Origin of the sequence: Bradyrhizobium sp. BR 1433 (assembly GCF_051547665.1) — a bacterium.
Taxonomy (GTDB): Bacteria; Pseudomonadota; Alphaproteobacteria; order Rhizobiales; family Xanthobacteraceae; genus Bradyrhizobium; species Bradyrhizobium australafricanum.
The window spans coordinates 792150-907492 of the sequence record NZ_JBPUGG010000001.1 but is presented as its reverse complement, the minus strand read 5'-3'; the positions used below and the strand labels follow the sequence as shown (position 1 = coordinate 907492).

At 65.1% G+C, this 115343-nt stretch carries 89 protein-coding genes, 23 pseudogenes and 1 riboswitch (1 of these 113 only partly in view); of the genes and pseudogenes, 74 read left to right on the top strand and 38 right to left on the bottom strand.

The genetic code is table 11. The features are described from left to right. The 13 genes and pseudogenes from nuoG to mtnK all read left to right on the top strand — a co-directional run. Window positions 1-1489: pseudogene (gene nuoG, locus ACSKB9_RS04495) on the top strand (NADH-quinone oxidoreductase subunit NuoG); it begins 588 nt to the left of the window's first position. A gap of 10 nt (window positions 1490-1499) precedes the next feature. Then, on the top strand, window positions 1500-2570 hold the full coding sequence (gene nuoH, locus ACSKB9_RS04490; protein WP_438071798.1) for an NADH-quinone oxidoreductase subunit NuoH: 1071 nt from the start codon (window positions 1500-1502) through the stop codon (window positions 2568-2570). Window positions 2571-2577: 7 nt separating this feature from the next. After that, window positions 2578-3072, top strand: a complete 495-nt coding sequence (gene nuoI, locus ACSKB9_RS04485) for an NADH-quinone oxidoreductase subunit NuoI (protein ID WP_018271854.1) — start codon at window positions 2578-2580, stop codon at window positions 3070-3072. A gap of 9 nt (window positions 3073-3081) precedes the next feature. Then, on the top strand, window positions 3082-3720 hold the full coding sequence (locus ACSKB9_RS04480) for an NADH-quinone oxidoreductase subunit J (protein ID WP_028333975.1): 639 nt from the start codon (window positions 3082-3084) through the stop codon (window positions 3718-3720). Beyond that, on the top strand, window positions 3717-4025 hold the full coding sequence (nuoK, locus tag ACSKB9_RS04475) for an NADH-quinone oxidoreductase subunit NuoK (protein ID WP_016841823.1): 309 nt from the start codon (window positions 3717-3719) through the stop codon (window positions 4023-4025). Before ACSKB9_RS04480 ends, nuoK begins: the two co-directional genes overlap by 4 nt. A gap of 8 nt (window positions 4026-4033) precedes the next feature. Continuing rightward, window positions 4034-6090, top strand: a pseudogene (nuoL, locus tag ACSKB9_RS04470) (NADH-quinone oxidoreductase subunit L). Continuing rightward, on the top strand, window positions 6091-7605 hold the full coding sequence (locus tag ACSKB9_RS04465; RefSeq protein WP_225648197.1) for an NADH-quinone oxidoreductase subunit M: 1515 nt from the start codon (window positions 6091-6093) through the stop codon (window positions 7603-7605). Between the two features lie 10 nt (window positions 7606-7615). After that, window positions 7616-9052 carry an NADH-quinone oxidoreductase subunit NuoN gene (nuoN, locus tag ACSKB9_RS04460; protein ID WP_026192819.1) on the top strand — a complete coding sequence of 479 codons (1437 nt, stop codon included), beginning with the start codon at window positions 7616-7618 and terminating at the stop codon, window positions 9050-9052. A 61-nt stretch (window positions 9053-9113) separates the two neighbouring features. Further along, the gene (locus ACSKB9_RS04455) at window positions 9114-9920 is read left to right on the top strand and encodes a biotin--[acetyl-CoA-carboxylase] ligase (protein WP_438080055.1); all 807 of its coding nucleotides are present in this window, start codon (window positions 9114-9116) and stop codon (window positions 9918-9920) included. After that, window positions 9920-11593, top strand: a pseudogene (locus ACSKB9_RS04450) (ribonuclease J). The gene ACSKB9_RS04455 and the pseudogene ACSKB9_RS04450 overlap by 1 nt, the downstream one beginning before the upstream one ends. A 71-nt stretch (window positions 11594-11664) precedes the next feature. Continuing rightward, the gene (gene mce, locus ACSKB9_RS04445; RefSeq protein WP_057016476.1) at window positions 11665-12069 is read left to right on the top strand and encodes a methylmalonyl-CoA epimerase; all 405 of its coding nucleotides are present in this window, start codon (window positions 11665-11667) and stop codon (window positions 12067-12069) included. A gap of 6 nt (window positions 12070-12075) precedes the next feature. After that, window positions 12076-12351, top strand: a complete 276-nt coding sequence (locus ACSKB9_RS04440) for a DUF1467 family protein (protein ID WP_057016477.1) — start codon at window positions 12076-12078, stop codon at window positions 12349-12351. A gap of 162 nt (window positions 12352-12513) precedes the next feature. Next, a complete protein-coding gene (mtnK, locus tag ACSKB9_RS04435) occupies window positions 12514-13818 on the top strand; it encodes an S-methyl-5-thioribose kinase (RefSeq protein WP_438071797.1) in 1305 nt (434 codons plus the stop codon). A 366-nt stretch (window positions 13819-14184) separates the two neighbouring features. Here the strand turns inward: mtnK and ACSKB9_RS04430 are convergent. The 5 genes and pseudogenes from ACSKB9_RS04430 to ACSKB9_RS04410 all read right to left on the bottom strand — a co-directional run. Next, window positions 14185-15220 (bottom strand): annotated as a pseudogene (locus ACSKB9_RS04430) (ABC transporter permease). Window positions 15221-15349: 129 nt separating this feature from the next. Next, window positions 15350-16852: a sugar ABC transporter ATP-binding protein gene (locus ACSKB9_RS04425; RefSeq protein ID WP_092077471.1), complete on the bottom strand. Its 1503-nt coding sequence runs from the start codon at window positions 16850-16852 to the stop codon at window positions 15350-15352. Window positions 16853-16861: 9 nt separating this feature from the next. Continuing rightward, on the bottom strand, window positions 16862-17899 hold the full coding sequence (locus tag ACSKB9_RS04420; protein ID WP_016848453.1) for a sugar ABC transporter substrate-binding protein: 1038 nt from the start codon (window positions 17897-17899) through the stop codon (window positions 16862-16864). Between the two features lie 88 nt (window positions 17900-17987). Continuing rightward, window positions 17988-18122 (bottom strand): hypothetical protein, encoded by a 135-nt coding sequence (locus ACSKB9_RS04415; RefSeq protein ID WP_438071796.1) that lies wholly within the window; start codon window positions 18120-18122, stop codon window positions 17988-17990. Between the two features lie 148 nt (window positions 18123-18270). After that, window positions 18271-18522: pseudogene (locus ACSKB9_RS04410) on the bottom strand (globin); the annotation flags it as partial. Window positions 18523-18945: 423 nt separating this feature from the next. Between ACSKB9_RS04410 and ACSKB9_RS04405 the strand changes: the two are divergent. The 12 genes and pseudogenes from ACSKB9_RS04405 to ACSKB9_RS04350 all read left to right on the top strand — a co-directional run bounded on the left by ACSKB9_RS04405 (window position 18946) and on the right by ACSKB9_RS04350 (window position 29777). Next, complete coding sequence (locus tag ACSKB9_RS04405) at window positions 18946-19350, top strand: DUF2946 domain-containing protein (RefSeq protein WP_438071795.1); 405 nt, start codon at window positions 18946-18948, stop codon at window positions 19348-19350. Window positions 19351-19716: 366 nt separating this feature from the next. Continuing rightward, window positions 19717-21840, top strand: a complete 2124-nt coding sequence (locus ACSKB9_RS04400) for a TonB-dependent receptor family protein (protein ID WP_438071794.1) — start codon at window positions 19717-19719, stop codon at window positions 21838-21840. Between the two features lie 11 nt (window positions 21841-21851). Then, on the top strand, window positions 21852-23078 hold the full coding sequence (locus tag ACSKB9_RS04395; protein ID WP_438071793.1) for a sialidase family protein: 1227 nt from the start codon (window positions 21852-21854) through the stop codon (window positions 23076-23078). Further along, on the top strand, window positions 23075-23572 hold the full coding sequence (locus tag ACSKB9_RS04390) for a TlpA family protein disulfide reductase (protein ID WP_438071792.1): 498 nt from the start codon (window positions 23075-23077) through the stop codon (window positions 23570-23572). Before ACSKB9_RS04395 ends, ACSKB9_RS04390 begins: the two co-directional genes overlap by 4 nt. A gap of 35 nt (window positions 23573-23607) precedes the next feature. After that, window positions 23608-24132 carry a copper chaperone PCu(A)C gene (locus tag ACSKB9_RS04385; RefSeq protein ID WP_438071791.1) on the top strand — a complete coding sequence of 175 codons (525 nt, stop codon included), beginning with the start codon at window positions 23608-23610 and terminating at the stop codon, window positions 24130-24132. Window positions 24133-24139: 7 nt separating this feature from the next. Further along, window positions 24140-24664 (top strand): YcnI family copper-binding membrane protein, encoded by a 525-nt coding sequence (locus ACSKB9_RS04380; protein ID WP_438071790.1) that lies wholly within the window; start codon window positions 24140-24142, stop codon window positions 24662-24664. A gap of 3 nt (window positions 24665-24667) precedes the next feature. Next, window positions 24668-24946: pseudogene (locus ACSKB9_RS04375) on the top strand (copper resistance CopC family protein); the annotation flags it as partial. A 382-nt stretch (window positions 24947-25328) separates the two neighbouring features. Beyond that, window positions 25329-25748, top strand: a pseudogene (locus tag ACSKB9_RS04370) (CopD family protein); the annotation flags it as partial. 85 nt (window positions 25749-25833) lie between these two features. Continuing rightward, entirely contained in the window at window positions 25834-26232 is a 399-nt protein-coding gene (locus ACSKB9_RS04365; RefSeq protein WP_438071789.1) for a hypothetical protein, read from the top strand. A gap of 164 nt (window positions 26233-26396) precedes the next feature. Continuing rightward, window positions 26397-27716 (top strand): proline--tRNA ligase, encoded by a 1320-nt coding sequence (gene proS, locus ACSKB9_RS04360; RefSeq protein WP_038380332.1) that lies wholly within the window; start codon window positions 26397-26399, stop codon window positions 27714-27716. A 72-nt stretch (window positions 27717-27788) separates the two neighbouring features. Further along, window positions 27789-29069 carry a lipoprotein-releasing ABC transporter permease subunit gene (locus tag ACSKB9_RS04355; protein WP_028339647.1) on the top strand — a complete coding sequence of 427 codons (1281 nt, stop codon included), beginning with the start codon at window positions 27789-27791 and terminating at the stop codon, window positions 29067-29069. Between the two features lie 9 nt (window positions 29070-29078). Continuing rightward, a complete protein-coding gene (locus tag ACSKB9_RS04350) occupies window positions 29079-29777 on the top strand; it encodes an ABC transporter ATP-binding protein (protein WP_016840545.1) in 699 nt (232 codons plus the stop codon). 110 nt (window positions 29778-29887) lie between these two features. On the opposite strand, the gene ACSKB9_RS04345 is transcribed toward ACSKB9_RS04350, so the two are convergent. Next, window positions 29888-30160, bottom strand: coding sequence for a DUF3551 domain-containing protein (locus tag ACSKB9_RS04345; protein ID WP_438071788.1), 273 nt, complete (start codon window positions 30158-30160; stop codon window positions 29888-29890). A gap of 115 nt (window positions 30161-30275) precedes the next feature. Beyond that, window positions 30276-30626: a DUF3551 domain-containing protein gene (locus tag ACSKB9_RS04340; RefSeq protein ID WP_438071787.1), complete on the bottom strand. Its 351-nt coding sequence runs from the start codon at window positions 30624-30626 to the stop codon at window positions 30276-30278. A 237-nt stretch (window positions 30627-30863) separates the two neighbouring features. Between ACSKB9_RS04340 and ACSKB9_RS04335 the strand changes: the two genes are divergently transcribed. The 3 genes and pseudogenes from ACSKB9_RS04335 (at window position 30864) to dnaE (ending at window position 35997) form a co-directional block, all read left to right on the top strand. Continuing rightward, window positions 30864-31598: an outer membrane protein gene (locus ACSKB9_RS04335; RefSeq protein WP_028333998.1), complete on the top strand. Its 735-nt coding sequence runs from the start codon at window positions 30864-30866 to the stop codon at window positions 31596-31598. Between the two features lie 184 nt (window positions 31599-31782). Next, window positions 31783-31995 carry a GDCCVxC domain-containing (seleno)protein gene (locus ACSKB9_RS04330; protein ID WP_438071786.1) on the top strand — a complete coding sequence of 71 codons (213 nt, stop codon included), beginning with the start codon at window positions 31783-31785 and terminating at the stop codon, window positions 31993-31995. Between the two features lie 479 nt (window positions 31996-32474). Then, window positions 32475-35997: pseudogene (gene dnaE / locus ACSKB9_RS04325) on the top strand (DNA polymerase III subunit alpha). A 42-nt stretch (window positions 35998-36039) separates the two neighbouring features. Here dnaE and ACSKB9_RS04320 read toward each other — a convergent pair. The 4 genes and pseudogenes from ACSKB9_RS04320 to ACSKB9_RS04305 form a co-directional block, all read right to left on the bottom strand. Then, on the bottom strand, window positions 36040-36903 hold the full coding sequence (locus tag ACSKB9_RS04320; RefSeq protein WP_438071785.1) for a class I SAM-dependent methyltransferase: 864 nt from the start codon (window positions 36901-36903) through the stop codon (window positions 36040-36042). A gap of 130 nt (window positions 36904-37033) precedes the next feature. Beyond that, a complete protein-coding gene (locus tag ACSKB9_RS04315; RefSeq protein WP_438071784.1) occupies window positions 37034-37474 on the bottom strand; it encodes a nuclear transport factor 2 family protein in 441 nt (146 codons plus the stop codon). 160 nt (window positions 37475-37634) lie between these two features. Next, the gene (locus ACSKB9_RS04310; protein ID WP_438071783.1) at window positions 37635-38108 is read right to left on the bottom strand and encodes a methyltransferase family protein; all 474 of its coding nucleotides are present in this window, start codon (window positions 38106-38108) and stop codon (window positions 37635-37637) included. A 21-nt stretch (window positions 38109-38129) separates the two neighbouring features. Further along, window positions 38130-39027 (bottom strand): annotated as a pseudogene (locus ACSKB9_RS04305) (NAD(P)/FAD-dependent oxidoreductase). 93 nt (window positions 39028-39120) lie between these two features. Here ACSKB9_RS04305 and ACSKB9_RS04300 point away from each other — a divergent pair. From ACSKB9_RS04300 to fabZ, 12 genes and pseudogenes are all read left to right on the top strand, one after another. Continuing rightward, a pseudogene (locus tag ACSKB9_RS04300) lies at window positions 39121-39802 on the top strand (TetR/AcrR family transcriptional regulator). 297 nt (window positions 39803-40099) lie between these two features. Then, window positions 40100-41091 (top strand): annotated as a pseudogene (locus ACSKB9_RS04295) (30S ribosomal protein S2). Between the two features lie 127 nt (window positions 41092-41218). Continuing rightward, a complete protein-coding gene (gene tsf / locus ACSKB9_RS04290; RefSeq protein ID WP_057016494.1) occupies window positions 41219-42142 on the top strand; it encodes a translation elongation factor Ts in 924 nt (307 codons plus the stop codon). Between the two features lie 71 nt (window positions 42143-42213). Then, window positions 42214-42930: a UMP kinase gene (gene pyrH, locus ACSKB9_RS04285; RefSeq protein ID WP_028334006.1), complete on the top strand. Its 717-nt coding sequence runs from the start codon at window positions 42214-42216 to the stop codon at window positions 42928-42930. Window positions 42931-43004: 74 nt separating this feature from the next. Beyond that, window positions 43005-43568, top strand: coding sequence for a ribosome recycling factor (gene frr / locus ACSKB9_RS04280; RefSeq protein ID WP_028334007.1), 564 nt, complete (start codon window positions 43005-43007; stop codon window positions 43566-43568). Between the two features lie 21 nt (window positions 43569-43589). Further along, window positions 43590-44348: an isoprenyl transferase gene (locus ACSKB9_RS04275; protein WP_438071782.1), complete on the top strand. Its 759-nt coding sequence runs from the start codon at window positions 43590-43592 to the stop codon at window positions 44346-44348. Further along, window positions 44345-45193, top strand: coding sequence for a phosphatidate cytidylyltransferase (locus ACSKB9_RS04270; RefSeq protein ID WP_438071781.1), 849 nt, complete (start codon window positions 44345-44347; stop codon window positions 45191-45193). Before ACSKB9_RS04275 ends, ACSKB9_RS04270 begins: the two co-directional genes overlap by 4 nt. 4 nt (window positions 45194-45197) lie before the next feature. After that, on the top strand, window positions 45198-46424 hold the full coding sequence (gene dxr / locus ACSKB9_RS04265) for a 1-deoxy-D-xylulose-5-phosphate reductoisomerase (protein WP_438071780.1): 1227 nt from the start codon (window positions 45198-45200) through the stop codon (window positions 46422-46424). Between the two features lie 44 nt (window positions 46425-46468). Beyond that, a complete protein-coding gene (gene rseP / locus ACSKB9_RS04260) occupies window positions 46469-47620 on the top strand; it encodes an RIP metalloprotease RseP (protein ID WP_438071779.1) in 1152 nt (383 codons plus the stop codon). Between the two features lie 174 nt (window positions 47621-47794). After that, window positions 47795-50434 (top strand): outer membrane protein assembly factor BamA, encoded by a 2640-nt coding sequence (gene bamA / locus ACSKB9_RS04255; RefSeq protein ID WP_438071778.1) that lies wholly within the window; start codon window positions 47795-47797, stop codon window positions 50432-50434. Then, window positions 50380-51441, top strand: coding sequence for a UDP-3-O-(3-hydroxymyristoyl)glucosamine N-acyltransferase (lpxD, locus tag ACSKB9_RS04250; RefSeq protein ID WP_438071777.1), 1062 nt, complete (start codon window positions 50380-50382; stop codon window positions 51439-51441). The genes bamA and lpxD overlap by 55 nt, the downstream gene beginning before the upstream one ends. After that, window positions 51441-51899 (top strand): 3-hydroxyacyl-ACP dehydratase FabZ, encoded by a 459-nt coding sequence (gene fabZ / locus ACSKB9_RS04245; RefSeq protein ID WP_076857667.1) that lies wholly within the window; start codon window positions 51441-51443, stop codon window positions 51897-51899. Before lpxD ends, fabZ begins: the two co-directional genes overlap by 1 nt. 12 nt (window positions 51900-51911) lie before the next feature. Here the strand turns inward: fabZ and ACSKB9_RS04240 are convergent, their stop codons facing one another. Next, window positions 51912-52235 carry a KTSC domain-containing protein gene (locus tag ACSKB9_RS04240; RefSeq protein ID WP_438071776.1) on the bottom strand — a complete coding sequence of 108 codons (324 nt, stop codon included), beginning with the start codon at window positions 52233-52235 and terminating at the stop codon, window positions 51912-51914. Between the two features lie 147 nt (window positions 52236-52382). On the opposite strand from ACSKB9_RS04240, the gene lpxA reads away from it, so the two are divergent. From lpxA to ACSKB9_RS04210, 6 genes and pseudogenes are all read left to right on the top strand, one after another. After that, window positions 52383-53177, top strand: coding sequence for an acyl-ACP--UDP-N-acetylglucosamine O-acyltransferase (lpxA, locus tag ACSKB9_RS04235; RefSeq protein ID WP_438071775.1), 795 nt, complete (start codon window positions 52383-52385; stop codon window positions 53175-53177). Between the two features lie 19 nt (window positions 53178-53196). After that, window positions 53197-54054 (top strand): LpxI family protein, encoded by an 858-nt coding sequence (locus ACSKB9_RS04230; protein WP_438071774.1) that lies wholly within the window; start codon window positions 53197-53199, stop codon window positions 54052-54054. After that, window positions 54054-55232: a lipid-A-disaccharide synthase gene (gene lpxB / locus ACSKB9_RS04225; RefSeq protein ID WP_438071773.1), complete on the top strand. Its 1179-nt coding sequence runs from the start codon at window positions 54054-54056 to the stop codon at window positions 55230-55232. Before ACSKB9_RS04230 ends, lpxB begins: the two co-directional genes overlap by 1 nt. A gap of 119 nt (window positions 55233-55351) precedes the next feature. Then, window positions 55352-55588: pseudogene (locus ACSKB9_RS04220) on the top strand (SRPBCC domain-containing protein); the annotation flags it as partial. Between the two features lie 25 nt (window positions 55589-55613). After that, on the top strand, window positions 55614-56012 hold the full coding sequence (locus ACSKB9_RS04215; RefSeq protein WP_438080630.1) for a hypothetical protein: 399 nt from the start codon (window positions 55614-55616) through the stop codon (window positions 56010-56012). Between the two features lie 68 nt (window positions 56013-56080). Beyond that, entirely contained in the window at window positions 56081-56449 is a 369-nt protein-coding gene (locus tag ACSKB9_RS04210) for an ArsR/SmtB family transcription factor (RefSeq protein WP_246786912.1), read from the top strand. A gap of 34 nt (window positions 56450-56483) precedes the next feature. Here the strand turns inward: ACSKB9_RS04210 and gltA are convergent, their stop codons facing one another. Both gltA and gltX read right to left on the bottom strand, forming a co-directional pair. Beyond that, entirely contained in the window at window positions 56484-57785 is a 1302-nt protein-coding gene (gene gltA / locus ACSKB9_RS04205; protein WP_092077397.1) for a citrate synthase, read from the bottom strand. A gap of 160 nt (window positions 57786-57945) precedes the next feature. Then, entirely contained in the window at window positions 57946-59367 is a 1422-nt protein-coding gene (gene gltX, locus ACSKB9_RS04200) for a glutamate--tRNA ligase (protein WP_438071772.1), read from the bottom strand. A 177-nt stretch (window positions 59368-59544) separates the two neighbouring features. Here gltX and ACSKB9_RS04195 point away from each other — a divergent pair. From ACSKB9_RS04195 to ACSKB9_RS04180, 4 genes and pseudogenes are all read left to right on the top strand, one after another. Beyond that, window positions 59545-61225 (top strand): annotated as a pseudogene (locus ACSKB9_RS04195) (glutamine--tRNA ligase/YqeY domain fusion protein). A gap of 44 nt (window positions 61226-61269) precedes the next feature. Beyond that, a complete protein-coding gene (locus tag ACSKB9_RS04190) occupies window positions 61270-61656 on the top strand; it encodes a YybH family protein (protein ID WP_438071771.1) in 387 nt (128 codons plus the stop codon). Window positions 61657-61942: 286 nt separating this feature from the next. Next, window positions 61943-62305: an SPW repeat domain-containing protein gene (locus tag ACSKB9_RS04185; protein ID WP_028339673.1), complete on the top strand. Its 363-nt coding sequence runs from the start codon at window positions 61943-61945 to the stop codon at window positions 62303-62305. A 383-nt stretch (window positions 62306-62688) separates the two neighbouring features. Beyond that, a protein-coding gene (locus tag ACSKB9_RS04180) for an IS630 family transposase (protein ID WP_438071698.1) occupies window positions 62689-63650 on the top strand; the annotation gives its coding sequence in 2 pieces (ribosomal slippage) (window positions 62689-63028 and window positions 63028-63650; 963 coding nt in all). 24 nt (window positions 63651-63674) lie between these two features. Here ACSKB9_RS04180 and ACSKB9_RS04175 read toward each other — a convergent pair. Next, window positions 63675-65002: pseudogene (locus ACSKB9_RS04175) on the bottom strand (MFS transporter). A 430-nt stretch (window positions 65003-65432) separates the two neighbouring features. On the opposite strand from ACSKB9_RS04175, the gene ACSKB9_RS04170 reads away from it, so the two are divergent. Beyond that, the gene (locus tag ACSKB9_RS04170; protein ID WP_438071770.1) at window positions 65433-67712 is read left to right on the top strand and encodes a ComEC/Rec2 family competence protein; all 2280 of its coding nucleotides are present in this window, start codon (window positions 65433-65435) and stop codon (window positions 67710-67712) included. Here ACSKB9_RS04170 and ACSKB9_RS04165 read toward each other — a convergent pair. From ACSKB9_RS04165 to ACSKB9_RS04125, 9 genes are all read right to left on the bottom strand, one after another. Further along, window positions 67709-67936, bottom strand: coding sequence for a hypothetical protein (locus ACSKB9_RS04165; protein WP_229193503.1), 228 nt, complete (start codon window positions 67934-67936; stop codon window positions 67709-67711). The two genes, ACSKB9_RS04170 and ACSKB9_RS04165, sit on opposite strands and share 4 nt — an antisense overlap. 145 nt (window positions 67937-68081) lie before the next feature. Beyond that, window positions 68082-68510 (bottom strand): hypothetical protein, encoded by a 429-nt coding sequence (locus ACSKB9_RS04160; RefSeq protein WP_026192810.1) that lies wholly within the window; start codon window positions 68508-68510, stop codon window positions 68082-68084. Window positions 68511-68766: 256 nt separating this feature from the next. Then, window positions 68767-69471 carry a transcriptional repressor LexA gene (lexA, locus tag ACSKB9_RS04155; RefSeq protein WP_016841600.1) on the bottom strand — a complete coding sequence of 235 codons (705 nt, stop codon included), beginning with the start codon at window positions 69469-69471 and terminating at the stop codon, window positions 68767-68769. Window positions 69472-69716: 245 nt separating this feature from the next. Beyond that, a complete protein-coding gene (locus ACSKB9_RS04150) occupies window positions 69717-70928 on the bottom strand; it encodes a molybdopterin molybdotransferase MoeA (protein ID WP_438071769.1) in 1212 nt (403 codons plus the stop codon). A 19-nt stretch (window positions 70929-70947) separates the two neighbouring features. Beyond that, window positions 70948-71580, bottom strand: coding sequence for an HAD family hydrolase (locus tag ACSKB9_RS04145; protein ID WP_438071768.1), 633 nt, complete (start codon window positions 71578-71580; stop codon window positions 70948-70950). 454 nt (window positions 71581-72034) lie between these two features. After that, a complete protein-coding gene (locus tag ACSKB9_RS04140) occupies window positions 72035-72193 on the bottom strand; it encodes a hypothetical protein (protein WP_229162854.1) in 159 nt (52 codons plus the stop codon). Beyond that, on the bottom strand, window positions 72190-73416 hold the full coding sequence (gene glyA / locus ACSKB9_RS04135; protein WP_438071767.1) for a serine hydroxymethyltransferase: 1227 nt from the start codon (window positions 73414-73416) through the stop codon (window positions 72190-72192). The genes ACSKB9_RS04140 and glyA overlap by 4 nt, the downstream gene beginning before the upstream one ends. A 163-nt stretch (window positions 73417-73579) precedes the next feature. Next, a riboswitch (ZMP/ZTP riboswitch) is annotated at window positions 73580-73665 on the bottom strand. A gap of 99 nt (window positions 73666-73764) precedes the next feature. After that, window positions 73765-74427, bottom strand: a complete 663-nt coding sequence (locus tag ACSKB9_RS04130; protein WP_438071766.1) for a response regulator — start codon at window positions 74425-74427, stop codon at window positions 73765-73767. After that, window positions 74424-75851 carry a histidine kinase gene (locus ACSKB9_RS04125; protein ID WP_438080053.1) on the bottom strand — a complete coding sequence of 476 codons (1428 nt, stop codon included), beginning with the start codon at window positions 75849-75851 and terminating at the stop codon, window positions 74424-74426. The genes ACSKB9_RS04130 and ACSKB9_RS04125 overlap by 4 nt, the downstream gene beginning before the upstream one ends. 237 nt (window positions 75852-76088) lie before the next feature. Between ACSKB9_RS04125 and ACSKB9_RS04120 the strand changes: the two genes are divergently transcribed. The 3 genes from ACSKB9_RS04120 to ACSKB9_RS04110 all read left to right on the top strand — a co-directional run bounded on the left by ACSKB9_RS04120 (window position 76089) and on the right by ACSKB9_RS04110 (window position 79349). After that, window positions 76089-77024 (top strand): DUF2380 domain-containing protein, encoded by a 936-nt coding sequence (locus ACSKB9_RS04120; protein WP_438071765.1) that lies wholly within the window; start codon window positions 76089-76091, stop codon window positions 77022-77024. 137 nt (window positions 77025-77161) lie between these two features. Beyond that, window positions 77162-78073: an amino acid ABC transporter substrate-binding protein gene (locus tag ACSKB9_RS04115; protein WP_438071764.1), complete on the top strand. Its 912-nt coding sequence runs from the start codon at window positions 77162-77164 to the stop codon at window positions 78071-78073. Between the two features lie 259 nt (window positions 78074-78332). Further along, window positions 78333-79349 (top strand): ABC transporter substrate-binding protein, encoded by a 1017-nt coding sequence (locus ACSKB9_RS04110; RefSeq protein ID WP_438071763.1) that lies wholly within the window; start codon window positions 78333-78335, stop codon window positions 79347-79349. Between the two features lie 696 nt (window positions 79350-80045). On the opposite strand, the pseudogene ACSKB9_RS04105 reads toward ACSKB9_RS04110, so the two are convergent. Beyond that, window positions 80046-80231, bottom strand: a pseudogene (locus ACSKB9_RS04105) (hypothetical protein); the annotation flags it as partial. 676 nt (window positions 80232-80907) lie between these two features. Here ACSKB9_RS04105 and ACSKB9_RS04100 point away from each other — a divergent pair. Beyond that, on the top strand, window positions 80908-81894 hold the full coding sequence (locus ACSKB9_RS04100; RefSeq protein WP_438080051.1) for an NADH:flavin oxidoreductase/NADH oxidase: 987 nt from the start codon (window positions 80908-80910) through the stop codon (window positions 81892-81894). Window positions 81895-82048: 154 nt separating this feature from the next. After that, window positions 82049-83407, top strand: a complete 1359-nt coding sequence (locus ACSKB9_RS04095; protein ID WP_438071762.1) for a S41 family peptidase — start codon at window positions 82049-82051, stop codon at window positions 83405-83407. 294 nt (window positions 83408-83701) lie between these two features. Here ACSKB9_RS04095 and ACSKB9_RS04090 read toward each other — a convergent pair whose 3' ends face one another. The 5 genes from ACSKB9_RS04090 to ACSKB9_RS04070 form a co-directional block, all read right to left on the bottom strand. Then, complete coding sequence (locus ACSKB9_RS04090) at window positions 83702-86434, bottom strand: bifunctional diguanylate cyclase/phosphodiesterase (protein ID WP_438071761.1); 2733 nt, start codon at window positions 86432-86434, stop codon at window positions 83702-83704. A 156-nt stretch (window positions 86435-86590) separates the two neighbouring features. Next, window positions 86591-87118 carry a cyclic pyranopterin monophosphate synthase MoaC gene (gene moaC / locus ACSKB9_RS04085; protein WP_310879568.1) on the bottom strand — a complete coding sequence of 176 codons (528 nt, stop codon included), beginning with the start codon at window positions 87116-87118 and terminating at the stop codon, window positions 86591-86593. A 4-nt stretch (window positions 87119-87122) separates the two neighbouring features. Next, the gene (trpC, locus tag ACSKB9_RS04080; protein WP_076825441.1) at window positions 87123-87944 is read right to left on the bottom strand and encodes an indole-3-glycerol phosphate synthase TrpC; all 822 of its coding nucleotides are present in this window, start codon (window positions 87942-87944) and stop codon (window positions 87123-87125) included. A gap of 15 nt (window positions 87945-87959) precedes the next feature. Then, window positions 87960-88973, bottom strand: coding sequence for an anthranilate phosphoribosyltransferase (gene trpD, locus ACSKB9_RS04075; protein WP_411782618.1), 1014 nt, complete (start codon window positions 88971-88973; stop codon window positions 87960-87962). A 70-nt stretch (window positions 88974-89043) separates the two neighbouring features. Continuing rightward, complete coding sequence (locus ACSKB9_RS04070) at window positions 89044-90945, bottom strand: SurA N-terminal domain-containing protein (RefSeq protein WP_438071760.1); 1902 nt, start codon at window positions 90943-90945, stop codon at window positions 89044-89046. A gap of 240 nt (window positions 90946-91185) precedes the next feature. Between ACSKB9_RS04070 and tpiA the strand changes: the two genes are divergently transcribed. Further along, window positions 91186-91938, top strand: coding sequence for a triose-phosphate isomerase (gene tpiA / locus ACSKB9_RS04065; protein ID WP_438071759.1), 753 nt, complete (start codon window positions 91186-91188; stop codon window positions 91936-91938). 140 nt (window positions 91939-92078) lie between these two features. Here the strand turns inward: tpiA and ACSKB9_RS04060 are convergent. Together ACSKB9_RS04060 and ACSKB9_RS04055 are read right to left on the bottom strand one after the other, a co-directional pair. Beyond that, a pseudogene (locus ACSKB9_RS04060) lies at window positions 92079-92608 on the bottom strand (GNAT family N-acetyltransferase). A gap of 3 nt (window positions 92609-92611) precedes the next feature. Continuing rightward, the gene (locus tag ACSKB9_RS04055) at window positions 92612-93178 is read right to left on the bottom strand and encodes a helix-turn-helix domain-containing protein (RefSeq protein WP_438080049.1); all 567 of its coding nucleotides are present in this window, start codon (window positions 93176-93178) and stop codon (window positions 92612-92614) included. Between the two features lie 204 nt (window positions 93179-93382). On the opposite strand from ACSKB9_RS04055, the gene secG reads away from it, so the two are divergent. Together secG and ACSKB9_RS04045 are read left to right on the top strand one after the other, a co-directional pair. After that, window positions 93383-93772, top strand: a complete 390-nt coding sequence (secG, locus tag ACSKB9_RS04050; protein ID WP_283061332.1) for a preprotein translocase subunit SecG — start codon at window positions 93383-93385, stop codon at window positions 93770-93772. Window positions 93773-93939: 167 nt separating this feature from the next. Beyond that, window positions 93940-95571 carry a CTP synthase gene (locus tag ACSKB9_RS04045; protein ID WP_438071758.1) on the top strand — a complete coding sequence of 544 codons (1632 nt, stop codon included), beginning with the start codon at window positions 93940-93942 and terminating at the stop codon, window positions 95569-95571. Between the two features lie 23 nt (window positions 95572-95594). Here ACSKB9_RS04045 and ACSKB9_RS04040 read toward each other — a convergent pair whose 3' ends face one another. The 3 genes from ACSKB9_RS04040 to ACSKB9_RS04030 all read right to left on the bottom strand — a co-directional run bounded on the left by ACSKB9_RS04040 (window position 95595) and on the right by ACSKB9_RS04030 (window position 98516). Next, complete coding sequence (locus ACSKB9_RS04040) at window positions 95595-96257, bottom strand: class I SAM-dependent methyltransferase (RefSeq protein ID WP_092077282.1); 663 nt, start codon at window positions 96255-96257, stop codon at window positions 95595-95597. A gap of 208 nt (window positions 96258-96465) precedes the next feature. Then, entirely contained in the window at window positions 96466-97845 is a 1380-nt protein-coding gene (locus tag ACSKB9_RS04035) for a sensor histidine kinase (protein WP_438071757.1), read from the bottom strand. Further along, window positions 97842-98516, bottom strand: coding sequence for a response regulator transcription factor (locus ACSKB9_RS04030; RefSeq protein ID WP_438071756.1), 675 nt, complete (start codon window positions 98514-98516; stop codon window positions 97842-97844). Before ACSKB9_RS04030 ends, ACSKB9_RS04035 begins: the two co-directional genes overlap by 4 nt. Window positions 98517-98684: 168 nt before the next feature. Here ACSKB9_RS04030 and ACSKB9_RS04025 point away from each other — a divergent pair, with 168 nt between their 5' ends. Next, window positions 98685-99011 carry an NIPSNAP family protein gene (locus tag ACSKB9_RS04025; RefSeq protein WP_438071755.1) on the top strand — a complete coding sequence of 109 codons (327 nt, stop codon included), beginning with the start codon at window positions 98685-98687 and terminating at the stop codon, window positions 99009-99011. A gap of 178 nt (window positions 99012-99189) precedes the next feature. On the opposite strand, the gene ACSKB9_RS04020 is transcribed toward ACSKB9_RS04025, so the two are convergent. Continuing rightward, on the bottom strand, window positions 99190-99522 hold the full coding sequence (locus ACSKB9_RS04020; protein WP_438071754.1) for a PAAR domain-containing protein: 333 nt from the start codon (window positions 99520-99522) through the stop codon (window positions 99190-99192). Window positions 99523-99687: 165 nt separating this feature from the next. Here ACSKB9_RS04020 and kdsA point away from each other — a divergent pair, with 165 nt between their 5' ends. From kdsA to glsA, 3 genes and pseudogenes are all read left to right on the top strand, one after another. Next, a complete protein-coding gene (kdsA, locus tag ACSKB9_RS04015; RefSeq protein WP_438071753.1) occupies window positions 99688-100545 on the top strand; it encodes a 3-deoxy-8-phosphooctulonate synthase in 858 nt (285 codons plus the stop codon). Between the two features lie 15 nt (window positions 100546-100560). Continuing rightward, a pseudogene (locus tag ACSKB9_RS04010) lies at window positions 100561-101754 on the top strand (MFS transporter). Between the two features lie 165 nt (window positions 101755-101919). After that, window positions 101920-103769, top strand: a pseudogene (glsA, locus tag ACSKB9_RS04005) (glutaminase A). Window positions 103770-103778: 9 nt separating this feature from the next. On the opposite strand, the gene queF reads toward glsA, so the two are convergent. Continuing rightward, window positions 103779-104240 carry a preQ(1) synthase gene (gene queF / locus ACSKB9_RS04000; protein ID WP_155258392.1) on the bottom strand — a complete coding sequence of 154 codons (462 nt, stop codon included), beginning with the start codon at window positions 104238-104240 and terminating at the stop codon, window positions 103779-103781. Window positions 104241-104309: 69 nt separating this feature from the next. Then, window positions 104310-105294: pseudogene (locus tag ACSKB9_RS03995) on the bottom strand (Vgb family protein). Between the two features lie 174 nt (window positions 105295-105468). Between ACSKB9_RS03995 and eno the strand changes: the two are divergent. From eno to lpdA, 11 genes and pseudogenes are all read left to right on the top strand, one after another. Further along, the gene (gene eno / locus ACSKB9_RS03990; protein WP_438071752.1) at window positions 105469-106752 is read left to right on the top strand and encodes a phosphopyruvate hydratase; all 1284 of its coding nucleotides are present in this window, start codon (window positions 105469-105471) and stop codon (window positions 106750-106752) included. Window positions 106753-106799: 47 nt separating this feature from the next. Further along, window positions 106800-107935 (top strand): annotated as a pseudogene (locus tag ACSKB9_RS03985) (zinc-binding dehydrogenase). A gap of 170 nt (window positions 107936-108105) precedes the next feature. Then, window positions 108106-108657, top strand: a complete 552-nt coding sequence (locus tag ACSKB9_RS03980; RefSeq protein WP_438071751.1) for an NADPH-dependent FMN reductase — start codon at window positions 108106-108108, stop codon at window positions 108655-108657. Between the two features lie 140 nt (window positions 108658-108797). After that, window positions 108798-109112, top strand: a complete 315-nt coding sequence (locus ACSKB9_RS03975) for an FtsB family cell division protein (protein WP_028339710.1) — start codon at window positions 108798-108800, stop codon at window positions 109110-109112. 159 nt (window positions 109113-109271) lie between these two features. Next, window positions 109272-110290 (top strand): annotated as a pseudogene (gene pdhA, locus ACSKB9_RS03970) (pyruvate dehydrogenase (acetyl-transferring) E1 component subunit alpha). 45 nt (window positions 110291-110335) lie between these two features. Beyond that, complete coding sequence (locus tag ACSKB9_RS03965; RefSeq protein WP_438071750.1) at window positions 110336-111730, top strand: pyruvate dehydrogenase complex E1 component subunit beta; 1395 nt, start codon at window positions 110336-110338, stop codon at window positions 111728-111730. A gap of 5 nt (window positions 111731-111735) precedes the next feature. After that, window positions 111736-112040, top strand: a pseudogene (locus tag ACSKB9_RS03960) (DUF5076 domain-containing protein). A 2-nt stretch (window positions 112041-112042) separates the two neighbouring features. Beyond that, on the top strand, window positions 112043-113398 hold the full coding sequence (locus ACSKB9_RS03955) for a pyruvate dehydrogenase complex dihydrolipoamide acetyltransferase (protein WP_438071749.1): 1356 nt from the start codon (window positions 112043-112045) through the stop codon (window positions 113396-113398). A gap of 12 nt (window positions 113399-113410) precedes the next feature. Continuing rightward, entirely contained in the window at window positions 113411-113587 is a 177-nt protein-coding gene (locus ACSKB9_RS03950; protein ID WP_168858567.1) for a hypothetical protein, read from the top strand. Further along, window positions 113588-113830 (top strand): hypothetical protein, encoded by a 243-nt coding sequence (locus ACSKB9_RS03945; RefSeq protein ID WP_438071748.1) that lies wholly within the window; start codon window positions 113588-113590, stop codon window positions 113828-113830. A gap of 17 nt (window positions 113831-113847) precedes the next feature. Beyond that, a pseudogene (gene lpdA / locus ACSKB9_RS03940) lies at window positions 113848-115271 on the top strand (dihydrolipoyl dehydrogenase). The last annotated feature ends 72 nt before the right edge of the window (window positions 115272-115343 follow it).

The window sequence follows — 115343 nt, the reverse complement described above, 5'->3', positions numbered from 1 at the left end:
CAGGGCAACCTCGTCGATATCTGCCCGGTCGGCGCGCTGACCTCGAAGCCTTACGCCTTCGCGGCGCGGCCCTGGGAGCTCGGCAAGACCCAGTCGGTCGACGTCATGGACGGCGTGGGATCTGCGATCCGCGTCGACACTCGCGGCCGCGAGGTGATGCGCATCCTGCCGCGCATCAACGAGGCGGTGAACGAGGAGTGGATCTCCGACAAGACCCGCCACATCGTCGACGGCCTGCGTACGCAGCGCCTCGACCGGCCCTATGTGCGCGAGAACGGCCAGCTCCGGCCGGCGACCTGGCAGGAAGCCTTCGCCGCCATCGCCGCCAGGGCCAGCCGCAGCGACGGCAAGCGGATCGGCGCGATCGCCGGCGATCTGGCCGCGGTCGACGAAATGTATGCGCTGAAGGAAATGCTCGCGAAGTTCGGCTCGGTCAATCTCGCCGTGCAGGGCGGCGATGCGTTCGACGCCAAGGCCGGCCGCGGCTCCTACATCTTCAATCCGACCATTGCCGGCATCGACCAGGCCGACGCGATCCTGATCATCGGCTCGCATCCGCGCAAGGAAGCCGCCGTGCTGAACGCGCGGATCCGCAAGCGCTGGCGCACCGGCGGCCTCAAGGTCGGCATGATCGGCGCCAAGGCCGATTTCACCTATGACCACGACTATCTCGGCGCGGGCACCGATACGCTGGCCGATCTCGCGGCGGGCAAGCACTCCTTTGCCGACGTCTTGAAGAAGGCGCAGCACCCGATCATCCTGGTCGGCGCCGGCGCCTACACCAGGCATGACGGGGCGGCCGTGCTGGCGCAGGCCGCCAAGCTCGCAGTCGACGTCGGCGCGCTGAAGGACGGCTGGAACGGCTTTGCCGTGTTGCAGGATACCGCCTCGCGCGCCGGCGCGCTCGATATCGGCTTCTCGCCGGCGGCTGGTGGCCTGACCTCAGCGCAGATGACGACCTTCGGCACGCTCGACGTGCTGTTCCTGCTTGGCGCCGACGAGATCAAGGTGCCGGACGGTACCTTCGTGGTCTATATCGGCACCCATGGCGACCAGGGCGCGCATCGCGCCGACGTCATCCTGCCGGGCGCGGCCTATACCGAGAAGTCCGGCATCTACGTCAACACCGAAGGCCGGGCGCAGATCGCCAACCGCGCCGCATTCCCGCCGGGCGAGGCCCGCGAGGACTGGGCGATCATCCGCGCGCTGTCCGACGTGCTCGGCAAGAAGCTGCCGTTCGAACTCGCTGCAGGCGCTGCGTCAGGCTATGTTCAAGGCCTACCCGCATCTGATGCGGCTCGACCAGATCGAGGCCGGCAAGCCCGACGACGTCAAGGCGCTGGCAGGCAAGGGCGGCAGCGTCGACAAGGCGGCATTCAAGCCGACCGTCGAGGACTTCTATCTGACCAACCCGATCGCGCGGGCCTCTGCCGTGATGGCGGAGTGCTCGCGGCTGGCGTCGGGCCGAATGCTGACGGCAGCGGAGTGAGCGTGACCTGATGGCTGAATTCTTCGCAAGCTCGTTCTGGACCGGCTTCCTCTGGCCGCTGATCATCATGGTCGCGGAGAGCCTGTTGCTGCTGGTCGTGCTCCTGATCGCGATCGCCTACATCCTGCTCGCCGACCGCAAGATCTGGGCGGCGGTGCAGATCCGCCGCGGCCCCAACGTGGTCGGGCCGTTCGGATTGCTGCAATCCTTCGCCGACCTCCTGAAATTCGTGCTGAAGGAGCCAGTGATTCCGTCCGGCTCCAACAAGGGCGTGTTCCTGCTCGCGCCGCTGGTGTCGTGCATCCTGGCGCTGGCCGCCTGGGCGGTGATCCCGTTCGATCTCGGCTGGGTGATCTCCGACATCAATGTCGGCGTTCTCTACATCTTCGCGATCTCGTCGCTGTCGATCTACGGCATCATCATGGCCGGCTGGTCGTCGAACTCGAAATATCCGTTCCTGGCCGCGCTGCGCTCGGCGGCGCAGATGGTGTCCTACGAGGTCTCGATCGGCTTCGTCATCATCACCGTGCTGCTCTGCGTCGGCTCGCTGAACCTGTCGGCTGTGGTCGAGGCGCAGAACACCCGCGGGCTTGCGCACCTGATCGGCCTGTCGCAGCTCACCATCCTGAACTGGTATGTGTGGCCGCTGTTCCCGATGTTCGTCGTGTTCTACGTCTCGGCGCTGGCCGAAACCAATCGTCCGCCGTTCGATCTGGTCGAGGCCGAATCCGAGTTGGTCGCCGGCTTCATGACCGAATACGGCTCGACTCCGTATCTTTTGTTCATGCTCGGCGAGTATGTCGCGATCACCACGATGTGCGCGCTGGCGTCGATCCTGTTCCTGGGCGGCTGGCTGCCGCCGGTCAATCTGCCGCCGTTCACCTGGATTCCGGGCATCGTCTGGTTCGCCCTGAAGGTGTTCTTCATGTTCTTCATGTTCGCGATGGCGAAGGCGATCGTGCCGCGCTACCGCTACGATCAACTGATGCGGCTCGGCTGGAAGGTGTTCCTGCCGCTGTCGCTGGCGATGGTGGTGATCGTGGCCGGCGTGCTGCAGTTCGCCGGCATCGCGCCGAAGTGAGGCCGTCATGAGTGTCAATGTCAACGCAACAGCCCGCTCGCTTCTGCTGTCGGAATTCGTCTCGGCGTTCTTCCTGGCGATGCGCTATTTCTTCCAGCCGAAGCCGACCCTGAACTATCCCTTCGAGAAGGGTCCGATCTCACCGCGCTTCCGCGGCGAGCACGCGCTGCGCCGCTATCCGAACGGCGAGGAACGCTGCATCGCCTGCAAGCTGTGCGAGGCGATCTGCCCGGCGCAGGCGATCACGATCGAGGCCGGCCCGCGCCGCAACGACGGCACCCGCCGCACGGTGCGTTACGACATCGACATGGTGAAGTGCATCTATTGCGGCCTGTGCCAGGAGGCGTGCCCGGTGGACGCCATCGTCGAGGGACCGAATTTCGAATTCGCGACCGAGACCCGCGAGGAACTGTACTATGACAAGGCCAAGCTGCTCGCCAATGGCGACCGCTGGGAGCGCGAGATCGCGAAGTCGATCGCGCTCGACGCGCCATACCGGTGAGGTGAGGGCATGATCCTTCCGGCGCTGTTCTTCTACCTGTTTGCTGCGGCCTGCGTGGCCTCGGCGGTGATGGTGATTGTCTCGCGCAATCCCGTGCACTCCGTGCTGTTCCTGATCCTGGCCTTCGTCAACGCGGCCGGGCTGTTCATCCTGATGGGCGCCGAGTTCCTCGGGATGATGCTGATCGTTGTCTATGTCGGCGCCGTCGCGGTCCTGTTCCTGTTCGTGATCATGATGCTCGACGTCGACTTCGTCGAGCTGCGCGAGGGCTTCATCCAGTATCTGCCGATTGGCATCGTGATCGGCGGCATCTTCATGTTCGAGCTGCTGCTCGTGGTCGGCGCCTGGGTGATCAACCCGGCCGTGACCAAGACGATCACCGCGGCGATCCCGACCAATGTCAGCAACACCGAGGCGCTCGGCCTCGTGCTCTATACGAAGTACATCCATTACTTCCAGCTCGCCGGCATGGTGCTGCTGGTCGCGATGATCGGCGCCATCGTGCTGACGCTGCGCCACAAGGCCAAGGTCAAGCGGCAGAACATCAACGTGCAGAACGCGCGCACGCCCGAGATGGCGATGGCGATGCGCAAGGTGGCGTCGGGGCAGGGCCTGCAGGATGCCGACGCGGCGGAGTGGGTGAAATGACGATCGGGCTCGGACACTATCTCGCGGTCGCCGCGATCCTGTTCACGCTCGGGATCCTCGGCATCTTCCTCAACCGCAAGAACATCATCGTCATCCTGATGTCGATCGAGTTGATCCTGCTGTCGGTCAACATCAACCTTGTGGCGTTCTCGACCTTCCTCGGCGACATCGTCGGCCAGGTGTTCGCGCTCTTGGTGCTGACAGTGGCCGCCGCCGAGGCTGCGATCGGTCTCGCCGTGCTGGTGGTGTATTTCCGCAATCGCGGTTCGATCGCGGTTGAAGACGTCAATCTGATGAAGGGCTAGGCGCAGTTATGGTTCAGGCAATCGTATTCCTGCCTCTGCTGGGCGCCATCCTCGCAGGCATTATCTCGCTGGTCGGTGCCCATGCGCGCTGCCCGAGCGGCGATACCGTCGACCATCACGACGATGCGCATGGGGATGCCCATGCCTCCGCCGCCCATGACGATCACGGCCATGACGACCACCACGTCTCCGAGCCGCCGGCCGCCGGCTCGCGTCTCGCCGAGCTGATCACCACGGGCCTCTTGTTCGTGTCGGCGGCGCTGTCCTGGTTCACCCTGGTCGATGTCGGCTTCATGCACCATGACGCGCGCGTCGTGCTGCTGCCCTGGATCAACTCGGGCGACCTGCAGGTGGCCTGGACGCTGCGGGTCGACACGTTGACCGCGGTGATGCTGGTCGTGGTCAACACGGTGTCGGCGCTCGTCCACCTCTACTCCATCGGCTACATGGACGAGGATCCGAATCGGCCGCGCTTCTTCGGCTATCTCTCGCTGTTCACCTTCGCGATGTTGATGCTGGTGACGTCGGACAACCTCGTTCAGCTGTTCTTCGGCTGGGAGGGCGTCGGCCTCGCGAGCTACTTGCTGATCGGCTTCTGGTACCAGAAGCCGTCGGCCAACGCCGCGGCGATCAAGGCCTTCGTGGTCAACCGCGTCGGCGACTTCGGCTTCGCGCTCGGCATCTTCGCGATCTTCGCACTGGTCGGCTCGACCGATTTCGAGACCATCTTCCATGCCGCGCCTGGTCTGACCGGCAAGACCATCAACTTCTTCGGCTGGCAGGCCGACGCGCTGACCTTGACCTGCCTGTTGCTGTTCATGGGCGCGATGGGCAAGTCGGCCCAGTTCCTGCTGCACACCTGGTTGCCGGACGCGATGGAAGGTCCGACCCCGGTGTCGGCACTGATCCATGCCGCGACCATGGTCACCGCCGGCGTGTTCATGGTGGCGCGGCTGTCGCCGCTGTTCGAGCTGTCGCCGACCGCGCAGGCGGTGGTGATGTTCTTCGGCGCGACCACGGCGTTCTTCGCCGCCACGATCGGCCTCGTGCAGAACGACATCAAGCGCATCGTCGCGTATTCGACCTGTTCGCAGCTCGGCTACATGTTCGTGGCGATGGGAGCGGGGGCCTATTCGGTCGGCATGTTCCACCTGTTCACGCACGCCTTCTTCAAGGCGCTGCTGTTCCTGGGGTCAGGCTCGGTGATCTACGCGATGCATCACGAGCAGGACATCCGCAACATGGGCGGCCTGTGGCGCAAGATCCCGTACACCTTCGCGGTGATGTGCATTGGCACCCTGGCGCTGACCGGCTTCCCGCTGTTCGCCGGCTACTTCTCCAAGGACGCGATCATCGAGGCGGCCTATGCGGCGCATAATCCGTTCGCGACCTACGCCTATCTCTTGACCATCGTGGCCGCCGGCCTGACCTCGTCTACTCCTGGCGCCTGATCTTCAAGACGTTCTTCGGCGAGCCGCACGACCAGAAGCACTACGACGCGGCGCATGAGAGCCCGGTGTGGATGCTGGTGCCGATCGGCGTGCTCGCCGCCGGCTCGATCCTGGCCGGCCTGCCGTTCAAGGAGCTGTTCGTCAACCCGCACGGCGTGGAAGAGTTCTTCCGCGAATCCGTGAAGATGAACCCGCACATCCTCGAGGACATGGAGCACATGCCGGGCTGGCTTGCGCCGCTGCCCACCGTGATGATGGCGCTCGGCCTGTTCATCTCGTATCTGTTCTACATCCGCAGGCCGTATCTGCCGGTCGAGCTCGCGCAGCAGCAGCCGATGCTGTACCAGTTCCTGCTCAACAAATGGTACTTCGACGAGCTGTACGACTGGATCTTCGTGCGGCCGGCGAAGTGGCTCGGCTACACGCTGTGGAAGAAGGGCGACGGCTTCATCATCGACGGCTTCGGCCCCGATGGCGTCTCCGCCCGCGTGCTCGACGTCACCCGCAACGTCGTGAAATTGCAGACCGGCTACCTCTATCACTACGCATTCGCGATGCTGATCGGGGCCGCCGGATTGATCACCTGGTTCATGTTCGGCTTGGGAGGCCAGTAAATGACAACCTGGCCCATCCTTTCGGTCACGACCTTCTTGCCGGCGGTCGGTGCGATCCTGGTCTATCTGCTGGCGCGGGGCGGTGACGAGACCGCGAGCCGCACGGCGCGCTGGATCGCGCTGTGGACCACGCTGATCACCTTCGCGATCTCGCTGATCCTGGTGGCGCGCTTCGATCCGGCCTCGACCGACTTCCAGTTCGTCGAGAAGGCGTCCTGGCTCGCCACCGGCATCACCTATCACATGGGCGTCGACGGCATCTCGCTGCCGCTGATCATCCTGACCACCGCGATCATGCCGCTCTGCATCATCGCGAGCTGGAAGTCGGTGACGCAGCGGGTCGGCGAATACATGATGGCGTTCCTGATCCTGGAAACGCTGATGGTCGGCACCTTCTCGGCGCTCGACCTCGTGCTGTTCTATTTGTTCTTCGAGGGCGGCCTGATCCCGATGTTCCTGATCATCGGCGTCTGGGGCGGCCCGCGCCGGGTCTATGCGTCGTTCAAGTTCTTCCTCTACACCTTCCTCGGCTCGGTCCTGATGCTGCTCGCCATCATGGCGCTGTACTGGAACGCCGGCACGACCGACATCCCGACCCTGATGCACACCGCGGTGCCGCGGTCGATGCAGACCTGGGCATGGCTGGCCTTCTTCGCCTCGTTCGCGGTGAAGATGCCGATGTGGCCGGTGCACACCTGGCTGCCCGACGCGCACGTCGAGGCGCCGACGGCGGGCTCGGTGATCCTGGCCGCGATCCTCCTGAAGATGGGCGGCTACGGCTTCCTGCGCTTCTCGCTGCCGATGTTCCCGCTGGCCTCGCACGACTTCGCGCCGTTCGTGTTCGTTCTGTCCGTCATTGCCATCATCTACACCTCGCTGGTGGCGATGATGCAGGAGGACATGAAGAAGCTGATCGCGTATTCTTCCGTCGCGCATATGGGCTTCGTCACCATGGGCATCTTCGCGGTGACCACGCAGGGCGTCGCCGGCGGCATGTTCCAGATGGTCTCGCACGGCATCGTCTCCGGCGCGCTGTTCCTTTGCGTCGGCGTCGTCTACGACCGCATGCACACCCGCGAGATCGCGGCCTATGGCGGCCTCGTCAACCGGATGCCGCTCTACGCGCTGACCTTCATGGTCTTCACCATGGCCAATGTCGGTCTGCCGGGCACGAGCGGATTCGTCGGCGAGTTCATGACGCTGCTCGGCACCTTCAAGATCTCGCTGCCGACCGCGTTCTTCGCCACCACCGGCGTGATCCTGTCGGCCTGTTACGCGCTTTGGCTCTACCGCAAGGTGGTGTTTGGCGCGCTGGTCAAGCCGTCCCTGATGTCGATCAAGGATCTCACCTTCCGCGAATGCGTGACGCTGTTCCCGCTGATCGCGCTGACCATCCTGTTCGGCGTCTACCCGAAGCCGGTGCTCGACATGTCGGCGGCCTCGGTGCAGCAGCTTGTCAACAATTACCAAACCGCCGTGACTGCCGTGAAGGCAGCCGCGCTGGTTACGCAATAAGGCCGCCGTCATGAGCTTTTCCAGTGCAGGTTATCAGTTGCAGCCGGTGCTCCCGGAGCTGGTGCTCGCGGTCGGCGCCATGGTGCTGTTGATGATCGGAGCCTATCGCGGGCAGGGGACGACGCGGCTCGTGACGGCGCTCGCGATCTGTCTCCTGGTGCTGACCGGCGTGCTGGAGCTCTGGTTGCCGGCCGGCAAGCTCGTGACCTTCGGCGGCAGCTTCATCGTCGATGATTTCGCCCGTTTCCTGAAGGTCCTCGCGCTGATCGCCTCGGCGGCAACCCTGATCCTGTCGACCGAGTACCTGTCACAGCCGTCGAGCCGCAACTTCGAGTTCTCGATCCTGGTGCTGCTGTCGACGCTGGGCATGATGGTGCTGATCTCGGCCGGCGATTTGATCTCGCTCTATCTCGGCCTCGAGCTGATGAGCCTTGCGCTCTACGTCGTCGCCGCCAGCCAGCGCGACAATGCCAAGTCGAGCGAGGCGGGCCTGAAGTATTTCGTGCTCGGCGCGCTGTCGTCGGGCATGCTGCTCTACGGCGCCTCGCTGATCTACGGCTTCACCGGCACCGTCAGCTTCGCCGGCATCGCGGCCGCCGCGACGACCGGCAGCATCGGCATCGTGTTCGGCCTGGTGTTCCTGCTCGCCGGCCTCTGCTTCAAGGTCTCGGCAGTGCCGTTCCACATGTGGACGCCGGACGTCTATGAGGGTGCGCCGACGCCGGTGACGGCGTTCTTCGCCTCCGCCCCGAAGGTCGCAGCGCTCGCGGTGTTCACCCGCGCGACGCTGACCGCGTTCCCGGGCATCGTCACCCAGTGGCAGCAGATCCTGGTGTTCGTGGCGATCGCCTCGATGGCGCTGGGCTCGTTCGCCGCGATCGGCCAGACCAACATCAAGCGGCTGATGGCCTATTCCTCGATCGGCCATATGGGCTTTGCGCTGGTCGGCCTCGCTTCCGGCACGGTCGAGGGCGCCCAGGGCGTCCTGATCTACATCGCGATCTATGTCGCGATGACGCTCGGCTCCTTCAGCATCATCCTGGCGATGAAGCGGAACGGCCAGGCGCTGGAACAGATCAGCGATTTCGCCGGCCTCTCCCGCACCAATCCGCTGCTCGCCTTCATCTTCGCGATGCTGCTGTTCTCGCTGGCCGGCGTGCCGCCGCTCGCCGGGTTCTTCGGCAAATGGTACGTGTTCGTCGCCGCGATCAAGGCCAATCTGTTCACGCTTGCCGTGATCGGCGTGCTGACCAGCGTGGTGGGCGCATTCTACTATCTGTCGATCGTCAAGGTGATGTATTTCGACCAGCCGCTCGGCAAGCTCGACCCAGTCCGCGTCGAGCTGCGTACCGTGCTGGCGGTCGCCGGCATCTTCAACATCTTCTACTTCGCCTATCCGGGCCCGCTGGTGAGCGTGGCGACGGCGGCGGCCAAATCACTGTTTTGACGCGTGCGGTTCCGAAATCGGGATGCTGGCTTTCGGAACCAATCATGCGCATAACGCTGACATGACCTTCACGCTCGGGCCCCGGGCCATAGCGGCGGGCTACCGGCTCGCCGCCTTCGATCAGATCGGCTCGACCAATGCCGAGGCGATGCTGCGCGCCCGCGACGGCGAGCAGGGGCCGATGTGGTTCGTGACGCCGGAACAGACCGCGGGCCGCGGGCGGCGGCAGCGGGTCTGGGTCGCGCCGCGCGGCAATCTCGCCAGCACGATCCTCGAGGTGACGGACGTCCAGCCGGCGGTCGCCGCCACCCTCGGCTTTGCCGCCGGGCTGTCGCTTGAAGCCGCGCTGCGGAAGGTCAGCATCGAGGCGGCGCTGCGGCTCGGGCCGGACAGCCCGAAGTTCACCCTGAAGTGGCCGAACGACGTGCTGGCCAACGGCAAGAAGCTCTCGGGCATCCTGCTGGAGGCCGAGGCCATCGGGAGCCGGCTGGCGGTCGTCGTCGGCATCGGCACCAATGTCGTCGCAGCACCCGAGGGGACGCCGACGCCGGCCGTATCGCTCGCGGCGCTCGGCATCCAGATCGGGGCGGAGGAGCTGTTTGCCGCGCTGTCGGACGCCTGGGTCGAGTTTCGCGGCATCTGGGACGACGGCCGCGGCTTCCCCGAGATCCGCAGGCTGTGGCTGGAGCGCGCGGCCGGGCTCGGCGAGAAGGTCGCGGTCCAGACCGGCTCGGCGGCCCTTGAGGGCACGTTCGACACCATCGATGATACCGGCTGCCTGATCGTCCGCACTGCTGATGGCGAGCGCCTGCCCGTGACCGCCGGCGAGGTCTATTTCGGCACCGCAGCCTCGGTGAGGGCGAACTGATGGCGCGTCCCGACGAGCTCAGCTTTGCGCCGCTCGGCGGCGTCGGCGAGATCGGCATGAACCTGTCGATCTACGGCCTCGGCAACCGCCACCAGCGGTCCTTCCTCGCGGTCGATCTCGGCGTCTCCTTCGGCGACGAGGAGCATCTGCCGGGCATCGACCTGATCATGCCCGACGTCCGCTTCCTCGAGAAGGAGCGCAACAATCTGGTGGGCCTCGTGCTGACGCACGCCCATGAGGATCATTTCGGTGCCATCATCGATCTTTGGCCGAAGCTCGGCTGCAAGATCTACGCGACGCAATTCAGCGCGGCGCTGTTCGAGGCCAAATGCGCCGCCGAGCGCAACCCGCCAAAAATCCCGGTCACGGTGATCCCGTCGGGCAGGAGAGTCGATATCGGTCCGTTCAATGTCGAGTTCATCCCGGTCGCGCATTCGATTTCCGGAATCGCACGCGCTGGCGATCAAGACCGATGTCGGCACCGTGCTGCATACCGGCGACTGGAAGATCGATCCGACCCCGATCATCGGCCAGCCGACCGACGAGCGGCGGCTGCGCGAGCTCGGCGATGAAGGCGTGCTGGCGCTGGTCGGCGATTCCACCAATGCGGTGCGCGACGGGCGCTCGCCGTCGGAGACCGAGGTCGCCGCCACCATCAAGAAGCTGGTCAAGGCGGCCAAGGGCCGGGTCGCGGTCACGACCTTCGCCTCCAATGTCGCCCGGGTGCGGGCGGTGGCGGACGCCGCCAACGCCGCCGACCGCGAGGTCGTCGTGGTCGGCCGTGCCATGGAGCGCGTGGTGCAGGTGGCGCGCGAATGCGGCTATCTCGACGGCTCGCATAAATTCCGCAGCGCCGACTATTACGGCCATTTCCCGGCCGACAAGGTGCTGGCGCTGTGCACCGGCAGCCAGGGCGAGCCGCGTGCGGCGCTGGCGCGGATCGCCAATGACGACCATCCGCAGGTCACCCTGAACAAGGGCGACACCGTGATCTTCTCCTCCCGCACCATTCCCGGCAACGAGAAGGCGGTCGGCTCGATCATCAACAACCTCGTCATGCAGGGCGTTCGAGATCATCACCGACCGCGAGCATCTGGTGCACGTCTCCGGCCACCCGCGCCGCGACGAGCTGCGCGACATGATCTCCTGGGTGCGGCCGCAACTGCTGATCCCCGTCCATGGCGAGGCGCTGCATCTCGCCGAACACGCCAAGCTGGCGCGCGCCGCCGGCGTGCCCAAGGTCCTGACCTGCCGCAACGGCGACCTCGTCAAGCTCGGGCCCGGCGAGCCCGGCATCATCGGCGAGGTGCCGGCGGGGCGGCTCTACAAGGACGGAACCATCTTGGAGGACGCCAAGTCGCGCGCTGTGGTGGAGCGGCGGCGGATGGGCTTTGCCGGCTGCGCCTTCGTCGCCATCGCCATGACCGAGCAGGGCGAGCTCGTCGACGATCCCGAGGTTGATCTGGTCGGCATGCCGGAGAACAATGCGGCGGGCGAACTGCTCGACGACATCGTGTTCGATGTGGTGGTATCGACGATCGAGGGCCTGCCGAAGCCGCGGCGGCGCGATCCGGACGCGCTGGGGAAATTCGGTGCGGCGCGCGGTGCGGGCGGCGCTGAACGAGCAATGGGGCAAGAAGCCGATCTGCGTCGTGCACGTTCTGACGGTTTGAGCCTAAGCATGATCCGGAAGAGTGCGAAGCGATTTTCCGAAAAGATCATGCTCAACTAAAGGGAGAGAGAGATGCTGGGCCGGCTCAATCACGTCGCGATCGCGGTCAAGGACGCCAAGCAGGCCGCGAAGATCTACGGCACTGCCTTCAATGCCGAGATTTCCGATGCGGTGCCGCTGCCGGAACACGGCGTGATCACCGTGTTCGTGACGCTGCCGAACACCAAGATCGAGTTCATCGAGCCGCTGGGCGAGACCTCGCCGATCGCGAAATTCGTCGAGCGCAATGCCGACGGCGGCATCCACCATGTCTGCTACGACGTGCCCGACATCATCGCGGCCCGTGACCGCATGATCGCCGAGGGTGCGCGGGTGCTGGGCGACGGCCAGCCGAAGATCGGCGCGCATGGCAAGCCGGTGCTGTTCTTCCACCCGAAGGACTTTTCCGGCGCCCTGGTCGAGATCGAACAGGCCTGAGGCCGCATGGCTTACCAGATCTCCACCGGACTTGCGATCTACTTCGTGCTTTGGTGGCTCGTGCTGTTCCTGACGCTGCCGTTCGGCGTGCGCAGCCAGCACGAGGACAATGTCGGCGCGCCCGGCACCGACCCCGGCGCGCCGATCCTGGCGCGGATGGGCCGCAAGCTGCTGTGGACCACGCTGATTTCCGCCGTGATCTTCGCGATCGCGATGTGGGCCTATCATTCCGGCTATCTCTCGATCGAGCGGCTGTCGAAGCTGATGGGGATGCCGTTCTGATACGCAGAAGTAGCCCGCATGAGCGAAGCGACATGCGGGATCACTTTCCCGGGTATCGCTTCGCTCACCCGGGCTACGTACCGATGGGGATGCTGTTTTAGAAACTGATGCCAATGGAGCGGGGATCAACCTCGCCCTGGCATTGCGGAGGAGGCGACCACGATGAACCTGCAGTCCCAGCCGGGCTCCGGGCCGAGCGCATATCGAATCCTGCGGGAAGCCGATCTGCGGGATTATCTCGCGGGGCTGCCCGCCATCGTCGCGCAGCTCGGCGGCGCGCCGGCGGACTGGTCGATCAGCGAGGTCGGCGACGGCAATCTCAATCTCGTCTTCATCGTCAAGGGCGGAAGCGGCGGCCTCGCGGTCAAGCAGGCGCTGCCGTATGTGCGCCTCGTCGGCGAGAGCTGGCCGCTGCCGCTGTCGCGGGCGCATTACGAGCACATGGCGCTGGTGCATCAGGCGCGGCTGGCGCCGATGCTCGTGCCGGCGGTGCTGCATCATGATGCGCCGCTCGCGCTCACCGCGATGGAGCTGCTCGAGCCGCACATCATCATGCGCAAGGGCCTGATCGAGGCCACGCGGTACCCGCGCTTTGTCGAGGATGTCTCAACCTTCCTGGCGCAAACGCTGTTCTTCACGTCCGACCTTGCGTTGTCGGCCGCGGAGAAGAAGCAGGGCATCGCCGATTTCGCCGGCAACCACGCGCTCTGCAAGATCACAGAAGACCTGATCTTCACCGATCCCTACCGCATCGCCGAGCAGAACCGCTGGACCGCGCCGTATCTCGACGCCACGGCGGCGGCGTTCCGCGAGGACCTCGACCTGCATGTCGCGATCTCCAGGCTGAAGCTGAAATTCATGGCGAGCCCGCAGGCGCTGCTGCACGGCGACCTGCATACCGGCTCGATCATGGTTACAGACAGCGAGACCAGGGTAATCGATCCCGAGTTCGCCTTCTACGGCCCGATGGGCTTCGACATCGGCGCCGTCATCGGCAACCTCCTGATGGCCTATCTGGCCTCCGCCGGCCACGAGCGCACGCCGGGCGAGCGCGCCTCGTTCGAGGCCTGGCTACTCGCGACCATCGAGGGCGTCTGGAGCGAGTTTTCCCGAAAGTTCCTGGCGCTGTGGCGCAGCGAGGCGAACGGCGACGGCTATCCGGTGTCGCTGTTTACCGGCGAGGCAGGTGCCGCGCGGTTGGAGGCAGAACGGCAGGCGTACATGGCGCGGCTGTTCGAGGACACCGTCGGCTTCGCCGCGGCCAAGACCATCCGGCGCATCCTTGGTCTCGCGCACAACATCGACTTCGAGTGGATCGCCGACGAGAAGCAGCGCGCGATCTGCGAGGCGCGGGCCCTCAAGCTCGCCCGCAATATGATGCTGGAGGCGCCGTCCTACACGACGATCGGCGCGGTCACCTACGCCGCCCGCGAGCTGCGCCACTGGCAGCCGGATTTTGCGAGGTAGCCGGGAAGCGTAGGATGGGTGGAGCGAAGCGGTACCCATCATTCTGACCGCGCGATAAGAGTTGATGGGTTTCGCTTCGCTCTACTCGTCCTACGCAGCGCGGCTTTCCCTGCGCCCTCTTCAACGCGAGGGCGGAACGAACAGCAAGCTCGGACAAATCATGTCGCGAGAATGCGGATGTTTGACTTCACAAGCGATACACACTCGGCGTCGTCCCGGCGAAGGCCGGGACCCATAACCACCAACGATCATTGTTGAGCGACGCTGGAATGACGAGTCCCTTCAACAATACCCGCCGCGGCGTATGGGTCCCTGCTTTCGCAGGGACGACGAATGGAGAGAGCTGTGTGCTCAGCTCCTTCATCCTTAATCCGCCGCCTGTTCCCGCAGCCGCTGCGCGTACACGTTGATGATCAGCGCCGCGAGCAGGATCAACCCGCGGATCAGGATCTTCAGGAAGCTGTCGATATTGACGTGGTCGAGGCCGTTGTTGAGAACGCCGAGCACGAACAGGCCGACGATGGTGTTGCCGATGCCGCCGCGGCCGCCGAACAGGCTGGTGCCGCCGACCACCACGGCCGCGATCGAATCCGAAGAGATAGGTGTCGAACTCGTTCTGCTGGGCGCTGCCGAAATGGGCGACGCCGAGCATGCCGCCGATCCCGGAGCACACCGCCGAGATCACCATCACGCTGCCGAGGACGAGCTTGACGTTGAGGCCGGCAAATTCCGCGGCCTCGCGGTTGCCGCCGACCATGTAGACGTAGCGGCCGAACCGCGTGTAGGTCAGCGCCAGATGGCCGCCGAGCAGCATCACCGCGGCGACGATCACGATCCAGGGGATGCCGCCGATCGAGCCGGAGCCGAGTGTCGTGATCAGGTCCGGCACCTTGTAGGCGATCTGGCCGCGCACCAGCAGTGCCGAGACGCCGGCCGCGATCTGCATCATGGCGAGTGTCATGATGAAGGAGGGGATGCCGATCATGGTCAGCCCCAGCGCATTGACGAGGCCGAGCAGCGCGCACAGCGCCAGCGCCAGCAGGATCGCGACGATACCCGGCATCGGGACATTGGCGATGTTGACGTAGGATTCCTGCAGCGTGAAGTAGGCCACGGCAATGCCGGTGACGTTGGCGATGCTGGCGATCGACAGGTCGATCTCGGCGCACAAGATCACGAAGGTGAGGCCGACGGCGATGATGCCGGTGACCGACACTTGCGTAAGGATGTTGCCGACATTGTCGATGGTGGCAAACGACGGGCTCGCGATCGCGAAGAAGGCGCTGAGGAAGATCAGCGTCAGGAACGGCGCAATGTTGCGCATCTGCGAGCGCAGGAAGGGCGCCAGCCCGCGCGACCGCTGGTGATCCGCTCGCGCCGTGGCGCCGTCACTGCTTACCATCATGTCTCTCCATCAAGCGCGATGAAGTGGTCATCGCGCTTTCTCTGTTTGTTTGAGCATGATCTCCCGCGCAAACGCTTTTGCGTTTGTCGCGAGGGAAAACCGCTTCGCGCTTTTCCGGATCATGCTCTAAGCCGCCTCCAGCAGCCGGTCCTTGCTGACCGCTTCGCCCGCGAATTCGCGCACCACCGCGCCGCGCTTCAGCACCAGGATCCGGTCGGCGAGCGACAGCACAGTCTCCGGCTCGGTCGACAGCACGATGATCGCCAGCCCCTTGGCGCGGAGATCGCGCACGATGTTGATCACGTCGTTCTTGGCGCCGACATCCATGCCGCGGGTCGGCTCGCACAGCACCAGGACGCGCGGCGGATAGGCGAGCCATTTCGCCAGCGCCACTTTCTGCTGATTGCCGCCGGACAGCATGCCGAGATCGAGGCCGACCACCGGCGGCCGGATCTGCAATTGCTCGACCTGGCGCTGGGCGATCGCGCGCTCGCGCACCGGCTTGAGCAGCAGCGCCGAGATCCGTTCGAGGATGCTGATCGAGATGTTCTTGTAGACCGGCTCCTGGTGGAACAGCATGGCGCGCCGGCTTTCCGGCACCAGCGCGACGCCGGCCCGTCGCGCCGCCGCGGTGCTGCGAAACGTCTTCGCTGCGCCGTCGACCGCCAGCGTTCCGCCGTCGGGTCTGAGCTTGCCGAACAGGATGCGCGACAGCTCCAGCTGCCCGCAGCCCATGAAGCCGTAGATGCCGAGCACTTCGCCGGAGCGGGCCTCGAACGAGACGTCCTGCAGGCTGCGGCGCAGCGAGAGCTGATCGACCTTCAGCACCGCCGCGCCGCCGCTCGATTGCGGGAGCATCAGGTCATCGGTGTAGCTGTGCTCCAGCGCCTCGCCGCCGCGGCCGATCATGGCCTCGATCAGGGCGCCCTTGGTGGTGTCCGCGGACGCGGTCTCGGCGATCTTCCGCCCGTTGCGGAACACCGTCACCACGTCGGAGACCCGCAAAATGTCCTCGATGAAGTGCGAGATGAAGACGATGCTGGTGCCTTCGTCGCGCAGCCTGTGCAGCGTCGCAAAGAGGCGTTCGACCTCGGGCGGAGAGAGGGCGGAGGTCGGCTCGTCCAGGATGATGATGCGCGCGCCGGAGAACAGCACGCGGGCGATCTCGATCAGCTGCTGCAGGCCGATCGGCAGGTCGCCGAGCCGCGTCATCGGGTCGACGTCGATGCCAAACCGTGCCAGCTGCTCGCCGGCCTCGCGCGCCATCCGCCGCCACTGCACGAAGCCGAGGCGGTTGGTCGGCTGGTTGCCGAGGAACACGTTCTCGGCGACCGTCAGATCAGGCGCGACGCTGAGCTCCTGATGCACCATGCCGATGCCGGCGGCGTGCGCGTCGCGGGTGGAGCGGAAGCGGGTTTCCTTGCCGTCGAGCATGAAGCGGCCGGAGAACTCCGGATGCACGCCGGCGATGATCTTCATCAGCGTGCTTTTGCCAGCCCCGTTCTCGCCGACGAGACCGTGGATCTCGCCGGCGTGCAGCGCGAAGTCGACCCCACGAAGGGCTTCGACGCCGCCGAAGGCCTTCGTGATCTGGTGCAATTCGAGGATCGCCGAGCGTCCCTGCGTCATGAGGCCCGCTCAGATCAGGAAATGATCCTCCATCCATTGCATGCCGGCGGCGTTGGCCTTGGTCACGACCGGACCATCGGTCACGACGTTCTTCGGAATGCCCTGGCCGCTCTTCTCGCCGCCGACCACGGCGGCGACGCCTGCGACGATCGCGCCGCCGTGGATGCGGCAGGACGGATTGCGGACGGTCGCGAACATGCGGCCTTCGCTGACCGCCTGGATCGCCGGCGGCATGGCGTCGACGCCACCGATCAGGATGTTGGTGCGGTTGCGCGCCTTCATGATGTTGTAGGCGGCGAGCGCCATGTCGTCATTGTGGAAGAAGGCGGCGTCGATCTGCGAGTATTTGGTCAGATAGGTTTCCCAGAGCCGGGCGGTCTTCGAGACGTCCCAGTCGGCGGGCTGGGTATCCAGCACCTCGATGTTCGGGAACTGCTTGATGACCGAGTTGAAGCCCTTGGCGCGGCCCTGCGCGCCGGTATGGCCGAGCGCGCCCTGGGTCATGATGACCTTGCCCTTGCCGCCGATCGCGTTGCACAGCGCCTGCGTTACGGAGGCGCCCATGAACTCGTTGTCAGGTGCGAGGAACGAGTGGACGTTAATTTGATCGAGAGGAGCAATAAGCGTGTCCATGTCGATCACGGGGGTCCCGGCGTCGATCATCTTCTGCACCGGCTGGGTCAGCGTGCCGATGCCGAACGCCTGGATCGCGACGAAATCCCATTTCTGCGACGCCATGTTGTCGATCGCGGCGCGCTGCTTGACGGCATCGAGCTGGCCGTCGAACCAGGTCACCTCGACGTTGAACAGCTTGCCCCAGAACTCGGCGGCCTGCTTGCCTTGCGCACACCATGTCGCCTGCAGTCCGGCGTTGGAGAATGCCGCCTTCAACGGCTTTTCCGAGCGTCCCATTTCGGCGGCGAGCGCGGACGTCGTCATGCCCATTCCGCCGAACAGGCCGGCCGCAGCTCCACCTGCCGCCGCCATCTGCAGAAGGTCGCGCCGCGTCGTCGACGCCTTGTCCATCCCCTTGTCGGTCCCTGGCATTGCTTGCTCCCTCTTCGTTTTTCTGACCGTCGGCGTCTATTGCACGCGCCGCGGATAAAGCGAGTGTGTCACAATCGGAACGGTGACGCTACGGCCTCTCGTCCACGAGATGTTTCTGCTGCAGCACGATGGCTTCGATGTCGCCGAGCAGCTTGTGCCACGCAGCATCGATCTCCGCAGTCCACTGCTCGCCGAGAATTTCGCGCAAGCTGTCGGCGATCACCGCGAAGAATGCGACGAACAGTTCTCGCGGCGTTCCAGCGCATGAGCCGCCGAAGTGTGATGCGGTTCGGCGATCAGATCATGCGCCGATTCAAAAGATTAGCGCGCGATCGGACGCAAAACCGGTCTCCACTTTTGCTGATCGCGCGCGCGTCGTGCGAGAACACCTCCGATTCGATCAGGCGAAAATGTCCGCGGCGCTCGCCCGCGAAATCGAGGATGGCTTCGATCGTCAGCTGCAGCATCGAGCCTTTCACCGGCTCGCTGCCTTCGGTACGAAACATCGCCTGCGTCTCGGGATGTTCGCGAAACAGGCGGCGATAGACTGACGGTGTCAGATCATCGCAAGCCGCTTCTGCGAGTTCAAAGCTGCGTTCGATCGGATTCAATGATGGAGCCATAGCGGATTGCGATCATCACATAAAAAAGAGCAGGGCTCAAAGCCCTGCTCCAAAAATTGTGTCGACCCTATTTGCCCCAAAAATTCGATTTGATCTTGATTGATGGGGTGACGCTGCTTATGCGCGTCGGGCTCCTCCCGAGACTTGGACCACCAGGACACACCTCGCGGCTGGCCTGAGCCCGAATTGGTAGACTATCTTTCCAGGCTTGTCATCATTTTCGGCAACGATTGTTCAATTTTCGAGCAATTTGCGAAATGATTGGGATGGCGCCACCGGCGGTTGTGACGGGAGATGCAAAACACGTGGCAGGGTAAGGGGATACGACTGATTTCGGAGTTGCCGTGACGCAGGTGCCACGCTCGGTTATTTCCGTCGGCTGGAAGAAGCGGGACGCACTGGCGATCTCGACTTCCGGCGTTCATGGTGGTTAGTTCCGTCGTGGATGGTTTTGCGATGCGCCGGCGGCTGAAGAATTTTCTGCCCATCGTCCTGGTTGCCCTGCTGGTGCAGATTCTTGCACCGATCGGGGCCTGCTGGGCGGCGAGCCTTGCCGCGTCCGATCCGCTCGCGGCCGCCACCATCTGCCACGGCGATGCCGGCTCCGGAGCCGGGCAGGGTGACCAGACCAGTCACGACGCCCATGACGGCTGCTGCTCGGCGTGCAGCGTGCTGCAGACCGGTGCGCCGGTTGATAGCCCGCAAGTTGCGGCCCAGGCTGTCGAACGCCTGCCGAGCCGGATCGCCTGGCTTGATTTCGCCGCTGATCTCGATCGTTCGCGCGCCGGCCTCTCGGCGCAGGCCCGCGCGCCGCCGCTGTTTTCCTGACGACCTTGTCGCTGCCGCTGCGTCCCGCGCCGGCAAGTGCCCTTGAGCAAGCCGGCCGAAGCGCCGGTGTCAGGATTCATCCATGTTTCGCTATCATTCGCTGGAGGCGGCAAGCGTGCTCGCGCTGGGCGCGACGCTTTGCGCATTGCCGTCCGCTGCCGAAGCCCAGGCGCCCAGCACAGAGCTACCCTCCGTCACCGTCGAGGCGCCCCGGACGGCGGTGCGCGCCAAGCCGGCGGCGCAGAAGCCGCGCGTTCGTGCCGCGTCCGTGCGGCGGCCGCCGAAGCCGGCGACAGCGCCAGCCGTGACGGCGGCCCCAGCGGACGGCGCGAGGCCGGGGAGACGCTTGCCGCGACCCGCGACGGTTTGAACCGGGCGCCGACAGGCCAAACGCAGACGACCATCGACCGCAGCCAGTTCGACAACCGACCGGCGTTCTCCGTCGCCGATGTGCTGCGCGACAGTCCGGGCATCTCGATCAAGCAGGGCAACGGCCCGCGTGATTTCGGCATCTCGATCCGCGGGTCGAATGCGCGGAACGGCTTCGGCATCCGCAACCTCGTCATCTTCGACGACGGTTTCCCGGTGACCCAGCCGGACGGCCTGTCGCGCAGCGACCTGATCGATCCGCATGCCTATGGCGCCATCGACGTGGTCCGCGGGCCGTCATCGGCGCTCTACGGCAATTATGCGACCGGCGGCGCGCTGAATTTCCGGACCCGGCCGGGCGGCACGATCGACGGCGTCGAGTATGGCGTCGACGGCGGCAGCTTCGGTTACCTCAACAACTATCTCGCCGCGGGCAAGAAGGTCGGCAATTTCGAGGGCTCGCTGTTCGCGAGCGATGCGCGCGGCGACGGCTACATCGGCAACAGCTGGTTCAACACCCAGACCGTCAATTTCCTCGGCACGCTGCAGGTCACGCCGGACGACCGCTTCACGGTGAAGCTGATCAACAACGACCTGACGACGCGCCTGCCGATCCGCTCTTCGCTGAACCAGTTCTACCAGAAACCGTTCCAGCAGGGTTGCACGACCGGCGCGACGGCCGCGCCGGGATGCGCCACCGTGACGTTGTTCAACAACGGCTTCAACGCGGCGGCAGGAACCGACAGGGAGACCGCGGTTCAGGCCGGCCTCGGGCGCGACGACCGCCGTACCATCGTCGGCGGCCGCTGGGAGCACGACTTCGACAACCAGACCACCTGGCGCAACCAGTTCGTGTTCGACGACCGCAATATCAATCAGCCGACGGGATCGACGAGCGCGATCGGCGACTTCCCGTCCTACAACTACATGAGCGATGTCGTCAGACGCGGCGATGTGTTCGGACTGGATTCGACGACCTATTTCGGCGGCTTCTACAATACGCTCACCGCCTCGAGCGATACGCGCAATGTGATGCCGGGCGGAAATGCGACGCTCGGAAGCCTGTCGAGCAATTTGTTCAGCACGACGACAAATTACGGCGTTCGCGCACGCGAGGAGCTGAAGCTCACACCTGCGCTGACGGCCGTTGCCGGCATTGGCTGGGAGACCACCAGTCTGACGGGGCGGAACACCGCCTATAGCTACGCCGGCGCTGCGGGAACCACGACCACGGCGATCACGACGGCGGACCGGCAATTCCAGGATACCGCGCCCGAGCTCGCATTGCTGTACCGGCTGAGCAGCGAGTGGCAAGTCCGTGGGCGAGTGGCAACCGGATACGGCACGCCGCAGGTCGGCAATTTGTTCGTCCTGCCGAGTGGCGCCTCGGGCAACAACACCCAGCTGCGGACGCAAAAGAATCTCGGTTACGATGTCGGTGCCGACTGGACACCGAACAACGCGCTCAAGCTCAGCGTCACGGGCTTCTACGAGTTCTTCAAGGACGAGCTCGTTTCCCAGGCCACGCCGCTTGCGGGCATCTCCTACACGTTCAACGCGCCGCGATCGGAGCATCGCGGCGTCGAGCTGGCCGCCGACTGGAAATTCCTGCCGGGCTGGCGGTTCTCGGCGGCCTACACTTATCTCGACGAGGTCTACACGGAATACGTCGAGAACATCACGAACGGCGCGGTGTTCAGCTTCAATCGCGCCGGCAACAAGATTCCCGGCATTTCGCCGAACGAGCTCACGGCGCGGTTGGGCTACGACCAGCTGTCGGGTCAGTTTCAGGGACTTGGCGGGTTCGTCGAAGTGCAGTGGAAGGACAGCTTCTACATGGACAACGCCAACCTCTTGAAGGCGCCGGGCTATGAGCTGGTCAACCTCAATCTGCACTACAAGACCGATCTCGTCTCCGATTATTTCAAGGCGCTGAACCTCTACATCGAGGTGAGGAACGTCTTCGACCGGACGTACGTGGCGTCGGCGAACAACATCTCAAATTCGGTGACCGCGGCAGGCATTCAAAATCCCGCGAGCGTACTGGCGAACTCGACCAACTCGATCTATGCCGGATCGCCGCGCGCCGTCGTGGCGGGCATGAAGATTGCGTTCAAATGAGGAGCGCATCGATGACCTATCGCAAACCGGTCGCCCTGACGCTGCTTGCATCGCTCGTGCTCGCGGCCTTGCCGAGCCTTGCCGTCGCACAGATGAGCCATCAGCACGCCTCCGAAGCGGCCTGCGAAGAGACGGCCCTGCGCTGCGCGACCAAGGTCACGCCCGCCTTTGGGCGGGATGGGACATTGTGGCTGGTGTGGATGGCCGGCGGCCAGATCTCCGTCGCGAGCTCAAAAGACCAGGGCAAGAGCTTTTCCACACCGGTGCAGGTCACACGGGAGCGGCTCAGTCTCGATTGGGGACCGGATGCGCGGCCGAAGCTTGCGATCGATGCCAAGGGCAACATCGCTGTGGCCTTCTCGATCTTCCGCGATCAGAATTTCAACGGTCAGGTGCTGACCACGCGATCGACCGATGGCGGGCGCAGCTTCGATGCGCCGAAGCCGATCACCACGAACAATGAGAGCCAACGGTTCGAGGCGATCGGCTTCGATCCTGCGGGGGCGATGTTTGCCGCGTGGCTCGACAAGCGCAACCGCGTGCCGGCGCAGCAGCGCGGCCAGAAATATGACGGTGCCGGATTGTTTTTCGCATCATCGGGAGATGGCGGAGCAACCTATTCCGACGCGCGGCTCGTCGCCGACAACACCTGCGAGTGCTGCCGCCTCGCGCTGGCGTTCGATGGTGCGGGCCATCCTGTGGTCGTGTTCCGGAACATCTTCGAAGGCGGCGTGCGCGACCATGCGGTCGTGACGTTCTCCGACCTGGCCTCGCCCGGCGAGATACATCGGGTGAGCCGCGACGACTGGCAGATCGCGGCCTGTCCGCATCACGGTCCGAGCCTGACCATATCGCCCGAAGGAACCTACCATGTGACGTGGTACACCAACGGCAAGGCGCGCAAGGGATTGTTCTATGCGCGCTCGCGCGACGGCGGCAAAACCTTCTCCGATCCGCTTCCGGTCGGTCAGCCGAACCGCAGCCCATCCCGGCCGCAGATTATCGCGGGGCCGCAGGGGCTCGTGATGGCCTGGAAGGAATTCGACGGGCAGAAGACGACAATCGACCTCATGACGTCGCATGACGATGGAGCGACATGGTCGAAGCCGATGGTGATCGCGGACACCGCCGACAGTTCCGACCATCCGCTGCTCGTCTCGGACAGCCGGCAGACCTATCTGTCGTGGATGACGAAGGCCGACGGCTATCATTTTCAAGCGATCGAGGGCGAACCATGAAGCGTCATCTGCTGGCTGCGCTGATCCTGCTCGCGACGCTGCCGACTGCACTGGCGGCGGGAGAGGGCGCGCCAAAGCCGTTTGAACGCGGCAGCTGGCAAAAGCTGCTGCATGCGCATGCCGGCCATCCGACCCTGGTGCACTTCTGGGGAGTGACCTGCGGACCATGCAAGGTCGAGCTGCCGGAGCTTGGCCAGTTCATGAAGGATCATCCCGGAATCGATGTCGTCACGATCAGCGCGGATCTGGTTCCCAACCTTCCGGAGGCGACGCGATCTATGCTGGATCGCGCCGGCCTCGGCGCGGCCGAAAACTGGATCTTCAACGACGGCTTTGCCGAGCGGTTGAGATTTGAGATCGATCCGGCCTGGCAAGGCGATATCCCGCGAACCATGCTGATTGCCCGGGATGGAACGATCACGACGATCGAAGGATCGGCCGAAATCGCCGATCTGAACAAATGGTCCAGCGCCCAGTCGGCAGCAAGCCGATGACACCTCGATTTCAACTTGAAAGGAAATCCGTCGCCATGAAGACGCTCTCCCGCATCCTTGCCCTCGCAGCGCTGACCGCTGCACTCGTCTCGACGTCCGCGCGCGCCGAGGACGTCAAGGCCGGCGACCTCGTGATCACGCAGGCCTGGACGCGCGCAACGCCGAACGGCGCCAAGATCGGCGGCGGCTACCTGACGATCGAGAACAAGGGGACGACGCCCGACCGGCTGGTGTCAGGTTCCGGCGATGTTGCCGGCAAGATCGAAGTCCACGAGATGTCGATGGACAATGGCGTGATGAAGATGCGTGCGCTCGACAAAGGCCTCACCATCGAGCCCGGCAAGACCGTGAAGCTCGCGCCGGGCGGCTATCACCTGATGATGTTCGACCTGAAGAATCCGCTGAAGCAGGGCGACAAGGTGCCGGTCACGCTCGAGTTCGAAAAGGCCGGCAAGGTCTCGATCTCGCTGGACGTGCAGGCCGTCGGCGCGCAGGGGCCGGGCGGCGGTCATTCCGGTCATGGCGACCATTCAGGTCACATGGACATGAAGAAGATGTGAGGGAGCCATGCGATTACAGACGCTCCTTATTGCCACGGCGGCGCTGCTCGCAGCGCAGCCGGCGATCGCGCATATCACGCTCGAAGGAAAGCAGGCGGCGGTCGGATCGTATTACAAGGCGGTGTTCGCCGTGCCGCATGGCTGCGCGGGCTCGGCGACGATCAAGATCCGGGTGCAGATTCCGGAGGGCGTGATCGGAGTGAAGCCGATGCCGAAGGCGGGCTGGACTCTCGATGCGGTCACCGGCAAATACGCCGCCCAATACGACTATCACGGCGCCAAGCTTTCCGAGGGCGTCAAGGAAGTCGCCTGGAGCGGTGGCAAGCTTGCGGACCAGAACTACGACGAGTTCGTGATGCAGACGTTTCTCACCGATACCTTGAAGCCCAACACCACGTTGTACTTTCCGGTCGTGCAGGAGTGCGAGCAGGGCGTCAGCCGCTGGATCGATACCCCAGCCGACGGGCAGGGCGGGCACGACCATGGCAGCAAGACACCGGCGCCCGGCGTCAATCTGCTGCCGAAGTCGTAAGTGATGCGGTTGGTCGCAAACCTCGCAGCGCTGCTCGTGGCGCTGTGTCTTGCGACCTCAGCCCATGCGCATGCCGTCCTGATCGGCGCCGAACCGGCCGACGGCAGTGTGGTGGCTGAAGCACCCAAGACGTTGGTGCTCCGCTTCAACGAAGCGGTGGCGCCGACGGCGGTCAGCCTGCTCGACGCTGCGGGCAAGCCGCGCGACGTCGCGATCCGCGCCGTCGACCAGTCGGTGATGGTGACACTGCCGGCGGGCCTGCCGAAGGGCACGCAGGTGGTCAGCTATCGCGTGGTGTCGCAGGACGGCCATCCGGTCGCCGGCTCGCTGCTGTTTTCGATCGGCGTCGTCACCGGCTCGGCGGCGCCGTCGGCCGACGGCGCGCTCCATGCACTGATCTGGCTGGCGCGGCTCGGGCTCTATCTGGGCTTGTTTGTCGGCGTCGGCGGCGTGTTCTTTGCCGCCTGGATCGGGCAGGGCCCGGCCGGCGCACGGCTGATCATGTGGTCGCTGAAGATCGGCCTTGTCGGCGCGATCGCGTCGCTTGGACTGCAGGGCGTTCGACCTCTTGAACCTGCCGCTGTCGGGCATCGTGACGTGGGCGGCGTGGGCCAGCGCCACCAGCACCAGCCTGTTCCCCGCGCTGCTGCTCGCGATTGCCGCGATGCTGATCGCGGCGATCGCCTGGCGCAGCCCGTCGTTCGGTGCAGCCTTTACCCGCACTGCGATCGCAATGATCTGTGTCGGGCTGTCGTTTGCGGTCAGCGGCCATGCCGCCACCGCCTCGCCGCAATGGCTGACGCGGACCGCGCTGTTCATCCACGGCATTGGCGTGGCGTTCTGGATGGGCGCGCTGGCGCCGCTGGCGGTGCTTGCCTGGCAGCGCAAGGATTCGCTGTTGCGGGTGCTGCGGCATTTTTCGACGCTCGCGGTACCGGTCGTCGTGTCGATCGCCTTGTCGGGCCTGGCGCTCGCCGTCGTCCAGCTCGACAGTTTTCAAGCGCTGATCGACACCGGGTACGGCAACATCCTGGTTGCGAAACTGGTGCTGGTGGTGCTGCTGCTCGGGCTCGCTGCGCTGAACCGGTTGGTGTTCACGCCGGCCATCGCGCGCGAAGTCTCATCGGACACGGCCGCTGCAGCGCTCGATCGCGCTCGAATTCGTGCTGATGATCGCCATTCTCGGCCTCGTTGCACTCTGGCGTTTCACGCCGCCGCCGCGCGTGCTGGCGATGTCGGCCGATGTTCCGCTCGCGGTCCACATTCACACCGATGCCGCGATGTTCCAGGTGCTGATCGCTCCGGGCAAGGTCGGGCCGAACGACTTCGTGCTGCAGCTGATGAACGGCGATGCCAGCCCGTTCGCGGCCAAGGAAGCGACGCTGACGCTGAGCCTGCCCGAGCGCGGCATCGAGCCGATGGAACGCGCCGCTGCGCGCGGCGCCGACGGCTATTGGCACGTGCGCAAGGTGCCGCTGCCGGTCCCGGGCCGCTGGCACATGCAGATCGACGCGTTGGTGACCGATTTCAAGAAAGTGACGCTGGAAGACGATTTCGAGGTCAGGTAAAGCCGCGGTCGGCGCGCTCGGCACTTCGACGGCGCGCAATTCGTTCAAATGGCCGAAAATCGCCTGATTTGAAGGGTTTTTCTTATTTGGCGGCCTTGTGTTTTCACAGCCGATCCGGTTTCACTGCAGCTCTTCCCACGCTTTCCTGATTCCCGAGTAACGCCATGCGATTGTCGCGGTTTTTCCTGCCCATCCTGAAAGAAAACCCGAAAGAGGCGGAGATCGTCTCGCATCGGCTGATGCTGCGCGCGGGCATGATGCGGCAGGAGGCTGCCGGCATCTATGCCTGGCTGCCGCTCGGCTTCCGGGTGCTGAAGAAGATCGAGCAGATCGTCCGCGAGGAACAGGACCGCGCCGGCGCGCTCGAGCTCTTGATGCCGACGCTGCAGCTCGCCGATCTCTGGCGCGAAAGCGGCCGCTACGACGCCTATGGCCCGGAGATGCTGCGCATCCTCGATCGTCACAAGCGCGAGCTGTTGTACGGGCCGACCAACGAGGAAATGATCACGGAGATTTTCCGCTCCTACATCAAGTCCTACAAGAACCTGCCGCTCAACCTCTACCACATCCAGTGGAAATTCCGCGACGAGCAGCGTCCGCGCTTCGGCGTGATGCGCGGCCGCGAGTTCCTGATGAAGGACGCCTATTCGTTCGACCTCGACGAGGCCGGCGCGCGGCGCTCCTACAACAAGATGTTCGTGGCCTATTTGCGCACCTTTGCGCGGATGGGCCTCAAGGCGATCCCGATGCGGGCCGAGACCGGTCCGATCGGCGGCGACCTCAGCCACGAATTCATCGTGCTCGCGGAGACCGGCGAGTCCGGCGTCTACATCAACCGCGATGTGCTGGACCTGCCGGTGCCGGGCGCGGACGTCGATTATGACGGTGATCTGACGCCGATCATCAAGCAGTGGACTTCGGTCTACGCCGCGACCGAGGATGTCCACGAGGCTGCGCGCTTCGAACAGGAAGTGCCTGAGGCAAAGCGGCTGAACACGCGCGGCATCGAGGTCGGCCAGATCTTCTATTTCGGCACCAAATATTCCGAGACCATGAAGGCGATGGTGGCCGGTCCCGACGGCGTCGACGTGCCGATCCATGGCGGCTCCTACGGCGTCGGCGTGTCGCGTCTGGTCGGCGCGATCATCGAAGCGTGTCACGATGACGCCGGCATCAAATGGCCCGAGGCCGTCGCGCCGTTCCGCGCCGCGATCCTCAATCTCAAGCAGGGCGATGCCGCGGTCGATGGCGCCTGCGAGCAGCTTTATCGCGAGCTGTCGGCGAAGGGCGTCGACGTGCTCTACGACGACACCGACCAGCGTGCCGGCGCCAAGTTCGCCGCGGCCGATCTGATCGGCATCCCGTGGCAGATTCTGGTCGGACCCAAGGGGCTTGCGGACGGCAAGGTCGAAGTGAAGCGTCGCAGCGACGGCTCACGAGACAACATGAGCCCCGCCGACGTGGTCGCGAAGCTCGCGGGTTAAAGTTTATTCACGCCGCGCTGATCGGCGGGGTAATCCGGCCACATTTGGCCCGAATCATGGGATTATCGACAGATGGATGAGACCATGAGCGAGCCAGTCCGTACCCCGCCCTTTGCGCCATTCGAATGGCTGCTGTCCGGACGCTATCTGCGCGCGCGCCGCAAGGAAGGCTTCATTTCGGTCATCGCCGGCTTTTCGTTCCTCGGCATCATGCTCGGCGTCGCCACGCTGATCGTGGTGATGGCGGTCATGAACGGCTTCCGCAAGGAGTTGCTGGACAAGATCCTCGGCCTCAACGGACATATTCTGGTGCAGCCGCTGGAATCGCCGCTGACCGACTGGAAGGATGTCGCCGACCGCATCAGCCAGGTGCAGGGCATCCGCCTCGCCGCGCCGGTGGTCGACGGGCAGGGGCTCGGCTCATCGCCGTTCAACGCCGCCGGCGTCTTCATCCGCGGCATCCGCGCCGACGATCTCAACAACCTCACCTCGATCGCCAAGAACATCAAACAAGGCTCGCTCGAGGGCTTTGATGAGGGGCAGGGCGTCGCGATCGGTCGCCGCCTCGCCGACCAGCTTTCGCTGCATGCCGGCGACATGATCACGCTGGTCTCGCCGAAGGGCGCGGTGACGCCGATGGGCACCACGCCGCGCATCAAGCCCTACAAGATCACTGCGGTGTTCGAGATCGGCATGTCGGAATATGATTCGACCTTCGTGTTCATGCCGCTGACCGAGGCGCAGGCCTATTTCAACCGCAACAACGACGTGTCCTCGATCGAGGTGTTCACCACCAATCCGGACAAGATCGAAACCTATCGCAAGTTGGTGACCGAGGCGGCCGGCCGGCCGGTGTTCCTGGTCGACTGGCGGCAGCGCAATTCGACCTTCTTCAACGCGCTTCAGGTCGAACGCAACGTGATGTTCCTGATCCTGACCATGATCGTGCTGGTCGCGGCGCTCAACATCGTCTCGGGACTGATCATGCTGGTGAAGGACAAGGGCCAGGACATCGCGATCCTGCGGACCATGGGCGCCTCGCAGGGCTCGATCATGCGGATATTCCTGATCACCGGCGCATCGATCGGCGTCGTCGGCACGCTGGTCGGTCTGCTGGTCGGCTTGCTGATCTGCTTCAACATCGAAACCATCAGGCAATTCCTGTCGTGGCTCACCAACACGGAATTGTTCGATCCCACGCTGTATTTCCTGTCGAAGCTGCCTGCTGAAATCGATTTTGGCGAGACGCTCGCCGTCGTGATCATGGCGCTGACGCTGTCCTTCCTTGCGACGCTCTACCCGTCGTGGCGCGCCGCGCGCCTCGATCCGGTCGACGCGCTCCGGTACGAATAAGGAGCGCACATGGCGGAGGGGGCGGAAGACACACCGGTCGTCTATCTTCATGACATCAAGCGGGAATACCGGCAGGGCGAAGCGACGCTGACCGTCCTGAACGGCGCCAATCTCGCGCTGTGGCCCGGTCAATCGGTGGCGCTGGTGGCGCCGTCGGGATCCGGCAAGTCGACATTGCTGCACATCGCGGGCCTGCTGGAGACCCCCGATGACGGCGAAGTCTATGTCGCGGGCACGCCGACCTCGCAGATGTCCGACGTCGACCGCACCCAGATTCGCCGTTCCGATATCGGCTTCGTCTATCAATCGCACCGGTTGCTGCCGGAGTTCTCGGCGCTCGAGAACGTCATGCTGCCGCAGATGATTCGCGGCCTCAAACGCTCCGAAACCGTGAAACGGTCGACCGAGATTCTCTCCTATCTCGGGCTCGGCGATCGCATCACCCATCGCCCAGCCGAGCTCTCGGGCGGCGAGCAGCAGCGTGTCGCGATCGCGCGCGCGGTTGCCAACGCGCCCCGGGTACTGTTCGCGGACGAGCCGACCGGCAATCTCGATCCCGGCACGGCCGACCACGTCTTCAACGCGCTGATGCAACTCGTGAAGGCGACCCGGGTCGCGATGCTGATCGCGACTCACAATCTGGATCTCGCCGCGCGAATGGATCGCCGGGTGTCGCTGTCGAACGGACAGGTTGTCGAGCTCGAATAGTGCGCCGTCGCGTGAACTGGCTAGCGATGCGCGTGAAGAAGCCGCGCTAAGACGAGAGAATCCGGAGCCTTTTCCGTGTCGCTTCGATCGGAACGAAATGCTTCTGGCTCTCAATAAGCGGGGCGAGGCCGTCTGCCGGATGCTCTCGGCTGCCTGTAGATCGGCGGCCCGGCATAATAGGGGTTGTTGATGCAGATCGCCGCGAGGCCGGACGCCGAAGCCTGGCACTGCGCGATCGACGTGTAGCCGCAGTCGGTATCCTCACCGCCCCATCGGTAGTTGGTTTTGCAGACCGGCGAGGTCGAATCGTATTTCTGGGCGCTGGCCGGCGCGGCTGCCAAGGCCAGGAGTGTCGGCAAGAGTGCCAGAATCAGACTGCGCATCAGAAATCTCCTCGTCGGCGCCGGCAATGCTGATGCCGAGCGCGCGCGAATAGGCACCTGTGCGCAGCGCCGGATCAACTCACATTCCCGCGCCGGGGTTGCCGGACCGAGCGTATCAGTGGATGAACAGGTCGAAGAAATTGCCCTCACGGGGGTCCCGCGGGGACACGTGAAGATACGAGCGCGGGTCGTTGTCGCCGGCATAATAGGGGTTGGCGATGCAGTTCTGCCCGATGCCCGAAGCGGTGGCCAGGCACGCCTCATACGATGGATAGGAGCAGTTGCTCAGGCCGGGATAGCGGTCGCCTTGAATGCAGAACGGGTAACGCACGCCGACGGCATGCGCGGGCGCAGTCCCCAGCGTTGCGAATGCGGCCACAGACGCCGCAGCAGCAAGAATCATCGTCCGCATGTGCATTCCTTTTGCTGCGAAGATGCGACCTTGGCGACGATCCAAATCGGACAAGCCGGTTCCGGTCAACGATCTTGCGCTCAGCTATGCACGCAGATCCGAATTGTGAAGTTTGTGCGGCGACTATGTGGCAAAAGTTCCAGGAAGCGCCCGTAATACAGTATTAACTTCAAATTTGAGGGAAGTCGTTTGGCCCTGCCTGTTGCCGCGAAGTTACAGCAATTCCGCCGGGGGCTGCTATGACGGTGTCTCGCGGCCTTGGGGGCCTGTAGAAAAAGTTGGAACGGGAAAATGAAAAAGATTTTGCTTGTCACCGCCAGCATGCTCGCGCTCAGCGCGACTGCTGCCTCCGCGGCTGACCTCGCGGCTCGCCCTTACACCAAGGCTCCGCCGCCCATGGTTGCCGCTGTTTATGATTGGACTGGCTTCTACATTGGTATCAACGGTGGTTGGGGCCAGAGCCACGACAACCGTTCGGTCGACGGCTTCGGCGGCGTCGGAAGCTTCGACGCCAACGGCGGCACCGTCGGTGGCCAGATCGGCTACCGCTGGCAGGCCGGCGGCTGGGTGTTCGGTCTGGAAGCTCAGGGCAACTGGGCTGACTTCTCCGGCAGCACCGGCAACCTGGTCGTCCCGGGCGGCATCGTTCGCTCGAAGACTGATGCGTTCGGCCTGTTCACCGGTCAGATCGGCTACGCCTGGAATAACGTCCTGCTGTACGCCAAGGGCGGTGCTGCGGTCACCGATCGCAACTTCCAGTTCCTCAACGCGGCCGGCAATCTGGCGTCCGAGACCGGCTTCGACACCCGTTGGAGCCCGACGGTCGGTGTTGGCCTCGAATTCGCCTTCTCGCAGGGCTGGTCGCTCGGCGTCGAGTACAACCACATCTTCGAAGACACCCATGGCGCGACCTTCGTGACCCCGGCTGGTGTTGCCGTGACCGGCTTCCACACCGGTGGCGACACCGACATGGTCCTCGGCCGTCTGAACTACAAGTTCGGTGGCCCGGTCATCGCGAAGTACTGATCGCTCGCTTAATTCAAGCGGCATCGAAAACCCCGGGCTTCGGCCCGGGGTTTTTGTTGGCCTGGCGGCGCCGGCCCGTCGGCCAGGAGCAGGGGACGGGCTTTGCCCGTCCCCTTCGGGATTCGGGTCGGATTTGATTGGACGAGGCCTTCCGACCGAACGGTCATCGCCGCATATTCCCGGCATGACGGACCTGCAGCTGACCTCCCAACTGACGTGCCCATCCTGCGGCCATGTCTCCATCGAGACGATGCCGACCGACGCCTGCCAGTTCTTCTATGATTGCATGGGCTGCGGCACTCACCTGAAACCGAAAGCAGGAGATTGCTGCGTGTTTTGCTCATACGGAACGGTCCCGTGCCCGCCCAAGCAGGCGGGGGGCTGTTGTGGTGGCTAGCTCCCCGGAGCCTCAAGACACGCTCGTCATCGGATCATTGATGGCGCCGAGACGCCGGCCGGCCGGGAATTAACCACGGAGGTCACTTCTCGAACCGGGTCGCCGGCGTTGCTTGACTCCTAGAACAAAAAAGGAACAATGTTCTGCATACGTTCCAGTTCAGGGAGAGCGGCCATGTTGAAGATTTTCGTACAGGAAGCTGCAGCGCTGGCATCGATCACGCTGTTCGTCGGGATGATCGCGGTGTGGGCCCAGCTGATCACCCAATTCTGAAGATGCGCCCGCGGGGACAGGGGGCATCGCCGGCGGCATGGTCTGCCCCCTGGGGAAAAGCGGGAGGACTTGCCGCCACGCCGCGTTCGGCGTGGACTTGGCAGGGGTCAGGCCCCACCATGGGATTGCCGAGTCGGGTCTGACGCTTTCGCGTTCCGGCCCTGGCGCTCGCTCCATCCCTAACTCAAGAGATTCCGTAAGCAGCCATGCCGAATGCCGGATTCGTTCATCTTCACGTTCATTCCGCCTATTCGCTGCTGAAGGGCTCGATCAAGATCGCCAAGCTGGGCGAGCTCGCCAAGGCCGACCGCCAGCCGGCGCTGGCGCTGACCGATACCGACAACATGTTCGGCGCGCTGGAATTCTCCGACAAGATGGCCGGCTACGGCATCCAGCCGATCGTCGGCTGCGAGCTGGCGGTGGATTTCGGCGACGTCGATCCGAATACGCGGAGCATCCTTGCGACGGCGGGCCCGGCGCGGATCGTGCTGCTGGCGGCGCGCGAGCGCGGCTACCGCAGCCTGATGCGGCTGAACTCGCGGGCGTTCCTGGAGACGCCGGTCAACCAGACCCCGCACATCAAGTTCGATTGGCTCACCGACGACGCCGAGGACCTGATCGCGCTGACCGGCGGCCCCGACGGGCCGATCGCGCTGGCGCTGCGCGCCGAGCAGGCGGCGCTGGCGACCACCCGCTGCGAGCGCCTGGCCGGCCTGTTCGGCGATCGCCTCTACATCGAATTGCAGCGCCACGGCGCCGACAAGGAACGCCGCACCGAGGGCGGCCTGATCGATCTCGCCTACAGCAAGGGCCTGCCGCTGGTCGCGACCAACGAGCCGTATTTCGCCAGCAATGACGACTACGAATCGCATAACGCGCTGCTCTGCATCGCCGGTGGCCATCTGATCGCCGAGACCAACCGCGAGCAATTGACCCCGGATCACCGCTTCAAGACCCGCGCGGAAATGGCGGTGCTGTTCGCCGACATCCCGGAGGCGCTGGCCTCGACGGTGGAGATCGCCGAGCGCTGCTCGTTCCGGCCGAAGACCCGCAAGCCGATCCTGCCGTTCTTTACGGTCGGCGCGGCCGCCAGCGCCGATGCCGCCGCCGACGAGGCCGCCGAGCTGAAGCGCCAGGCCGAGGAGGGGCTCGCGAATCGCCTGCGGGTACACGGTCTCTCGCCGGGAATGACCGAGGAGGACTACAGCAAGCGGCTTGCCTTCGAGCTCGACGTCATCACCCGCATGAAATATGCGGGCTACTTCCTGATCGTCTCCGACTTCATCAAATGGGCGAAGGCGCAGGGCATTCCGGTCGATCCGGGCCGCGGCTCCGGCGCCGGCTCGCTGGTTGCCTGGGTGCTCACCATCACCGACCTCGATCCGATGCGGTTTGCGCTGCTGTTCGAGCGCTTCCTCAATCCCGAACGCGTCTCGATGCCGGACTTCGACATCGACTTCTGCCAGGACCGCCGCGGCGAGGTGATTCAGTACGTGCAGGAGCGCTACGGCCGCGACCAGGTGGCGCAGATCATCACCTTCGGTACGCTGCAGGCGCGCGGCGTGCTGCGCGACGTCGGGCGCGTGCTGCAGATGCCCTATGGGCAGGTCGACAAGCTGACCAAGCTGGTGCCGCAAGATCCCGCTGCACCCGTGACGCTGGCGCAGGCGATCGAGGGCGAGCCCAAGCTGCAGGCGTTCCGCGACGAGGATCCGGTGGTGGCGCGTGCGTTCGATATCGCGCAGCGCCTCGAAGGCCTGACGCGCCACGCTTCGACCCACGCCGCCGGTATCGTGATCGGCGACCGGCCGCTGAGCGAGCTGGTGCCGCTCTACCGCGATCCGAAATCCGACATGCCAGTCACCCAGTTCAACATGAAATGGGTCGAGCCGGCGGGCCTCGTGAAATTCGACTTCCTCGGCCTGAAGACACTGACCGTGCTCGACGTCGCGGTGAAGCTGCTCAAGCAGCGCAACGTTCATGTCGATCTCGCGACGCTGCCGATCGACGATGCGCCAAGCTATCAGATGCTGGCGCGGGGCGATGTCGTCGGCGTGTTCCAGGTGGAAAGCCAGGGCATGCGGCGCGCGCTGATCGACATGCGGCCGGACCGCTTCGAGGACATCATCGCGCTGGTGGCGCTGTATCGCCCGGGCCCGATGGCGAACATCCCGACCTATTGCGCGCGCAAGCACGGCGACGAGGAGTCGGAATATCTGCATCCGATCCTGGAGCCGATCCTGAAGGAGACCTTCGGCGTCATCATCTATCAGGAACAGGTGATGCAGATCGCGCAGCAGATGGCGGGCTACTCGCTCGGCCAGGCCGACCTGCTGCGCCGCGCGATGGGCAAGAAGATCCGCGCCGAGATGGACAAGCAGCGCGACATCTTCGTCGCCGGCGCGATGAAGAACGGCGTGGGCAAGGGCCAGGCCGAGACGATCTTCGAGTTGCTCGCCAAGTTCGCCGACTACGGCTTCAACAAGAGCCACGCGGCGGCCTATGCGCTGGTGTCGTACCACACCGCCTATATGAAGGCGCATTACCCGGTCGAGTTCCTCGCGGCGTCGATGACGCTCGAACTCAACAACACGGACAAGCTGTCCGAATTCCGCTCCGAGGCGCAGCGGCTCGGCATCAAGGTCGAGGCGCCCAACATCAACCGCTCCGGCCCGACCTTCGAGGTCAGCGGCAACACGATCTACTACGCGCTCGCCGCGCTGAAGGGCGTCGGCATCCAGGCGGTGGAGCAGATCATCGAGGAGCGCAACAAGAAGGGCGCCTTCACCTCGCTCGCTGATTTCGCCGCGCGCGTCAGCCCGCGCGCCGTCAACAAGCGGATCATCGAGAGCCTTGCGGCGGCCGGCGCCTTCGACACGCTGGAGCCGAACCGCGCGCGCGTCTTCGCCGGTGCCGATGCGATCCTCGCCGCCTGCCAGCGCAGCCACGAGGCGGCAACCTCGGGCCAGAACGACATGTTCGGCGGTGCGGCGGATGCGCCCAGCATCATGCTGCCGCAGATCGAGCCGTGGCTGCCCGCCAACCGGCTGCGCCGCGAATATGATGCGATCGGCTTCTTCCTGTCAGGCCATCCGCTCGACGACTACGCAACCGCGCTGAAGCGGCTGCGTGTGCAATCCTGGCGGATTCTCGCGCGCGGTGAAGACCGGCGCCACGGCGGGCAAGGTCGCGGCAACCGTGGTGTCGCGCATGGAGCGGCGCACCAAGACCGGCAACAAGATGGGCATCATGGGCCTGTCGGACCCGACCGGCCATTTCGAGGCGGTGCTGTTCTCGGAGGGCCTTGCGCAATACCGCGACGTGCTCGAGCCGGGCGCGGCCGTGCTGTTGCAGCTCGGCGCCGAATTGCAGGGCGAGGACGTGCGGGCGAGGGTGCTGCACGCCGAGCCGCTGGATCACGCCGCGGCCAAGACGCAGAAGGGCCTGCGGATCTTCGTGCGCGACACCAAGCCGCTGGATTCGATCGCCCGCCGGCTCAACATGCCGGAAGCCGCGCCCGCCCCGGGCGGCGCCGCAAAGGTACCGGCCGTGAAACCGGCCGCCGCGCCGCCGCCGGCGGCGGGGGCCGATGGCGACGTCTCGCTGGTGATGATGCTGGACCTCGAAACCGAGGTGGAGATGAAGCTGCCCGGCCGCTACAAGGTCTCGCCGCAGATCGCCGGCGCGATCAAGGCGGTGGCGGGCGTGGTCGACGTGCAGACCCTGTAGGGGCAGGGCGATCCGAGCGGGGGCGTTTCCCCTGTTAATGCCTCAGCTTGCGGGATTGCGCGCCGTGACGATCCACGTGGCGCTGTTGATTATCACCGACCGCTCGCCGGGGCGGCCTGCGAAGGCGGCACGAACCGCGGCCGAGGCGCGGGCGCGGATGTCGTCGGGCTGATCAGCGAGCGCGCGCGACAGCGGGCCGACCTCGAACGTCATCTTCACCGCGTCGTCGATCGCCGCGTCCCGCGTCGCGCCCTCGCCAAACGGGACGGAAGCATCGAAGGGCGCGATAGCGATAGCGGTGAAGCCGGCCGCCGTCAGGATCCGGCCCACCCGCCCAGGGTCGCCGAACGAGAATGGACCGGGCGCTTCGGGATCGGGCAGCGCCGTCGGCGGCACGATGCCTTTGATCGCGCCCATCGGCAGGCGCACCCAATCGTTCTCGGCCGCGCCACGCCAGCAGACGAACGCGACCCGCCCGCCCGGCTTGAGCGCACGGCGCATATGGGCGAACGCCCCTGTCGGATCGTCGAAGAACATCACCCCGAAACGCGAGAACAGGATGTCGAACGCCCCCTCGGGCAGCTCGGCGCTGCTGGCGTCGGCCACGCGGAACAGGACCGGCGTATCCTGTGGCGCAAGCGCGCGCGCTCGGGCGATCAGCGGTTCGGATATGTCCACGCCCAGCACTTGGCCCCCCGCGCCGACGCGGGCGGCCAGAGCCAGACTCGACGCGCCCGCGCCGCAGCCGACGTCCAGCACGCGCTCGCCCGCCGTGGGCGCGGCGGCTTCGATCGCGGCCTGGCCGAACACCGCCAGCCTGGCGTCGAGCCGGGCCTGGTGGGCGATCCAGCGCTCCCCGCTTTGGCCATTCCAGTCGGCGACCCGATCGGCATTGTGCTCTGCCATGACATATCCTCGTTTGATGCGTTCTTGACTAAGCGATCCGATGCCAAAGCGCGCATCGTCTCCAGCGAGCCCGCCTCCATCAGTGATAAGGCGCCGTGCGCTGTTGGCGGCATCACACGAATGATCCGCGTTAGCTCACGATTGGGCCTGCCGCAGCTTCATCCAAACCAGCGCGAGCTTGGATAGCGAGGCTTCGTTCTGCAGCCTGCGAGTCGAAGTATTCCTCAATCGAATAAACCTTGCCCCATCGCAACTTGAAGACGTGGACGCCCCTGTTCACATAAGAGCTTTGGCCGTCAAGTAGCCTCGCGTTGGCCCGCCAGTTGACGAACACTGTCGTATTCCATGGCCAACCCGTCACCTCGACCTGCTCGATATCTATGTGAAGCTTCGGGAAAACACGGCCCATGCGCTCGAACCACTGCTTCACCGATTGCTTTCCATGTCGCTCACCCCCCAACGCATGATTTCCGGCAACCCAGTGATACGCGTTTGGTGTGAGGCCTCTTGCAGCATCATCCCAACGCTGGTTGTTGACATGATCGAAGCTCCTGCGGATCTCTTTTGACAATTAGACTGTAGACCATTGATGCTCCGTGTTGGTGGATCGCCGCCGGCTCTGCAAGACGGATGGATATTTTCCAGATACTGAAAGCTGCTCCGGGTAACGACGGCGATCTGTTGGGAAAGCTGGCTGACGGGCGGCCACGCAGACGGCAGCGGCGCTATAGTCAAAGCCAGCGGCGAACCTCGGCCTTGTAGCGGCGGTAGTCGTCGCCGAACTTCGCTTCGAGATAGCGCTCCTCGCGGCCGATCACCTGCGTCTGGATCGCGATCAGCACCAACGGGAGCAAGGCGAAGGCGATCGGCCCGTCGAAGCCGATTGCAAGGCCGGTATAGATAAGCGCCATGCCGAGATACATGGGATTGCGGGTCCACCGATAAGGGCCGGTCGTTGCGATGAGGGTCGTTGGCTGCGACGGCGGAACGTTGGTGCCCAGCCGCCGGAACAGCCCCGCCGCCGCAAGCATCATCGCCGCGCCGGCAACGAACAGCAGCGCGCCCGTCGCGACCAGCAACCGCCAGTCTATGCCGAAAGAGCGCAAGGTGACGAACCGTTCCGCCGCCAGCCCCAACAGCAGCGCTCCCAGATAGACGAAGGGCGGAGGGAAGCGCACACCCGCGCTGTCCGGTTCGACGGCCATGCTCATCCTGCATCTGTGCTCTCAAACCGCCATCGACTGCTGGGCGAAGATTCCCGCCATCGCGCCGTGCGATGATGCCAGGGTGACCGATGGCGGCGTGATGGGGTTGGCGAGGTCGCCGGCAGCGTAGATACCGGGCATGCTGGTTTCGCGGCGCTCGTCGACTTTGAGGATGATGCCGAGGGGCGTAGCCACCGTAGCAAGGCCCAGCGATTCATGCAGGCTTGCGGACGGCTTGTTGCGCGGATGTGCGAACAGGATGTCGACCGCGACATTCGGGCCCGTATTCGAGCTTGACGGTGGCGTTATGGCCCCCGTGATGGGCGATCTCGATGATCCGGCCATCGACGACAGGTGTCTTGCGGCGCGCCAGATCGGCCCGGATATCGGGCGGAATGTCGTGACCATTGGCGAAGAGCGTCAACCTGTCGGTCCAATCGTGGAACAACCTGACCTGATTGTGCGACTGCGGGCCGGACCAGACGAGGCCCCAATGCTGGCCGGCGACTTCAAAGCCGTCGCAATACGGACAGGGCACGATGGAGGTGCCCCAGCCTTCGGCAAAGCCCGGAATATCAGGCATCTGGTCGGCGACGCCATGGCTCAGGATCAGGCGACGCGCCCCAGAGCTTTCGCCATCGGAAGTGAGGACGTTGAAATCGTCGATGGCGCCGGAGATACCTTCGGCCCGGGCACTGACCAGCTTGATCGTGGGATAACGCGCCAACTGCTGTCGCGCCTCGGCCAGGATATCCAGCGGCGGCTTGTGATCGTGGCCGAGCAGGCCATGCGAGTGGCCGGCGAAGCGGTTGCGCGGCAGACCGGTATCGAGAACGGTGACCTTGCGGCGGGCACGGCCGAGCTGCAGGGCGCCGGCGAGACCGGCAAAGCTGCCGCCGATGATGATGACGTCATCCATGGTGATGGGCTCTTGCGCATTGGCTTGCACATTTCAGATACTGTGTGGTATCGTAATGCAACAATTAGGATACTGTCAAGTACTGGAATTATCGTGACCGACAACAGCCAGGGCCGGCGCGGCCGGCCCGCCAACGAGGCGCTTGGCCAAACGATCGTCGACGTCGCGCGCGAACTCTTTGTGGAATTGGGTTTTCAAGCGACGACATTGGACAAGGTCGCCCAGCGAGCGAAGATATCCAAGCTCAGCATCTACAGGCACTTCGAGAACAAGGAGGCGCTGTTCGGCGCGGCCATGGCGGCCGGCTGCCATCAGTTGTTTGCACCACAGGCCCTTCTTGAAGGCGTCGACGGTTCGGTCGAAGATCAGCTCATGGCGGTGGGATCATCACTGCTTCGCACGCTGTTAGATCGAGCGTCCGCAGTCTCGAAGCCATGGTCACGGCCGACAAGACGAGTCTAAACTCGTTAAGCAAGCTCCATTTCGAAGCCGGCCCCGCCCATGCTCATCGCCGAAATCGAGGCCCTGTTGCGTCAGTTGCATGCTAAGGCGGCTCTGAACGTGCCCGATCCTCTTCGGTCGGCCCGCTTGTTTGCTGCGCTTTTCAAAGGATCCGATCTCCTGATGATCGCACGCTTCGATCAGGCGAGAGCAGAGGACGACAACGAAATCGAATCCTGATTGCCGGTCGGCCGTTGCCATGTTCATCGCGGCGCACGGCGGCAACGACGTGGGCGGATATTTGCCTGCCTCAAGGTCAAAAGACAAAATTTGAATCGTGCGTGACCGCGCCGGTCGCCGCCCAGCTCCTTTGCATGGGGTTGTTTTTCGATATTTTGGTCCGCGCGCTCCTGCGATAGCCCCTAGGCCGCCAAACAGGGCCGTTTCGGCACGATTTGGGCCCGACCGGCCGGTGTAACCGGCCGTATTTCCTTGCTTCTCGCGCAAATCGCGCTATATAGCGCGCCATCTCACACGGAAACATGGCTCTCAAGGCCGTCCGGTGGCAACCGGGCCATTCAGGCGCGTTTGCTCACACGTTTCCGGAGGAACCAACCGGAGAATTATCGCTATGTCGCTACCCGATTTTTCTATGCGTCAGTTGCTTGAAGCTGGCGTTCACTTTGGCCACCAGGCCCACCGCTGAATCCGAAGATGCAGGATTACATCTTCGGCGCCCGCAACAACATCCACATCATCGACCTCGCGCAGACCGTGCCGATGCTGCACCGTGCCCTGCAGGCGGTCAGCGATACCGTCGCCAAGGGCGGCCGCATCCTGTTCGTCGGCACCAAGCGCTCGGCCCAGGACGGCGTTGCCGACGCTGCCAAGCGTTCGGCGCAGTACTTCGTCAACTCGCGCTGGCTCGGCGGCACGCTGACCAACTGGAAGACGATCTCGGCCTCGATCAAGCGCCTGCGTCATCTCGACGACGTGCTGTCGTCGGGCGAAGCCAACTCCTACACCAAGAAGGAGCGGCTGACGCTGCAGCGCGAGCGCGACAAGCTCGACCGTTCGCTCGGCGGCATCAAGGACATGGGCGGTCTTCCCGACATGATCTTCGTGATCGACACCAACAAGGAAGACATCGCGATCCAGGAAGCCCAGCGGCTCAACATCCCGGTCGCGGCGATCGTCGACACCAATTCGGACCCGAAGGGCATCACCTATGTGGTGCCGGGCAATGACGACGCCGGCCGCGCGATCTCGCTGTATTGCGATCTCGTGGCGCGCGCCGCCATCGACGGCATCTCGCGCGCTCAGGGCGATTCCGGAATCGACATCGGCGCGTCGGCGACGCCCGTGCAGGAAGACCTTCCGGCGGCTGCGCCGTCCGGCTTCCAGGGCCTCGCCGGCCCGCGCGGCACCGCCGACAACCTCAAGAAGCTCACCGGCGTGTCCGGTGCGATCGAGAAGAAGCTCAACGACCTCGGCATCTTCCACTACTGGCAGCTCGCCGAGCTCGACCACGACACCGCGCACAAGATCGGCGAAGAAGTCGGTCTGCCGAGCCGTGCCGACGCCTGGGTCGCCCAGGCCAAGACGCTCGCCGAAGCGGAATAAAGGCTACGCGGCGTGGCCGGGTCTCGCCCGGCCGCCGCTTCTATTCCACGAACAACGATCTCCCTGTCGCAGATAGCGGCGCCATCGGGCGCCGCGGTTTCTGTACAGGCAAGAAGGACATTGAACGATGGCAACGATCACAGCAGCGATGGTCAAGGAGCTCCGCGAGTCGACTGGCGCGGGCATGATGGATTGCAAGGCGGCGCTGACCGAGAACAACGGCGACATGCAGGAAGCGCAGGATTGGCTGCGCAAGAAGGGCCTCTCCAAGGCCGCCAAGAAGGCCGGCCGCGTCGCGGCCGAGGGCCTGATCGGCGCGCTGACTTCCGGCACCAAGGGCGTGCTGGTCGAGGTCAACTCGGAGACCGACTTCGTTGCGCGCAATGAGCAGTTCCAGGGCCTGGTCAAGATGATCGCCCAGGTCGCGCTGCACAACGGCGCTGACGTCGAGAAGATCAAGGCGGCCAAGGTCGGCGACGTCACCGTCGAGACCGCGATCTCCGACGCGATCGCGACCATCGGCGAGAACATGACGCTGCGCCGCGCCGCCTCGCTCGAGGTGAGCAAGGGCGTGGTGTCGAGCTATGTCCACAACGCGGTCGTCGAGGGCGCCGGCAAGATCGGCGTGATCGTTGCGCTGGAGTCCGCCGGCAAGACCGACGAGCTCGCGGTGCTCGGCCGCCAGCTCGCCATGCACGTCGCGGCGGCGAAGCCGCTGGCGCTCGACCCGGCCGGGCTCGATCCGGAGACCGTCAAGCGCGAGAAGGACGTGCTGGCCGACAAGTACCGCCAGCAGGGCAAGCCGGAGAACGTCATCGAGAAGATCGTCGATTCCGGCCTGAAGACCTACTACAAGGAGGTCTGCCTGCTCGATCAGGCCTTCATCCACGACAGCGGCAAGTCGGTTGCCCAGGCGGTGAAGGAAGCTGAGGGTAAGGTCGGCGGGCCGATCAAAATCGCTGGCTTTGTGAACTATGCTCTCGGTGAGGGAATCGAGAAGCAGGAAAGTGACTTCGCCGCCGAAGTCGCGGCCGCCAGCGGCAAGAAGTAACCGCTGACACCAGGGCGTCCGGCGTTCTGCGCCGGAGGCCTGCCTGCGCGGGATAAGAAAGCGATCGCATCATGGCTGAGCCGATCTATCGTCGCGTGGTGATCAAGCTGTCCGGCGAATATCTGGCCGGCTCTCACGGGTTCGGTATCGATCAACCGACGGTCGATCGCATCGCCGACGACCTGATCGCGGCCCGCAAGCTCGGTATCGAGGTCGCCGTCGTGATCGGCGGCGGCAACATCGTCCGTGGCGTCGAGGTGTCCTCGCGCGGCGTCTCCCGGCCGACCGGCGACACCATGGGCATGCTTGCCACCATGATGAACTGCCTCGCGCTGGAGGCGGCGATCGAGCGCAAGGGAACCCCGGCGCGGACCTTGTCGGCATTCGTGATGCCGGAGATTTCCGAGCTGTTCACCCGTAGTGCAACGCACAAATATCTCGCCGAGGGACGCATCGTCCTGCTCGGCGGTGGAACCGGCAACCCGTTCTTCACGACCGACACCACCGCCGTGCTCCGCGCGGCCGAAATCGGTGCGCAGGCGGTGCTGAAGGCCACCAATGTCGACGGCGTCTACAGCGCCGATCCGAAGAAGGACCCCAAAGCCAAGCGCTTCGACCGCCTAACCCATTCGCAGGCGATCGAGGGCGGCTACAAGGTCATGGACGCGACCGCTTTCGCACTTGCCCGCGAGACGTCGCTGCCTATCATCGTGTTCTCTATCGCGGAGCCCGGTTCGATCGGTGCGATTCTGCGCGGTACCGGACACGGCACCGTCGTCGCCGGCTGATTGCCGCGCCTCCGGGTCCAGATTTTGGACCCGAGGGCGTCGACAGCCGGTTTCTAGTGAAAGGGAGAAACGTCATGGCCGCAGCTGGTTTTGACATCAACGACGTGAAGCGCCGCATGCAGGGCGCCACGCAATCGCTCAAGCACGAGCTCGGCGGCCTGCGCACCGGCCGTGCCGCGGCCTCTATGTTGGAGCCGGTCCAGGTCGAGGCTTACGGCTCGCATATGCCGCTCAACCAGGTTGCCACCATCAGCGTGCCCGAGCCGCGCCTGCTCTCGGTGCAGGTCTGGGACAAGACGATGGTCAAGGCCGTGGAGAAGGCAATCGTCGACTCCAACCTCGGCCTGTCGCCGGCGACCGAAGGACAGGTGCTGCGCTTGCGGATTCCCGAACTCAACGAGGAGCGCCGCAAGGAGCTCGTCAAGGTCGCGCACAAATATGCGGAAGCGGCCAAGGTCGCGGTACGCCACGTGCGCCGCGACGGCCTCGACGTGATCAAGAAGCTCGAGAAGAATCACGAGATCTCCGAGGACGATCAGGAGCGCCTGTCGAACGAGGTCCAGAAGGCGACCGACGGCGTGATCGCCGAAGTCGATCAGCTGCTTGCCGCCAAGGAAAAGGAAATCCTGACGGTCTGAAGGCGCTACGGGAACGAGCCGATGTCGAACGCCGCCGCCCCAGCAACTGACGGACCGGATCGCTCCGGCAGTCCGTTGCATGTGGCCATCATCATGGACGGCAACGGGCGCTGGGCCGCTTCGCGCGGCCTGCCGCGCGTCGAAGGCCATCGCCGCGGCGTCGAAGCGCTGCGCCGTGTGGTGCGTGCGGCCCATGAACTCGGCATCGTCTATCTCACCATTTTTTCTTTTAGCTCGGAAAACTGGTCGCGGCCCGCGAGCGAGATCGGCGATCTGTTCGGCCTTTTGCGCCGCTTCATCCGCAACGATCTGGCGACGCTGCATCGTGACGGGGTGCGGGTGCGCGTGATCGGTGAGCGTGACGGGCTTGACGCTGACATCTGCGCGCTGCTCAACGAGGCAGAGGAGCTGACGAAGAACAACGTCAAGCTCAACCTTGTGGTCGCCTTCAACTATGGTTCGCGGGCGGAGATCGCCGCCGCGGCGCGGCGCCTCGCGCGCGAGGTTGCCGAAGGCAGGCGCGATGCCAACTCCATCGATGCCGACGCGCTCGGGCAATATCTCGATGCGCCCGACATTCCGGATCCGGATCTGATTATCCGCACCAGCGGCGAGCAGCGTCTGTCCAACTTCCTGATGTGGCAGGCCGCCTATAGCGAACTCGTGTTCGTGCCGATTCACTGGCCGGATTTCGACAAGGCGGCGCTCGAAGGCGCGATTGCGGAATACGGCAAGCGCGAGCGCCGGTTCGGCGGGCTCGCTGCGAAAACCGGATCGTGACCGAGGACGAAGCCGCGCCGGCGGCCGCAAGCGAGCAGGGTTCGCGCAATCTCGCGATGCGCGTGATTGCGGCGCTGGTGCTGGCGCCGGTTGCGATCGCGCTGGCCTATGTGGGCGGCGTCGCCTGGTCGCTCCTGGTGACGCTCGCGGCGGCCGGATTGTTCGCGGAATGGCTTGGTGTCACCGGACTCGGACGCGAACTCCGTGTCATGGTGCCCGGCGTGGTCGCGTTGCTGCTCGCCGGACTGTGCCTGATGGCCGGCCGTATCGATGCGGCCCTGATCGTACTCGCCGCCGGTGCGGTTGTTGTGGCGCTGACGTCCGGCGCGCGGCGCAACTGGGCCATTGCGGGATTGCTCTATGCGGCAGGGGCCGAGATCGCATCGGTCCTGCTGCGCCTCGACACGGCGAAGGGCTTTGCCGCGCTGATGTTCGTGTTGCTGATCGTGTGGGTCACCGATATCGGCGGCTATTTCGCGGGCCGCAGCATCGGCGGGCCGAAGCTCTGGGTGCGGGTCAGCCCGAAGAAGACATGGGCGGGCGCGGTTGGCGGCTTCGTGGCGAGCCTGCTGGTTGCTGCCGGCTTTGCCGCCCTTGAGATCGGCTCGACCGGTCCGCTCTTGATGCTCGGCGCCGTGTTGTCGGTGGTCTCGCAACTTGGCGATCTCTTCGAATCCGCGGTGAAGCGGCGGTTCGGCGTGAAGGATTCGAGTCACATCATTCCCGGTCACGGCGGCCTCCTGGACCGCCTGGACGGATTTGTCGCGGCCGTCATTGTGGCGGCGATTTTCGGCTTTCTCCGTGGTGGCGCCGATGGCGTCGGGCGCGGTCTTATGGTTTGGTGATGAGATGAGCGCAGTTCCGTTGCGTAACAACAAGGCCGCGGCGGCATCCGCCCTGCGGACCGTAACCGTCCTCGGTGCTACCGGCTCGATCGGCGACAGCACCATGGATCTGCTGCGCGGCGCGCGCGACCGCTACCGGGTCGAGGCGCTGACCGCGAACAGCAATGTCGAGGGTCTCGCCAAGCTGGCCAAGGAATTCGGCGCGCGGTTCGCAGCCATTGCCGATCCGGCGAAGCTTTCGGAGCTGAAGGACGCGCTGACCGGAACCCGGACCGAATGCGGGGCCGGCGAGAGCGCGATCATCGAAGCGGCCGCGCGGCCGGCCGATTGGGTGATGGCGGCGGTCAGCGGCGCGGCCGGGCTGAAGCCTGCGCTTGCCGCGGTCGATCGTGGTGCCACCGTCGCGCTGGCCAACAAGGAATGCTTGGTCTGTGCCGGCGATATCTTCATGGAGCGGGCCAGGAAGGCCGGCGCCTGTATCCTGCCGGCGGACTCCGAGCACAATGCGCTGTTCCAGGCGCTGGCTTCCGGCAATCGCGAGGAACTGACGCGGGTGATCATCACCGCGTCCGGCGGCCCGTTCCGTACCTGGGTGCCCGCCGACATCGAGCAGGCGACGCTGGAACAGGCGCTGAAACATCCCAATTGGAGCATGGGGCAGAAGATCACGATCGATTCCGCGTCGATGATGAACAAGGGTCTCGAGGTGATCGAGGCGTCCTATCTGTTCGCTCTGACGCCCGACGAAATCGACGTGCTGGTGCACCCGCAGTCGATCATCCACGGCATGGTCGAGTTCTCCGATCGCTCGGTGGTCGCTCAGCTCGGCACGCCCGATATGCGGATCCCGATCGCGCATTGCCTCGGCTGGCCCGACCGCGTCGTCGGCCCGTCCGCCAAGCTCGACCTCGCCAAGATCGGACAGCTCACCTTCGAGGCGCCGGATTTTGAGCGCTTCCCGGGGCTGCGGCTGGCCTACGAGGCGCTGAGGATGGGGCACGGCGCGACGACGGTCTACAACGCCTCGAACGAGATCGCGGTCGCCGCGTTTATCGCCGGCAAGATCAAGTTCGGCGCGATCGCCCGGCTGGTCGAGGCGACGATGAACGATTGGATCAAGTCAGGGAATCAGCCACCACTGCACTCGGCGGATGATGCGATTTCCGTTGACCATATCGCGCGAAATAAAGCTGCCGCCCTATTGCCTCAAATTGCCTTAAAGGCAACCTAGAGGGTTGGGGACGGAGCCTTTGGCTCTTGTCGAGGGAAAATCGAATGCCCGAGTATTTTATTCATAGTATCAATGCGTTGAGTCATGGGCTTCTCGGTACCATCGTTCCCTTCCTCTTCGTCCTGACCATCGTCGTCTTCTTCCACGAGCTCGGCCACTTCCTGGTCGCGCGCTGGGCCGGCGTGAAGGTGTTGACGTTCTCGCTGGGCTTCGGTCCGGAGCTCGCCGGCTTCAACGACCGGCATGGCACGCGCTGGAAGATCTCGGCGATTCCGCTCGGCGGTTACGTCAAATTCTTCGGCGACGACAGCGAGGCTTCGACGCCGTCCACCGAGACGCTCGCCGCCATGACGGCGGAAGAGCGTGAAGGCAGCTTCCATCACAAATCGGTCGGAAAGCGCACCGCCATCGTTGCGGCCGGCCCGGTGGCGAACTTCATTCTCGGCGCCCTGATTTTCGCGGGCATGGCGCTCTACTACGGCAAGCCGAGCACGATTGCCCGGGTCGACGGCTTAGTGGCCGAAAGCGTCGCCGCGAACGCCGGCTTCAAGGTCGGCGATGTCGTCGTGGATATCGACGGCAGTGCGATCCAGAGCTTCGCCGACATGCAGCGGATTGTAGCTTCGAATGCTGGTTCAGAGCTTGGATTCAACGTGAAGCGCGATGGTGCGATTGTCGCGCTCAAGGCGACGCCGGCGCTCCGGGAGGTCAAGGACCCCTTCGGCAATGCCCACCGAATCGGCGTGCTCGGAATTGAGCACAAGGCTCAGGTCGGCGAAGCGACCAGCGCCTCGGTCGGCGTGCTGGAGGCCCTGAAGATCGGCGTCGAGCAGGTTTGGTACATCATTTCCAGCACGTTCAAGTTCCTGGGCTCGCTGTTCGTTGGAACCGGCAATCCGGCCGAGGTGAGCGGCGTCATTGGAATCGCGAAGCTGTCGGGGCAGGCCGCGAGCGCCGGGTTCCAGTTCGTGATCAATCTTTGCGCCATCCTGTCGGTCTCGATCGGCCTGCTGAACCTGTTTCCGATCCCGCTTTTGGATGGCGGACACCTGCTTTTCTACAGCGCGGAGGCGCTGCGGGGACGCCCGCTGTCGGAGCGGACTCAGGAGGTGGGTTTCCGAATCGGGCTGGGTCTGGTCCTGATGTTGATGGTGTTTGCGACGTATAACGACATCCTCAGGATCGCCGGGTCCTGAAACGGGCTTTTTGTGGCGTTGCCAATGGGCAACGTCTTGGAACGAAAATGGAAATGTTCAGCTCTAGTAAGTTTGCCCCCTTGGCAAATTTGGTTACAAGCTGAGCGGCAGGTTGGGAATTTGTCGGGTCGTTGGGGAACGATCTGGCATCGTTAAGATAAGGGCGCATTGCGCATGATGTTTGGAATGCGAGTGAGGGGGGGGCTGTTCGCCGCCTTGGTCATGTTCGCCGCGCCGGTGGTTGCCACCTTGGCGACCGTAGCTGTGTCTGTGCCTGCGTCGGCGCAGACCGTCGATTCGATCACGGTGGAGGGGAACCGCCGTGTCGAGCTTGAAACCATCCGCTCCTACTTCCATCCCGGACCGGGCGGTCGGCTGGCCCAGGCCCAGATCGACGACGGTCTGAAGGCGCTGATCGAGACCGGCCTGTTTCAGGACGTCCATATCGACCAGCGGGGCGGGCGCCTCGTCGTGGTCGTGGTCGAGAACCCGGTGATCGGCCGCGTTGCCTTCGAGGGCAACAAGAAGATCAAGGACGAGCAGCTCACCGCTGAAGTTCAGTCCAAGCCGCGCGGCACGTTCTCGCGCCCGATGGTCCAGTCGGACGCCCTGCGCATCGCCGAAATCTACCGTCGGTCCGGCCGCTATGACGTGCGGGTCAATCCGCAGATCATCGAGCAGCCGAACAACCGCGTTGACCTGATCTTCGAGGTCAATGAAGGCGTGAAGACCGGCGTCCGGTCGATCGAGTTCATCGGCAACAGCGCCTATTCGGCGTCCCGTCTGCGCGACGTCATCAAGACCCGCGAATCGAACATCCTGAGCTTCCTCGGCGGCAACGACGTCTACGATCCCGACCGGGTCGAGGCCGATCGCGACCTGCTGCGTCGCTTCTATCTCAAGAACGGCTATGCCGACGTCCAGGTCGTGGCCGCGCTGACCGAATACGATCCCGAGAAGAAGGGCTTCCTGGTTACCTTCAAGATCGAGGAAGGCCAGCAGTACCGCGTCGCGTCGGTCAACTATACGTCGTCGATCGCAACGCTCGACCCGAACGCGCTGCGCACCTACTCGCGCGTCAATGTCGGCTCGCTCTACAACGCCGAGGCGCTGGAGAAGTCGGTCGAGGAGATGCAGATCGAGGCATCGCGCCGCGGCTACGCCTTCGCGGTGGTCCGGCCGCGCGGTGATCGCAACTTCGACAATCACACGGTGTCGATCACCTTCGCGATCGACGAAGGTCCGCGCACCTATATCGAGCGCATCAACATCCGCGGCAACAGCCGTACCCGCGACTACGTGATCCGCCGCGAGTTCGATATCTCGGAAGGCGACGCCTACAACCGTGCGCTGGTCGACCGTGCCGAGCGCCGGCTGAAGAACCTCGACTTCTTCAAGACGGTGAAGATCACCACCGAGCCGGGCTCCTCCAGCGATCGCGTCATCCTGATCGTCGATCTTGAGGAGAAGTCGACCGGCGACTTCTCGGTGTCGGGCGGTTACTCGACCACCGACGGCGCGCTGGCCGAAGTCAGCGTCTCCGAGCGCAACCTGCTCGGCCGCGGCCTGTTCGCGAAGGCGTCGGTGACCTACGGCCAGTATGCCCGCGGCTACTCGCTGTCGTTCGTCGAACCCTATCTGCTCGATTACCGCGTCGCGCTCGGCCTCGACCTCTATCAGCGCCAGCAGCTGTCCAACAGCTACATCGCGTACGGCACCAAGACGCTCGGCTTCAGCCCGCGGCTCGGCTTCAGCCTGCGGGAAGATCTCTCGCTGCAGCTGCGCTATTCGATCTATCAGCAGGAAATCACCCTGCCGTCGACGCTGAACAACTGTAACAACGTGCCAACCATAACCTTGGCGGATGGTACTGTTGTTCCCAATCCCGCGTTCAATCCGAGCCCGGCCTATGCGAACCTGAACGGGATCAGCCTGGTGTCGACCAATGGTCTCGGCTGCTTCTTTGACGGCGAAGCCTCGCTGCCGGTCCGCAAGGAGCTGGCGGGCGGCAAGACCCTCACGTCGGCGCTGGGTTACACGCTCAACTACAACACGCTCGACAACAACAAGAACCCGACCGACGGTCTGATCGTCGACTTCAAGCAGGACTTCGCCGGTGTTGGCGGTGACGTCAGCTACATCAAGACCGCGATCGACGCGAAATACTACACCCCGCTGGTCTCCGACATCGTCGGCGTGATCCACGCCCAGGGCGGCATCCTGAACAAGCTCGGGACCTCGGATCTGCGCATGCTCGATCACTTCCAGATGGGCCCGAACCTGGTCCGCGGCTTTGCGCCGAACGGTATCGGTCCGCGTGACATCAACCCGTACGGCACCATGGACGCCATCGGCGGCACCAAGTACTGGGGCGTGTCGGCGGAACTGCAGATGCCGTTCTGGTTCCTGCCGAAGGAAGTCGGGCTCAAGGGCGCGGTCTATGCCGACGCCGGCGGCCTGTACGACTACCAGGGCCCGACCTCGTGGGCGGCGACCGGCGAAGTCAACGTGCCTGGCTGCATCAGGCCGACGAACAATCCGCCGTCTCCGGGTACGTGCCTTGGCCTGAGCTACGACGACAGCAAGGTTGTCCGTACCTCGGTCGGCGTCGGCCTGATCTGGCAGTCACCGTTCGGCCCGCTGCGCTTCGACTACGCGGTGCCGCTGACCAAGGGTGCGTTTGACCGCACGCAAGAATTCCGGTTTGGCGGCGGTACGACGTTCGAAGACCGATTGCCAACCGGACTGCGACGGATGGAATGGCGCAGCCGATCTTCTACAAGAGTCCTCCTTCGTCATCGCTGGCTGAAATAGCCGCGCTGACGAAGGCGCAACTGGTCGACCCCGAAAGGGGCGCGCTTCAGATCAGGGGGCTGGCCTCGCTCGACGAGGCCGGTCCGATGCATCTCGCCTTTTTCGACAATCTGAAATACGCCGACCAGCTTGCCGCGACCAAGGCCGGGGCGTGTCTGGTCAGCCCGCGCTTCGAGGCACAGGTGCCGAAGGGCACGGCCGTGCTGCGGGCGGCGAAGCCGTTCCAGGTGTTCGTCGAACTCGCCCGCGAATGGCATGCCGATGCCCTGCGGCCGCAATCCTGGTTCGACACTGAGGGCGTCGCGCCGTCGGCGATCATCGATCCCACCGCGCGCCTCGAGGACGGCGTCATCGTCGACCCGCTGGTCGTGATCGGCCCGCGGGTCGAGATCGGCTCGGGCACCATCATCGGCGCCGGCGCGGTGATCGGGGCCGACGTCAAGATCGGCCGCGACTGCAATGTCGGCGCCAAGACCACCATTCAGTTCGCGCTGATCGGCAACAACGTCCTGATCCATCCCGGCTGCAATATCGGCCAGGACGGCTATGGCTTCATCTTCTTCGGGCCGGCCGGCCATGTGAAGGTGCCGCAGACCGGCCGCGTGGTGATCCAGAACAATGTCGAGGTCGGCGCCGCCTCGACCATCGACCGCGGTTCCCTGCGCGACACCGTGATCGGCGAGGGCACCAAAATCGACAATCAGGTCCAGATCGGCCACAATGTGACGATCGGCCGGCACTGCCTGCTGGCAGCCCAGATCGGGCTCGCCGGCAGCCTGACCATCGGCGACAATGTCGCGCTCGGCGCCAAGGTGGGCATCAACAACCACCTCAAGATCGGCGACGGCGCCCAGGTGACGGCGATGAGCGCGGTCAAGGACGACATCCCGGCCAACGGTCGGTGGGGCGGGCATTTCGCCAAGCCGACCAAGCAGTGGTTCAGGGAAATTATCGCAGTGGAGCGTCTGGTGCGCGACAACGAAGCCAAAGGTGAGGGGCAGGAGTGATGGAGGAGGCACCGGTCAAATTCGAGCTGGTGGATATCAACGATATCCTGAAGACGCTTCCGCATCGCTTTCCGATGTTGCTGATCGACCGGGTGATCAATATCCGCACCGACTACAGCGGCATCGGCATCAAGAACGTCACCTTCAACGAGCCGCCGTTCCAAGGTCACTTCCCGGACCGCCCGGTCTACCCCGGCGTGATGATGATCGAGGCGATGGCCCAGACCGCCGGCGTCATCGGCATCAAGTCGGTCGAGGGCACCGAGAAGCCGCGCGCGGTGTATTTCCTCACCATCGACAAGTGCAAGTTCAGGAAGCCGGTGATGCCCGGCGACACCATCGAGTATCACATGCGCTCGCTCGGCCGGCGCAAGACGATGTGGTGGTTTCACGGTGATGCCAAGGTCAACGGTCAGGTCGTCGCCGAAGCCGATGTCGGTGCGATGCTGACGGATTAGGCCGCGCCGGTCTCACGACGTGGTGCAGGTGTAGCGGCCATCCGCGCCCGCGATCCGCAGGACGCGATTGAGGAACACACCCATCGACGGCGCGTTCATCAGCGCGTCGTAGGTTTCGGCAGGGACGCCGCAATAATGCTGGTAGCTGCCTCTGACCGCAACCAGCAGCGCGCGTTGATCCGTGCTGTAGCAGACCCGCTGGACGATCGTGCTGCGGTTGATGTCGCGGCATTCGAAGCTCGACAGATCGACCGTCGTGCTGTTGCCGAGATCGACCGTCTCCGGGCCGATTGGCGCAGAGAGCAGGCTGAGGATCAGCGCGGCGGCCCGGACCATGGATCGGTTGCGACCTTCTCTTGCAACAGGCCGTCATCATACGTCACTGGACAGGGCGGGCAAAGTCGCGCTAACGACCGCCCCAATCGACAGCCTGGCGGCTCGATAGCACCTTGGCGCCATTAACGAATTCCGGACCGAAACTTCATGAGCATGATCGACCCGACTGCGCGGATTGCCGATGGCGCTGTGATCGGGGCCGGCACCGAGATCGGTCCGTACTGCATCATCGGCCCCAATGTCGTGCTCGGCGAGAACTGCAAGCTGATCGCGCATGTCACGATCAGCGGGCATACCAGGATCGGCGCCGGCTGCATCATCTCGCCGTTCGCAGCGCTCGGCGGGCCGCCGCAGGATCTCAGCTATCGCGGCGAGCCGACCCGCCTCGACGTCGGCGAAGCCTGCACCATCCGCGAGGGCGTGACGATGAATGTCGGCACGGTCAAGGGCGGTGGGCTCACCCGCGTCGGCGATCGCGGCTTCTTCATGAACAACAGCCATGTCGGCCATGACTGCATGGTCGGCAATGGCGTGATCTTCGCGACGTCGGCGACGCTCGGCGGCCACTGCGAGATCGGCGACTTCGTCTATATCGGCGGGCTGTCGGCTGTGCACCAGTTCACCCGCGTCGGCTCGCAGGTGATGATCGGCGGCGTCTGCGGCGTGCGCGGCGACATCATCCCGTTCGGCCTCGCCAACGGTCAGTACGCGGTTCTCGAAGGACTCAACATCATCGGCATGCGGCGCCGTCAGTTCACCAAGGCGCGGCTGGCGACGGTGCGCGCGTTCTATCAAAAGCTGTTCCACGGCCCCGGCATCTTCGCCGAGCGGCTGGCTTCGGTGCAGCCGCTGGCGGGCGATGATCCCGCGATTGCGGAAATTCTGGCCTTCATCGAGGGCGGCAAGCTGCGCCCGCTCTGCCTTCCCGCCGATACCAACTGAGCAGGGGATGGCCGCCAGCATGACGTCAGCGGCTCCCTCGCTTTCCTCGCCGGTCGGCGTCATCGCCGGCGGCGGCGCCATGCCGTTCGCGGTCGCCAACTCCCTGGTTGCGCGCGGCATCACGCCAGTGCTGTTCGCGCTGCGCGGCGCCTGCGATCCGGCGCGCGCGCAGCGGTTTCGTCACCGCTGGATCTCGGTCGGCCAGCTCGGGCGGGCGACCCGGCTGTTCCGCGACGAAGGCTGCCGCGATCTGATCTTCATCGGCACCCTGGTGCGGCCCGCGCTGTCGGAGATCCGGCTCGACTGGGGCACGCTGCGCCTGCTCGGCCACGTCGTGCGCGCATTTCGCGGCGGCGACGATCATTTGCTGTCGAGCGTTGGCCGCATCCTCGAGCAGCAGGGCTTCCGCATGGTCGGGATCAAGGATGTCGCGCCCGATCTGTTGATGCCGGAGGGCGCCGTGACGCGCGCCGCGCCCGACAGCACGGCGCTCGCCGACATCGCGCGCGGACGCGGCGTGCTCGACGCGCTCGGCCCGTTCGACATCGGTCAGGCGGCCGTGGTGATCGACGGTCATGTGGTAGCGGTCGAGGATATCGAGGGCACCGACGGGCTGCTCGCACGCGTCGCGCGACTGCGCGCCGAGGGTCGCATTCGCGCCAAGGCCGGCCGCGGCGTGCTGGTGAAGGCTCCGAAGAGCCGGCAGGATCTGCGCTTCGATCTGCCGACCATCGGCCCGCGGACGGTCGAGGGCGCGGCAGCAGCCGGTATCGCCGGCATCGCCGTGATCGCCGGCAATACGCTGGCCGCCGAGCCGCAGGCCCTGGTCGAGGCCGCCGACGCCAAGGGGCTGTTTGTCATCGGACTGGCGGGCTGATGCAGGAGCGCAACCCCAGCACCGCTCGCAAGATCTTTCTCATCGCGACCGAGGAATCCGGCGACCGCCTCGGCGCGGCACTGATGCAGGTGCTGCGCCAGCGGCTCGGCGATGCCGTGCAGTTTTCCGGCGTCGGCGGCCGGGCGATGACTGCTCAGGGTATCGCCCCGCTGTTTCCGATCGAAGAGCTCTCGATCATGGGCTTTGCCGCCGTCGTGAAGCAATTGCCGAAAATCCTGCGATTGATCCGGCGCACCGCCAATGCCGCGCTCGCCGACGCGCCTGACATGCTCGTCATCATCGACAGCCCCGATTTCACCCACCGCGTCGCCCGTCGCGTCCGCGCCCGCAATCCGAACATTCCGATCGTCGACTACGTGTCGCCGTCGGTCTGGGCCTGGCGGCCGGGCAGGGCGCGCGCGATGCGGGGCTATGTCGACCACGTGCTCGCGCTGCTGCCGTTCGAGCCGGAGGAATATCGCAAGCTGCAGGGACCGCCGTGCAGCTATGTCGGCCACCCCCTGACCGAGCAGCTCGCCACGCTGCGCCCGAACGAGGACGAGCAGAAGCGGCGCGATGCGCAGCCTCCGGTACTGCTGGTATTGCCCGGAAGCCGGCGCAGCGAGATCAGGCATCATCTGGCGCTGTTCGGCGCGGCGCTCGGCCAGCTCAGCAAACAAACGCCGTTCGAGCTCGTGCTCCCCACCATGCCGCATCTCGAGGCGATGGTGCGCGAAGGCGTCGCGTCGTGGCCGGTGGTGCCGCGGCTCGCGATCGGCGAGACCGAGAAGCGCGCCGCGTTCCGTGTCGCCCGCGCTGCGCTCGCGAAGTCGGGCACGGTGACGCTGGAGCTCGCGCTGTCAGGGATTCCCATGGTGACGGCCTATCGCGTCGGCGCCGCCGAGGCGTTCATCCTGCGCCGCGCGATCCGGGTGTCATCGGTGATCCTCGCCAATCTTGTGATCGGCAGCGATATCATTCCCGAGTTCCTGCAGGAGGACTGCACGCCGGACAAGCTCGCGGCGGCGCTGGGCGACGTGCTTGCGGATTCGCCCGATCGTCTGCGGCAGCTCGTGGGGTTCGCGACGATGGACGGGAAGATGTCGACCGGCGACCAGCCGCCGAGCGTCCGCGCCGCCGACATCGTGCTGGCTGAAATGGGCCGCCGTTCGGCCTAGCCAATCGATCGTGTCCTCGTTCAGTTCAGTGGCGACATCCCGCCGCAACGATCTCGCTTGCGCTGAATATTTAGACCGTCCTAATATTAGCAATAGCTAATATTAGGACGGAGCATGCCATGAAGATCGACCCGGTCGCCTATCTCGGAGCCGTCATTCGCGAAGTCGCGTTCCGGGAACGCGACGGCAAGCCGGCGCGGGCGGTGATCGCGACCCGCAGCTACGACACCGACATCGCGGATCTCTGGGATGTGCTGACCAACCCCGAACGCATTCCGCGCTGGTTCCTGCCGATCTCGGGCGACCTGAAGCTTGGCGGCCGCTATCAGTTCCAGGGCCACGCGGGCGGCGAGATCACGACGTGTGAGCCGCCGCGCCGGCTTGCCGTCACGTGGGAATCTGATGGGCACGGTCAGCTGGGTTACCGTGACGCTGGCCGAGAACGGCCCGGACGCCACGCGCCTGGAATTGGAACACCTCTCGGTGATCGAGGGCGACTTCTGGGACCGCTACGGGGCCGGTGCGGTCGGCGTCGGCTGGGATCTCGCGCTGCTCGGGCTCGCGCTCTATCTGGCCATGCCGCCCGGCGAGGAATTCGACCGCGCCGCCGCGTCCGCGTGGCCAGCCACCGAGGACGGCAAGGAATTCATCCGCCGCGCCAGCGAGGACTGGTGCAGGGCCTCGATTGCGGCCGGGACCGAGGAGGCTGCGGCGCGCAGATCGGCCGCAAACACCACGGCGGCCTATTGCGGCGAGCCGGAGCCGGGGAGCGGAGGCTAGAGCATGATCCGTAAAAGTGTGAAGCGGTTTTCCGAAAGGATCATGCTCAAACAAAGAGCTAAAGCGGGATGACGATGCAGTCTCATCGCGCTTTAGCGACCTTGCACGCCTTCGACATCCTCGGCGATCCCGTCCGCCGGCGCATCCTGGAACTGCTTGCGACCGGCGAGCACAGTTCGGGCGACGTCGTTGCGGTCGTGCAGCGCGAGTTCGGCATCACCCAGTCGGCGGTGTCGCAGCAGCTGCGGATCTTGCGGGACGCCGGTTTCGCGTCGGTGCGTGCCGAGGGCACGCGCCGCATCTATGCGGTCGAGCCGGCGCGGCTGCGCGAGGTCGACGACTGGCTCGACCGGTTCAGGGCGTTCTGGCTGCCGCGCCTTGACGCGATCGCGACCGAAGTCGCGCGGGGCAAACGAAAACGGCGCCATCAGGAATGATGGCGCCGTCCCGGATTCTCTTCAGCGATGCAGCTTACTTGCGCTTGTCGATCTGCACATAGTCGCGGCGTGCGACGCCGGTGTAGAGCTGGCGCGGACGGCCGATCTTCTGCTGCGGGTCCTCGATCATCTCGCTCCACTGGCTGATCCAGCCGACGGTGCGGGCGACCGCGAACAACACGGTGAACATCGAGACCGGGAAGCCCATCGCCTTCAGCGTGATGCCCGAATAGAAGTCGACGTTCGGGTAGAGCTTGCGATCGATGAAGTAGGGATCGCTGAGCGCGATCTTCTCGAGCTCCATCGCGACCTTTAGCATCGGATCGTCGCCGTGGCCGGTCTCCTTCAGCACCGCGTGACACATCTTCTGCATGATCTTGGCGCGCGGATCGTAGTTCTTGTAGACGCGGTGGCCGAAGCCCATCAGGCGAACTTCGCTGTTCTTGTCCTTCACCTTGGCGATGAAGTCCGGAATGTTTTCGACCTTGCCGATGTCGTAGAGCATGTTGAGCGCGGCCTCGTTGGCGCCGCCATGCGCCGGGCCCCACAGGCAGGCGATGCCGGCCGCGATGCAGGCGAACGGGTTGGCGCCCGAGGAGCCGGCGATGCGCACCGTCGAGGTCGAGGCGTTCTGCTCGTGGTCGGCGTGCAGGATGAAGATCTTGTCGAGCGCGTCGGCGAGCACCGGGTTGATCTTGTAGTCCTCGCAGGGCACCGCGAAGCACATGTTGAGGAAGTTCTCGGCAAACGAGAGCGAGTTCTTCGGATAGATGAAGGGCTGACCGACGGTGTACTTGTAGGCCATCGCCGCCAGCGTCGGCACCTTCGCGATCATGCGCATCGAGGCGATCATGCGCTGACGCGGATCGTTGATGTCGGTGGAGTCGTGATAGAACGCGGCCAGTGCGCCGACCGCGGCGACCATGATCGCCATCGGATGAGCGTCGCGGCGGAAGCCCTGGAAGAACCGCGCCATCTGCTCATGCACCATCGTGTGATGGATCACGCGATGGTCGAAGTCCTTCTTCTGCGCCGGGGTCGGAAGATCCCCGTACAGCAGCAGGTAGCAGGTCTCGAGGAAGTCGCCGTGCTCGGCGAGCTGCTCGATCGGATAGCCGCGGTATTCGAGCACGCCGGCGTCGCCGTCGATGTAGGTGATCTTCGACTGGCAGCTGCCGGTCGAGGTGAAGCCGGGGTCGTAGGTGAACACCCCGGCCTGGCCGTAGAGCTTGGCGATGTCGATGACATCAGGCCCAACCGTGCCGCTCAGGATCGGGAAATCGTAGTTCTTGTTGCCGATGGTGAGTGTGGCTGTCTTGCTGGATTTTGCGTCCATCGTGATATCCCCGATGAATTCGTTGCGAAAACCGACCTTGCCCAGTCGCTAAATTGCGGCCCATGGCGGGGCGGAACGGCTTGTGGAGAAAGCGTCCGGGATTGGGTAGCTCATTGCCATGTGCGCTGCAAGATGGACCCTGGAGGGGGTCCATGCAGGATCACGCCGCCTGATCGGCGAGACGGGCAAGGCACTCCTGGCGTCCCAGCACGGCCAGCACGTCGAATATGCCCGGCGACGTTGTACGTCCCGTCAGCGCCACCCGCAGCGGCTGGGCGACGGCGCCGAGTTTCAGGTTGTTCTGCTCGGCGAAATTCCGCATCGCGGTCTCGGTGGCTTCCGCCGTCCAGTCGTTGACGGCTTCCAGCGCGGTGCGCAGGCGGCCGATCAACGCGCGCGTTTCCGGCGTCAGCAGCGCCACAGCTTTCGGATCGAGCGTGAGCGGACGATCGGCGAAGATGAAATAGGCGCCCGCGATCAGCTCGATCAGCGTCTTGGCGCGCTCCTTCAGGCTCGGCATCGCCCGCAGCAATTGCGCGCGGGTGGTGTCGTTGAGCTTGGCCTTCAGCGCGGCACCCTCGGGAACATAATCCAGCACGCTCTCGAACTGGGTCACGAGGGATTGATCGTCGCTTTGCCGGATATAGTGACCGTTGAGGTTTTCCAGCTTGGCGAAATCGAACCGCGCCGCAGAGCGGCCGATACCCGAGAGGTCGAACGCGTCGATCATTTCCCGGGTCGAGAAGATCTCCTGATCGCCATGGCTCCAGCCGAGCCGGACCAGATAGTTGCGCAAGGCGGCCGGCAGGTAGCCGAGCGCGCGGTAGGCGTCGACGCCGAGCGCGCCATGGCGCTTCGACAGTTTCGAGCCGTCGGGACCGTGGATCAGCGGAATGTGGGACATGCTCGGCAGTTCCCACTCCAGCGCGTCGTAGATCTGCTTCTGACGCGCGGCGTTGATCAGGTGGTCGTCGCCACGGATGATGTGAGTGACGCCCATATCGTGGTCGTCGACCACGACCGCGAGCATGTAGGTCGGGGTGCCGTCGCCGCGCAGCAGGACGAGGTCGTCGAGGTTCTCGTTCTGCCAGACCACGCGGCCCTGCACCTGGTCCTCGATCACGGTCTCGCCGGTCTGCGGCGCCTTGAGGCGGATCGTCGGCTTGATGCCATCGGGCGCGGTGGCCGGATCGCGGTCGCGCCACATGCCGTCATAGAGGCGGGTGCGGCCCTCGGCGCGCGCCTTCTCGCGCATCGCGGTGAGCTCTTCCGGCGAGGCATAGCAGTAATAGGCGCGCCCGGCGGCGAGCAGGCTCTCGGCGACCTCGCGATGGCGGGCGGCGCGGCTGAACTGGTAGATGACCTCGCCGTCCCAATCGAGCTCGAGCCACTTCAGGCCGTCCAGGATGGCGTCGATCGCCTCCTTGGTTGAGCGTTCACGGTCGGTGTCCTCGATCCGGAGCAGCATCTTGCCGCCGAGCTTCCTGGCATAGAGCCAGTTGAACAGCGCGGTGCGGGCACCTCCGATATGGAGGAAGCCGGTCGGAGAGGGGGCGAAGCGGGTAACGACGGGTTTGGTCATGATCGAGCGAGACGTATGCTGAGACGGCGGTGGTGTATATCAGGAACCGGACATAACTAAACCCCCGGCTGACCTTTTGCCCACCAAACCAGGCCTCAAACCAGACTTGAAAGCAGGCTTGGCCGGACGGCACGAATTTGGCAGAAGGTTGAGCTGACTCCTCCAGGGAACCCTTTGATGACGACTGACACGACGGCAGAGGCAGGGCGCGACTTCATCCGCGACATCGTCCAGGCCGATCTCTCCTCCCACAAGCACAACCGGATCGTGACCCGTTTCCCGCCGGAGCCGAACGGCTACCTGCATATCGGTCACGCCAAGTCGATCGCCCTGAATTTCGGTATCGCGCAGGAGTTCGGCGGCCAGTGCAATTTGCGCTTCGACGACACCAATCCGACCAAGGAGGAGCAGGAGTACATCGACTCCATCCAGGCCGACGTCCATTGGCTCGGCTACGACTGGGGAGCCAACCTGTTCTATGCGTCGGACTATTTCGAGCGCCTGTACGATTGGGCCGAGGGTCTGATCAAGGCCGGCTACGCCTATGTCGACGATCAGTCCCAGGAGGAGATCCGCACTTCCCGCGGCACGTTGACCGAACCCGGCAAGAACTCGCCGTTCCGCGACCGTTCGGTCGAGGAGAACCTCGACCTGTTCCGCCGCATGAAGGCCGGGGAGTTCTCGAATGGCGCCCGCGTGCTGCGCGCCAAGATCGACATGGCCGCCGGCAACATCAACCTGCGCGATCCGGTGCTCTACCGCATTCTGCACGCCCATCATCCGCGCACCGGCGACAAGTGGTCGATCTATCCGAGCTACGACTACGCGCACGGCCAGTCCGACGCGATCGAGGGCATCACCCATTCGATTTGCACGCTGGAGTTCGAGGATCACCGTCCGCTCTATGAGTGGCTGCTCGAACAAGCTGCCGGTGCCCTCGAAGCCGCGCCAGTACGAAATGGCACGGCTGAACCTGACCTATACGCTGCTGTCCAAGCGCGTGCTGACCCAGCTCGTCCGCGACGGCCACGTCTCGGGCTGGGACGATCCGCGCATGCCGACCATTGCCGGCTTGAAGCGGCGCGGCGTGCCGCCGGCGGCGGTGCGCGAATTCATCAAGCGCATCGGCGTCGCCAAGGCCAACAGCGTGGTCGATGTCGGGATGCTCGAATTCTGCATCCGAGAGGAGCTGAACCGCACGGCGCTGCGCCGCATGGCGGTGCTGCGGCCGCTCAAGGTGGTGATCGAGAATTATCCGGAAGGGCAGGTCGAGGAGATCGAGGCCATCAACCATCCCGACAATCCGGAAGCCGGCACCCGCAAGATCGCGTTCGGCCGCGAGCTCTATATCGAGCGCGACGACTTCATGGAGAATCCGCCGAAGAAGTTCTACCGCCTCTCGCCCGGCAACGAGGTGCGGCTGCGCTATGCCTACTTCATCAAGTGCACCGGCGTGGTGAAGAACGACGCCGGCGAGATCGTCGAACTCCGCGCGACCTACGATCCCTTGACCAAGGGCGGCAATGCGCCCGACGGCCGCAAGGTCAAGGCGACGATGCACTGGTTGCCGGCGGCGCAGTCGAAGCCTGCGGAGATCCGTATCTACAATCAGCTGTTCGCCAATCCGAGCCCGAACGCGGCCGATTTCGCCGCCGACCTCAATCCGCAGTCGCTCGAAGTGCTGAAGGATGCGCGCGTCGAGCCGGCGATCGCCGAGAGCAATTCGCCCGATCCGGTGCAATTCGAGCGGCAGGGCTATTTTGTGCGCGACGCGGATTCGACGCCGGACCGGCTGGTGTTCAACCGCACCATCGGCCTGCGCGACACCTTCGCCAAGGAAGTCGGCGGCAAGGGCTAGCCGAGAGGAAGCGCGTCCCGAGCGGACAAGCGGACGGGGGATCGATGCCTGATGAATCCGACGAGATCGTCTCCGCCATCATCGCCAGATGGTCGGCGGGTTTCAGCAGGCTCGATGCGAATGCGTTAAGCGCGCTCTATTCGAAGAGCGCGTTCTTCTTCGGCTCGAACCCGACGCTGTATCGCGGCCGCGACGGCGTCAAAGCCTACTTTGACGGTCTGCCGCGCTGGCACGCGCCGCGCGTTCAGTTCAGCGATGTCAGGGCAGAACGGGTCAACGCCGATCTCGTCAACATGGCGGGCATCGCGTCATTCTTCCTCGACGGCGATGCGCCCTCGCTCGCCGTCAAGATCACCTGGGTGATCGCGCGCGAGAACGGCGACTGGAAGATCGTCTGCCACCACGTCTCGTCGCAGACGCCGCTGATCTAGGCTCAGCGCTGGAGCTGACGCAAAAAGTCGAGGGCCGGCGGGCCCTCGTAGTCAGGGAGAGTGCGCGGGGCCGGGCGCCTCGCGGCTGCACCCAACTCGTAGGCTATCCGGATCGCGCTGCATTGCAAAACGGGACCAAGGTCGTAGGCTGCGGAACGCGCTTCCGGGCGCCCGGACGGCAGCAAGGTCGTCGGCTCGCGGATCAGCAGCGGCAACACATCGCAGGTCCGACAGATGCTTTTTTGTCCGCGCCGCACCATGTCTTCGGAAGAAGGAGGTGAGGATCATGCGCATTCAACACTGGCAGGATGCTGCCAGCCTGTTGGTAGGCGCCTGGCTGGTCGCATCGCCGTTTGCACTGGGCTTTTCCGGGGCAGCTCTCTGGATCTCCATCGCGCTCGGATTGGGCGTCGTGCTGTTCGCCCTGGAGGCATTCATCATTCCGTCCTATCTGGAGGAATGGGGCGAGATGCTGATGGGGTTGGCTCTGGTGGTCGCACCCTGGACGTTCAACTACCAGCAGGGATCGGTCACGACGAGCAGCGTGCTCGCCGGGGTCGTGGTGATCGTGCTCGCGTGCTGGGAGCTGGCGATGGATCGTGATTTCGCCACCTGGTGGCACGATCGCTGGCATCACCGAGCTGGCTGAGACGAAGCTGACTGAGACATTGGCCTGACCGCCAACCAAAGGCGGCCGGAGCGGCGACTTGCGTGGCACCGGATCCCCTCCATGCCGCTCCGACGTAACGCGGAGAGACATCACGCCAGAGACGGCGGGTACGGGACGGATTCAGATGCGTCGTCCCGCACTCGCTGGACCGCGGCCATGGCGCGCCAGGGTGAGAGCGTTTTCGAATGGCGTGGATAGCGGCTCGCGTAAGGAAAACGCATCGAGACAAGCTTCTAGAGTCCCGTTCCGATCCCGTCGGAACGGAGCTGTAGAGCGTTGGCCGATCTGACTGAATCGTTGGGGATTCACAAATCAGCGTTTTGGTGATTCAAGCTGGTCGCCGGAGCTGGAGGCCGGCGGGCATGGCGAAACCGCTGTCGATGGATCTTCGCGAACGTGTGCTTGCCTGTATTGAGAGTGGCATTTCAGGCCGGCAGGCTGCCGAGCGATTTGGCGTCAGCGCGGCAAGCGTAAGCCGCTGGCGAACGCGCGAGCGGGAGCAAGGCGATGCCCAGCCGAGGGCTCAGGGCGGCGACCGCAAGTCCCACCGGATTGATACTCATCAGGCGACGATCATGGCTCTGCTCGAGACGGCGCCGGATATCACTATCGAGGAATTGCGTGACGGCTTGAGCAAACAAGGCCTGTCCTTTGGCTATGGCACGATCCGCCGCTTCTTCGAGCGCCACAAGATCACGCGTAAAAAAAGACCGCCCATGCCTCAGAGCAGGATCGCCCGGACGTCTTGAAGCGACGCGAGGCCTGGCGCGAGAGCCAGGGCAAGCTCGACCGGGATCGGCTCGTCTTCATCGACGAGACCTGGGCGTCGACCAACATGGCGCGAACCCATGGCCGCTGCCAGCGCGGAGAACGTCTGCGGGCCAGCGTTCCTCACGGCCACTGGAAAACAACTACCTGCGTAGCCGCTCTAACCACACGCGGCATCATCGCGCCCTGGGTGCTCGATGGCCCCATCAACCGCAACGCCTTTGAGACCTATGTCGAAAAGGTGCTCATTCCTGAGCTGCCAGACCACGCCATCGTCATCATGGACAACCTCTCCAGCCACAAAGGGCCCCGCATACGTGAGATGATCGAGGCGGCCGGCGCTACGCTTCTCTATCTTCCGCCCTACAGTCCCGACCTCAATCCGATCGAGAATGCCTTCGCCAAGCTCAAAGCAAATCTGCGGAAGGCCGCCGAACGCACCGTCGGCGGCCTTTGGGATGCTGTCGGGCGCATCATCGACACCTACACGCCCACGGAATCCACAAACTACTTCATCGCCGCGGGCTACTTGCAACCTGATCGGCTAACGCTCTAGTCGCCCGTCAGCAAGGTGACTCCGTCACGATGCGGCTTTCGCCTCGATCTGCTCCCAAATTCTGGTCTTGCGTGTCTCGGGCATGATGAAGACGGCGATCACGAAGCACACCGCGGGAACGACAATCGGGTAGATCAGCGCGTAGCCGATGCTGCCGGTCGCCGCGAAGGCGGCCGATGTGATGAACGGCACCAATCCGCCGCCCCAACCATTGCCGATATGATACGGCACCGAGACCGAGGTGTACCTGATCCTGGCCGGGAAAAACTCCGCCAGGAACGCGCCGACCGGCCCGTACACCATCCCGACATAGCAGACGAGGATGAAGATGATGAAGACGGCGACCGGATAGTTGATGTGTCCCGGCTGCGTGACCATGCCGAGCCACAGATACAGCGGATAGTAGGTGATCGCGGCAAGCAGCATTCCTCCGAGGATCACGGACTTGCGGCCGATCTGATCCGACAGCCAACCAAAGAAGATCAGGCTCGGCGTTGCGATCAACAATGCGGCCCCCACGATGTAGGCCGAGGTAACCGCATCGACCTTGGAGACCTGCTGCAGGAAGTACAGTGCCCAGAACTGACCACTGTACCAGACCACGCCCTGTCCAATCAGGACGACGATGGCGATCAGGATGTACTTGATGTTGGCGCTGAGGAAAGCTTCCCGCCGGGATTCTGCGTCATCTGTCCCTGTGCCTTGATCTCCTGGAAAATCGGCGTCTCCTGGAGCTGCAGGCGGATGTAGATGGCGATCGCCACCAGCAGGAACGAGACCAGGAACGGAACGCGCCACGCCCATTCGTCGAAGGCCTGATTGCCGGCCCAGGTTCGGGTCAGAACGATCACGGCCAGTGACACCACGATCCCGAGTGTCGGCGAGGTCTGTAGCCAGCCGGTGTAGTAGCCGCGGCTATCGTCCGGAACATGCTCGGCGACATAAGTGATGGCGCCGCCATATTCGCCGCCCAGGCATAGACCCTGGATCATCCGCAAGCCGAACAGAAGGAATGCGGCCGTCAGGCCGATCGACTGATACGTTGGGATCAGTCCGATCGCGCCGGTCCCCAGTCCCATTCCGCTCAGCGTAATGAGAAAAGTATACTTGCGGCCGACCCGATCGCCCATCCATCCGAACAGGAAGGCCCCCAGCGGGCGGATCAGGAATCCGGCAGTGAACAGCGCGATCGTGCTCAGCAGGGCTGCGACGGGGTGGGATTGCTCAAAGAACTTGACCGACAGAACTGCGGCCAGGCTGCCAAAAATATAGAAGTCGTACCATTCAATGATGTTTCCCACTGACGCAGCGACAATCACGCGACGAAAATCGCTTGGTACTTGAATTGCCATGTGCTGCTCCTATCAATTGCAAACGCTACTCCTCGCGTTTTTTCAGCGATCAATCCGCTCGCGGAGTGCGCGTGGTGCGCGGCGTTGCAGGCGAGATTTGCGAGTTCGTCCGCAATGCCTGGTCTCAGGGGAGTTGAGGGCCGCCTGAGAAGAGCTCCAGCGGCCTTCAGTGCCGCGAGCCGTTGCCACCTCATCCCTGTCTGTTCGGGAGTGGAGGCATCGGAACAGTCTAGTCCCAATGGGATCGGTATCTAATGAGACTTTCGGCTCGATCGGCTTGACGCAGGCAAAGGCAGTGGCCTGCCGCCGGGAGCCGCGACGCGGGGCGGTCCCGGTATCTCGCCTTGCCGGTCCGTATTCTGCATCCGTTCCGCTAGTCGGGTGACTGCGGTATCCGCTAGCCTTGCCACCGGCAGGGATCGCAAGCGGAATGGCGGAGCAGGGCACGACGCCGGGCGGCAAACGCGGCTACGCGGGGACGTGGCCGCCGCGCACGGCTGCGCCGGTCGGCGGCTTTCTCCCGGCGCGCGCCGGGATCTGGAAGCCTCTCGTCGAGACATTGCGGCAATGGGCGCGGGCGGAGGCGGGGGCGGGCCGCCTGTTGCCCTGGGTGCCGGTGGCGTTCGGCACCGGCATCGCGTTCTATTTCGCGGCCGAGCACGAGCCGGTGCTGTCGGTCGCGGCCACAGTCGCAATCCTGCTCTGCCTGCTGGCGCTGCTGCTGCGGCGGCGCAGCGTGTTTCCCGTCATCGCGCTGCTGGCCGCGGTGGCCGCGGGCTTTGCGACAGCGACCTGGAAGACGGCGCGCGTCGCTCACACGGTGCTGGCGCGGCCGATGTTCTCGGTGGCGCTGACCGGCTTCGTCGAGACGCGCGACATCCGCGAGAAGACCGATCGTTTCGTGCTGCGCGTGGTTTCGACGGAGAGCCCGCGCGACATGACGAAGCTCGATCGGGTCCGGCTCTCGGTGAAGAAGGGCACCGCGCCCGACGTCGGCAGCTTCGTTGAGTTGAAGGCGCGGCTGCTGCCGCCGCTCGGGCCGCAACGCCCGGGCTCCTATGATTTCGGCCGTGACCTGTATTTTCAGGGCATCGGCGCCTCCGGCTTCGTGATGGGCGCGGTCAAGACCAGGGAGCCGCCGGCGACCGGCGGTTTTGCGCTGCGCTACGCCGCCTTCATGCAAGGCCTGCGCGACGCCATCGACGCGCGGATTCGCACCACGCTCGACGGCGATCAGCGCGCGATCGCGACCGCCTTGCTCACCGGCCGGCGCGATGCGATCTCGACGCCGGTCAACGATGCGATGTTCATCTCGGGGCTCGGCCATGTGTTGTCGATCTCCGGCTACCACATGGCCGTGGTCGCCGGCGTCGTGTTCTTCGCGGTGCGCGCGCTGCTCGCGCTGTTTCCGGCGCTGACGGCGGGGCATCCGATCAAGAAATGGGCGGCGGCGGCCGCGCTGGTCGCCGCCGCATTCTATCTTCTGCTGTCGGGCGCGGAGGTTGCGACGCAGCGATCGTTTTTCATGACCGCCGTGGTGCTGCTCGCCGTGATCGTCGACCGCCGCGCGATCACCTTCCGGACGCTGGCGGTGGCAGCGCTGATCGTGCTCGCGATCGCGCCGGAGGCGCTGGTGCATCCCAGTTTCCAGATGTCGTTTGCGGCAACGCTCGGGCTGGTGGCGCTGGTGCAGATCGGGCTGCCGAACCTGCTGGCGTCGCCCGACCATTCGGCGACCGCGCGGGTTGCGCTGTGGGGCGGCCGCGAGCTCACGATGCTGATGCTGGCCTCGCTGGTGGCTGGGCTGGCGACGACGCCCTATGCCGCGTTCCATTTCCACCGCGTGACGCCCTACGGGCTGCTCGCCAACCTTGCGGCGATGCCTGTCGTGTCGGCGGTCGTGATGCCGGCCGGCCTGCTGGGGCTCGTCGCCATGCCGTTCGGCTTCGACGGCGTGTTCTGGGCGATCATGGGTCTTGGCATCGACTGGATGATTTTGGTGACGCAATGGGTCGCCGCACTCCCGGGCGCGGTCGGCCGGATGGCGGCGTTCGGCGTCGGGCCGCTGATTGCAGCCAGTGCCGGCATCATCCTGCTCGGGCTGCTGCGCACGCCGCTGCGCTGGTCGGGCGCGGTGCTGCTGCTGATGGCTTCGGTCTGGGCGCTCAGGGTGCCGCAGCCGGACGTGCTGATCTCCGGCGACGGCCGCAACGTCGCGGTGCGTGGCGGCGACGGACGGCTGCATCTGATGCACAGCGCCAAGGATGCGTTCCTCGTCAAGGAGTGGCTGGCGGCGGACGCCGATGCGCGCACCGCCACCGATGTGTCGCTCGGCGAGGGCGTCTCCTGCGATGCCGGCGGCTGCGTGACCCAGGGACCCGGCGGCGCCTTCGTCGCGCTGACGACCCGGCCGGAGGCGCTGGCGGACGACTGCGAGCGCGCAGGCCTGATCGTGACGACGCGGCCGGCGCCGCAGGGCTGCGCGACATCGGTGATCGATGCCGAGCGGCTGCGCCGCCACGGCGCGCTGGTGCTGCGACGGAGCAGGGACGGCTACGTCGTCGATGCGGTCAAGCCCGGCGGGATCGACCGGCCGTGGTCGCCGGCGGTTCCCGGCGACGGCGAGAGCGAGACGACGCTACGCGCCCCCGCGCCGCGGCCTGCGGTGGATGCGACGCCGGCCGAGACCGATCTGCAGGGCGATGATTAGCCGTGGTCTGGCGAGGGGCCGCTCGGCAGCTCGAACAGGCCGAGATGATATTCGTCGGAGTCGGGGCCGGCGTCGGGCTTCTTGACGAGAGTGAAGGAAGCCTCGGGAAATTGCTCCCAGACTTTCAGGTCGTCGGCCGTTACTGTCAGCCAACCGAACCGGAACATATAGCGGCCCGGTTCCGTGACGCGTCCAGCCTTTTGCCATGTGACCTTATCGACCACCGCGCACGTCCTCCGTGCCCGATGATGCGCCAAGGCGCCGGCCGACGCAAATCTCCTTCTGCGCCCCGGAAGCGGGAGTCCGGGGTCGCCCGAAATTGCTTAGGTCATCCGCCGCCGAACAGCTCATTCCGCGGCGACGATGCGCTCAACCCAAAAACAGCGTTGCGAATGCGGAGGGCCGCCGCTCCACAACCTTCGGCTTCTGCTCGACCGGCGGATGCAGCGCCGGCAATTGCAGCACGCTGACGCGCTGTCCCTCGACCAGCTGGGTCACCAGCACATGGCTGCCGTCGGGGAATTCGACCGCGTCATGATGCCGATCGGGCACGTCGGGCTCGACTTCGTTGAACACGCCGACGCGATAGTTCAGCGTCTTGGTCCAGATCCAGCGGCTGTCGTAGCGAACGTTCTCGGCGAAAGCGAGTTCGGTGCCCGGCAGCATGCAGACCGCGACAGTGGGATCGTTCTCCGAAGCAAAGCCGCGGGTCGACGTGCCGCGGAACGTCGTCGTGATCAGCGTCTCTCCGACAATGGCGGGGCGCGATGCCACGGCGTGCAGACTATAGTCACACATCGGATGGCTCCTCATTTCGAGGTAGCGACCCGTGCCTCTCCTTGAGGCATTAGGGCCTCTACCAGAGTGGACGATAGCGAACGAGCGTCTGCTCGTTTCTGGGCGATTGTACGACTGGTTCGAGACCGCCCCGATCACAAACACGCGACGCTGCGCGAGAGGTATCGGAGCGCATCGGACAGGCCGTACGGTACGCTATCTTTCAAGGAACGATCCGACGTGTTGCTCGTTCCCGGCCGCCGCAAGTATTTGCAGTTCAGTATTTGCGATAAAGGCCGATCAGCTTGCCCTGGATGCGGACCCGGTTCGGCGGCAGGATGCGCACTTCATAGGCGGTGTTGGCCGGCTCGAGCGCGATCGATGCGCCGCGGCGGCGGAAGCGCTTCAGGGTGGCTTCCTCCTCGTCGATCAGCGCCACCACGATGTCGCCGGTATTGGCGACGTCGTTGCGCTGGATCAGTGCCATGTCGCCGTCGAGGATGCCGGCATCGACCATTGAGTCGCCGCGCACCTCGAGCGCATAGTGCTCGCCGGCGCCGAGCATGTCGGGCGGCACGCTGATGGTGTGGCTGCGGGTCTGCAGCGCCTCGATCGGCGTACCGGCGGCGATCCTGCCCATCACGGGGACCGCGACCGGACGGTTGCCGTCGTCCTCGGCAATCGGCGGCGTGCTGGCGCGCCGGCCGAGGGTGCCTTCGATGACGCTGGGCGTGAAGCCGCGGCGACCGTTGCCGCCGCCGGCCGAGAGTTCGGGCAGCTTGATGACCTCGATGGCGCGGGCGCGGTTCGGCAGGCGGCGGATGAAGCCGCGCTCCTCCAGCGCAGTGATCAGGCGGTGGATACCGGACTTCGAGCGCAGGTCGAGCGCATCCTTCATCTCGTCGAAGGAGGGCGGTACGCCGGCCTCTTTCAGACGTTCATTGATGAAACGCAGAAGTTCGTACTGTTTGCGCGTGAGCATCTCGAGTATTCCCCCGGTTGATAGCGTCGTTCGATTCCGAGAACTCTTCTGGTGGGGCCTGCAGGCGGGGCCTGACTTCAGAAGCTCGTGCTCGTTGCACCTGCTTCCACGCGGCTTCCCGATTGTAGACACCAGTACTCGAAACAAATCATGAACGGACACTATATGTTCGATATGTGTTCCGCAACCACTTAATTTCCGGTGAACGCGCTCGGGCGACGCACAATCGGCGCGGTGGGAAAGCCCTATTCGGGTAGCGTCAAGATCTCGCATTCGCTGCCTTCGACGGCCGCCGCCGCGAACGGCGGACGCACGAGAAGTGCCCGTGCCGCAGCGAGATTCCCGAGCAGCGACAAGTCCTGCTGTGTCACCGGCGTTGCGATCAGCGTGCCGTCCTCGCGCGCTTCGAGGCGCGCACGCAGATAGTCCTCGCGCTGGTCGTTGGCGGCGAGGTCGCGGCCGAGCAGGGCGCTCGCGCGGCGATGATGAATCACTTTCCGGCCGCTCAGCGCCCGAATCAACGGCACCAGGAACAGGAAGGCGCAGACATAGGACGACACCGGATTGCCGGGCAGGCCGATCACCCGCATCGCGCCGAGCCGGCCATGCATCATCGGCTTGCCGGGCCGCATCGCGATCCGCCAGAACGCCATCTCGACGCCCTCGGCTTCCAGCGACCGCTTGACGAGATCGTGGTCGCCGACCGAGGCGCCGCCTGTCGTGATGAGGACATCGGCGCGGGCCTCGCGTGCCCGGCGGATACCGGCCGTGGTCGCCTCTACCGTGTCGGCGGCAACGCCGAGGTCGATGGTCTCGGCGCCTTCGGCGCGCGCCAGCGCCCGCAGCGCGTAGCCGTTGGAATAGACGATCTGGCCGGGACCGGGCTGCGAGCCCGGCATCACCAGCTCGTCGCCGGTCGCCAGCACGGCGACCTTCGGGCGGCGGCGCACCGCAAGTTCCGGATAGTTCATGGCGGCCGCCAGCGACAGCGCGCGGTCGGACAGGCGGCTGCCACCGGCGAGCAGCACCTCGCCCTCACGGAAGTCGACCCCGGCCTGGCGGATGTGCCGCCCGACGTCGGCGGCCTCTGAGATCGTGATGTGGTCGCCGTCGACGGCGGTGTCCTCCTGGATGATCACAGCGTCGGCGCCATTGGGGATCACGCCGCCGGTGAAGATCCGCACCGCCTCGCCGGCGCCGACCGTCCGCTCGAACGGCCGGCCGGCGGCGACTTCGCCGATCACCTTGAGCCGGGCCTTTAGATCAGCCGCATCGGCGGCGCGCACCGCATAGCCGTCCATCGCCGACATCGGCTGCGGCGGCTGGGTGCGGAGCGCAGCGAGGTCGTGCGCAAGCGTGCGGTGGTAGGCGGCATCGAGCGCGACCATCTCCTCCGGCAGCGGTTCGGCGCCGGCGAGGACGGCGGACAGGGCATCGGCAACCGGCATCAGGGCCACGCTCAGAGCTCCTCAATTCCTAATGTTCAATACCAAGTGCGGTCAAAGCCCTTGCCACGTCATCCGTCGATGTCACGTGGATAGCATGAAGGCCGCGCGCCCGCGCACCTTCGATATTGGCGGCCAGGTCGTCGAAAAACAGGATCCGCGACGCCGGCACGCCGATGGCTTTTACCACATGATCATAGGCCTCGGCGTCGGGTTTGCGGAAGCCGATGCTCGAGGACAGGAAGACGTTGCGGAAATGGCTGAGCAGCTCGGCATGGGTGACCGAGAAATGCGCGACATGGGCCGGATTGGTGTTGGAGAAGGCGTAGAGCGGCATCCGCTTGGCGGCCGCCGCGAGTAGCGGGGCGATGCCCGGCATCTCGCCGGTGAAGATCGCATTCCAGCCTTCGAGAAACTGGGCGTCCGTGATGTTGATGCCGAGCGTCCGGCGCAGGCTTTCGAAGAACGCCGCGTCGTCGATCCGACCGATCTCGTGATGCTTGAAACTGTCGTCGACGACAAAGCGCGTGGCGAGCTCGGCGGGCGCACAGCCTGCATGCTGCGCCCAGTGCGCCACCACCTTGTCAAAGTTGATGTCGAGCACGACGCGGCCGATATCGAACAGCAGCACGTCGACGGAGTTGGGAGAGAATTGCGAGGTCATTGCGTGAAACCGTGTACGAGAATTGCGGGCAGGCGGCAATGTCCTCGATTTCAGTGGCGGGTGCGTGGATCGTGCGTGGCGTTGCATTCATCGCGAGACTGTTCCCGCGCACACCGTCGTCCCGGCGAAGGCCGGGACCCATAACCACCGCATTTGATCAGGAACGGGATCGTGGTCCCAGCGTCGCGCAACAATTGAGATTTGGGGTAATGGGTCCCGGCCTTCGCCGGGACGACGGCGGGTGTCGTCGCTTGTGCGTCAAACATCCGCATTCTCGCGACATGATCTGTCCGAGCCTTGCTCTTTTCACCCTATATTATTTTTGCTGCGGGGCTTGGCTTGCCGCGTCGGGCAACTCAGTGGCACGCACGCACGCGCTTTCAGCGCACCAAGCGACTTGATGCTTGCCGCGGCCTGACGCCCGCGGTGGCTTGGTGCCCGCCGGGCGTAGCTCTCACATCCTGGACAGCGCCAGGCCGAGGTAACCGATCAGCGCACCGGTGCTGAGAATGATGACGACGAGCGCCTGTTCCGAGCGTGCTTGCAAGGTTTTCCGGGTCACGGCGTTGGACGCTCCGTCTTCGAGATCATGCGGTCCAACGAACAGCATCAATTTCCGTTCCGGTCCTTCCCACGGGAACCTTCACGACCTGCCGAGTGACGCGACGAACGGAACGCGGGCCGGCCGCCTATGAGGGCGGCGCGATCCCCGGAACGGGGAAAGCGCAGGCACATCTCGACGCTGTTCGACCTCAATCGCTTGACGACCGCTGCATCTCCCTTCGACCGGAGGGACTCCGCAATGAATTCGGCGATCAGGCGCATTTCGGGCTCGCCCATGCCGCGCGTGGTCGCCGCCGGCGTCCCGAGGCGAATGCCGCTCGGCTTGAGCGGCGGACGCGGATCGTCGGGAATGATCTGCTTGTTTGCGGTGATCCCGACGGCGTCGAGGATGTTCTCGGCCGCGCCGCCGTCCAGGCCGACGCTGGCCACCGTATCCACGACCATCATGTGATTGTCGGTTCCGCCGGTGATCAACGTCATGCCGCGTTCCATCAACGCTTCGGCCAGGACCTTCGCGTTGCGCATGACCAGCCTTGCATAGGCGTGAAAATCGGGCGTCGAAGCCTTCTTCAGCGTGACCGCGGTTCCGGCCACAACGTTCATGTGCGGACCTCCCTGCAATCCCGGGAACACCGACGCGTCGATCTTGCCGGCGAACTCCCGGCGACAAAGAACGATGCCGCCGCGCGGCCCGCGAAGCGTCTTGTGCGATGTCGTCGTCATCACGTCGAAACCCGCATCGAGCGGATTGCGCAAGGCGTTGCCGGCGATCAGGCCGCCGTAATGGCTGACGTCCGCCATGGTCAGTGCACCCACCTCATCGGCGATGCTCTTGAAGGACGCATAATCCAGATCGCGCGGATAAGAGCTGTAGCCGCACAGCACCAGCTTCGGACGGACGTGCCCGGCCATGGCGCGGAGCTCATCGAAATCGATGGCGCCGCCGTTTGACGGCTGCGTCTTGTAGCGGGCGAAGTTGAAGAGCCGCCCCATGTGCGACACCGGCGCGCCATGGGTGAGATGGCCGCCGTGTGACAGGTCCATCGCCAAGATCGTATCGCCGGGCTGCAGCAGGCCGAGATACACGGCCTGGTTCATTGGCGACCCGGACAGAGGCTGAACGTTGGCATGTTCGGCGCGGAACAGCGCGCAAGCGCGCTGTCGGGCAAGGTTCTCTATCTGGTCGGTAAATTCCTGGCCGCCGTAATAGCGGCGTCCCGGATAACCCTCGGAATACTTGTTGGTGAACACCGATCCGAGCAGCTCGAGCACCTCGGGATAGGTGTAGTTCTCCGACGGAATCGAGCTCGACGCCGTCTTGCTGGCGGCGCTCCTCGCCCTCGAGCGCAAGGGCAACTTCCGAATCGTTGAGATGGAGTTCATTGCGGAATGACGGCATGGTCCGGGCTCCCTAAGACGCTGGATCATCAGCTGAACGGGTTGCCCAGGCGAACGGCGTTGGAACCCTTCGCGCTTCACCGTGGTCGATTCCACGTAAGCTCGCCAGTCGCGCGAGGGGCGAATGAGCCTGCGAAGCTCATCGCGAGCAAAAGGCTATCCAATCCCCGGCAGGCCCGCAAGGGTTGGTTGCTGGCGGTTGGTTGCTGGCGCCGCCGCGGGTCAGCGCTCGCCGAGATCAATCTGCGTCAGGATGCCTTGCCGCAGCGCGAGGCGGACCAACTCGATATCGGTGCCGACGCCGAGCTTGTCCTTGATCAGGGAATGCAGGTTCGCGACCGTCTTGGGGCTGAGGTGCAGCGCCGCGGCGATCTCCTCGGTGGTGTTTTCCGCGAGCAGCATCCGCAGCACCTCGAATTCCCGCGCGGTCAGGAGGTCGGCCGCCTTGGTCTCGCCGGCAAGGTGGCTGAGCGCGAGTTCGTGGTCGATGTCCGGGCTGATCGCGATCTTGCCTGACAGCGCATCCATCACGGCGTGCACCAGCGTCTCCGGCGGGCTGGTCTTGGTGACATAGCCGCTCGCGCCGGCGCGGATCGCCTGCACGGCAAAGGCCGCGTTCTGGTGCATGGTGAACACCAGGATTTTTGCGCGCCTGTCCCACTGCCGGAGGCGGCGGATGGCCTCGATGCCGCCGATGCCGGGCATCGACAGGTCCATGATGACGAGGTCGGGCCCGGTCTCCTTGTAGAGGCGATAGGCCTCGACACCGTCGGAGGCTTCGGCGACGACGCAGAGGCCCGGCTGCTTCTGCAGCATCGCCCGGTAGCCCTCCCGGACGACGGCGTGGTCGTCGACCAGCATGATGGTGCGCGCCGCGTGGCTCATGCCGCGCGCTCCACCGGTGCGGCCTCTCGGCTGGCCGTGACGGGAACGATGACGCGGAGCGAGGAGCCGCTGGGCTGTCCGGTCTCGAAGCTGAGCCGCCCGCCCAGCGCGGCGACCCGTTCGCGCATGCCGAGCAGGCCGAGGCCGGACCTGAGCTGGGGATCGCCTTTGGGATCGGGATCGCCGGGCTGGCCGTCATCCTCGATCGCGAGCACGATCGCGCGGGCGCCGCCGCCGGGCGCCGCCTCGCGCATCTCAAGCCGCAGCATCACGCGCGTGGCGCCGGCATGCTTGGCCGCGTTGGTCAGCGCCTCCTGCACGATGCGGTAGAGATTGGCGCTGACGGAGGCGGCAAGGCGCTCGAACGATCCCGATATGGTGATCTCGAACCGCGGCTGTCCGCGGCCGCGGCCGTTCCAGCCTGCGACCAGGCCCTCGAGGCTGGCCGCAAGTCCGAGTTCGTCGACATCGGGCGGGCGGAGCCGCAAGAGGGCGCCGCGCAACGTCTCCATCATGCCGGTCGCGGTCCGCGCGATGCCGTCGCATTCGGCGAGCAAAGGCGGGCAATCCGCCGCCGCGGTCTGGCGCGCCGAGGCGGCGAGCGCACGGATTGCGGCCAGCGACTGCCCGAACTCGTCATGCAGCTCACGCGCGAGGTGCCGGCGCTCCTCGTCCTGCACCAGGATCAGTTTCTGCGTCAGCGCGTTACGGTCGGAGAGTGCGGCGGCGAGGCGCTCGGCGAGCTGGTTGAAGACGTCGCCGATCGCCGACAGTTCGGCGAGATCGAACGGCGGCAGGCGCGCGGCGAGGTCGCCTGCGGCGATCCGCTCGAGCCCGTCGCGGATCCGCCGCGTCGGACGCAGCGCGCGCGCCAGCGCCGCATAGACCAGGGCGCAGAGCAGCGGCAGCGCGATCATGAACACCGCCATCAGCCGGCCGGCATCGTGCCAGGCCTCTGCGGTCGGCACCGCCGGATCGATCCAGGCCACGGCCTCGCCGATGGCGTTGCCGCGCGAAACCACCTGCCGCACGGCCTCGCGGCCGGGATCGAACAGGCGGCGATAGAGCGCCGCGAAGGCCAGCGGCGGCGCGGCCGTGTCAGTCTGCGCGCCGCCGCAGAAGCGTTGGCTGATCTCGCCGCTATTGCTGCGAAAGGCGAGGCACAGTCCCGGCGTCATGACCGAGGCGGCAACGCTGTCGAGATCGGGAAATTCGGAGCGCGCATTGTTCAGCCACTGGATCTTGCTCTGCTGCAGCTCCAGCGTCTTGGCGGCGACATCGGCAACGGCCGCGATCCGCCCGCGCACCGAGCGGTCGGCCTCGATCAGGAAGTAGCCGGAGATGACGGCAAAGCAGAGCGTCGAGACGATCGCCACGCGCAACGTCAGCCGCAGTTTCAGATCGCTTCCGGACCAATTCCACATTGGCGTACCCTCAGAGATCGCAGACGGCTTCGGCACGCGATCGCGGGCAGGGCCGTCACGCACATTAAACGGCAGAACGGAGGCGTCGAGAAGCGCCGCCATGGGCGTTCTTCGGGCGCGGACCATCGTCGTGAAATTTTCCCGGCACCGGGCGGGAGGCGCTCTGCTGCTGCGCGGAGGCCTATCGGCCCAGGATGCGACCGACCCGCCCGCGCCCGCATCCGAAAGGCCCAGGCTATGCGTCAATCCCGTCTTGTCTTGCACGCCCTCGCGTTGATCGGCCTTCTGGCCGGACCTTGTCCGCTGCGCGCCGAAGCCGGCACGGCGGTGGCATCCCCGCTTGGCGTCAGCATCGACGATTTCAGCTATGTCGACACCTCGGGCGAGGTCATCGATCAGACTGTTGCGCACCAGAAGCGGCTCGACGCGTTCATGCGCGCGCTGCGCGCCGACGTCGCCGCGGAGCCGCGCTATCGCCTGGTGCCAGCAGCGGCGCCCGCAGGCGAGGCCCGGATCAAGGTGGTCGGCGGCGTGCAGAAGATGAGCACGCTGGTGCAGTGGGCCAAGGTGGCGGTCATCGATGTCGAAGGGAGCCGCGTGCTATACGAAAAGCTCTACACGTTTCGCGGCGACAATGACGAGGCATGGGACCATGCGCGGATGTTCGTATCGCGCGAGCTGCGCGGCGTTCTCGCGGGCGTGCCGCCGCCGGCGCAGACCGCCACGGCTGCGCCGATCGGGCTTGCGGTGTTCGAATTCGAGCTTGAGGACACCTCCGCGGCAACCGCGTCCGGCCTTGCCGACGCCGATGCGGCCTACCTCGCCGATGCCACCAACGGCGTGCGTGACCGGCTTGCGCAGTCGGGCCGCTACCGCCTGGTCGATACCGGCGGCGCGACCGCGGAGCCCGTCAAGGCGCGTGCGCTGCGCGACTGCGACGGTTGCGAGGCCGCGATCGCGCAACAGCTCGGCGCCGATCAATCGCTGATCGGCGTGATCAGGCGGGTCAGCCGGACCGAATACACGATCGGCTTCCAGCTGCGCGACGCCCGCAGCGGCGCGGTCGTCGCACGCGGCGACAGCGGCCTGCGGATGGGCGCCGATTATTCCTGGACCCGTGGCGCGGTCCGCCTGGTCAGCGATCGCCTGCTCGAGGGTGGGGCGCAGCGCTAGGGATGCGTCGCGGCTGCGGGTGCGACTTTGGCAGGCGGACCATAGCAAAGTGCGATAGCTGCTAGACACACCGTCATCTGGCACCACGCTCATGCGTGCGCTATCACCGCCGTCTGATCACCGCACAGGAGCCGCCGATGCGTTTGCCCGCCATCCTCTTCGCCCTCACGCTCGCCGCAAGCCCCGCGGCGGCCGAGGAGCTGTCGGGCACGCTGCAGAAGATCAAGGAGACGAAGAAGGTCACGCTCGGCTTTCAGGAGGCTTCCGTTCCCTTCAGCTATCTCGACGACAATCAGCGGCCGATCGGCTTTGCGCTCGACATCTGCCTGAAGATCGTCGATGCCGTGAAGAAGGAGCTCGGCGCATCCGACATCGCCGTCGACTACCTCCCGGTGACCTCGTCGAACCGCATTCCGCTGATGGTCAACGGCACGATCGATTTGCATTGCTCGGCGACCACCAACAGCGCGGACCGCCAGAAGCAGGTGACCTTCACCAACACGCACTTCCTCAGCGCGACACGGTTTGCCGCCAAGAAATCTGCAGGGATCAACACGATCGACGACCTCAAGGGCAAGTCCGTCACCGCCGTTGCGGGCTCGGTGAACCTCACGCAGCTCATCAAGGTCAACACCGAACGCAAGCTCGGCATCAACGTTCTCCCGGCAAAGGACCAGGCCGAGGCGTTCCTGATGCTGGAGACCGATCGCGCCCAGGCCTACGCGCTCGACGACGTCCAGCTTGCGGTTGCGATCGCGCGATCGAAGCAGCCTTCGCTCTACATGATCAGCGAGGAGGCGTTCTCGAAGGCAGAGCCGTTCGGCATCATGCTGCGCAGGGAGGACATCCCGTTCAAGGCGCTCGCCGACCGCGCCACGGCGGAGCTCTACAAGAGCCCCGAGATCGAGGTCATGTACAGGAAGTGGCTGGAAGCGCCGACCCCGCCGAAAGGCATCAATTACAACGTGCCGATGTCGCCGGCGCTGCGCCAAGCGTTCGCCAATCCGAGCTCGAGCTTCGATCCCGATGTGTACGAGCTTGCGAAGTAGCGGGAAGTAGCCCGCATGAGCGAAGCGACATGCGGGTAAGGTCCAGCGTGAATCGATGGCGGGACCCCGGATATCGCGCTCGTCATCCGGGCTACGATTGGCCGACCGGGCGGCGAAAAACGAATCATCGCGCGGAGTTGTCGATCCATGGAACGGCCTTTCTCGCGCACGGCGAAAAACGAAATAGCGTCTCATATACATCGGGCGGTTTTCTCCTAAGCTTGCAGCAGTTGTGACTGTTGATCAGGAGCTCAAGCCGGTGACTACGCCATTTTCGCTTTCGCGACGTTCTGCGCTCGGCGTGCTTGCCGGAAGTCTGATTACCGGCGGTGCGCGCGCGGAAACCGGGGCGGGTGGCGGCACCGATCTCGGCGGCGTCACATTGCGCGTGGCCCACTACAAGGGCGGCTGGCGCCAGCTGTTGCAGGCCGCGGGCGAGGACAAGACGCCGTACAGGATCGAGTGGAAGGAGCTCAACAACGGTGTGCTCCACATCGAGGCCTTGAACGGCGATGCGCTCGACATCGGTTCGGGCAGCGAGATTCCGGCGATGTTCGCGGCGCGCCAGAATGCCAAGGTGCGCTTCATCGCCGTCACCCATGAGGATCTCAACATCCAGGTCACTGTGGCGGCCAAGGACGCGCCGATCCATTCGATCGCCGATCTCAAGGGAAAGCGCGTCGGCTATGTACGCGCGACCACGGCGCATTATTTCCTCGCCAAGCAACTCGAGGAAGCCGGCCTTGCGTTTGGCGATATCGAGGCCATCAATCTGACGCCGTCCGACGGCTATTCGGCGTTCGCCTCCGGCAAGCTCGATGCCTGGGCGATCTACGGCTATAACGGGCAACTCGCGATCGCCAAGCAGGGCGCGCGGCTGCTCAAGACCGGCGCCGGCTACCTCTCGGGGAATTTCCCGATCTACGCCAATCCGAAGGCCGTCGACGATCCGCTGCGTCACGCGGCCGTGAGCGATCTGCTGCTGCGGATCCAGCGCGCCTATGCGTTCGCCAACAAGAATTTTCCGGTCTATGCGGCCGCGCAGGTGGCGGAGACGCATCTGCCGTTGCAGGACATCCTCGACCAGTTCGCCCGTCGCAGCGACGATTTCGCGCTCGCCGGGGTGACGCCTGACGTGCCGGAGACGCACCAGAAGGTCGCCGACACCTTCTTCAAGCTCGGCGTGCTCGACGCGCGCGCGGAGGTTGGAAAATTCTGGGACACCAGCTTCAATGACGCGATCGCGGCGGGCGCGGCGAGGCTCGCGAAGCTCTGACCGCGATCTGGCTTGTATAGGCTACGTCATTTGCGGGCGCGCCCGCGCAAATCGATCGTGGTTCTCGGAGATCGTTCACTCACCCCGCGACCAACAGCAGTCCGCGAGCACCTCCAATGATTTACGGCCCCAGCGTGACGGCTGGGGCCGCAGGAGGTGGTGTGTGCCTCTGGGGCAATGAATCAGAGGACAGCCACTGAACCCCACACCGATGACAATGTTCCAACCGGCTGCGGCCGGCCGTGCCGTGCTGCCATGCAGACTGAGAAGCTTGCAGACCGCGCCAGGACCGTACCATCATGACGTCGGCCGGCCCGAATCGAATGCGGGCTTGGTGGACGGCCCCAGCGTCGGCCTTCGGCCCCAAAGGGTGCCGAGGTCGCATTTCTGCTTGCAGCTGATTTTTTCGTTATGCCGATTGTTCTGCGGAGCCGACATTGAATCACGACGCATTGGCAAAGCTCACCGTCACCATCATTGTCCTGGTCGCGTTGCTGGTATGGCGCGTTGCCGACCAGAAGAAGTCGATTGAATGCGGAGCAAATTGCCCGACCGATCTCTCCGCGAGCCGGAAGACCGCTCAATAGATCGGAGCACCTTGATCAACGGCGCGTGTCGCACCTGCGCCGATCGGGCTCAGCGAGCTTTGCAGGCGCTATTCCGGTTCACGGCCGCCCGGTCAGCATGGCGCGCAGCCTAGCGCTTTGCGGGTGGGCCGCTCTTGTTGCCGGGCTGTCCCTTAATGTTCGACGGATCCTGTTCCTGGACATGCAGGTTCTGCGAGTTCGAACCGACCGTGCCCTGCTTGGCGGGCGGCCCGCTCTTGTTGCCCGGCGCCCCGGCGATCCCGGTTCCGGAACTTTGAGCGCTCGGAGACGTCGTGGCGCTTGGGGAACCGGCGGCCGTATCGGGGCGTCCCGGAGGCGTTGCGGCCGCGCCGGGCTTGTCCTGATCGCCGACATAGCCGGATTCACCGGAGTTGCGGGTCTTGGCGCCCTTGTCGGCCTCGTTTTGCAGGTTCTGGGCAACCGCGTGTTGCGCCAGTATCGGGCCGGTTGCCATGGCACCGGCGATGAGCAGTGCGATTGTGCGGGTCCTCATGCAGTGTCCCTCCTCTGGGTTGCCGGGGACAACACGCATCGCGATCATCATTTCCTGTGCGCGCGAAAAATCGCCGCGAGGGAACAAAGCATGGCGAACGTGCCGCGGCCCGCTACAGCGCTGCCATGCCGCGATCCGTTTGAGCGGCGGCCGGCGTGCCTCTATCGGCCATTGCGCGGTGCGTATATCGTCCGCGCCAAACACAAGATCGGTCCCGCGCGCCGGGTAACGACGCATAATGAGGAAGCGATGTCCGACATGCTGCTGTTTTCGCCAATGACCATCCGCGGCGTCACGCTGAAGAACCGCATCGTGGTGCCGCCGATGCACCAATACTCCGCCGAGAAGGGCTTTCCGACCGACTGGCATCTGATGAATGCCGGCAAGTTCGCCGCCGGCGGCGCCGGTCTCGTGATCGTCGAAATCGACCAAGGTCGAGCGGCGCGGCTGTGGCACGATCGGCGATCTCGGTATCTGGGACGACAAGTTCATCGCGCCGCTCAGCCGCCTGGTTGGCTTCATCAAGCAGCAGAAAGCGGTCGCCGGCATCCAGCTCGGCCATTCCGGCCGCAAGGCGCGTGCGAGCCGGCCCTGGGAGGGCGACCGTCCGCTCGAACGCACCGCCGAGATCGAGGATTGGGATGCCTGGACGCCGGTGGCGCCGAGCGCGATCGCCCATAGCGAGCGATGGCCGGTGCCGCGCGCGCTGGATACGCATGAGGTGAAGGAACTCGTCGCAGCCTGGGGGCAGGCGGCACGACGCGCCCATGCGGCAGGGTTCGAGGTGCTGGAACTGCACGGCGCCCATGGCTATCTCGTGCACGAATTCCTCTCCGGGCGCTCCAATCAGCGCAGCGACGAGTATGGCGGCTCGGAAGCCAACCGGATGCGCTTCCTGATCGAGGTCACCGAGGCGGTGCGGGCGCACTGGCCGGATCACAAGCCGCTATTCGTGCGGCTGTCGGTCGAGGACAATGCCGGCTGGGGCCCGGAGCAGAGCGCGCGGCTCGCCAGGATCCTGAAAGCGAAGGGCGTCGATGTGATCGACTGCTCATCGGGCGGAATCAGCGAGATGGCGCCGATCCTGGGCAAGGAGATCAAATACAACTATCAGGTGCCGCTCGCGGAATATGTCCGCGCCCATGCCGATATCATGACCATGGCGGTCGGCCTGATCATCCACGGAGACCAGGCCGAACAAATCCTGCGTGATAAACAAGCAGATTTGATCGCGGTCGGCCGGGAAATCCTCAATAACCCGAACTGGCCGATGGACGCCGCGCTCAAGCTCGGCGTCGAGGGGCCGTTCCGCAACGTTCCTCCGCAGTTCGGCTATTGGCTGGGCACGCGGGCCAAGCGCGGATTCGGCACCCAGCCGTCGACCTGGCAGAACGGGTTGCGGGAGACTGGGCCAAAGGCCGACGAAAGGCTGACAGGGGGCTGACAAAGAGGCCGATCCGGGCACCGTGACAGGACCGTAATGGTCCGGTGACAACGCGGCCTTGATCCGACCAAAAAGCCGTTGTGTGGTGCCCCGCGTCGGGGTGGGGCCGAATGTTGCGAAACGTTGCCGGCCGTTAGCGAAGGGATCACGGATAATGCGCAAACATGTTGGCTTCTTGCTCGGGACGGTCGCGGGCGCGTGTCTCACCTTGCTCGTGGCCTCGCCGCAGGGCGCGCATCTGTTCGCCGTCGCCAACGCCGCCGCGCATTCCGACAACAGCAACACCTATTCGCAGCTCAATCTGTTCGGCGAGGTGTTCGAGAAGGTCAAGACCGACTACGTCGAGAAGCCCGAGGACGCCAAGCTCGTCGAGGGCGCGATCAACGGCATGATCTCCTCGCTCGATCCGCACTCCCGCTACATGAACGAGAAGGGCTGGGCGGAGATGCAGGAGACCACGCATGGCGAGTTCGGCGGGCTCGGCATCGAGGTCACCATGGAGGACGGCTTCGTCAAGGTGGTGGCACCGATCGACGACACGCCGGCCTCGCGCGCCGGCATCATGTCGGGCGACGTGATCACCTCGATCGACGATGACCAGATCCAGGGCATGACGCTCGACCAGGCCGTCAACAAGATGAAGGGCGCGCCCAACAGCTCGATCCGGCTGAAGATCATCCGCAAGGACGCCGACAAGCCGATCGAGGTCTCGATTACGCGCGAGATCATCCGCGTCCGCCCGGTGAAGTATCACGTCGAGGGCGGCGACATCGGCTATATCAGGATCACCTCGTTCAACGAGCAGACCACCGAAGGTCTGCGCAAGGCGATCGGCGAGATCCAGAAGCAGGTCCCGCAGGACAAGCTCGCCGGCTACGTCGTCGACCTCCGCAACAATCCCGGCGGCCTGCTCGACCAGGCGGTCTCGGTGACCTCGACCTTGATGCAGCGCGGCGAGGTGGTCTCGACCCGCGGCCGCAATCCCGAGGAAACCCAGCGCTTCACCGCGCATGGCGGCGACATGACCAAGGGCAAGCCGCTCGTCGTGCTGATCAACGGCGGCTCGGCCTCGGCCTCCGAGATCGTCGCCGGCGCGCTGCACGACCACAAGCGCGCGACCCTGATCGGCACCCGCTCGTTCGGCAAGGGCTCGGTGCAGACCATCATTCCGCTCGGCACCGGCAACGGCGCGCTGGCGCTGACCACGGCGCGCTATTTCACGCCGTCGGGCCATTCGATCCAGGCACTCGGCATCAAGCCCGACATCGAGGTGCTGCAGGACGTGCCGGACGAGTTCAAGACCCGCTCGGAGATCAAGGGCGAGGCCTCGATGCGCGGCCATCTCTCCGCCGAGGGCGCCGAGCAGACCGGCTCGCAATCCTACGTCCCGCCGGACGAGAAGAACGACAAGGCGCTCGCCGCGGCGTTCAACCAGCTGCGCGGCGTCACCGTCAACGCCGACGCCAAGAACGCCGACACCAAGGCCGCGCAGAAGCGGCCGGTGCCGAACTAGAACCCGACACATGTAGCCCGGATGGAGCGAAGCGAAATCCGGGAGCTGTCTGCGCGTTTGCAAGGTCCCCGGATTGCGCGGGGCCCGTCATCGGGCGCGCGTTCGTGCGACCTGTTGGCTCCATCCGGGCGCCGTCGCAGGCGCGTGCTGCCAAAATATCGAAAACAACCCCATGCAAAGGAGCCGGCGGTGGCTGGCGCTCGACCAATTTGACACGTCGGGCAATTACAGGGCATTCTTCCAAAATTCCGAAATCACGCAAGCGCCCCTCGGGCTCCCGCCTTGCGAGCAGCCTTACGCCGCGCCGGCGACGGGTTTGCGCCGACGCGCCGTGCTCGCTCCCGCAGCGGGGCCGCGGCGATGCCCGGCCAGCAGCTCGCGGATCTGGGCGGCGGGCTTTGGCGGGCTGAACAGATAGCCCTGCATTTCCGAGCAGCCGAGCTCGCGCAGCAATTGCTGCTGCTGCGCGGTCTCGACGCCTTCCGCCGTCGTCGTCATGCTGCGCTCGGCGGCGATGTTGACGACGGCCTCGACGATGCCGGCCGAGCCCTGCGGATCGGCGATGTCGGTGACGAAGCAGCGGTCGATCTTGATCTTGTCGAACGGGAATCGCTTCAAACAGCTCAGCGACGAATAGCCGGTGCCGAAATCATCGAGCGCGATCCTGATCCCGATGGCGCGCAGCTGGTGCAGCGCGGCCAGCGCCGTCTCGTCGTCGCGGATCAGCACCGCCTCGGTGATCTCGAGCTCGAGCCGGCTCGCTGACAGCCCCGACGATGCAAGCGCTGCGATCACCTTGAGCGCCAGCGTGCCGCTGCGGAACTGCACCGGCGAGACGTTGACGGCGAGCCTGACGTGGTCGGGCCAGCTCACGGCTTCCTTGCAGGCCGTCATCAGCACCCACTCGCCGAGCTGGTTGATCAGGCCGGTCTCTTCCGCGATCGGCACGAATTCGGCCGGCGAGATCATGCCGCGCTGTGGATGACGCCAGCGCACCAGCGCCTCGCAGCCGGTGATCTCGTTGCTGCGCAGGTCGACGCAGGGCTGGTAATGCACTTCGAGCCCGCTGCCGGCGGCGATCGTCTGCCGCAACTCCATCTCGAGCTCGCGGCGGGCGCGGGCGTCGGCATCCATCGCCGGCTCGAAGAAGCGGAAGACGCGCCGGCCGGCCGACTTCGCCGCATACATCGCAAGATCGGCGTTCTTCATGATCTGGTCGAGATCGGTACCGTCTTTCGGCGCCAGCGCGATGCCGATGCTGGCGTCGGTCGTGACCTGGTGGCCGAGGCACTGATAGGGCGCGCGGATCACCTCGTAGATGCGCGCGACGAGGTCGGCGACCTCGGCCTCGCTCTTCACCCCGGTCTGCACGATCGCGAACTCATCGCCGCCGAGGCGGGCGACGAAATCGCCTTCGCCGATCACGCCGCTCAGCGTCCGGGCCACGGACTTGAGAAGCTCGTCGCCGACCATGTGGCCGAGCGAGTCGTTGACGCCCTTGAATTCGTCGATGTCGATATAGAGCACCGCAAGCTGGCTGTCGGGCGTGACATGCGGCAGCTCGCGCCTGATTTCCTCGTGGAACAGCGCGCGGTTCGGCAGGTCAGTGAGCGCATCGTAGTGGGCGAGATGCGTGATGCGCTCCTCGGCGCGGCGGCGCTCGGTGACGTCCTCATGGGTCGCAAGCCAGCCGCCGTCGGCCAGCGGCTCGTTGACGACCTGGATCGAGCGCCCGTCGGGCGTCGTGATCACCATGGTGTTGCGGATGCCGACGTCGCGCAGCACGAGATTGACGTAGCGCTCGACGTCGCCCTGGAACGAGCCGGTCCGGTGACGATGCACGATGACGTCGCGGAAGCTGCAGCCGGGCTTGATGATGTCGGCCGACAATCCGTACATCTCGATATAGCGCCTGTTGCAGATCACGAGGCACTGCGCGGCATCGAACAGCAACAGCCCCTGCGTCATGTTGTTGACGGCGGTGTCGAGCCGCAGCTTCTCCAGCGTCAGGCGCTGCTGCTGGGCGCGATGCTGCTGCACCAGCTTGCGCACCACCAGCGTCAGCAGGATCGCGATCGCCAGCACCGAGACGCTGGTCACCGCGATCAGGATGCCGATCTGCTCGCGCCAGTTGGCGAGCGCCGCCTCCGTGGTGCTCGTCGCGACGACGACGATCGGGAATTTGGTCAGTGCCCGCGACGACACCAGGCGGTCCTTGCCGTCGACCGGGCTGGCCAGCCGCGTCGTGCTCTGCGGCAGCTCGAACACCTGCTGCTGATTGACCGGACCGTTGCGGAAATTCTTCCCGATCAGCTCCTCGACATGGGGATAGCGCGCCAGCAGCGTGCCGTCGCGATGATGCATCGAGATCGCGGCGCCGTCGCCGAGCGCCACGGTGGAGAAGAATTTCTCGAAGGCCGCCGGCTCGATGCCGCGGCCGACCACGCCGAGGAATTCGCCATGCGGACCGGTGACCTTGCGGACGATGACGGTGGTCCAGTTTCCGGTGATGCGGCTCACCACCGGCGCGACCTGCATGTCGGGCGAATAGGGGCTCGACTTGAAGATCTGGAAGTAGGGGCGGTCGGCAATGCTGGCCTGCGGCAGCGGCCAGGCGCCCGAGCTGTTGATCAGAACGCCGTCGGCGTCGAACACGTTGAGGCTGCCGACATTGGACAGCGCGTCCATCTTGGATTTGAGCATCGCATGGATGTCGGCGGCCGACATCCGGCGCTTGTAATTCTCCGGCGTCGCGATTGCATTGTCGCGCATGAACGTGATCAGGTCGCGCTGGACGACTTCGAGATCGTCGAGCTGCTGGTCGAAATGCCGCGCCAGCAGCAGTACGGTGTTCTCGAGCTCACGCTCGCTGTTGTGCAGGGCGCGATCGCGGAAATTCTCCGCCATCAGCGTAGCGCCGATCGCGATCGCGGCCATCATCACGGCGCCGCCGAGGATCAGCCAGCGGATCGGACCGTTGCCGATCACCGATTTGATGTTGAACGTGGCGCTGCCGTTTGGAGTCATTTGCCGCAATCGCTTCCAGGTGTTTCACCCGGAAGTAGGTCTGTGCACCCCCGGCCCGCGAAAGTCGTATCCAATCGAAATGGAGCGCGGGTTAGCGAGATTGGTTAATGAAACCTTGCGGGCATTTGCGACAGGCCGTCGCTTGCGCACCGGCGATCAAGCGCGGGTGCGATAGTGCCCGGACTTGCCGCCGATCTTCTCGACGAGGTGGATGCCCTCGATGCGGATGCCGCGGTCGACCGCCTTGACCATGTCATAGATCGTCAGGCATGCGACCGAGACTGCGGTCAGCGCCTCCATCTCGACGCCGGTCGGCCCCGTCACCTTGACGCTGGCGCGGACGATGCAGCCGGGCAGCTTGCGGTCGGGTGTGATGTCGATCGTGACCTTGGTCAGCGCCAGCGGATGGCAGAGCGGGATCAATTCCGAGGTCCGCTTCGCCGCCATGATGCCGGCGATCCGCGCCGTCGCCAGCACGTCGCCCTTCTTGGCCTGGCCGGTTTCGATCAGCGCCAGCGTCGCCTTGCTCATCACGACGCGGCCTTCGGCGACCGCGGTCCGCTCGGTCGCGGGCTTGGCCGAGACGTCGACCATCCGAGCCTCGCCCTTGGCGTCGATATGGGTGAGGGCGGTGCCGGAGCCGGAAGGCTCGGCCTTGGTCTTGCCCTTGCTGTTCCGCGCCATTGCGTCAGCGCGTTGCGGTGGCGCGCGGGGCGGCCTGCCGCGTCAGCAAGGCGCGGGTGGCCGCAGTGACGTCCTGCTGGCGCATCAGGCTTTCACCGACCAGGAAGGTCGACATCCCGACCCGTTCGAGCCGGGCGAGATCGCCAGGCGTGAAGATGCCGCTCTCGCCGACCATCAGGCGGTCGGGCGGGATCAGCGGTGCCAGCGCCTCGCTGGTCGCGAGCGTGGTCTCAAAGGTGCGCAGATTGCGGTTGTTGACGCCGATCATCGGCGAGCGAAGTTTCAAGGCACGGTCAAGCTCGGCGCGGTCGTGAATCTCGACCAGTACGTCCATGCCGTAGCCGAGCGCGGCGTCCTCGATCTCCCTGGCCGCCGCGTCGTCGAGCGCGGCCATGATGATCAGGATGCAGTCGGCGCCATGGGCGCGCGCCTCCGCCACCTGGTAGGTGTCGAACATGAAATCCTTGCGCAGCACCGGCAGGCTGGTCGCCGCGCGGGCCGCAACCATGAAGTCGAGATGGCCCTGGAACGAGGGCGCGTCGGTCAGCACCGACAGGCACGCCGCGCCGCCGGCCTCGTAGGCCTTTGCGAGCACGGGCGGATCGAAGTCGGCCCGGATCAATCCTTTCGAGGGCGAGGCCTTCTTCACTTCCGCGATTAGCGCGTAGTCGCCGCGCGTATGCTTGTCCTTGAGGGCGCGGACGAAGCCGCGAGGAGCCGAGGCCGATCTGGCCTCCGCCTCGATCTCGGCGAGCGGATGGGCGCGCTTCGCGGCGGCGATCTCCTCGCGCTTGTAGGCCTCGATCTTGGTCAGGATGTCCGACATCGCTTAGCGCCTTGCTTAACCGTTCGAAACCGCGACCAGATGCTTCAGCCGCGCGGCGGCAGCACCGCTGTCGAGCGACTGAGCGCCGATCGCGACGCCTTCCTTGAGGTCCTTGGCGCGGCCGGCCACGATCAGCGCGGCGGCGGCGTTGAGCAAGGCGACGTCGCGATAGGCGCTCGGCTTGCCCTGCAGCACGCTGGAGAGCGCGATCGCATTGGCATCGGCGTCACCGCCCTTTAGCGCCTCGCCGCCGACGCGGCCAAGGCCGGCATCCTCGGGCGTCACCTCTGATGTCCTGATCTCGCCGTTCTCGAGCGTCGCAACGAAGGTCGGGCCGGTGAGGGTGATCTCGTCGAGGCCATCGGAGCCATGCACGACCCAGACCTTGTCCGAGCCGAGGTTCTTCAGCACCTGCGCCAGCGGCTGCACCCATTGCCGTGAGAACACGCCGACCATCTGCCGCTTGACGCCGGCCGGGTTCGACAGCGGGCCGAGCAGGTTGAAGATGGTGCGGGTGGCGAGCTCGACCCGGGTCGGACCGACATTCTTCATCGCCGGATGATGCGCGGGCGCGAACATGAAGCCGATGCCGGCTTCCTTGACGCAGCGCCCGACTTGTTCGGGCGTCAAATCGAGCCTGACGCCGAGCGAGGCCAGCACGTCGGCGGCGCCCGAGCGCGACGACAATGCGCGGTTGCCGTGCTTCGCCACGGGCACGCCGGCGCCGGCCACGATGAAGGCCGCGCAGGTCGAGACGTTGACCGAGCCGGAGCCGTCGCCGCCGGTGCCGACGATGTCGACGGCCTCCGCCGGCGCCGTGACCGGCAGCATCTTGCCGCGCATCGCGGTGACGGCGCCGGTGATCTCCTCGACGGTCTCGCCGCGCACCCGCAGCGCCATCAATAGCCCGCCCATCTGTGAGGGCGTGGCTTCGCCCGACATCATGCTGTCGAAGGCGGACGCCGCCTCTTCACGCGTCAGCGTGGCGCCGGTGGCGACTTTTCCGATGATCGATTTCAGGTCGTCCATTCGCTGGCTCAGGGTCTGTTGTTGGAGCTTGATCGCCGCGCAGCGCGTCGTCGCGCTGTCCCGATCATGCTCAATTATTTGCGCCTGTCACCTGTGCGAAGGCTGCCTGGTTGATGGTCACACCGATATCGGACTCGATCTTCGTGACATATTGCGCGACCTGCTCGTCGCTGAGCGACCGCCGCAGCGCCTCGGTGAGCTGCTTGGCCGCGTCGGACGCGAAGTCGACCGGCGGCACCGTCACGTTGGTGACGCGGAAGACCACCCACTGGCTGCCGCCGGCGACGGAGGTCTGTCCGTCGCCGTCCTTGGCGGTCCGGAATGCCGCCGCAATCACGCCGGCCGGCACGGCAGGCAGCGAGGCCTCGCGGTTGAAATTCGCCGCGGTTTCGACCTTGACGCCGGCGGCGGCGGCTTCGTCGGCGAGCTTGGCGCCGCTGTCGAGCTTCTGGACGATCTCGGTCGCCTTGGCGCGCAGCTTGGTGGAGATCTGGTCTTCGCGCCACTTGGCCTCGACCTGGTCGCGAACCTCGTCGAGGCTGCGCTCGCGCGACGGCGTGATGCCGAGCACGTCGTACCAGACATAGCCGCCGTTGAACTGGATCGGGTCGTTGTCGACGCCAACGTCGCTGTTGAAGGCCTGCGACACCACGTCGAGGCCGCGCGGGATGTTGGTCGCGACCTGGCCGTTCGGCAGCCGCCCGGAGCGATCGACCGCGTCGATGGTGACGGGCGTCAGCTTCAGTTTCTGTGCGGCTTCGACGACGCTGGCGCCGCCGCCGCGCTCGTCTTCCATCTTGTCGCGCAGGTCGGCGACCTTGGTGCGGGCGCGCTCGGAGGCGATCTCGTTCTTCACCTGCTGGGCGAGGCTCTCATAGCTCGGGGTCGCGCCGGGCTCGACCTTGCCGACCTTGACCAGCGCGACGCCGAAGCGGCCCTGCACCGGCTGGCTGACTTCGCCGGCGGCCAGGGAGAAGGCGGCATCGGCGACGGCCGGATCGAGGATCGCCGACTTCGCGACCAGCCCGAGATTGACGTCGGCCAGATTGAGGTTGCGCTCCTTGGCGATGTCGTCGAACGACGTGCCCGACGCAATCCGCCCGCGCGCGGCCTGCGCCTCGCCGGCGTCCGGAAACACGATCTGCGAGACCTCGCGCTTCTCCGGCGTGCTGAGCCGGTCCTTGCGCTCCTCGAAGATCTTCCTGGCGTCCTCGTCCGACACCGTTTCCCACTTGCCGATTTCCTCGGGCGTGATGGCGACGAAGGAGATCTTGCGGTATTCGGGCGCGCGGAACTGGGCCTTGTGGTCCTCGAAATAGGCGGCGAGCGCCTCGGGCGAGGGCGGATCGATGGTTCCGGCCTGCGCGGCGCCGAGCGTGATGTAGTCGATCGAACGCTGCTCGTTCTGGAACCGGGTCAGCGCCTCGACCAGCGATTTCGACGGCTCGATCCCGGACGAGATGGTGCCGGCGATCTGGCGCCTGAGGCCAACGCGGCGCTGCTCGGCGATGTAGCGACCTTCGGTATAGCCATAGTTGCGGATCACGGCCTGGAAACGCTGCGGGTCGAACTGGTTGTTGAGGCCCTTGAAGTTCGGATCGTTGTAGATCGCGCGCAGCACCTCGGCGTCGGACACGTTGAGGCCCATGCGGCGTGCTTCCTCGTCCATCGCGGCTTCCGCAAGCGTCTGCTGCAGCACCTGGCGGTCAATGCCGAAGGCGCGCGCCTGGTCCGGCGTCAGCGGGCGGCCGAACTGACGGCCAAGCTGCTGCAGGCGGTCGGTATAGATCTGGCGGAACTGCTCGGCCGAAATCTCGGTCCCGCCCACCTTGGCGAAGGTCGACTGGCCAAACCCCTTGAAAATGTCGGCAATGCCCCAAATTCCGAAACTGACGATCAAAACGCCCATCACCACGGCCATAATCGTCTTGCCGAGCCAGTTTGATGAGGCTTTCCGCATTCCTCGAAGCATGGGTCCAACTTGTTTTACAGGAGGGGAACCGGGTCGTGCCCAATGGGGAGCCGAAAGTCGAGGCTTTTGTCCCGCAGCAGGGCGTCACCGGGTTGAAAACCCATCATAAAGTGGCCGAAGCGCCCCGCAACCTTGGCCGCGCGGGCGGAAGCGTCGCACGGTTTGCGCGAAGCCGCGCTCTGGAAGTCGCCGCCCGGCTCTGATAGCGCAGGGACACGCTTGAACGATGGGAAATCCGACATGACCGACGCCATCCGGCCGCTGATCGCCGGCAACTGGAAAATGAACGGCCTGAAATCCTCTTTTGTCGAGTTCGACGCGATGCTGGCGGGCGCCGGCGATGTCGCCGGGAAGGCTGATCTCCTGGTCTGTCCGCCCGCGACATTGGTCGGGGCGTTCGCCGACAAGGCGCGCGGCTCGAAGGTCGCGGTCGGCGCTCAGGATTGCCATCCCAAGGCATCGGGCGCCCACACCGGCGATCTCTCGGCGGAGATGTTCAGGGATCTCGGGGCGGTCGCGATCATCGTCGGCCATTCCGAGCGGCGCGCCGACCACGGCGAGACCGACGCCTTGATTCGGCAGAAGGCGGAGGCCGTGTGGCGCGCCGGACTGACGGCGATCGTCTGCATCGGCGAGACGCGCGAGCAGCGCGACGCCGGCAAGACGCTCGATGTCTGCGGCACCCAGCTTGCGGGCTCGCTGCCCGACGGCTCGACCGCCGCCAACCTGGTCGTGGCCTATGAGCCGGTCTGGGCGATCGGCACCGGCCTGACCCCGACGGCCAAGGATGTCGAGGAAGTTCACAGGTTTATCCGAGGTCAGCTCACCGATCGCTTCAAGGGCGAGGGAAACAGGATCAGGATCCTCTATGGTGGCTCGGTGAAGCCGTCGAACGCGGCCGAACTGATGGGCGTCGCCAATGTCAACGGCGCACTGGTCGGCGGCGCCAGCCTGAAGGCGTCGGATTTTCTGGCGATCGCCGCGGGGTGTTAGCCCATATCTATCCGTACGTCATTGCGAGCGAAGCGAAGCAATCCATTTCACTGCATATGCGGATCGATGGATTGCTTCGTCGCTTCAGCGCAAAATTGCTTTGCAATTTTGTCGCGAGCTCCTCGCAATGACGGGGCGGGCTAGGCCGCCGCCGCGCCGATCCGCTTCCAGTAGATCATCGTGCCGGTGAGGCCGCCATGCGGCTTCAGCGCGTAGTCCGGGATGAGGCCGGTGAGCTGAAATCCCAGTCTTTCATAGAGTGGCGCAGCGCCGTCCTCTTCGGCGGTGTCGAGCACCAGCAGTGTGCGGCCGTGCGCGATCGCAAGCTGCTCGGCCGCGCGCATCAATTCCGTCGCGACGCCGCGATGGCGGTGGGCGACGCGCGTCATCATCTTTGCAATTTCCGCCCGATGCGGCTGGTTCGGCGGCAGTTTGAGCAGCAGCGTCACCGTGCCGATCAGATCACTGCCGGTGAACGCGCCGAGCACGATGCGCTCGCCGCGCGCGGCGGCGCCGAGCGAGCCCTGCCAGAATGCATCGGCGTCATCCGGCGACAGCGGATGCATGAAGCTCACCGAGCCGCCGCTGGCGACGGTCTCGATCAACAATTCGCTGAGCGCGCTGCGAATCCCGGCGCGTCCTCGAGCGGCTTGATGGCGAAGTGCGACATGCATCAGCTCCGGGCCAGGGTGACCACATAGGTGCAGGAAGCGTTGGTCTCGTTGGCGAAGGTCGTTTCCGCAGGAGGGCCGAAGCCGAGGCGATCACCGGCGCCGAGCACATGGCGTGCGCCGCCTTCGGTGATGACGAGGCTGCCGCTGAGCACCCAGACCAGTTGGCGGATATACGCGTAGGAGGAGGCGGGCAGGGTCACGGTCTGCTTCGGCGGCAGCTCGACCCGCACCAGCTCGACCGGATGGTCGGGGCGGCTGAACACCTGGCGGCGCAGATAGCCGGTTTCCGGATCGCGCCAGACCGGTTGCGCGGCCGCGCGCGACAGCCGTTCGCCCTGGCCTTCGGCGCGCAACATGAGGCCGGCCAGGGTGAGATCGAACGCCGAGGCGAGGCGCACCAGCACGACCGCGGTGGGGCTGACCTCGGCGCGCTCGATCTTGCTGATCGTGGCCTTCGAGACGCCTGCGCGCTCGGCGAGATCGGCCAGCGACCAGCCCCGGCCATCGCGTTCGAGCTTGATCCGCTGTGCCAGGCGTTGGCTCAGATCGTCGACTAAAGTATCCATTTGTCTACTATAGTAGAAATCACCGGTTCCCGGCAAGGCCTGGCCGGGCCGCGATCGGCGCTGCTTGTGATCATCGACAGTGCGACTATCTCGGGGGTGACAATGCCCGGTGCAATCGTGTAACAGGGCGCGACTTCACGAAAACCCGTAAAGCCGATAGCGCCGTTTGTCTGGCCGCTTGGCGGCTTGTGACGAAGGCTTGCGATGCAGACTGTCGTTATCATTGTCCACCTCATGATTGTCGCCGTCATGATCGGCGCCGTGCTGTTGCAGAAATCCGAAGGCGGTGGCCTTGGCATGGGTGGCGGCGCCGGCTTCATGTCGAGCCGCGGCACCGCCAATTTGCTGACGCGGACCACGGCGATCCTCGCGGTGGGCTTCTTCGTGACCAGCCTGTTCCTGTCCTGGTACGCAGGCTACGACCGCAAGCCGAGCTCGATCGTTGGCACCGGCGCACCGGCGCAGACGCAGCCGGCCGGCGGCACGCCGATGAACGCGCCGACCTCGGGCGGCATCCTCGATTCGCTGAAGAAGGCCGACGAGCAGCAGGGGCAGCAGGCCCCGAGCGGCCCGCAGGCGCCACGGTCGCAATAAAGCAGGGTGGCCATGCAGGATGCCCCGCTGGCATCCTGCATCAGAAACCCCCATCAATGCTCTGAAATCGCTTCCAGTTTGATGCAACCCACAGCCCGGCGAATTGTTTGCCGGGAACAGCCGATTCGTTTTGCGAATCGCCGGAGTTGGATTAAAGGTAAAGTCCCATGGCGCGGTACATATTCATCACCGGCGGCGTGGTCTCCTCGCTCGGCAAGGGTCTGGCTTCAGCGGCGCTCGGCGCTCTGCTGCAGGCCAGGGGCTACAAAGTCCGCCTTCGCAAGCTCGATCCCTATCTCAACCTCGACCCCGGAACGATGTCGCCGTATCAGCACGGCGAAGTGTTCGTGACCGACGACGGCGCCGAGACCGATCTCGATCTCGGCCATTACGAGCGCTTCACCGGTCGTCCGGCCACCAAGGCCGATAACATCACGACCGGTCGGATCTACCAGGACATCATCACCAAGGAGCGCCGCGGCGACTATCTCGGCGCCACCATCCAGGTGGTCCCGCACGTCACCAACGCGATCAAGGAATTCGTGCTGTCGGGTAACGACGAGTACGATTTCGTGCTGGTCGAGATCGGCGGCACCGTCGGCGACATCGAGGGGCTGCCGTTCTTCGAGGCGATCCGCCAGCTCAAGAACGAGCTGCCGCGCGATCACGCCGTCTACATTCACCTGACGCTTCTGCCGTACATTCCAAGTGCCGGCGAACTCAAGACAAAGCCGACGCAGCACTCGGTGAAGGAGCTGCGCTCGATCGGCATCCAGCCGGACATCCTGCTGTGCCGCACCGACCGCGAAATTCCCAAGGAGGAGCGGCGCAAGCTCGGTCTGTTCTGCAACGTGCGCGAGAGCGCCGTGATCGAGGCGCGCGACGTCGACAACATCTACGCCGTGCCGGAGGCCTATCACGCCGCCGGCCTCGACGACGAGGTGCTGGCCGCGTTCGGCATCACCGCGAAGATTCCGCCGGCGCTGCAGAGCTGGCATGTCATCAACGAGCGCGTCCGCAATCCGGAAGGTGCGGTGACGATCGCCATCGTCGGCAAGTACACCGGCATGAAGGACGCCTACAAATCGCTGATCGAGGCGCTGTCGCACGGCGGCATCGCCAACAAGGTGAAGGTCAATCTCGACTGGATCGAGAGCGAGGTGTTCGAGAACGAGGACCCGGCGCCGTTCCTCGAGCACGTCAACGGCATCCTGGTGCCCGGCGGCTTCGGCCAGCGCGGCGCCGAGGGCAAGATCCGCGCGGCGCAGTTCGCGCGCGAGCGTGACGTGCCGTATTTCGGCATCTGCTTCGGCATGCAGATGGCGGTGATCGAGGCGGCGCGCAATCTGGTCGGCATCGAGGACGCCAACTCGACCGAGTTCGGCCCGACCAAGGAGCCGCTGGTCGGCCTGATGACGGAATGGCTGCGCGGCAACGAGCTCGAGAAGCGCTCGCAGAGCGGCGATCTCGGCGGCACGATGCGGCTCGGGGCCTATCCCGCGGCGCTCAACCGCGGCAGCCGCGTCTCGCAGGTCTATGGCGGCGCGACCGAGATCTCCGAGCGGCACCGCCATCGCTACGAGGTCGACACCGCCTACAAGGACCGCCTCGAGCAGCACGGCCTGCGCTTCTCCGGCATGTCGCCCGACGGCGTGCTGCCGGAGATCGTGGAGTATGAGGACCATCCGTGGTTCATCGGCGTCCAGTTCCATCCCGAGCTGAAGTCGCGGCCGTTTGAACCTCATCCGCTGTTTGCGTCGTTCATCGAGGCCGCGGCGAAGCAGAGCCGGCTGGTCTAACTAAGCGGCCGTCAGCTGCGCCGTTACACGGCGCAGTCCTCGCTGGCCCGGCGTTCTTTCTTGATCGGTGAAACGTTTGCACCAGCCGCCGGCGTGCCGTCGCGCGTCATCAGCTTGTATTGCGGGCGTCGCGTCAGCCGGTAGACCGCGGCCGGCGGCACGTTGAGGATGGCGCGATCGACCAGTGTCGCGCGCAGGCCGAGCCGGTCGAGGATCGGCCGCGGCACCGGGCAGCGCATGCCGTAGGTGAATTGATAGAACGCGCCGCCGGGACGCAGATAGCTGAACGCGCCGCCGACGATCGAGATGACCTTGCGCGGCGACATGTTGAGCAGCGGCAGTCCGCTGACGACGGCGCCGACCGGCGCGCCATCGTAGAGCCGCTCCGAGGCGAGGCGCGCCGCGTCCATCCACAGCACCCGCGCACCGGGAAAGCGCAGCTGCAACAGCCGCATGAAATCCGAGCCGTATTCGATCAGCGTCAGATCCTGCTGGCGCACGCCGCGCTTCAACAGCTGATAGGTGAACGCGCCCGTGCCCGGTCCGAGCTCGAGCACCGGGCCGGTGTCGGCGCTGATGTCGCGCGTGATCAGTTCGGCGAGCGCGGCGCCCGACGGCGCGATGGCGCCGACGCGGCCGGGGGCCGCCATCCACGCCGTGAAGAAAGACAGCAGATCATGTGACATTGGGATTCCCAGCAAAGTGTCGCGGCGCTTCGACTCAGATGCGAAGCGTGACGCCTTGTTTGCGGGAGCTGCATTGCGACAACATTGCGCGAGAGCCCCGTTCCGATTGAATTGGAATGGACTCTAGTTTCGACGCGTTTCCTTCACGCGAACCGGTGCCCATCCCGCATCGAGTGCGGGACAGGCTTCGCTCGAAAACGCTTTGGCATCACGACGCGAACGGCGCCGGCGGTAATGTGAGGCGGAAGCACGCGCCGCCCTTCGGGCCGTCGAGCACGGAGACGTGACCGCCGTGCAGCCTTGCGATCTCGCGCACCATGTTGAGGCCGAGGCCGGCGCCGCGATCGAGCGGCGCGAGCCGATAGAACGGATCGAAGATCCGGGTGCGCTGGTCCTGGGGAATGCCGTCGCCTTCATCCGATACGTCGATCGTCGCGGCGCTGCCGACATGGATGGTGATGGTGCCGCGGCGGCCGCCATGCTGGATGGCGTTCTGCACCAGATCGGTGAGCGCGCGCTCCAGCGCGGCGCGATCGCCCAAGGTCTCGACGCGATCGGTTGCGGTATCGAGCGACAGCTCGTAGCCGGCCGCGATCGCGAGCGGCGCGAGGTCGGCCGCGACATTGCGGGCGACCGCGACGAGATCGACGCGGACGAACGGATTGCGGCACTGGTCGAAGCGCTGGATGTCGAGCAGTTGCTCGGCCAATGTCGCAAGCCGCGCCGAATCCTCGAGCAGGCGGGTTTTCTCCGGGCCTGGCGGCAGCGACTCCAGCCGCGTGTTGAGGATCGCGATCGGCGTGCGCAATTCATGCGCCGCGTCGGCGACGAATTGCTGGTGCCGGGAATAGCCGTCGTCGAGCCGTTTCAGCGCATCGTTGATGGCGGTCACCAGCGGCGCTACCTCGAGCGGCAGATGGTCCGCCGACAGTCGGCTGCCGCGCTGGCGGAAATCGATCCGGCGCGCTTCGTCGGCGGTGGTATCGAGACCGGCGAAGGCGCGCTTCACCACCATCGGCGTCGCGATGAAGGTGGCGCATGCCATCAGGAAAAGGCCGGGCAGGGCAATGGCGAGGAATGCCAGCGTCGTGGCGAGCGCGGTCTTGACGCTCGACATTGGCCCTTGCGTCGCTGTGAGCACCTGCACGGAGCCGGCGTCGGAATTGACGCGCTTCAGCCGCGCCGGCGGCTTGCGCGGATCATCCTCGAACATCTGCCAGCCGAGGCGTGCCTGGCTGATCTGGTCGAGCGCGCCGCCGATCCTGGCAAATTCCGGCGGCACCGCGCCTTCCGTCAGCGATCGGCCTTGCCGGTCGCGCACCAGGAACCAGAGGTCGGGCGTGTCGTCACGAAGCTTTTGCAGTTCGGCCGTCGGGCGCAAAATCAGCTCGCCCTTGCTGTCGCGCGCGACCGCGCTCTGCACGATGGAAATCACATGATCCTCATCGCGCGGAACGATCAGGAAGCCGGTGGCACACAACGCGCTGATCAGGCAAACGATCAGCATGGCAAGCAGCAGCGCTTGGAGCGTCACCAGCCGCCAGCTCAGCTGCGAGCGTAGGCAATAGTGCTCGGCCTGTTCGCTCATGACGTTTGCTTCAAGAGATAGCCGACGCCGCGGATGCTGTGGATCTCGACGCCGGCGTTGGCGTCCGCGAGTTTGCGGCGCAACCGCGAGACGTGCGCGTCGAGCGCGTTGGACTGGATCTCGTCCTCGAAATTGTAGACCGCTTCCTCCAGCGTCGCGCGCAGCACGGTGCGGCCCATGCGGCGCAACAGCGTCTCCAGCACCAGCAGCTCGCGCCGCGGCAGCTCAAGTGGGCAGCCGTCGATACTGGCCTCGCGATGGCTGCGATCGAACGCCACGCGGCCGGCCCTGATGATCTCGAGCTGCAGTCCGGCGGGGCGGCGCAGCACGGCGCGCAGCCGCGCCATCAGCTCCTCGACCGCGAACGGCTTGGCCAGATAGTCGTCGGCGCCGCTGTCGAGGCCGGTGATGCGGTCGGTGAGATCGCCGCGCGCGGTCAGCACGATGATCGGGACACCGTCGGCCTTGGCGCGCAGCTTCGGGATCAGCGTGAGGCCGTCGCCGTCCGGAAGCTGGCGGTCGAGCAGGACCGCGCCATGCACGTCGGCGCAGATCGCTTCCTCGGCCTCCGCAAGGTTCGGCACGTGGTCGACCACCATGTCGTAGCCCTTCAGCGCCTGTGACAGCGCCGCCGCCATTTCGGCCTCATCCTCAACCAGCAGTATCCGCATGTCCTTTGGGTCCGGCTCCTGAAGGCAGGTTTTAGGGCAAGTAACATTGCAACAACATTGCGGAAATGGCCGCCCGTCGCGAGCAGGGGTGCCATGTTGTCACCCCCTCAAGACAGTCCGGAAGGCGCTGGCTATAACCGCCCGCACACCAATCTGGGAGGACTGCCAATGATCTACGAGACCCGCGTCTATCGCTGCCTGCCGGGACGGCTGCCGGCGCTGCTCAAGCGCTTCGAGACCATCACGCTGAAGCTCTGGGACAAGCACGGCATCAGGCAGGCCGGCTTCTTCACGACGCTGGTCGGGGAATCCAACCAGGACCTGACCTATCTGCTGGCTTGGGAATCGCTCGCCGAGCGCGAGAAGAAGTGGACCGCGTTCCAGACCGATCCGGAGTGGATCGCCGCGCGCGCCAAGACCGAGGAGGACGGCCAGATCGTTCTCAACATCGTCAACCAGCTTCTGGTGCCGACGGCGTTTTCGTCGGTCAAGTGACGCCCGCTGCGGCCATGTTCCCGTCATTGCGAGCGAAGCGAAGCAATCCATTGGCACCACATATGCGGAGCGATGGATTGCTTCGTCGCTTCAGCGCAAAATTGCTTCGCAATTTTGTCGCGACGGGGAGGGAGGGATCTTTACTCGGTCCCTTGAGAGGGAAAATGTTTCAGCGACGCTATTGCGAGCAGCCCGAGGTCTGATCGCCCTGGGTCACCATCGGCTTGCCGTTGATGAAGACGCCGTGGCTGCCGGAGGTCGTCTTGCCGCCGCAATGCGTGCGGTCGCCCATGACCACCGCCGGCTTGCCGTTGATCAGGACGTTGGGCACGCCCTCGACGAGCGGGCCGCCATTGCTGGTGGTATCGCCGCTGCGCGCCGCCGACTTGCCATTGACGGTGACGCCGGTGGCTCCGCTGGTGACGACCCCCGGCTGGCTGCTGGTCTGGCCGTAGGCGAGGCCCGACATCGCCGACAGGGCGGCGGCTCCGATCATCAGCGGGATGCGCATGTCTTCCTCATGGGAATCTGTTCCGCGCCAGTTTATAGGCGCTGTTTGGGCGGGATTGTGTTAGCACGGCGCACCCACGGCGTCAGCGCAACCCCCTCATCGTGCGAGATGGCTTGATCCGTCCCGCCCGGGACTGCATGGTCGCCGGCAAAAGGATGCAGCATTTTGACCAATCAGGTTTCCGCGCAAGCCGCCGCGCCGATCGTTGCCGTCGGATCGGCCAAATTCGGCAATGCCTTGCCGATTTCGATTATCGCCGGCCCCTGCCAGCTCGAGAGCCGTGCGCATGCGCTTGAAGTGGCGTCCGCGCTGAAGGAGATCGCGGCCCGGCTCAAGATCGGTCTGGTGTACAAGACCTCGTTCGACAAGGCGAACCGCACCAGCGCGACGGCGGCGCGCGGCATCGGATTGGCGCAGGCGCTGCCGATCTTCGCAGAGATCCGGTCTTCGCTCGGGCTGCCCGTGCTGACCGACGTGCATGAGGCGACCCAGTGCGCCGACGTGGCGCAGGCGGTTCACGTGCTGCAGATCCCGGCCTTCCTGTGCCGGCAGACCGATCTCTTGCTGGCCGCGGCCGCGACCGGCAAGGTCGTCAATGTCAAGAAGGGCCAGTTCCTGGCGCCGTGGGACATGGCCAATGTGGTCAGCAAGATCACCGGCGCCGGCAACGCCAATGTGCTGGTCACCGAGCGCGGCGCGTCGTTCGGCTACAACACGCTGGTCTCCGACATGCGCGCGCTGCCGATCCTTTCGCGCACCACCGGCGCGCCTGTCATCTTCGACGCCACCCATTCGGTGCAGCAGCCCGGCGGCAAGGGTACGTCGTCGGGCGGCGAGCGTGAATTCGTGCCGGTGCTGGCGCGGGCTGCGGTTGCGGTCGGCGTCGCCGGCGTGTTCATCGAGACCCATCCCGATCCGGATCACGCGCCGTCGGATGGTCCCAACATGGTGCCGCTCCGTGAATTCGAGTTCCTCGTCAAGCGGCTGATGCAGTTCGACGCGCTGGCGAAGACGGCAGCCTGACCGGCGGACAACGACATGACCGCAACCAGCGGCATGCCGCCGGCCCTCAACGTGATCACGCTGGCGACCTTCGCGGCGAGCCTGTCGGTGCGTGCGCTTGATCCGGTGCTGCCGCATGTCGCTGATGATTTCGGCGTCAGCATCGCGACCGCGGCGAGCTTTGCTGCGGTGTTCGCCTTCACCTTTGCCGCGGTGCAGCCGGCGATCGGCGCCGCCGCCGATCTGTTCGGCAAGGCGCGGCTGATGGTCGACCTGCCTCGGACTGCTCGGCGTCGCCAACATCCTCGGCGCGCTCTCGACCTCGTTCCCGATGCTGTTCGTGACCCGCATCCTCGCCGGCATTGGCTCGGGCGGCGTGTTTCCGGTGGCACTGTCGCTGACCAGCGATCTGGTCGGTCCGGACAAGCGGCAGCTCGCGATCGGGCGAACGCTCGCGGGCTCGATGACCGGCAATCTGCTTGGCGCCACGGCCTCCGGCCTGATCGGCGACTTCTCGGCTGGCGCGGCGTGCTCGCGGTGCTCGGCGCCCTCGTGATCATCGTCGCGCTGGCGGTGGCGGCCGGCTTCCGCGGCGCCGCGCTGAACCGTCCGCCGCGCACCAGCCTGAAGGCGCTGCGCCACGGCTATCGCACCATCTTCACCAATCCGAACGCCCGCATCTGCTACTCGGCGGTTTTCATCGAAGGCTGCTGCGTGCTCGGGCTGTTTCCCTTCATCGCCTCGTTCCTGTTCGAGCTTGGCGAGACCTCGCTGTCGATCGCCGGCATCGTGATCGCGGGCTTTGCGATCGGCGGATTGCTCTACACGCTCACGGTGTCGCGCCTGCTGCCGTGGATCGGGGTGAGGGGGATGATGATCGTGGGCGCGACGCTGGTCGCGATCCAACTGGTCGGCGTCGCCTTCGGACCGCACTGGAAGCTGCAAATGGCGAGCCTCATGGTAATGGGCCTCGGCTTCTACATGATCCACGGCTGCCTGCAGGTGTTCGCCAGCGAGCTGTCGGTCGAGGCGCGCGCCACCGCGCTGTCGCTGCACTCGTTCTTCTTCTTCATGGGCCAGACCGTCGGCCCGATCGCCTACGGCTTCGGCTTGCAACATGTCGGCAAGACCGCGACATCGGTGTCAGCCGCCGCCGTGATGGTCGTGCTCGGCTTTATCTGCGCGCGGTTTCTGCGGCAGACCAGGCCCGCCGATGCGCAGACAACCTAGGCGTCCACGGGCCCACCGGCGGTGGCAGACACAACATGCAGGGAAGCGGGGTGCAGCGTCAGGATGACGCATTCGCAGCAGCGTTCGGAAGACCGCGCATGGCATGAGGATTGCTTATTTCTCGCCATTTGAGGTGAGAGCGTGGACGTCCAGACTGGCTGGCCTATTCGAGGGAATGCGGACGTCAGGACAACGGGATATGGCACCGAGCCTCCACTTCAGCGTTTTCTGGCCTCCTGCCACCAAGAATTCAAATCGGACGATTCCGGCGCGCTCGCCGACTACATTCCGGAGCTGAAACGGGCCAACCCGGCGCATTTCGGCATCAGCCTCGTCACCATCGATGGCCATGTCTACGAAGTCGGCGACAGCGCCGCTCCTTTCACCATCCAGTCCGTTTCGAAGGCGTTCGTGTTTGCGCTGGCCCTCGATCTCGTCGGCGAAGCGCGCGTCGCGTCGGCGATCGGCGTCGAGCCGAGCGGTGAGGCATTCAACTCGATCCGGCTGACCAACGACAACAAGCCGTTCAATCCGATGGTCAACGCCGGCGCGATTGCCTGCTCCGGGCTGATCCACGAGGTCGATGGCCGCGCCGCATTCGAGCGCATCCGGGACAAGCTCGGCCAGTTTGCCGGCCGCGAACTCGACGTCGACGACGCGGTCCATGCGTCGGAGACGGCGACCGGCAACCGCAATCGCGCGATCGCCTGGCTGCTGCGCAACTACCTCGTGCTACAGGACGGCGTCGATGCCGTGCTCGATATCTATTTCCGGCAATGCGCAATTCTCGTCACCGCGCGCGACCTCGCGGTGATGGCCGCAACGCTCGCCAATCGCGGCGTCAATCCGGTCACCGGCGTCCAGGTGGTGACGCCGCATGTCGTCGCGCGCACGCTGTCGGTGATGACGAGCTCGGGCATGTACGACTATGCCGGCGAGTGGATCTATCGCGTCGGAATGCCCGCCAAGAGTGGGGTCGGCGGCGGCATCGTCGCAGCGCTCCCGTCGCAATTGGGGCTCGGCACCTATTCGCCGCTGCTCGATGGGCACTTCAACAGCGTGCGAGGCCTGAAGGTTTGCGAGGCGCTGTCGGCGCGATTTGATCTGCATATGCTCAACCGCAGCGGCGACGTCCGCACCTGCATCATCGCCGACTACGACATCTTCGGCATCACCTCCCGCCGCAGCCGCCAGCCGCACGAACAGCAGATCCTTGATGACCGCCACAGTGACACCCGCGTCATCGAGCTGGTGGGGGCGCTCAACTTCGCGTCGATCGACTACGTCACTCGCCGGCTGTCCAGCGAGCCGCCCGGCGCGCCGCTGCTGATCCTAGATTTCCACCGCGTGCCCGACATCACGGCAGCCGGCGCCCAGCTGCTGGCTGAGAAATCGCCACGCTCGGAAATTCCGGTGTCACCACGATCATCTCCGGTGTCGAGACGACGTCGCCGGTCTGGGCCACGATCCGCGCGCAGATCGAAGAGCCGAAGCGGTTGCGGCATTTTCCGCTGCTCGACGACGCCGTTGAATGGGCCGAGGATCAACTGATCTACCGCTATGGCGGCTTCACCGAGACCAAGGAGACCGCCCATCTCGGCGAGCAGGCGCTCTTGGCCGATCTCGCGCCCGAGGAGATCGCTGCGCTCGCCGAACTCTCGACGCCGCGCCGCTACGACGCCGGCCAACGCATCGTCGTGGCCGGCGAGCCGGCCAATTCGTTGTTCTTCCTGCAAAGCGGGATGGTGAGCGTGAAGCTGCCGAGCGGCGTGCGGCTTGCCTCCCTCGGGCCGGGGATGGAGTTCGGCGAGATGGCGATCATCGAGAGCCACCGCAGCGCCGACGTCTGGGCGGACACGCCGGTCAAATGCCTCGAGCTACCGATCGACAGCTTTGCCGACTATCGTCAGCTCCACCCGCAGATTTCGATGAAGATCATGCGCAATCTTTCCGCACTGCTGGCGCGCCGCCTCATCCTCGCCAATGCCAAGGTCGATCTGCTGAGCGCCTATTGAGACGCCGGATCAGCCCCGGCCTCGATAGGGCGCGACGCCCTGATCGGGAACCCAGACGCCTTTCGGCAGTCGGCCGGTCTGAAAGAACACGTCGATCGGGATACCGCCACGCGGATACCAATAGCCGCCGATGCGCAGCCATTTCGGCTTGATTTCCCCGACGATGCGCTTCCCGATCATGACGGTGCAATCCTCGTGGAAGGCGCCGTGATTGCGGAAGCTCGCCGCATAGAGTTTCAGCGACTTAGATTCCAGGAGCCACCGGCCCGGCACATAGTCGAGCACCAGATGGGCGAAGTCCGGCTGGCCGGTGATCGGGCAGACCGAGGTGAATTCCGGGATAGCGAAGCGCACCAGATAATCCGTGCCGGCCTGCGGATTGGGGACGCGGTCGAGCACCGCCTTGTCCGGGCTATCCGGCCACGCGACGGCACGGCCGAGTTGCAGGGTTTTCTTCGCCATGGGCCTCATCCTTGTGGGAGAGGCCGAAATGAACGGAAGCGGGCGGTTCGTCAACCGTCCGCGTGCGGGGGCAGGGTGCTACGCGGGCGCCGCCGTCTGGATCAGGACCAAGCGGTCTTGGCCGGATTCGACAGCCCCAGACCTCGCCGGGCCGGCCATCGAGTTGCCGGACATTCGCGCCGGCGCGGTCGCTCGGAAATGCGTTGAAGGTCGCGCCCACCGGATCGAAGCGCATGATCGCGTTGGCCGAGAAATCGGTGAGCCAGACCTTGTCCTTGTCGTCGACATAGACGGCATAGGTCCGTGGATTGCTGCCGGGCAGCTTCCAGGCCCTCCACGTCCCGTCGGCGGGATCGTGCACGGACACGTTGCCGCTGTTCCATTCGCTGACCCAGATCCGCCCCCGCGAATCCGACCACACCCGTCGCGCGCCCTGTTTCGGCGTCGGCGGCTGGACCACGCTGGCGTTGCCGGTCGCAAGGTCAATCCGCGCGATATAGCTGCCGGCAAGCGAGGCGTACCAGATGTCGCCGTTTGGGGTCACGGTGATGCCGTAGGGGCCGACGCCGCGCGGTGCCTCGAACACCTTCATCTCACCGGATTTCGGATCGAGCCGGCCGTAGAAGCCGGACTGGCCGGTGAACCAGTAGACGCCGCGCTTGTCGAACACGCCGGTATTGAGATTGGCGTCAGCGGCTTTCTCAGGCAGGCGGAACAGCGTCACCTTGTGGTCGCCGGGGTCGACGCGGGCGATCGCATTCTGCCCGCCCTCGGTTACCCATGGCGCGCCGTCGGGGCCGATCGTGACGCCGTGCGGGGCCGCACCCTTGCCGAGGCTGACCAGCTTGAACGCACCGTCGCGCGGATTGAGCCGGCCCAGCGCACCGCTGCGCTGGCCCGTGAACCAGACGGTGCCATCGGGCGCCGGCGTGACATCGTGCAGGCCGGTCCCGGCGTCGACGTTGAAATATTTCACCCGGAACGGCGTCTGGGCATCCTGCGCCTGCGCTCTCGTGGTCAAAATCGCGGCAGTGGTGGAGGCGAGAAACTGGCGACGGTTCATTGCGTTATCCCGGCTTCGTGAAACAATGGGCCAGCACGCGAAGGTAATCCCCGACAGCATAAACCCACCACATTGCAGCGTCAGACGGGCCGGGCCGGCGGGCCGTTCACATTTGCTTGCGCGCCGTGTATGACGCGGCGCATCAGCCAACCCCATATCGAGAAAGAGCTCGTCATGACTGACATCGTCGACATCATCGGCCGCGAAATCCTTGATAGCCGCGGCAACCCCACCGTCGAGGTCGATGTGGTGCTGGAGGATGGGTCAATCGGTCGCGCGGCGGTGCCGTCGGGAGCGTCCACCGGCGCGCATGAGGCGGTGGAACTGCGTGATGGCGCCAAGTCGCGCTATCTCGGCAAGGGCGTCGAGAAGGCGGTCGCCGCCATCAACGGCGAGATCTTCGAGGCGCTCAGCGACCAGGCCGTCGAGGAGCAGGTCGCGATCGACCAGATCATGATCGAGCTCGACGGTACGCCGAACAAGAGCCGGCTCGGGGCCAACGCCATCCTCGGCGTCTCGCTGGCCTGCGCCAAGGCCGCCGCCGAATCCTTCGACATGCCGCTGTATCGTTATGTCGGCGGCACCTCGGCGCGGACGCTGCCGGTGCCGATGATGAACATCATCAATGGCGGCGTGCATGCCGACAATCCGATCGACTTCCAGGAATTCATGATCCTGCCGGTCGGCGCCACGTCGTTCGCCGAGGCGCTACGTTGCGGTTCGGAAATCTTCCACACGCTGCGCGGCGAACTGAAGAAGGCCGGCCACAACACCAATGTCGGCGACGAGGGCGGCTTCGCGCCGAACCTGCCGTCGGCCGACGCCGCGCTCGAGTTCGTCATGAACGCGATCGGCAAGGCCGGCTACAAGGCGGGCGGCGACGTCGTGCTCGGCCTCGACTGCGCCTCGACCGAATTCTTCAAGGAAGGCTCCTACGTCTATGGCGGCGAGAACAAGACCCGCTCGCGCTCCGAGCAGGTGAAGTATCTCGCCGATCTCGTCGGCCGTTATCCGATCGTCACCATCGAGGACGGCATGTCGGAGGACGACATGGACGGCTGGAAGGAACTGACGGATGCGATCGGCAAGAAGTGTCAGCTGGTCGGTGACGATCTGTTCGTCACCAACGTCACCCGGCTTGCCGACGGCATCAAAAACGGCCGCGCCAATTCGATCCTGGTCAAGGTCAACCAGATCGGCACGCTGACCGAGACGCTTGCGGCGATCGAGATGGCCTACAAGGCCGGCTACACCGCCGTGATGTCGCACCGCTCCGGCGAGACCGAGGATTCCACGATCGCCGACCTTGCGGTCGCCACCAATTGCGGGCAGATCAAGACCGGCTCGCTGGCGCGCTCCGACCGTACCGCCAAATACAACCAGCTGCTGCGCATCGAGCAGCAGCTCGGCACCCAGGCGAAATACGCGGGCAGGGCGGCCTTGAAGGCGCTGGCGTAGCGCCCCAGCTTGAACGGGATCCAACAAAACGCAAAAGGGAGGTCGGGATGAGCGACGGCAAGAGCGGTCTGCAACTGCGTTCGCTGCTCAAGAAGAATGGCGAGCTCGAGATATCGCTGGTCAATGTCCCGACCCCCGAGCCCGGCCCCGACGAGGTCGTGGTCCGGGTCGAGGCGACCCCGATCAATCCGTCCGACCTCGGTCTTTTGATCGGCCCGGCCGACATGTCGGCCGCCAAGGTCTCCGGCAGCAAGGAATTGCCCGTGGTGACCGCGCGCGTGCCGGAAGCGGCATTGCCGGGTCTTGCCGCGCGGCTCGACGAGTCCATGCCGGTCGGCAATGAAGGTGCCGGCGTCGTGATCAGGACCGGTTCATCGGATGCGGCGAAAGCGCTGATGGGCCGCACCGTCGCGATGATCGGTGGCGCGATGTATGCGCAATATCGGACGCTGCGCGTCAACGAATGCCTGCCGCTGCCCGACGGCACCACGCCGGCGGAAGGTGCGTCCTGCTTCGTCAATCCGCTGACCGCGCTCGGCATGACCGAGACGATGCGGCGCGAGGGGCACAAGGCGCTGGTGCACACGGCGGCGGCGTCCAACCTCGGCCAGATGCTCAACAAGATATGCCTCAAGGACGGCATCGGCCTCGTCAACATCGTGCGCAACAAGGAGCAGGCCGACATCCTGCACAAGATCGGCGCCAAACATGTCGTCGATTCCTCCGCGCCCGATTTCATGGACAAGCTCACCGGCGCGCTGGTGGAAACCGGCGCCACTATCGCTTTCGATGCGATCGGCGGCGGCAAGCTCGCGGGCCAGATCCTGGTCGCGATGGAGACCGCGATCAACAAGACCGCCAAGGCCTACAGCCGCTACGGCTCGAATGTGCACAAGCAGGTCTATGTCTATGGCAGCCTCGACACCCGCTCGATCGAATTGCCGCGCGGCTTCGGCATGGCCTGGGCGTCGGCGGCTGGCTGCTGTTCCCGTTCCTGATGAAGATCGGTCCGGAGGCCGGCAACAAGCTGCGCCAGCGCGTGGTTGCCGAGTTGAAGACGACATTCGCCAGTCACTACACCAAGGTGGTGTCGTTGCAGGAGACCCTGCAGCTCGACAACATCGCCGTCTACAACAAGCGCGCGACCGGCGAGAAATTCCTGATCAACCCGAACAAGGGCTGAGGATCGAAACGCAAGGGCCGTCCCGACAGGGGCGGCCTTTTTGCTTTGCATAGACCAATTCGGCGAAACGCTGCGTTTCCGGAATTGGACGATCCATGCACTTGCATCTTTCTTGGTGCGCCGGTAGGTGAGGGCGACCAGATTCACGCGCAACCCGAGGGGAATTTGCTATGGCCTATAACATCGTCACCATCGTCGGCAGCATCCGCAAACAGAGCTTCTCGCTCAAGATCGCCAATGCGCTGGCCAAGCTTGCACCGACGTCGCTGAAGCTCGATGTGACGACGCTTCAGGAAATTTCCTTCTTCAACCAGGACCTCGAGGCCGCGCCGCCGGCGGACTGGCTTGCCTTTCGCGAGAAGCTGCAGAAGTCGAACGGCGTGCTGTTCGTGACCCCCGAATACAACCGCTCGATCCCGGGCGTGCTGAAGAACGCCATCGACGTCGCCTCGCGGCCCTACGGCAAGAGCTCGTTCATCGGCAAGCCGATCGGCATCGTCGGCAATTCGCCCGGACCGCTCGGCGGCGTCAGCGCGGTGAAGCACCTGCAGAACATCCTGCCCGGCATTTCCGGCCCGATCCTCGGTCAGCCGGAAGCCTATCTCAACGGCGTCGGCGATGCCTTCGACGACAACGGCGAACTGACCAAGGAGTCGCTCAAGGGCGTGATGCAGCAGTATCTCGACGCCTTCGCGGCCTTTATCGAAAAGCAGAACCGCTGAGCAACAGGCCCGTTCCGATTGAATCGGAACGGACCTCTGAACTTGTTTTGACGCGTTTTCTTCCCGCGAGCCGGTACCCAGTTCGCTCGAAAACGCTCTGGTTCAGCGTTCGTTAACCCCATGGCCGCATGCTCGCGGCCATGGTTTCCCGCACACGCCTCAAATCGATTCTGACCGGGCTCGCCCTCTATACGCTGGCGGCGCTGATGGTCGGCTATTTCGGCGTCAACGCCTACACCGGCAAATACGGCTTGAACGCGCGGCAGGAGCTCGATCAGGAGATCATCGCGCTGACCTCCGAGCTGGCGCGGCTGAAGAAGGAGCGGGCCGAGGGCGAGCAGCGGGTGTCGCTGCTGCGGTCGGACCGGGTCGATCCCGACATGCTGGACGAGCGCGCGCGCTTCCAGCTCGACTACGCCAATCCGCGCGATCTCGTTCGGATCAACAAGAACTGACGCGTTCTCAAATTTCAAAATCACTCGCGCGCTATCACAAAAATGTCGCGCCGCGCTGCAGTGCGGCATAGCAAAATTCCATCGGGCGAACGCAATCCTTCCAAGGCGATTTGAGTTGGGTTAGAGAGGGTTCTCCGACTTCTCTCACCCGGAATTGCCATGGCCGCACCCAAGAAAAGCGTCGCAAAAGAATCAGGGCAGGAGAAGGCCGGCTCTCCCCCGAATTCACCAAGGAGCAGGAGCTCAAGGCACTGCGGGACATGCTCCTGATCCGGCGCTTCGAGGAGAAGGCCGGTCAACTCTACGGCATGGGTGCGATCGGCGGGTTCTGCCATCTCTATATCGGCCAGGAAGCGGTCGTGGTCGGCATGCAGATGGCGCTGAAGCCGGGCGACGAGGTCATAACCGGCTACCGGGACCACGGCCACATGCTGGCCTGCGACATGGAAGCCAAGGGCGTGATGGCCGAATTGACCGGACGCCGCGGCGGCTATTCCCGCGGCAAGGGCGGCTCCATGCACATGTTCAGCAAGGAGAAGCACTTTTATGGCGGTCACGGAATCGTGGGCGCGCAGGTCTCGCTCGGCACCGGCCTTGCGTTCGCCAACCGCTATCGCGGCAACGATAACGTCAGCGTGACCTATTTCGGCGACGGCGCGGCCAACCAGGGCCAGGTCTACGAGAGCTTCAACATGGCGGAGCTGTGGAAGCTGCCGGTGATCTACGTGATCGAAAACAACCGCTATGCGATGGGCACCTCGGTGTCGCGCGCATCGGCCCAGCAGGATTTCTCCAAGCGCGGCGCCTCCTTCAACATTCCGGGCAAGCAGGTCGACGGCATGGACGTGCGCGCCGTCAAGGCCGCCGCCGATGAGGCCGTGGCCTGGTGCCGCGGCGGCAACGGTCCGATGATTCTCGAGATGCAGACCTACCGCTACCGCGGCCACTCGATGTCCGATCCGGCCAAGTACCGCACGCGCGAGGAGGTCGAGAAGGTGCGTCACGACCAGGACCCGATCGAGCAGGTGCGCAACCGCTTGCTGGCCTCGGGCGCCAGCGAGCAGGACCTCAAGGCGATCGACGCCCAGGTGCGCGAGATCGTCAACGAGGCCGCAGACTTCGCGCAGCACGATCCGGAGCCGGATCCGGCCGAGCTCTACACCGACATCTACCGCTGACCCCACCCGCGCAGACGAATTTCAAGACCGATTTCGGGAGCCGATATGCCCATTCAAGTGCTGATGCCTGCGCTGTCGCCCACCATGGAGAAGGGCAACCTCGCCAAATGGCTGAAAAAGGAAGGCGAGACCATCAAGTCCGGTGACGTCATCGCCGAGATCGAGACCGACAAGGCGACGATGGAGGTCGAGGCAACCGACGAGGGCACGCTCGGCAAGATCCTGATTCCGGAAGGCACCGCGGACGTTGCGGTGAACACGCCGATCGCCACCATTCTCGTCGACGGCGAAAGCGCCGCCGACCTCGCCAAGGCGCCGGCGGCACCGGTGCCGCAGCCGAAGGCCGCCGAGGCCGCGCCTGCCGAAGCCAAGGCGGAAGCGCCGCAGCCCGCGGCGAAGGTGCCGGCCGCGCCCGCGACCGAGCCGCTGCCAGATCCGGAAATCCCCGCGGGGACCGAGATGGTCACGCAGACCATTCGCGAGGCGCTGCGCGATGCGATGGCCGAGGAGATGCGCCGCGACGGCGACGTCTTCATCATGGGCGAGGAGGTCGCGGAATATCAGGGCGCCTACAAGGTGACGCAGGGCCTGTTGCAGGAATTCGGCGCCCGCCGCGTGATCGACACGCCGATCACCGAGCACGGCTTTGCCGGCGTCGGCGTCGGCGCGGCGATGGCGGGCTTGAAGCCGATCGTCGAGTTCATGACCTTCAACTTCGCCATGCAGGCGATCGACCAGATCATCAACTCCGCCGCCAAGACGCTCTATATGTCCGGCGGCCAGATGGGCTGCTCGATCGTGTTCCGCGGCCCGAACGGCGCCGCCGCGCGCGTCGCCGCGCAGCACAGCCAGGACTACGCGGCGTGGTACGCGCAGATCCCGGGCCTCAAGGTGATCGCGCCGTATTCGGCCGCCGATTACAAGGGCCTGCTCAAGGCCGCGATCCGCGATCCCAATCCGGTGATCTTCCTCGAGAATGAGGTGCTGTACGGCCACACCGGTGAGGTGCCGAAGCTGGCTGATTTCGTGGTGCCGATCGGCAAGGCGCGGATTGCCCGCGCCGGCAAGGACGTCACCATCGTCTCTTGGGCGATGGGCATGTCCTATGCGCTGAAGGCTGCCGACGAACTCGCCAAGGAAGGTATCGAGGCCGAGGTCGTCGATCTCCGCACCATCCGTCCGATGGACACCGAGACCATCATCAACTCGGTGAAGAAGACCGGCCGCGCGGTGACGGTCGAGGAGGGCTGGCAGCAGAGCGGCGTCGGCTCCGAGGTCGCCGCGCGCATCATGGAGCGCGCCTTCGACTATCTCGACGCGCCGGTGGCGCGCGTCTCCGGCAAGGACGTGCCGATGCCCTATGCCGCCAACCTCGAAAAGCTCGCTCTGCCCTCCGTCGCCGAGGTGGTCGCCGCCGCCAAGGCCGTATCCTACCGGTAACGCCGATGGCCGGTCCCAAGGAGCAGCCGCTGCCGCCTGACGTGATGGGCCGCGACGACGCCATCGAGGTGCTGCGCGCCTTCGTCGTCGATGGCGGCCTGTCGATCGCGTTCCAGCGCGCTTTCGAGGAGCCGGACATGTGGGGCTGATGCTGGTCGACATCGCCCGCCATGCCGCGCGCGCCTATGCGCGCGAGAGCGAATACACCGAGGACGAGGCGCTCGCGCGCATCGTCGAGATGTTCGAAGCCGAAATCGCCCGGCCGACCGACATGGGCCAAACCAAACCGCGGTCGCAACAAGGTCACTGACAATGCCGATCAATATTCTCATGCCCGCGCTGTCGCCGACGATGGAAAAGGGCAACCTCGCCAAGTGGCTCAAGAAAGAGGGCGACAAGGTCAAGTCCGGCGACGTGATCGCGGAGATCGAGACCGACAAGGCGACGATGGAAGTCGAGGCGGTCGATGAAGGCACGATCGCCAAGATCCTGGTGCCCGAAGGCACGCAGGACGTGCCGGTCAACGACGTCATCGCGGTCATGGCCGGCGACGGCGAGGATGTGAAGGCGGCGGCCGGCGCCGGAGCGGGCGCCGCCCCGGCGGCGAAACCCGCCGAGGCGCCGAAGCCCGCCGCCCAGGCCGCGCCTGCGGCGGCTCCCGCACCGGCAGCGGCGCCCGCGCCGAAGCCGGCCGCAGCGCTGGCAGCAGCGCCTCAGGCCGCTGCGCAGGCCAACGGCCACGCCCGGGTCTTCTCATCGCCCCTGGCGCGCCGGCTGGCAAAGGAAGCCGGCATCGATCTTGTCCGCATCACCGGCACCGGCCCGCATGGCCGGGTCATCGCGCGCGACGTCGACGAGGCCAAGTCCGGCAAGGGCCTGAAGGCGCCGGCGGCCGCGCCCGCCGCGGGACCGAGCATCGCGCCGTCGATGTCGGACAAGCAGATTCTCGCGCTGTTCGAGCCGGGCTCCTACGAGGTGGTGCCGCATGACGGCATGCGCCGCACCATCGCGCAGCGTCTCACCGCCTCGGTGCAGAACGTCCCGCACTTCTACCTCACCATCGACTGCGACATCGGCAAGCTGCTCGCCGCGCGCGAGGAGATCAACGCCGCAGCGCCGAAGGACAAGGAGAAGAAGCCGCTCTACAAGATCTCGGTCAACGACTTCGTCATCAAGGCGATGGCGGTCGCGCTGCAGAAGATCCCGAACTGCAACGTCAGCTGGACCGAAGGCGGCATGCTCAAGCACAAGCATTCCGACGTCGGCGTCGCGGTGGCGATGCCGGGCGGCCTGATCACGCCGATCATCCGCAAGGCCGAGACCAAGACGCTCTCGACCATCTCCAACGAGATGAAGGATTTCGCCGCCCGCGCCCGCGCCCGCAAGCTGAAGCCGGAGGAATATCAGGGCGGCACCACCGCGGTCTCCAACCTCGGCATGTACGGCATCAACCACTTCACCGCCGTGATCAACCCGCCGCATGCCTCGATCCTCGCGGTTGGCACCTCGGAGGAACGTCCGGTGGTGCGCGGCGGCAAGATCGAGATCGCGCACATGATGAGCGTGACGTTGTCGTGCGATCACCGTGCGATCGACGGCGCGCTCGGCGCCGAGCTGATCGGTGCCTTCAAGCAGCTGATCGAAAACCCTGTGATGATGATGGTGTGACGGGCATCCGCCATGTACGCGATCGTCGGTCCGTACGTCCTGCTCGCCGCTATCGCCGTCGCGTTGCTCGTCGCGGTCAACCGCGACCTGATATCGACGATCCAGTTCAGGATCATGATGATCGGCGCCGCGGTGCTGGCGCTGGCGTGGTCCGTGTTCCTCGGTGCGGTATGGCGGGAGTACGGATGAATGGCCGGCATGGCTCGCACGCGCTGGCCCTGGATCTCGCTGTTGCTGTCGGCCGCACTGGTGCTCAATCCGGTCGGATTGGATCTTCTACACTCCGCGTTCTTCGCCGGCGAGCAGCTGGCGCGGAACATCGCCCAGCCGATCGTGCTGATGGCCCTGGCCATCATGGCCGTGGTGATCGGGCTCGAATGGCTGGTGAGGTCATTGATCGCAAGAAGCCGCGCCCGCGGCGTCACACGTTGAGTTGAACGGGAGCCGCCATGGCCGACACATCCTTTGACGTCATCATCATCGGCTCCGGCCCCGGCGGCTACGTGACCGCGATCCGCGCCGCGCAGCTCGGCCTCAAGACCGCGATTGTCGAGAAATCCTGATCTCGGCGGCATCTGCCTGAACTGGGGCTGCATCCCGACCAAGGCGCTGCTGCGCTCCGCCGAGATCTATCACTACATGCAGCACGCCAAGGATTACGGGCTGTCGGCCGACAACGTCTCGTTCGATCCGAAGGCGGTGGTGCAGCGCTCGCGCGGCGTCTCGAAGCGCCTCAATGACGGCGTCGGCTTCCTGATGAAGAAGAACAAGGTCACGGTGATCTGGGGCGACGCCACGATCGACGCGCCCGGCAAGATCACGGTGAAGAAGTCGGCGGTCGAGGCGCCGAAGGGCGCCAGCGGGGAGGGCACCTATCAGGCCAAGCACATCATCGTGGCGACCGGCGCGCGGCCGCGCGTGCTGCCCGGGCTCGAGCCCGACAAGAAGCTGATCTGGACCTATTTCGAGGCGATGGTGCCGGAGCGGATGCCCAAATCGCTGCTGGTGGTCGGCTCCGGCGCGATCGGCATCGAGTTCGCCTCGTTCTTCCACACCATGGGCGCCGACGTCACCGTGGTCGAGGTGCTGCCGCAGATTCTCCCGGTCGAGGATGCGGAAATCGCAGGGCTCGCCCGCAAGCGGTTTGAGAAGATGGGGATCAAGATACTCACCTCGACCAAGGTGACAAAGCTCGAGAAGAAGGCCGACAGCGTGGTTGCGACCATCGACGACGGCAAGGAGAAGCCGCAAGCGGTGGAGTTCGAGCGCGTGATTTCGGCGGTCGGCGTGGTCGGCAATATCGAGAATCTCGGGCTGGAGAAGCTTGGCGTCAAAACCGATCGCGGCTGCATCGTGATCGACGGCCTCGGCAAGACCAACGTTCCCGGCATCTATGCGATCGGCGACGTCGCGGGACCGCCGATGCTCGCGCACAAGGCCGAGCATGAGGGCGTGATCTGCATCGAGGCGATCAAGGGCCTGCATCCGCATCCGATGGACAAGCTGATGATCCCGGGCTGCACCTACTGCAACCCGCAGGTCGCCTCCGTCGGCCTCACCGAGGCCAAGGCCAAGGAAGACGGCCGCGAGATCCGGGTCGGCCGTTTCCCGTTCGTCGGCAACGGCAAGGCAATCGCGCTCGGCGAGGACCAGGGCCTCGTCAAGGTGATCTTCGACAAGAAGACCGGCCAGCTGCTCGGCGCCCACATGATCGGCGCCGAGGTCACCGAGCTGATCCAGGGCTGATGTGGTGGCGATGAATCTGGAGACCACGGAAGAGGAATTGATGCACACCGTATTCCCGCATCCGACCTTGTCGGAGATGATGAAGGAAGCAGTGCTCGACGCCTATGGGCGCGTGCTGAATATTTGAGGCTGCGAACGGCGGCCACGGTCCCGTCATCCTGAGGAGCGCGGAGCGCGTCTCGAAGGATGCACGGCCCGG

What these genes read in the sequence shown, in the direction of transcription:
- ACSKB9_RS04145 (WP_438071768.1), bottom strand. Translation starts at nt 71,580, where the DNA reads ATGACCTCGCAATTCTCTCCCAACTCCGTCGACGTGCTGCTGTTCGAT.
- ACSKB9_RS04210 (WP_246786912.1), top strand. Translation starts at nt 56,081, where the DNA reads ATGACGATGCAGTCTCATCGCGCTTTAGCGACCTTGCACGCCTTCGAC.
- ACSKB9_RS03950 (WP_168858567.1), top strand. Translation starts at nt 113,411, where the DNA reads ATGTACGCGATCGTCGGTCCGTACGTCCTGCTCGCCGCTATCGCCGTC.
- ACSKB9_RS04350 (WP_016840545.1), top strand. Translation starts at nt 29,079, where the DNA reads ATGGCGGAGGGGGCGGAAGACACACCGGTCGTCTATCTTCATGACATC.
- ACSKB9_RS04025 (WP_438071755.1), top strand. Translation starts at nt 98,685, where the DNA reads ATGATCTACGAGACCCGCGTCTATCGCTGCCTGCCGGGACGGCTGCCG.
- ACSKB9_RS03965 (WP_438071750.1), top strand. Translation starts at nt 110,336, where the DNA reads ATGCCCATTCAAGTGCTGATGCCTGCGCTGTCGCCCACCATGGAGAAG.
- mtnK (WP_438071797.1), top strand. Translation starts at nt 12,514, where the DNA reads ATGAACCTGCAGTCCCAGCCGGGCTCCGGGCCGAGCGCATATCGAATC.
- ACSKB9_RS04040 (WP_092077282.1), bottom strand. Translation starts at nt 96,257, where the DNA reads ATGTCACATGATCTGCTGTCTTTCTTCACGGCGTGGATGGCGGCCCCC.
- ACSKB9_RS04170 (WP_438071770.1), top strand. Translation starts at nt 65,433, where the DNA reads ATGGCGGAGCAGGGCACGACGCCGGGCGGCAAACGCGGCTACGCGGGG.
- ACSKB9_RS04345 (WP_438071788.1), bottom strand. Translation starts at nt 30,160, where the DNA reads ATGCGCAGTCTGATTCTGGCACTCTTGCCGACACTCCTGGCCTTGGCA.
- ACSKB9_RS04405 (WP_438071795.1), top strand. Translation starts at nt 18,946, where the DNA reads ATGGTGGTTAGTTCCGTCGTGGATGGTTTTGCGATGCGCCGGCGGCTG.
- ACSKB9_RS04440 (WP_057016477.1), top strand. Translation starts at nt 12,076, where the DNA reads ATGGCTTACCAGATCTCCACCGGACTTGCGATCTACTTCGTGCTTTGG.
- ACSKB9_RS04070 (WP_438071760.1), bottom strand. Translation starts at nt 90,945, where the DNA reads ATGCTTCGAGGAATGCGGAAAGCCTCATCAAACTGGCTCGGCAAGACG.
- ACSKB9_RS04385 (WP_438071791.1), top strand. Translation starts at nt 23,608, where the DNA reads ATGAAGACGCTCTCCCGCATCCTTGCCCTCGCAGCGCTGACCGCTGCA.
- queF (WP_155258392.1), bottom strand. Translation starts at nt 104,240, where the DNA reads ATGAGGCCCATGGCGAAGAAAACCCTGCAACTCGGCCGTGCCGTCGCG.
- ACSKB9_RS04425 (WP_092077471.1), bottom strand. Translation starts at nt 16,852, where the DNA reads ATGACGCAGGGACGCTCGGCGATCCTCGAATTGCACCAGATCACGAAG.
- lpxB (WP_438071773.1), top strand. Translation starts at nt 54,054, where the DNA reads ATGCAGGAGCGCAACCCCAGCACCGCTCGCAAGATCTTTCTCATCGCG.
- moaC (WP_310879568.1), bottom strand. Translation starts at nt 87,118, where the DNA reads ATGGCGCGGAACAGCAAGGGCAAGACCAAGGCCGAGCCTTCCGGCTCC.
- frr (WP_028334007.1), top strand. Translation starts at nt 43,005, where the DNA reads ATGGCCGCAGCTGGTTTTGACATCAACGACGTGAAGCGCCGCATGCAG.
- ACSKB9_RS04230 (WP_438071774.1), top strand. Translation starts at nt 53,197, where the DNA reads ATGACGTCAGCGGCTCCCTCGCTTTCCTCGCCGGTCGGCGTCATCGCC.
- gltX (WP_438071772.1), bottom strand. Translation starts at nt 59,367, where the DNA reads ATGACCAAACCCGTCGTTACCCGCTTCGCCCCCTCTCCGACCGGCTTC.
- tsf (WP_057016494.1), top strand. Translation starts at nt 41,219, where the DNA reads ATGGCAACGATCACAGCAGCGATGGTCAAGGAGCTCCGCGAGTCGACT.
- ACSKB9_RS04380 (WP_438071790.1), top strand. Translation starts at nt 24,140, where the DNA reads ATGCGATTACAGACGCTCCTTATTGCCACGGCGGCGCTGCTCGCAGCG.
- nuoN (WP_026192819.1), top strand. Translation starts at nt 7,616, where the DNA reads ATGAGCTTTTCCAGTGCAGGTTATCAGTTGCAGCCGGTGCTCCCGGAG.
- trpC (WP_076825441.1), bottom strand. Translation starts at nt 87,944, where the DNA reads ATGTCGGACATCCTGACCAAGATCGAGGCCTACAAGCGCGAGGAGATC.
- tpiA (WP_438071759.1), top strand. Translation starts at nt 91,186, where the DNA reads ATGACCGACGCCATCCGGCCGCTGATCGCCGGCAACTGGAAAATGAAC.
- ACSKB9_RS04190 (WP_438071771.1), top strand. Translation starts at nt 61,270, where the DNA reads ATGCCTGATGAATCCGACGAGATCGTCTCCGCCATCATCGCCAGATGG.
- mce (WP_057016476.1), top strand. Translation starts at nt 11,665, where the DNA reads ATGCTGGGCCGGCTCAATCACGTCGCGATCGCGGTCAAGGACGCCAAG.
- eno (WP_438071752.1), top strand. Translation starts at nt 105,469, where the DNA reads ATGACTGACATCGTCGACATCATCGGCCGCGAAATCCTTGATAGCCGC.
- ACSKB9_RS04365 (WP_438071789.1), top strand. Translation starts at nt 25,834, where the DNA reads ATGATCGCCATTCTCGGCCTCGTTGCACTCTGGCGTTTCACGCCGCCG.
- proS (WP_038380332.1), top strand. Translation starts at nt 26,397, where the DNA reads ATGCGATTGTCGCGGTTTTTCCTGCCCATCCTGAAAGAAAACCCGAAA.
- dxr (WP_438071780.1), top strand. Translation starts at nt 45,198, where the DNA reads ATGAGCGCAGTTCCGTTGCGTAACAACAAGGCCGCGGCGGCATCCGCC.
- ACSKB9_RS04395 (WP_438071793.1), top strand. Translation starts at nt 21,852, where the DNA reads ATGACCTATCGCAAACCGGTCGCCCTGACGCTGCTTGCATCGCTCGTG.
- secG (WP_283061332.1), top strand. Translation starts at nt 93,383, where the DNA reads ATGCAGACTGTCGTTATCATTGTCCACCTCATGATTGTCGCCGTCATG.
- ACSKB9_RS03975 (WP_028339710.1), top strand. Translation starts at nt 108,798, where the DNA reads ATGGTTTCCCGCACACGCCTCAAATCGATTCTGACCGGGCTCGCCCTC.
- nuoH (WP_438071798.1), top strand. Translation starts at nt 1,500, where the DNA reads ATGGCTGAATTCTTCGCAAGCTCGTTCTGGACCGGCTTCCTCTGGCCG.
- lpxD (WP_438071777.1), top strand. Translation starts at nt 50,380, where the DNA reads ATGGCGCAGCCGATCTTCTACAAGAGTCCTCCTTCGTCATCGCTGGCT.
- ACSKB9_RS04020 (WP_438071754.1), bottom strand. Translation starts at nt 99,522, where the DNA reads ATGCGCATCCCGCTGATGATCGGAGCCGCCGCCCTGTCGGCGATGTCG.
- ACSKB9_RS04240 (WP_438071776.1), bottom strand. Translation starts at nt 52,235, where the DNA reads ATGGTCCGGGCCGCCGCGCTGATCCTCAGCCTGCTCTCTGCGCCAATC.
- trpD (WP_411782618.1), bottom strand. Translation starts at nt 88,973, where the DNA reads ATGGACGACCTGAAATCGATCATCGGAAAAGTCGCCACCGGCGCCACG.
- ACSKB9_RS04090 (WP_438071761.1), bottom strand. Translation starts at nt 86,434, where the DNA reads ATGACTCCAAACGGCAGCGCCACGTTCAACATCAAATCGGTGATCGGC.
- ACSKB9_RS04320 (WP_438071785.1), bottom strand. Translation starts at nt 36,903, where the DNA reads ATGGCAGAGCACAATGCCGATCGGGTCGCCGACTGGAATGGCCAAAGC.
- ACSKB9_RS04355 (WP_028339647.1), top strand. Translation starts at nt 27,789, where the DNA reads ATGGATGAGACCATGAGCGAGCCAGTCCGTACCCCGCCCTTTGCGCCA.
- ACSKB9_RS04030 (WP_438071756.1), bottom strand. Translation starts at nt 98,516, where the DNA reads ATGCGGATACTGCTGGTTGAGGATGAGGCCGAAATGGCGGCGGCGCTG.
- ACSKB9_RS04125 (WP_438080053.1), bottom strand. Translation starts at nt 75,851, where the DNA reads ATGTGGAATTGGTCCGGAAGCGATCTGAAACTGCGGCTGACGTTGCGC.
- ACSKB9_RS04275 (WP_438071782.1), top strand. Translation starts at nt 43,590, where the DNA reads ATGTCGAACGCCGCCGCCCCAGCAACTGACGGACCGGATCGCTCCGGC.
- ACSKB9_RS03980 (WP_438071751.1), top strand. Translation starts at nt 108,106, where the DNA reads ATGGCCTATAACATCGTCACCATCGTCGGCAGCATCCGCAAACAGAGC.
- rseP (WP_438071779.1), top strand. Translation starts at nt 46,469, where the DNA reads ATGCCCGAGTATTTTATTCATAGTATCAATGCGTTGAGTCATGGGCTT.
- ACSKB9_RS04185 (WP_028339673.1), top strand. Translation starts at nt 61,943, where the DNA reads ATGCGCATTCAACACTGGCAGGATGCTGCCAGCCTGTTGGTAGGCGCC.
- ACSKB9_RS03955 (WP_438071749.1), top strand. Translation starts at nt 112,043, where the DNA reads ATGCCGATCAATATTCTCATGCCCGCGCTGTCGCCGACGATGGAAAAG.
- nuoK (WP_016841823.1), top strand. Translation starts at nt 3,717, where the DNA reads ATGACGATCGGGCTCGGACACTATCTCGCGGTCGCCGCGATCCTGTTC.
- ACSKB9_RS04045 (WP_438071758.1), top strand. Translation starts at nt 93,940, where the DNA reads ATGGCGCGGTACATATTCATCACCGGCGGCGTGGTCTCCTCGCTCGGC.
- fabZ (WP_076857667.1), top strand. Translation starts at nt 51,441, where the DNA reads ATGGAGGAGGCACCGGTCAAATTCGAGCTGGTGGATATCAACGATATC.
- ACSKB9_RS04330 (WP_438071786.1), top strand. Translation starts at nt 31,783, where the DNA reads ATGACGGACCTGCAGCTGACCTCCCAACTGACGTGCCCATCCTGCGGC.
- pyrH (WP_028334006.1), top strand. Translation starts at nt 42,214, where the DNA reads ATGGCTGAGCCGATCTATCGTCGCGTGGTGATCAAGCTGTCCGGCGAA.
- ACSKB9_RS04390 (WP_438071792.1), top strand. Translation starts at nt 23,075, where the DNA reads ATGAAGCGTCATCTGCTGGCTGCGCTGATCCTGCTCGCGACGCTGCCG.
- nuoI (WP_018271854.1), top strand. Translation starts at nt 2,578, where the DNA reads ATGAGTGTCAATGTCAACGCAACAGCCCGCTCGCTTCTGCTGTCGGAA.
- ACSKB9_RS04465 (WP_225648197.1), top strand. Translation starts at nt 6,091, where the DNA reads ATGACAACCTGGCCCATCCTTTCGGTCACGACCTTCTTGCCGGCGGTC.
- ACSKB9_RS04115 (WP_438071764.1), top strand. Translation starts at nt 77,162, where the DNA reads ATGCGTTTGCCCGCCATCCTCTTCGCCCTCACGCTCGCCGCAAGCCCC.
- ACSKB9_RS04455 (WP_438080055.1), top strand. Translation starts at nt 9,114, where the DNA reads ATGACCTTCACGCTCGGGCCCCGGGCCATAGCGGCGGGCTACCGGCTC.
- ACSKB9_RS04335 (WP_028333998.1), top strand. Translation starts at nt 30,864, where the DNA reads ATGAAAAAGATTTTGCTTGTCACCGCCAGCATGCTCGCGCTCAGCGCG.
- lpxA (WP_438071775.1), top strand. Translation starts at nt 52,383, where the DNA reads ATGAGCATGATCGACCCGACTGCGCGGATTGCCGATGGCGCTGTGATC.
- ACSKB9_RS04310 (WP_438071783.1), bottom strand. Translation starts at nt 38,108, where the DNA reads ATGGCCGTCGAACCGGACAGCGCGGGTGTGCGCTTCCCTCCGCCCTTC.
- lexA (WP_016841600.1), bottom strand. Translation starts at nt 69,471, where the DNA reads ATGCTCACGCGCAAACAGTACGAACTTCTGCGTTTCATCAATGAACGT.
- ACSKB9_RS04130 (WP_438071766.1), bottom strand. Translation starts at nt 74,427, where the DNA reads ATGAGCCACGCGGCGCGCACCATCATGCTGGTCGACGACCACGCCGTC.
- ACSKB9_RS04120 (WP_438071765.1), top strand. Translation starts at nt 76,089, where the DNA reads ATGCGTCAATCCCGTCTTGTCTTGCACGCCCTCGCGTTGATCGGCCTT.
- bamA (WP_438071778.1), top strand. Translation starts at nt 47,795, where the DNA reads ATGATGTTTGGAATGCGAGTGAGGGGGGGGCTGTTCGCCGCCTTGGTC.
- ACSKB9_RS04420 (WP_016848453.1), bottom strand. Translation starts at nt 17,899, where the DNA reads ATGCCAGGGACCGACAAGGGGATGGACAAGGCGTCGACGACGCGGCGC.
- gltA (WP_092077397.1), bottom strand. Translation starts at nt 57,785, where the DNA reads ATGGACGCAAAATCCAGCAAGACAGCCACACTCACCATCGGCAACAAG.
- ACSKB9_RS04035 (WP_438071757.1), bottom strand. Translation starts at nt 97,845, where the DNA reads ATGAGCGAACAGGCCGAGCACTATTGCCTACGCTCGCAGCTGAGCTGG.
- ACSKB9_RS03945 (WP_438071748.1), top strand. Translation starts at nt 113,588, where the DNA reads ATGGCCGGCATGGCTCGCACGCGCTGGCCCTGGATCTCGCTGTTGCTG.
- ACSKB9_RS04055 (WP_438080049.1), bottom strand. Translation starts at nt 93,178, where the DNA reads ATGGATACTTTAGTCGACGATCTGAGCCAACGCCTGGCACAGCGGATC.
- ACSKB9_RS04480 (WP_028333975.1), top strand. Translation starts at nt 3,082, where the DNA reads ATGATCCTTCCGGCGCTGTTCTTCTACCTGTTTGCTGCGGCCTGCGTG.
- ACSKB9_RS04160 (WP_026192810.1), bottom strand. Translation starts at nt 68,510, where the DNA reads ATGTGTGACTATAGTCTGCACGCCGTGGCATCGCGCCCCGCCATTGTC.
- ACSKB9_RS04095 (WP_438071762.1), top strand. Translation starts at nt 82,049, where the DNA reads ATGCGCAAACATGTTGGCTTCTTGCTCGGGACGGTCGCGGGCGCGTGT.